We start from the raw sequence: 88368 nt of genomic DNA, 5'->3' as shown, positions 1-88368 counted from the left end.
GCATTTCTGCTGATAATACCAATCGTCTAAACCAATTAAATATGTTATAGGCAAGAGCATGTACCTGGACTCTGTTTGCATTTACAATTCTGTTGTGACTGCTCACCGCAGAAAAATCAAAACCAGATTTGCTTTCTTTGATGAAGTTTTCCATCAGACCTCTTTTGCAGTAAAATTTGATAAGGTATTCTGGTGAGGAATCCATGTTTGTGACGATAAAGGTATACATGTAAACCATTTGGTTTTCTGGCTTCTCAACCTTGCACACAACGCGTCTTTCATAAGGCCATGGACCAGCTTTGTACATGAATTCACCGTAAACCACAGTGTAGTCTACCTTGTTATTTTGAGTCCGACTGGTAAGTGCATCTGCAAGAAACGACGCTTTTTCACGGAGAACCTTGTTTCCCTTCAGCCGGATGACATAGCTTGTTCCGTTTTCCTCACACTGTTTATAGAGATCAGGAGTTGCAAAACCACTATCGCCGCGAAGCAGGAGATGGATGGTTGGATAATCATTCAGGTACTCGTCGAGAATCGGCTGCAGGAAATCGGTTACACCGGTACAGGAATAAGCCGCTCCATCACGGAGTTGGATTTTTATCAGATCACCAGTGATTCTGTCATAACAGACGAGCGGATGGTAGCCATTACTCTGATAATGGAAGTTAAATGCCCTGCCTTCCTGTTTGCCGTATGCTGCGAGGAGCGTAGAATCCAGATCCAGGATCACGGACTGAGGCATCTGGATGCTGTAGATCCTTTTTCTGAGTATCCGGCTGATCTCCTGGAATTGCTTTAAAGTATCTTCATCCATGCGGTTAAAGAATCTTGATACGGTTGGCTGAGATGCTAATGCGGATTTTTCAAGTACAGCTTTAAAAACAGGATCATTGGTCAGTTCATCCGAAGCATCATCTTCGAAGTAACCGGACATGATCATATATATCATCTGGAGAAGGTTATCCCTGTCCGTATGATATCGAAACACTGCAGAATCATTGGTCTTAAATGAACGGTTTCTGTATTATTTTGTTTAGTCGCATAAACTGATTATACCACGAACGCCGGGCTTTTCGAAGCTCGGCGTTTTGTGTTGGATATATAAAATGAGCTGCCGCACGTTAGTGCGACAGCCCCTTTTTTATTTCTGATAAGCAGCCCGCTCGCCGCCGATATATTTGAGCCGTGTTCTCGCACAGACAACATGGGCGGAGCCGATGGATTTGATGGTGGTGCGGACCGGAACGGCGACATGGCGCAGATGCATACCGATCAAGGTGTCACCGATATCGATCCCGGCGTGTGCTTTTATAAATTCCACTGCGCAGGGATGCTCAAAGCCATTCCACGCGGCGGTGGAGAAGGAACCGCCGGCCTTCAACTGCGGCTTTACATTCACCATCTCAAGGCCATATTTCGCAGCACATTCTTCCTCGACAATCAGGGCGCGGTTTAAGTGCTCACAGCACTGGGCGGCGAGGTAGAGACCGTGTTTCTTTGTCACATGGGAAAGGGCGGTAAAGACAGCCTGTCCGACTTCGCTGCTGGAGTAGCAGCCGATCGCGTGGGCAGCGATCTCGCTGGATGAGCAGCCCACCACCAGGATCTGCCCCGGTTTCATTGCGGCGGTATTGATCAGCTCCTCGGCGATCGCTTTTGTCTGTTCATAAATTAAGTCAAGGTCCACATCGACGGATGTGGCGATATCTGTTGCGCTCATAGTATTTCCCTCTTTTTGCAGAATGCCCGGAGACTGAAAATACTCCGGGCGGTATATGGTTTCATGGTTAAATGGATCCGGCGGTGCATGCCGCTGTCATGAGGAACATGTGAACTGGAATTTACTCGAAATGATATTTGTCGAGCAGAGCATGCTTCATATCCCAAAGCGGCTTGGAAAGATCCACATGGACCTCATGCGGGTTTACGAGACGCTTTGTCTCATCCCATAAGGTATTGAGCTCTTCCTTGCAGTATTTCTGGATATCCATGACCTTCGGGGAGTGGTAGACACACTCGCCGTCCTTGAATACCTGCACCGGAAGCTCACGCATCGTATAAGTTCCGGGAGCGAGGAGTGTCTTTTTCCATGTCGCTATCGGGTCAAAGAGCAACAGTGGCTCGTCCTCATTGAACGTCTCGCCGACGAGACAGATGATATCAGCGATGACCTTGTGGCTGTCCTTTCCGTAGATACGGTAGGTGGTCTTGTTGCCCGGGTTTGTGATCTTCTCCTCGTTCTCGGAGAGCTTGATCTTCGGGATGAAGGTTCCAGTCTTCTTGTCCATGATCGCCGCGAGCTTATAAACACCGCCGAAGGACGGGCAGTCCTTGGAGGTGATCAGGTTTGTGCCGACACCCCAGGAGTTGATGGTTGCGCCCTGGTTCTTTAAGCTTGTGATCAGGGTCTCATCGAGATCGTTGGATGCGGAGATCACAGCGTCCGTGAAGCCTTCCGCATCGAGCATTTTTTTCGCCTCTTTGGAGAGATAAGCGAGGTCTCCGCTGTCCATACGGATTCCGTAGAAGGTAAGCGGGATTCCCTCCGCGCGCATCTCCTTGAATACCTGGATTGCATGCGGGATCCCCGAATTTAAGGTGTCGTAAGTGTCGACTAACAGGATACATGCGGTCGGATAGAGTCTCGCGTAGGTACGGAAGGCGGTGAGCTCATCCGGGAAACTCATGATCCAGCTGTGGGCATGGGTTCCTTTTACCGGGACATCGAACATCTGACCGCAGAGCACGTTGGAAGTACCGATACAGCCGGCGATCATAGCGGCTCTCGCACCGTAGATTCCGGCATCCGGACCCTGGGCACGTCTTAAACCGAACTCCATGACTCCGTCTCCGCGGGCTGCATGGACGATCCGGGAAGTCTTTGTTGCGATCAGGCTCTGGTGGTTGATGATATTTAAGATCGCGGTCTCAACAAGCTGGGCCTGCATGATCGGGGCGATGACCTTTACGAGCGGTTCTCTCGGGAATACGACGGTTCCTTCCGGGATCGCGTAGATATCACCGGTGAATTTAAAGGTGGAGAGGTACTCCAGAAAATCTTCCCCGAAGAGTCCTGTGGTGCGGAGATAATCGATATCTTCCTTATCAAAGTGTAAATTTTCGATGTATTCGACAACCTGCTCTAAGCCGGCCGTGATGGCAAATCCGTTTCCATCCGGATTTGTGCGGTAGAATGCGTCGAAGATGACAGTCTCATTTGCATCCTTTGCATGAAAGTAACCCTGCATCATGGTCAGCTCGTAGAGATCTGTAAGCAGCGTCAGGTTTCGTTCGCTCATAATGTTTCTCCTTAAATTTCTCCGCGGTAAGTGTCAGCGGAATATTAAACGCAGCAGTCCGGAGCGTATAAAAATGCCGGACGATAACGACAGCTTAAGTGCGGTTCACCCCAAAAGAACCGGGCGGCTGTCAAACGTGTTGTGGTTGATTATATCAGTTCTTGTGCGAAAAGGCAAATTGCGTGTTAAAAAAGTAACGAACACTTCAAAAGAACGTAAAATGTGCCTAAAAAGTTAAGAAAGAAAACAGGAAGACGGCATCAATATGGAAAGATTTCGCAACTCCCGAGGGATTCCCTTGACTTTTAAATACCTTATTACTATAATTATTTTGATACCAAGGTCAAAAGGTCGGAAATCTGATGCAAGCTTGCTTGCAAGAGGATTTTTGACCTTGGGACCCGCCTAAAACATGAATAAGTAGCCATTTTTCGTAGAAAAATGAGCGGATTATGAATGTTTTGAGGATTGTGGAAGCACGTAGTGCGAAACAATCCGGTATCAAAGGGGGCAAAAGACCTTTTGACCCCAACATCATTATTTTGTCTGAGTGTAAAAAAATGTAACTATGAACAGATTCGATGGTTGCATTCAGACGATCCATAGAAAAAAGCCATGACGGAGACAGTAGGTTCACAAGCAGAAAGCCAAAGCGAGCCGGGGACGATGGAAGCCCGGTGCTTTTTCGTGAAAGGAAGATCACTCCCGAGCTGGAAGCTGAACCCTGAAAGCGGTACTGCTTTTGGAAAGTAAGTGTACCCGGTGATTCCGCCGTTAAAGGGAACTCATATGTCAGTATGCAGCAATAGGTGGTTAAAAGCGTTATTTTCGCCCTGTTCTCATTGAGAATGGGGCTTTTTTATTACTGATTCAGCATACGACACACAAAACACGAAGAGCATAACAACGAGAAAGTTATGCGCAAAACATTGATTGGAGGAAATGTGTCATGTACGAGAAAGTATCAACAGACCTGAACTTTGTGGACAGGGAAAAACAGGTTGAGAAATTCTGGAAAGATGAAAAGATCTTTGAAAAGAGTATCGACAGCCGCAGAAAAGGAACCCCTTACGTATTCTATGACGGACCGCCTACCGCAAACGGAAAACCGCATATCGGACACGTACTTACCCGTGTCATCAAGGATATGATCCCGAGATACCGCACCATGAAGGGCTATATGGTTCCGCGTAAGGCCGGATGGGATACCCACGGACTTCCGGTAGAGCTTGAGGTCGAGAAGCTTCTTGGTCTCGACGGAAAAGAGCAGATCGAGGAGTACGGTGTTGAGCCGTTCATCGAGAAATGTAAAGAGAGCGTCTGGAAATACAAAGGAATGTGGGAGGATTTCTCCAGCACCGTTGGTTTCTGGGCTGATATGGATAACCCGTATGTTACTTACCATGACGACTACATCGAGTCCGAGTGGTGGGCATTAAAGCAGATCTGGGACAAAGGACTCCTCTACAAGGGATTCAAGATCGTTCCGTACTGCCCGCGCTGCGGAACACCGCTTTCCAGCCACGAGGTTGCCCAGGGATATAAGGATGTAAAAGAGAAATCTGCGATCGCCCGCTTCAAAGTAAAAGGCGAGGACGCATACTTCCTTGCATGGACAACGACTCCGTGGACTCTTCCGAGCAACGTGGCACTCTGCGTAAACCCGAAAGAGACATACGCAAAAGTAAAGGCCGCAGACGGCTATACCTACTACATGGCGGAAGCTCTTCTTGACACTGTTCTCGGGAAGCTTGCTGACAAGGAGAACGGAACTCCTGCTTACGAGATCCTCGAGACTTACACAGGTAAGGACCTTGAGTACAAGGAGTACGAGCCGTTATTCGACTGCGCAGTTGAGATCTGTGAGAAACAGCACAAGAAAGCATACTTCGTGACATGCGCAGATTATGTTACCCTGACAGACGGTACCGGCGTGGTACACATTGCACCGGCTTTTGGTGAGGACGATGCCCAGGTAGGCCGTCGTTATGATCTCCCGTTTGTACAGCTTGTAGATGCAAAGGGCGACATGACAAAGGAAACTCCGTATGCAGGCGTATTCGTGAAGAAAGCGGATCCGATGGTCTTAAAAGACTTAAAGGAAAAAGGTCTGTTATTCGAGGCACCGGCATTCGAGCACAGCTACCCGTTCTGCTGGCGTTGTGACACACCGCTTATCTACTATGCGAGAGAGTCCTGGTTCATCAAGATGACAGCGGTGAAGGATGACCTGATCCGCAACAACAATAAGATCAACTGGATTCCGGAATCCATCGGTAAAGGACGCTTCGGCGACTGGCTGGAGAACGTTCAGGACTGGGGAATCTCCAGAAACCGTTACTGGGGCACACCTCTTCCGGTATGGCAGTGTGAGTGCGGAAAGATGCACTGCATCGGCAGCCGTGAAGAATTAAAGAAGATGAGCCCGAACTATCAGGATGTTGTTAAGAAATACAGCAAGGAGATGGACGGAGACAAGGGAGAAGTTGAGCTTCACCGTCCGTTTATCGATGATGTAGTGATCACCTGCCCGGACTGCGGAAAAGAAATGCACCGTGTACCGGAGGTTATTGACTGCTGGTTCGACTCCGGCGCAATGCCGTTCGCGCAGCACCACTATCCGTTCGAGAACCAGGAGCTTTTCCACAAACAGTTCCCGGCACAGTTCATCTCCGAGGCTGTTGACCAGACAAGAGGATGGTTCTACTCCCTCCTTGCCGAGTCCACGCTGCTCTTTAATGAACCGCCGTACCAGAACGTTATCGTTCTCGGCCACGTTCAGGATGAGAACGGACAGAAGATGAGTAAGTCCAAAGGAAACGCTGTCGATCCGTTCGACGCCCTGAAGACATATGGTGCCGACGCGATCCGCTGGTACTTCTACATCAACAGCGCACCGTGGCTGCCGAACCGCTTCCATGGAAAGGCTGTTATGGAAGGACAGAGAAAGTTCATGGGTACTCTCTGGAACACCTATGCATTCTTCGTCCTCTACGCGAATATTGATAACTTTGACGCGACCAAGTACACACTGGAGTACGATAAGCTTCCGGTTATGGATAAATGGCTGTTATCCAAGTTGAATTCTACTGTTAAGGCAGTGGATGATGACCTTGCGAACTACCGCATCCCGGAGGCAGCAAGAGCACTCCAGGAGTTTGTGGATGACATGAGCAACTGGTATGTAAGAAGAAGCCGTGAGCGTTTCTGGGCAAAGGGCATGGAGCAGGATAAGATCAACGCTTACATGACTCTTTACACAGCACTCGTGACGATCAGTAAGGCAGCAGCTCCGATGATCCCGTTCATGACGGAGGAAATCTACCAGAACCTTGTAAGATCCATTGACAAGACAGCTCCGGAGAGCATCCACCTCTGCGACTTCCCGGCCGTTGATGAGGCACATATCGATGCCGAGCTGGAAGCAAAGATGGATGAAGTCTTAAAGATCGTTGTGATGGGACGTGCGGCAAGAAATACCGCAAACATCAAGAACCGTCAGCCGATCGCAAAGATGTTCGTAAAGGCACCGGAGAAGCTTCCGGAGTTCTATCAGGAGATCATCGAGGACGAGTTAAATGTGAAGTCCGTAGAGTTCACAGACGATGTGAGAAGCTTTACCTCCTACACCTTCAAGCCGCAGCTTAAGACGGTAGGACCGAAGTACGGAAAACAGCTCGGAAATATCAAGAAAGCCCTGACGGAGCTTGACGGAAATGCTGCGATGGATACCTTAAACGAGAAGGGCGCTCTGACCTTCAACTTTGACGGAAATGAAGTTGTTCTCACAAAGGATGACCTCCTGATCGATATGGCACAGACAGAAGGCTATGTATCCGAGGCAGACAACACCGTGACCGTTGTTCTCGATACAACACTGACACCGGAGCTTCTCGAGGAAGGCTTCTACCGTGAGATCGTCAGCAAGATCCAGACCATGCGTAAAGAGGCCGGATTTGAGGTTATGGACCATATCTACGTTTACGCGGACAAGAATGAGAAGATCGCGGATCTGATCAAGAAGTACGCGGATGAGTTAAAGAGCGAGGTCATGGCAGACAACATCATGCTCGGCGAGATGGCAGGCTACACGAAGGAATGGAACATCAACGGCGAGGATGTTGTATTCGGCGTAGCGAAAGTGACAAAATAGACGGATGACAACAGGAAAAAGTTCCGCAGCGCGGGGATTTCATGAACAATATTTATGGACAGACCCGCAATGCGGAACCTTCCTGTAAATAAGGGGTTCACATTGACCGGATCACAGACGCGGCCTGAAGAGGCATGGCGCGGGATCCGGCCATTAAGAGAGTATAAAGGAGGACTTTAGGGGTGAGTCAGACAATTAACAAGGATGAACTGAAGAAGACCATTGTGTTTAACGTAAAGAGCATCTACCGCAAAACGATCGACGAGGCGACTCCGGCTATGGTTTACCAGGCTGTCGCACTTGCAGTTAAGGACATGATCATCGACCGCTGGATCGCGACTCATAAAGAGTACGACAAGCAGGATGCGAAGATCGTTTACTACATGTCCATGGAGTTTTTAACCGGTCGTTTCCTCGGCAACAATATCATCAGCCTCTGTGAGCAGAAGGAAATCGAGGAGGCACTTTCTGAACTGGGCTTTGACCTGAATTCCATTGAGGATCAGGAACGGGATCCGGCACTCGGAAACGGCGGTCTTGGACGTCTTGCGGCATGCTTTTTGGATTCCCTTGCATCTTTAGGCTATCCGGCATATGGCTGCGGCATCCGTTATCGTTATGGAATGTTCAAACAGCAGATCCGTGACGGATATCAGATCGAGGTCCCGGATGAGTGGTTGAAGGACGGCTATCCGTTTGAGATCCGCCGCGCAGAGTATGCGACGGAGGTCAAATTCGGCGGTTATGTGGAGACAGAATGGGACGGAAAGAGAAACCATTTCGTACAGAAGGGCTACCAGTCCGTTATGGCGGTTCCGTATGATATTCCGATCATGGGATACGGCAACAATGTTGTAAACTCTTTAAGAATCTGGGATGCACAGCCGGTGAATACCTTCAACTTAAGCGAGTTCGACAAGGGCGATTACCAGAAAGCTGTTGAGCAGGAGAATCTGGCGAAGACCATCGTTGAGGTCCTTTACCCGAATGATAACCATTATTCCGGAAAAGAGCTTCGCTTAAAACAGCAGTATTTCTTTATTTCTGCCAGTGTTCAGCGTGCCATCAAAAAGTACAAGGAAAAGCATGACGATATCCATAAATTCTATGAGAAGGCATCCTTCCAGTTAAACGATACACATCCGACCGTTGCGGTTGCTGAGTTAATGCGTATCTTACTTGACGAGGAGAACTTAGAGTGGGATGAGGCCTGGGAGATCACGACAAAGACCTGTGCCTACACAAACCACACCATCATGGCTGAAGCTCTTGAAAAATGGCCGATCGAGCTGTTCTCCCGTCTGCTTCCGCGTGTTTACCAGATCGTTGAGGAGATCAACCGCCGTTTTGTAGCCCAGATCCAGCAGAGATATCCGGGTGACAACGAGAAGATCCGCAGAATGGCGATCATTTACGACGGACAGGTCCGCATGGCTTACCTTGCAATCGTCGGCAGCTTCTCTGTAAACGGTGTTGCGAAGCTTCACACAGAGATCCTTGAGAAACAGGAGCTTCGTGACTTCTATGAGATGATGCCGGAGAAGTTTAATAATAAAACAAATGGTATTACCCAGAGACGTTTCCTGCTTCACGGCAACCCGCTGCTTGCAGATTGGGTGACCGATAAGATCGGAAATGAGTGGATCACAGATCTCTCCAATATTAAAAAGCTTTCTGTTTATGTGGATGATGAGAAGTGCCAGCAGGAATTCATGAATATTAAGTACCAGAACAAGATCCGTCTTGCAAAGTACATCAAGGAGCACAACGGCATCGATGTCGATCCGCGATCCATCTTCGATGTTCAGGTAAAACGTCTTCATGAATACAAGAGACAGCTCATGAACATCCTTCATGTGATGTATCTCTACAACCAGTTAAAAGATAACCCGAATATGGACATTGTTCCGAGAACCTTCATCTTCGGTGCGAAAGCAGCAGCCGGATATAAGCGTGCAAAACTGACCATCAAGCTCATCAACAATGTGGCTGATGTGATCAACAACGATAAGTCCATCGGCGGCAAATTAAAGGTCGTATTCATTGAAGATTACCGTGTATCCAACGCAGAGCTGATCTTCTCCGCTGCGGATGTCAGCGAGCAGATCTCCACAGCAAGTAAGGAAGCATCCGGGACCGGAAACATGAAGTTCATGTTGAACGGCGCTCTGACGATCGGAACCATGGACGGAGCAAATGTGGAAATGGCAGAGGAAGTCGGCAAGGAGAATATGTTCATCTTCGGTGCGTCCGCAGATGAGATCATCAACCTTGAAAACAACGGCGGCTACAACCCGATGGATATCTTCAACAATGATCAGGATATCCGCCGCGTGCTGATGCAGCTCATCAACGGCTACTATTCTCCGCAGGATCCGGAGCTGTTCCGCGATATCTACAACTCCCTGCTCAACACCCAGAGCAGCGACCGCGCAGATACCTACTTTATCTTAAAGGACTTCCGTTCCTATGCGGAAGCACATAAGAAGATCGACCAGGCATACCGCGATGAGAAGTGGTGGGCAAGAACCGCGATGCTCAACACCGCATCCGCAGGAAAGTTCTCTTCCGACCGTACGATCGAGGAGTATGTAAGAGATATCTGGCATTTGAAGAAGATCAAGGTAGAGCTGAAATAATGTAACTGTGAAGGTACTTGACAGTTACGGATAACATAAAAAACAGACCCGTCTCATACAATAGTGATATCAGAAAAATTCGGAAGGAGTTTTTCGGGCAATCCGCCCGGAAGACTTCCGGATCTGAAATCCGGTATCACAGGTGTATGAGGCGGGTATTTTTTATGAAGCGTTTTTTTATGGTCTTATGGATGACGGTCATGATCCCCTATGTGACAACGCTGGCGTGGACAGGCCGGATCCGGACGGATACGGGGGCGGAAGTACCGGCGGAAGAGTTTCTTACTGGAGTCGTGGCGGCGGAGATCCCGGCAGAGTACGGGATCGAGACATTAAAAGCACAGGCGGTGCTTGCGAGGACATATATCTACCGGCTTGTGGATCCGGGACTGGAACGTATCCGGGAAGAGGAACTGGACATAGATTGTCTCAGCATGAGGGAGATGGAGAAAAAATGGGGGAAAGAACATTTTAGAGAGTATTACGGGAAGATCCGTACCGCGGTGCAGGAGACAGAAGGACTCGTTGCGGAGTACGACGGGGAGCTGATCGAGCCGTTTTACTGTGAAGCGTCGGCAGGAAAAACGAGGGAACTTGCCGCATATCCATATATCCGTTCGGTGGAGAGTCCGGGAGATCTGGGGGCCGGAGAATTTTTATGCGTCCGGACCTTTACGGAAGCGGAGTTTGCGGATAAGATCGGAAGAATCGGCGGGCCGCGTCCGGGAGCGGACGGCATTGCGGAAAAAATTCAGATCATCGAGCGGGATGATGCCGGGTATGTGAAGCGGGTTCAGATCGGGGATATGGATTACAGCGGGGATGAGGTCCGGTATTCTTTGGGGCTTTTATCGTCCTGCTTTCATTTTTCGTCTGCGGACGGGAAGATCCGGGTGTCATCGAAGGGGATCGGCAGCGGATACGGATTCTCCCAGGCTGGGGCGGATGCGATGGAGAGAGAGCAGGGGAGTGAGTTCCGGGAACTGTTGAAATATTATTTTCAGGGGATTGAGATCGTGAAAATTGCGGAGTAAAAGAAGATAAAAGGTGGATACTTCCAGAAAAAAGTATGATTTCGTGTATAACTTCACCGCCGCGGGTAAGAATATTACCGAGGTGATAAACGTGAAAGAAAGAGGAAATCAGATTTTCAAGGACAAATTTGTCCTTGTCATGCTCGTACTTGGCCTGTTGACTATTGTTGCGGCAGCAGGCGCTGTAAGAATCCAGAAGGGGAGAGAAAATATCGGAGAGAGCCCCTATCTGGAGATCGAAGACCCGGACCATGTGATCGCGGGGGATTCCAACGCAGGAGCGGAGTCCGGCGGCGATACACTGGCGGGGGAACTGGCGGCATCCGGAGATGAAGCCGGGAATGGGGAACTTGCTGGGGACGGCACGGCTGTCGGTCTGGCAGACAATAAGAATGGTGCCGGAACTGGCGCTGATCCCGGCAATTTTGCCGGAGAAATTTCGATGGATACTGGTCTTGCTGATGCATCAGATAGCGCCCTGACAGGCGATCATTCCATGGCGGAAGCCGGTGCCGCTGTCAGCGAATCCTTGGTCCTCGATTTCGCAGACACAGATAAGCTCTCCTGGCCTGTGACCGGAAATATCGTTCTTGGCTACTGCATGGACACCACGACCTACTTCCCGACTCTGGACCAGTACAAAGTCAACCCCGCCAATGTGATCCAGAGCGAGGTCAGCACCCCGGTATCGGCTCCGGCGGACGCCAGAGTGGTCTCTGTTGGGACAAACGAGGAGATCGGTAATTATGTTGATCTCGATTTGGGAAACGGCTATACTGCCGTCTGCGGCCAGTTAAAAGAGATCCCTGTTGTAGAAAATGAATATGTCCGACAGGGGGATCTTCTGGGCTATGTCGCCGAGCCGACAAAATACTACGCGGTGGAAGGCACGAATGTGTTCTTCGAGTTTCTGAAGGACGGCGTGCCGGTGGATGCGCTGGATTTTCTGGAGTGAGAGATCACGATTACACGTAATTTGCAAAGTTAAGCCAAAAAGCCTTCAGGGAAGCTCTCTGGAGGCTTTTTATATAACAGGAAATTCCCTGTTGCATAAAAGGCACTAACGTGCCAAAGATGCATATTCTAATATCAGAACAAATAAAGGAGACATCCGCATATGAATTGCAGAAATTCCGATCTGCCGGATACCGCTATGGGTCCGTCCTGCGGCTGCGGCAGAAGTCTGTCTGATATTTCCGGCCCGGGACCTGTTGTGCGTCCGGTGGCCAACTTTTGTTTTGACGACAATGATCCAAGATTTCCGATAGGAATGGGATATGTTCCGATGCAGATGTGGGGGACCATATATCCGTTAGCCAGAGGTTTTGTCCGGGGAACGATCTTCCCGTCCCTGGATCTTCCATTTGCTGTGGGGAGGTGCAGAAGATGAGGGAAATGTATCGATGCAGCATGATGCCGGGAATGCCGGCAGAACCTGTGAGTGACTCCCGCCTGTCAGCGCAGGATGTGATGCCTGTGTGCGGTACGTGCCAGAGTGCCGGGCGCATGGCCGCAGGGGATAAAGAACTGCTGATGCGTCAGATCATGGAAGCCGGTTTTGCGATGGATGACGTTGTCCTGTTCTTAGACACTCATCCGGAAAATCAGGATGCACTTCGCTATTACAAAACGGTCCGTGACATGCGTGACCAGTCCATGGCTGCCTATGAGAGGCGGTTTGGGCCGCTGAGATACACCGATGTCACGTCCATGTCCTGGAACTGGGTAACTGAAAAATGGCCATGGGAAGGAGGATGCTAAGATGTGGGTCTACGAAAAAAGATTGCAGTTTCCGGTAAATATAAAGGAACCGAATGCGAAGATGGCGCAGTTTATTATGAGTCAGTATGGTGGACCCGACGGCGAGATGGGTGCATCCATGCGTTATCTGTCCCAGCGTTATTCCATGCCCTACGGTGAGCAGAAAGCGGTGTTGACAGACATTGGTACAGAGGAATTGGCACACCTTGAGATTGTCGCGGCGATCGTCCACCAGCTCACGAGAAATCTAACTGCCGAGGAACTGGAAGAACAGGGATTTGGTCCGTACTATATCGACCATGCTACAGGAATCTGGCCTCAGGCGGCTGGCGGTGTGCCCTTTAACGCCTGCGAGTTCCAGTCGAAGGGCGATCCGGTGACGGATCTCTTCGAGGACCTTGCTGCGGAACAGAAAGCCCGGAGCACCTACGACAACATTCTTCGTGTCGTGACAGATCCCGATGTCTGCGAACCGATCCGTTTCTTAAGGAAGCGTGAGATCGTCCACTTCCAGCGTTTCGGAGAAGCTCTTCGCGGTCTTCAGGAGAAGCTGGACTCCAGAAACTTCTACGCCTTCAACCCGAGCTTCGATCCGCAGCCGGCTGCGGTGGGAAATTCACGGTAGAAGAATAGAAAAAGAGATCCCGTTCCTTTTCCATAAAATTTATGGGAGGAAGGGATCTCTTTTCTCGTCAAACATCAGACCGGACTACATCTTGCACTGGAAGGAATCACAGTCGGTACATTCCTTTTTTGTAGGATTGAGTTCATGCGTTCCTACATGGATACGGTCTAAGGTGCAGTAATCCACATTTTCCGCATGATGCACGCAGTTATGGATCGAGCACTGGATGCTGTCGTTCTTTTCCTGATTCATCATTTCTCACCACCTTTTTCTGGGATGGTATCAGTATAACCGGACGGCAGAAAATGATGCTGGAAGAAAATGACAGGAACTTATGCGACGGTCTGAAAAAAGCCATTTCACCCGGAATCCAATAACTTAAGCATTTCCTGTTTTCTTATAGGAACCGGAAAAATATTTCATGATATCACGTCTCGTGATAATTCCGATAAAGGATTTATTGTCATCGAGTACCGGGACGAAGTTCTGCTGCATCGCCTTATCCAGCAGATCTTCCATCTTTGCTCCGGCGTTTACCGGGCTGTTGTCCTGACGGCGCTTTACCTCCATGACGGAGATCAGCTCCATATCCTTTAAACTCTGGTTCAGATGGCTCTTCATGTACCAGAGCAGATCACCTTCTGTCAGCGTTCCCGCATACCGTCCCTGCTTTGTGAGAATCGGCAGGGCGGAATAGCCGTGCGCCTCCATCAGGTCGATCGCTTCTCTGAGGTTCGCGTCGGAATAAATAAATGCCACATCATTCTTTGGTGTTAGAAAAAACAGAATATTCATGTGTCTCTCCTTTAATATCCAAGATCTTCATTGATAAATACCATTTCAACTTCCATTCCGGTACAGGGGCGTTCTAAGATCAGGATCGCATTACAGATCCTCTCCGGACTGTTGCAGTCATAGCACTTTTTGTCATCGGACACGACGCATGGAGTCTTCTTATTAAAACGCGCCGCATTCTTTGGACAGGCGATATTTCTCGCGCGGTCCATTGCGGAGGACAGATCCGGCGCGATCTTATTTTTTCCGATCACATAGTATACTCGTTTCGGTCCAAATAAGCTCTCGGAAAGACGGTTTCCGCTTCCGTCAATGTTGATGATCTGACCGGTCTCTGCAGCGGCATTTGCGCTCAGTATGTATACGGTAGATTCTTTTTTTGCCCGGATCCTTGCATCCGGTCCCTGTTCCCAGTGCCAGATCACTTCGTTGTTTTTTTTGAGGATCTCAAAGAGATCCATCTCTTTTGCGGTCATACAGCCACCGAAGCCAACGGTCTCACCTTTGATCTGCTCAGCAAGATAAGCTGCAGCTTCCTCCTTTGTCTCAAAATATGATGTATGGAAACGATGGTTTTCGAAGTTCTTTTTTAATACAGGGTAATCCATAAGTTCTCGATGTTCCTCCTTCTGGTACAGACGGCAGCAGCCGCCGGGTCAGTGACGCAAAAACCGGTCCCAAAGCAGCAGCGGATCAGCTTTTTCTTGCGTAAATAGAGTCATGATACTTTACCATGACTCATTCATAGATATTATAGCATAAATTGTAACAAAAAGAGGAAAGAAAACATGAATTATTTGTGAAAAAAATTGAAATAAGTCATAGCGTATGGAAATAGGTTTCGGTCTGGAGTTCTTTGGATGGGTGATTTTGATATCATATTGACATTTAAAAAAAAATAGAATATGATGTAGGCAGCTAAGAAATGTGGTGAACTTTTCTCATGCGACGCAAAAACCCCAGAGGCTGCCACCTCTGGGGTTTTCTTGTTCGTTACGGTGAACCACTCCGCATAGGCTGTTGCTGCCTATTTATCTCTGTCCAGCCATTTGCATATGTAGCAGCTAACTACACCTGCTATAACAGAGACAAGAAATGTGGTGAACAATTCTGTCATGGACGCACACCTCCTTTCTGCTGGAGGTTCGGCAGCGTTTACAGCATATCACATTTTATATTGATATTCTACAATTTTCTATTAATGAAAACTATGATAGATATAAAAAAAGAAGCTGTATGGAAGTTCCATACAGCTTCATGACCTGTCCGGGAATCGAACCCGGGTTTACGCCGTGAGAGGGCGTCGTCTTGACCGCTTGACCAACAGGCCAGAATCGAGGCGACAAGATTAGAACTTGCGACCTCTGCGTCCCGAACGCAGCGCTCTACCAAACTGAGCCACGCCTCGATGTTCTTGAGCGTTTGTTTTGCGCTGTTTACCAGCGACTTGTATATATTATCATGACTCAGAAAAAAATGCAAGCGTTTTTTTAAGAAAATTTCAATTTTTCCAAAAAAAGTTTTTTCGGCGAATTTTCCGGGTTCGGAGAAATCCCCGCAAAGCCTTATTTTATAAGGAAAAACAGCGCTTGAAAAACGCTCACCGCCTTCGTGATATTCCGCGATAAGTCAGGCAAACAGATAGGAAATCATAATTTCTCGATCCAATGGTTTTCCTCTACCAGCCTGCGCAGCTCCCTCAGGCAGATCCCGATCGGGGAGTGCGGTATCACATTCTGATCTTTCCGGTAGATCGCATAGCAGGTCCTCGACGGCGGCGGATCCAGCAGGGGGATCACATGAAGCGCTTCCGGATGTACGAACATGCTGAAGACCGAAGACGGAACGATCGCCCAGTAATCATGCCAGTCATTGTACTCGAGAGACCAGGCAAAGATATGTTATATTGTTCTCAGAGCACTCCTGATTGAATCATAGTTCAGTACAGTCTGCTATGCAGAATTGTTTTTCAAGCGATTGACGGAATGAATAAAAAGGCTACCGCATTTCTACTCCTGCGGCAGCCTTAAAAAGAGGGGATTTATATTATAAATGTTTTTAAATTAAGGGAGGGACCGACAGAACGTTCTGCCGGTCAAGTATGAAAAAGTATATTTTGTTCCAGGCTTGCTATCCTGTTACGCTTTATAGGATAGTGGAAAAATGTGTTGAAATATTGTGTTGTGTGTGAAAAAAGTGTGAAATTATGAAATATGAGGGACGTGGCGGATTAGTTTACCTGCCTTCACACCATTATAAATTCCGTGTTCCACAATTTTTTCTCCTCGAATCCAGACCAGTTCAATGCCAGTGCCTCTTTTGGAAAAATCAGTAAAATCTGCCTGATCAGATACGGTATGAGGATCGAACAGAACCAGATCTGCGTCCATGCCCGGTCGGATTAGTCCCTTTCCCTTCAGCTGATAGACGGAAGCTGGAAGAGAGGTCATTTTCCGGACAGCCTCCTCAAGGGAAAGAACATTTTTTTCGCGGACGTAATGTCCGAGTACCCGCGTAAACGTTCCGAATGCTCTGGGATGAGCGCCGGAACACCCTTTGTAGTAAAGCCCGTCGGAGCCGATCATGGAATGGGAAAATTGAAGTACCCGGTTTACATCCTCATCCTGCATACAGTGGTAAATACCGTTCGTAGTCAGCCGGTCATCATAGAGAACATCCATGACCAGTTCACAGGGATCCAGGTCAAGCCGTGAGGCGAGATCGCAAACCATCTGTCCCGTATAATCAGGATGAGTGACAGATGCACCGAACATGGTTGTTCCGAATCGTTCTTCCGGCATCATTCCTGCCAGGATCGCATCGCGCATCTTCCTGCGGCCGGATGGATCCGACAGCATCTGCAGAAGCTTTTCTTCTCCCAGGACATGCATGGACTGGGGAATCCGGGATTTCAGACCGGTGGAGGATGCTGTGTAAGGATAGACATCGCAGTAAACGGAATGTCCCTGCTGATTTACCTCCTGCATGAGAGAAATCGTAGCAGCGGTTTTTCCCCAGTTTGGACGGTTGATTGCTTTGTGATGGGAGATGACAAGCGTACAGCTGCTTTGTGCCGTGGCCTGTACCATCTCTGTGACGGATTCCACAAGCTGATTACCTTCACTCCGGATATGGGCGGAGGTGATGCCGCCGAAACGCGCTGCGACGGAAGAAAGGACTGCAAGTTCAGAAGAGCCGGCATAGCACCCGGCAGGATACTGAAGCCCATAGGAGATTCCAAGAGCACCCGCCTCCATGCATTCCTGTAGAATTGCTTTCATGTGTTCCAGTTCGGCCGGATCCGGTTCCCGGTCCGCCATTCCCATAACTGCGGCACGGAGCGTTCCATGTCCGACGCAGACGGCCATATTTGTTCCAAGCGGGCGGTCCATCATATCCAGATAGCCGGCGTAGGAAACTCTTTTTGTGGCGGAGGAGGAAAAGTCGTAAGGAACGACGGTGGCGGTTGTTTCCAGGCAGCTTTCCAGGTGTTCCATAGAAAACGGAGCGGCGGAAATTCCGCACATGCCCGCGATCAAAGTGGTGACTCCCTGTTCCGCCTCCTGGAAAAAAGTATCGTCGAGATCAGCCATCATGTCGCCGTGGCTGTGGGAATTTATGAATCCGGGCGCCAGGGTGAGTCCGTGGGCATCGATCACCATGCCCGCCTGCTGCGGATCCTGTTTCCCGATGGCTTTGATCGTTCCATCCTCAATAAGGACATCCGCAGGGAAAGCGGGAGTTCCGCTTCCGTCAATAACATATGCATTCTGAATTATAAATTTTTTCATATTCGTTCCTCGATTTTCAATGGATGATTTGACATGCCGCAGGATAGAAAAAACAGCCCGCCGGATTGGAAGGCGGGCTGTTTCAGGTAAGTTAAAGAGTCGGAGCGTAGCCCGGTCCCATCGGGATTCCGAGAGCTATCCAGATCATTAAGAACACGATCCAGACACCGCCGGCGATCAGAGTGTAGGGCAGCTGGTAGGCAATACAGGTTCCTGTCTTGGCGCGCGGCTCGTACTGCTGTGCATATCCGAGGAGAATCGCAAGGTACGCGAGAGTCGGGCAGATATTGTTGGTGATTCCGTCGCCCATTCGGTATGCAACCTGTACGGAAGCCGGATTGACACCGGCGATCATGAACATCGGAACGAAGATGGAAGCTAAGAGTGCCCATTTTCCGTTCGCGGAACCCATGAACAGGTTGATGAAAGCGGTAAGAACAACGAATAATCCCATGAGGATCGGTGCAGGAAGTCCGAGTCCGTTTAATCCACCGCCGCAGATAACCGCGATCACGGTTGCGATCTTGCTGGAACCGAATACGGAGATGAACTGGGAAGCAAAGAAGCAGATCAGGAAGAAGCTTGCGAGTGTACCGAGTTCTTTCTGCATCATCGGAATCGTGTCGCCGAATTTCTTGATCGTTCCCGCAATTTTTCCGTATACATAGCCGGATACAAAGAAAAGCGCAAAGATGATAGTCGGAATACACTTAAAGAGATAACCGGTCATGATCGTGCCGCCTTCCGGAGCCTGGAACGGAAGACCCGGCAGGCAGAGAATTGCGCACACGATGAGAACAGCAGCGATTCCGAGAAGTCCGCCCTTTAAAGCCTTGCGTTCCAGATCCGTCATCGGTGTGTACTCTTCGTTCGGCTTGATACCGGAAGTTCCGAGATTTTCTCTCTTAAGGCGCGGCTCTACAACTTTCAGGCTGACAAAAGCGCAGAGAAAAGTTGTGATAAAAGTGGAGACAAACATGAAGTACCATCCCATGACAGGGCTTGCTGTGTAGCTGGGATCCAGAGTCTGGGCTGCCGCCTCTGTCAGGGCAGCGAGGGAAGCATCTGCAGATCCAGGAAGAAGGTTTGCGCCAAAGCCGATGGAAACGGATCCATATGCCAGGAAAAGGCCATCTAACGGGTTACGGTTGGAAGATACATAGAGCATGGCTACAAGCGGTGGGAAAACGATAAATGCGGCATCACCGGCGAGATTGGCGAGAACGCCGATAAATGCAACAATGAGCGCCATTTTCCATTCATTTGCAGTTGCACCCGCACTTTTCAGTGCTGCATTCAGCATGCCGCTGTGGGTAGCGACAGCCATACCGAGAGTACAGATCGGAACAGTGAGCATAGGAGCAAATGTCATCCAGGTCTTACCCATGTCTTTCAGAAAATCAGCCCATGCTGCGGAAGTCATCATATTGATAACGGTGACGGTCTCTCCGTTTGTGGGGTTGATAACGGATACGCCCATCGTTCCCAGGATGCAGGACGCAGCCAGGGCGATGACCCAGAGACAGATGAAAAGATAGACAGGGTGGGGGATTTTGTTTCCGAGGCGCTCAACAGCACCGAGGAATCCGGAGGAGCGGGTTTCAGTAGTTGTAGATGTGTTGTTTGCCATAGTGATACTCTCCTTTTCTGGTATTTGTGAAAATATGTATGGTTACAGGTAAATGCTGCTTATCACCTCCAGCCAGATAAAAAATTGGGGTCAGATAAGGAAATATATTTGCAAAACTCTGTATCTTGGAATGAGGGATATCCCAGGATGAGAGAGTGATGCCGAAGTAAAAATTTTGGAACTCAGATCACGGGTCCGAGGCAGAAGATGTCCATAGAGCCGAAATAGCAGAGGGCCTCATTCTTTGTCATCTGCCCGGAAAGAACCTCCAGGAGAAGATCAAACGCCTCCTCACCGACTTCCTCAATACTCTTTTCGCCGAGAATGATCCGTCCGGCATTGAGATCCATGTCATGCTGCATCCGTTCATAGGTATTGGGATTTCCGCAGATCTTTATGACCGGCATGGACGGAAATCCCTGTGGAGCTCCGCGTCCAGTGGAGAACATCATAACTTGTGCACCGGTGCAGGCCATTCCTGTGAGAATCTCGGGTTCTCTTCCCGGGGCATCTTTGATCCAGAGGCCTTTTCGGCCGTCAATCCGGTCGCAGTATTCCAGAACGCCCTGAATCGGCCGATGACCGGATTTTACGATAGCGCCCAGGCTTTTTTCCTCAATGCTGGAAAGTCCGCCTTCAATATTTCCGGGGGTAGGCTGTCCGCCTCGCATGTCTTCTCCCACGGCCTTTGCCCTGTTTTCCATTCTGTTTACGATCTCGTAGATCTTCTGACCGACAGGTCCGTCAGGACCGCCGACGGCACGGTTTGCCAGAATGTGCTCGCCGCCGAGAAACTCGGTCGTCTCCCCGAAGATCACGGTTCCTCCGAGATCCACAAGCTTGTCCGCAACATATCCGATCACGGCGTTTGAAGCGAGACCGGAGGTCGTGTCGGAAGCGCCGCACTTGATGGACATGATAATTTCGGAAGCATCAACTGTTTCCCGCTGAAGACCGGAGATCTCCATGACGAGCTTCTGGGCGGCATCGATACCGGCCTGGATCGCCCGGGAGGTTCCTCCGAGCTCCTGGATCCGGATGATCTCCACTGGTTTTCCGGAAGCTGCAATCTCCCGGACAATGCGTTCGTGGTCAGTTCCCTCGCACCCGAGGCTGACGATCAGGGCAGCGCCGATATTGGCGCTCTGTCCGAGATTGGAGAGGACATCTGTGACGCGTTTCAGGTCGAGAGGAAGCTGGCAGCATCCTTGGTGGTGGAAATATCCGATAGTTCCCTGTACCTGGCGGACGATCGCCTGCGCGACGTCATTGGCACAGATCACGCTGGGAATTACGGCAACAAGATTTCTGGAACCGACCCCGCCGTTTTTGCGCCGGTAGCCTTTAAATGTATAACTCATACGGACCTCCTTACAGATCGCCTCTGCCGCGGCGTGCGTCGAGATTGTGTACGTGTACATAATTCCCTTTTTTGATCGGGTGGCTGGCAGTTCCGATACACTCTCCGTATTTCATGATGAGATCGCCCGGGGCCAGATCACAGAGAGCAATCTTGTGACCATAGGGGATATCGTCGAGAAGAGTGATGGTTTCGGAATGCCCTTTCTTATCATGGATCTCAACGGACATTCCCTTTTTCATGCCGTTTGCAAAAATTGTAGCGACATTGTCCAGATCATCGATCTTTAATGCGAGGTTTCCGCTCATGCCTGTCCCTCCTTTACTGCGAGAACAGCGACTCCGTCAGGAATCACAACGACGCTGGCATCTTTTCCGACAAGATCGTAAGCTTTCTGCAGCGCTTCATCGGGGCTGGAAGCCGGGATCATATTTGCTTTCCGCACCAGGTCGTGATCGAGGTAAGTGGTGACGAGAATGACGGTATGTTTTTTCAGTATACGGGAGTAGATCTGGGCACACCATTGTTCTGGAATGGTCTCTTTTGGAGGAATTTTTGATAAATATTCATCTATTTCCTCCACGGAACCGTTGACGATCAGCTTCTCAAAATGGGTTCCGCCCATACCGTCGATGCAGGAGGCACACATGATGATGACTCCGCCCTCCCTGCAGCACGCTTCAGCGGTTGCCACAGCCTTCGGACTCTGATAAAGATTCTGATCCAACGGGTAGCCGCCGTTTGAGGTGATGACGATATCGCCGGTGGTGCAGGGGCACTGGGCGAGACTGCGCACGAAGGAAACACCTTTTTCGTGGGCCTGTTCCAGATCTCCGGCAAATGCGGCAATCACCTGCTTCTCGGCGTTCAGCGCCACATTCAGGATGAACTGTACATTGACGGCTCTGGCAGCACATACCATATCTTCGTGGATCGGGTTGTGTTCCAGGACACCGGTTGTGGAAAACGGGCTGGAAATCGCCTTGTAGGAGTGATTCTCATTTACAGTCGCAGCGTTGCAGATGCCGGGAAGAATACTTTTTCGTCCGCCTGAAAATCCGGCAAAGAAGTGCGGCTCAATGAAACCTTCCGTAACGAGCAGATCACACCCGAGTGCCAGACGGTTTACCCAGAGCTCCGCGCCGGATGGAAGTTCACGGACAAACGCAAATTCCTCATTCTGGAATGCATGGTTTACAGATATTTTTTCGTGATCGACAATATCATCCCCGAACATGCGGCGCTGTTCCTCCTCGGTCGTCTCCCGATGGAGTCCGGTGGCGATCAGGATGATGATGTCTGCATCAGGATTTCCTTTGCGGATTTCCTTTAAAAGGATCGGCAGCGTCAGTCTGCTTGGGACAGCCCTGGTGTGATCGCTGGTGACAAGAACGACTTTATTTTTCCCTTTTGCAAGTTCGGAGAGCTTCGGGGTGCCGATGGGATGTTCCAGGGCATCCTCGATGAGTTCCTTCGGGGATTTCTCCGGAACGTAGTCCTCTGTCTTTGCCGTGATGACTGTTTTCAGATTTTTTTCTTCCACGTGCAGATCCATGGAAGAGGTGTAGTACGGGATGGAGATGGTTCTTATCATGCAGTACCTCCTTTTTATGACTGAGAGTGTTTTTCAAGATAATTCCAGGCGAGAGCCGCATGCATGGCGGATGCAAGTGGAAGAGCACGTTCATCAATATCAAAGCTGGAGGAGTGAAGGGGCTTATCAATGCCTGCCTCTTTATTTCCGGTTCCCATCCAGAAGAATGCCCCTTTTCTGGCTTCTGCGAAATATGCGAAGGATTCGCAGCCGAGACTGCCGTGGGGCAGATCGATCACATGACCGGAACCGAGGATCATATCGGCGGTCTCTCTTACATGTTCTGCCATATCCGGGTCACAGATCAGTGCCGGATGACTTCTCTGGCGTTCGAATTCATAAGTTCCGCCGAAGGTCATAGTGATTCCCTTTAAGATCTCATCAATTCTGCGGTTCAGCATTTCACGGGTCTCGGGGTTGAACGTGCGGCAGATACCGTTTATCTCCACTTCATCACAGATAATATTTCGGGCTGTTCCGCCTTTGATCTGACCGAAGGTGATGATCGCGTGGTTGAATGTATCTTTTTCTCTTGCCATCATGGTCTGGACAGCTACGAGAAAGTGCGCGGCGATCATCATGGCATCGATTCCGAGGTGCGGGTAAGCGCCGTGTGCGGTCCGGCCTTTGATCTTGATAATGAGGCGGTCAGAGGCAGCCATCATCTCTCCGCTGCACACACCGATGGATCCCACCGGGTAGGCGTTTTCCACATGAAGCCCGAAGATCGCGTCCACATGGGGATTCTCCAGAACGCCGTTCGGAACCATAAAACGGCCGCCGCCGATGTCCTCCTCTGCAGGTTCAAATATGAATTTTACATTTCCGTGCATCTGATCGCGGTGGCGGGCCAGCAAAATGACAGCGCCCATCAGGGATGCAGTGTGGGCATCATGGCCGCAGGCGTGCATGACACCGTCGTTCTGGGACCGATAGGAGAAGGTATTCATCTCCTGAAGCCTTAACGCATCCATATCGGCGCGCAGCGCAACGGTCGGACCATCATGACCGCCCTTCAAAAGACCGACAACACTCGGGAGATCCCCGGCGTAATCACGGTTTACTTCGATTCCAAGAGATTCCAGCAGGGCAGCGACTGTTTCAGCAGTGTGAAATTCTGTCCTGCTTGCTTCGGGGTGCATATGAAAATTCCGGCGAAATTCAACAAGTTCTTTAGAGATATCCTGTGCTTCCTGTTTAAAATCGATCATGGGCGGTTCCTCCTTTTATATGCAAAGTCTGTGAAGTGTAAAATTATAAGGATTCCATTGTATCTTTCAGTCTCTTTAAGCCGGCTTCAACAAGTCTTGTCGGGGCGGCGAGATTCCAGCGCTCGAAACCTTCACCCTCACTGCCAAAAATATAGCCGTCATCGAAAAAGAGATTTGCCTTTGATTTCAACAGCTCAGCGAGCTCTTTTCCTTCAATTCCGTATTTTCGGAAATCCATCCAGAGGAGATAAGTACCTTCCAGGTTGATGATCTGGATCTTTGGAAGCTCTTTCCGGCAGAAATCGGTGATCAGCTTATAGTTTGTCTCGATCACGGAAAGCATCTCCTGATACCATTCTTCTCCGAAGGTGTAGGCGAGTCTGGTGGCCTCGTAGCCGAGAATATTGCATTTCGGATTGATCTCGGTGGTTTTCTGGTGTTTCAGGAACGCTGCGCGGATCTCAGGATCCTTGATGATAATGGCAGATGTCTGGAATCCGGCAAGGTTGAATGTCTTGCTGGCTGCGGTACAGGTCATGGAATGGTCTGCGAACTCCTGCTTGATGGAGGCAAATGGAATATGGACATGACCAGGCATGATCAGATCGCCGTGGATCTCGTCGGAGCAGACGAATACATGGTGCTTCATGCAGATATCTCCCATCCGCTCCAGTTCTTCGCGGGTGAATACACGGCTGGTCGGGTTCTGCGGATTGCAAAGGATAAAGAGTTTTGTGTGGGGATCGGCGGCATTTCTCTCAAAATCTTCAAAGTCGATCTCGTAATGATCGGTTTTCAGGGTGAGGGAACTTCCCATGATGATGCGTCCGTTGGCGGTGACCGCATTGTACATCGGGTAGTAGGTCGGGGTAAGAAGGAGAATACCGTCCCCAGGTTCTGTCAGAAACTGAACCGCATTATGAAAGGCATTCACAACGCCCGGGGTGCTCATGATCCAGTCAGGCTGGATCTCCCATCCATGGTGATCCTTCTGCCATCTGCACACGGATTCGAAGTATGTTTTTGTCGGATTTGCGTAACCCGGAACATAAGTATCGATATAAGTCTTTAGACCATCACGGATCTCCGGCGCAATCTGAAATTCCATATCGGCGACAGAGAAAGGAATGACTTCCTCCGGTTTGTGGATCGTATAGTTTTTCATCTCATTCCATTTTCCTGAACCGACATCGTTTCTTGGGGTGCAGTCTGTAAAATTATATTTCATAAATAACCTCCTTGAAGCTTAAAGCTGCTTCTGAATCGCCTGAAAGTAATCCTCTTCGCTGAGATATGTTTTTCCGTCATCGAGGGAGTAGGTCCGCGCGGCTCTTTCCGTGATGTGGGAGAACATGGCAAGTCTTGTTTCACCCATCAGGTGACCGATCTCCAGTCCGCTGATCCGGTTTCCTTTTCCGTCCTCACCGAAGAGTGTCACCTCATCGCCGATCTTGCAATCCACATCGGTCACGTCGAGAAAGCTCATATCCATACAGGTCCCGACAAAACGGCAGCGGACTCCGTTTATGAGCGCGGGAGCGCCGCTTACGGCAAAACTGCGGGTATATCCGTCACCGTATCCGATACCGATGACAGCGACCTTTGCGGGGTGATCCGGCATAAAAGTACGCCCATAACCGACGCTTTCCCCGGGGACGATCTCCCGGATATTTACGATCATGGTCTTCCAGCTTCCGGACTCCTCGACGCCGATGGGATTCCAGTCATTCTGGATGGAGGAGTAGCCGAGATAGAGGCTTCCGGTCCGTACATGGGTGCAGACGGAATAGGCTTCTTTTAACCATGCGGTCGCCCCTGTGTTGCAGCAGTGTACATAACGCGGAGTGATCCCGGCTTCCCTGATCTGGGAAAGCCCCTCAAGGAAACGGGAAAACTGTTCTCTTGTAAAATCATTCCCTTTTCCTTCATTCGCCTGATCTGCCGTTGCGAAGTGTGTGAAAACACCGTCGATTTCAATATTACCGAGTCCTTTTATACAGGAGAGAAGGTCAGAAAGTTCTTTCCCAGGCCGTGCACCGATCCGGTTCATGCCGGTCTCGATCTTAATGTGGGCTTTCACGGAAGCCAGTCCCTGCTTTTTTGCCTCTTCGCTGAGGCGTTTTGCGTCTTCGACGCGGAAGAGCGGAATTTCGATCTTACGTTTGACGATCGTGGGGATCTGGAAAGCAGGAACGGGGCCAAGAATTAAGATCCCGCAGTCCGGACAGCCGGAATCCTGGATCTGGCATGCCTCAAAGAGACGGGCAACGGCCAGAAAACGGATCCCGCAGCGGTGGACAAGGAAATTCGCGACGGCGGCAGTTCCGTAGCCGTAAGCGTTGCTTTTTACGACAGGGATCAGCCCCAGCCCACCGGTGTAAGCTCTTATTTTATCAATGTTGCGCCCAATCCGGCTCAGATTGATCTCAAGACGGCTGTTATAGCAGTTTAAATCCATTCGATCCATAAATACGTGATACCTCCTTTGAAAAAACGGCGGGAAGCAAAGAAGCTCCTCGCCGTTGAGACCTGAAAGAAGTTATGATTTTTTGTTGATCGGTGCCTGATCTTTCGGGATCCGTTTTCCTGTTTCCGGATCAACATACCAGATACCGTATCCGGTAGCTGCTGCGATCAGGGACAGGATCGGAACGATGTAGCATAAGAGAACCCAAGGGATATACTGGGAGTAGAGGACTCCGAGAGTTCCTGTAAAGTATACCGCGTTTGTATGCCACGGCATCAATGTTCCGCCTAAGGTACCGCAGTCCTCCATGGTTCTGGAAAGGACATTCGGATCAACGCCTTCTTTTTTGTAGATCGGAGCAAAGAGTTTACCTGTTACAACGTGTGCCATGGACATTGTACATCCGATCGCACCGGAGATATAGGATACGAGCATTGTACTGAGTACGAGGTGGAATACTGTATGGATCCGTTTCACAAGTCCACCGATCAGATTCATGAGTACGCCCATACGGTCAAGCATGCCGCCAAGTCCCATGGCAAAGATCATGATCATCATGATATCGTACATGCTGGAAAGTCCGCCGCGGTTTAAAAGCTTATCGACAAGGAAGATGCCGGAGTCAATGGAGAATCCTTTGTGCATGACTTTGATGCAGTCGAGAATTCCTGCGCCCTGGGAGATCATAGCGGAACCGGCTCCGAGAAGCGCGCCGATGAGGATCGTCGGAAGTGCCGGGATCTTGAAGAGCAGCATCACGATAACAAGAACGATCGGGATCAGCGGAATAATGCCGATGTTGAAGTTATCAGCAAGACCGCCCATGTATTCGATAACTGTAGTCGGATCATAGTCTGCAACGGAATAGCGGGCACCTGCGATACCAAAGATCACGAGACAGATCAGCCAGCCCGGAAGAGTGGTATAGCACATGGAACGGATATGCCCGAAAAGTGTGCCGCCTGCCATCGCAGGTGCAAGGTTTGTAGTATCAGAGAACGGGGACATCTTATCACCGAAAAGAGCACCGGAGATAACTGCACCGGCAACCAGTCCCGGAGGAAATCCCATGGAAAGACCAATTCCCATGCAGGCAAGTCCTGCGGATGCTGCGGAACCATAGGAAGTTCCTGTGAATACCGACAGGATAGAGCAGAGGATTAATGTGCACGGAAGGAAAATGTTCGGGTTGATGAGTTTCAGTCCATAATAGATCATGGTAGGAATCGTTCCGCCGAGGATCCATGTTCCGATCAGACAGCCGACAGCTGCAACGATGCAGACAGATTGGAATCCATCACGAACACCCTGTAAAGCGTATCCTTCAACGACATCCCATGGAAGCTTGCGGATCTTACAGTACAGGAAAATAATGAGCCAGGTCAGAAGAAGCGGAACAGCCAGATTCAGGCCGCCTCTTACGCAGAAGACGATCTCTGCAATGATGACGAGCATCAAAATAATGGAATCAGTCAATGAAATACGAATGTTCTCAGTCTTTTTCTCCATGTATATCCCTCCATATGTAAATGTGTGAAACAGGGGAACCATCCATGGCTGTTTTACCATGGGTGGTCATGGTCTTGCAGGATCCGGCAAAGAAAAGATCCTGTGGGCAACATTATTTCTTAAGCTCAGAAACCATCTCCTTTATCCGGCGAAGGCCTTCTTTAATATTTTCATCGGATGTTGCGTAGGAGATACGAACATATTTACCGGTGGTTTCGCCAAGGCCGATAGCCGGAACAGTTGCAACATATTTCTCTTCCAGCAATTTCTGGGAGAATTCGGAACTCGTCATACCGAGACCGGATACGTCTACCATGATGTAGAATGCGCCGTACGGTTTGCTGTAGGAAAGTCCCGGAATCTCATCAAGACCATCCATGAACATCTGTCTGCGTTTTGCAAATGCATCGTGCATCTCAACAACTTCTTTTCTGGTACGCTTGGTGTCCATTGCCTCGGAGAGGGCTACCTGGATGAAAGTCGGAGAGCAGGTTGTGGAATACTGATGGGTACGAAGGATTTTGTCCGCAAATTTCTTTGCTGTAGAAAGATATCCGATACGCCAGCCAGTCATTGCAAAGGTTTTCGAGAATCCACTGATGATAATGCTGTGGTCCTTCATTCCCGGGAAGGAAGCAATGGAGTAGAAGGTTGCTCCGTCGTATACCAGACGGCTGTAGATCTCATCGGAGAGGATCAGGAAGTTGTGCTCAACAGCAAGTTCACAGAGCTCTTTCAGTGAATCATAATCGAAAACAGCACCGGTCGGGTTGCACGGGTTGTTGATGATCACCATTTTTGTCTTATCCGTGATCGCTTTCTTTACAGCCTCAATATCCAGCTGATATCCTTTTGCACCGTCCAACGGAATGTCAACAAAGTTGCCGCCGCACATATTGACGAGACATTTATAGGAGACGAAGGACGGAGTGAAAACAATAACATCATCGCCTTCATCGACGAAAGTCATGATCGCATTGTTGAGAGCCTCAGCGGCACTGCTTGTGACAAGAATCTCTGTCTCCGGATCATAATCGACGGTTGTCTCACGTTTGATATAGTCGTGAAGAACTTTTCTTAAAGCCGGATATCCGCGGTTGGAAGTATATTTACTCTGATTGTTTGTGATCGCGCGGATCGCTGCTTCCTTGATATCGGACGGAGTGTTGAAGTCCGGCTCACCTGCACTGAACGGAATTACCGGCTTTCCCTCGGAACGGAGAACGGAAGCACGGTCAAGGATCGTACGGATCAGGGAAGGGGTTACTTTTTCAAGACGTTTTGCACCAACAGCTAAATCGTAATTTTTATTCATACACAGATCCTCGCTTTCTATCGTAATGGGATGATTTATTTCTTGTAAACGCTCTTGTCGACAACATCCGGCCATTCAGTTCCGTTTAAGATCGCCAGACATCCTTTGACACTGTTAACATGCATTCTTGCCTTCGCCTCTTTTGTGAGAGCTGCAAGATGCGGCGTTACGATCGTGTTCTTACAATGGAAGACCGGATTATCGAGAACAGCAGGTTCCTCGCTGAATACGTCGATTCCGGCTGCTGCGATCACATCGTTGTTCAGCGCATCTGCCAGGTCCTTCTCATTTACGATCGGACCGCGGCTCGTGTTGATGAGGATCGCGCTCTTTTTCATAAGATGAAGTTCTCTCGAGGAGATCATATTGGTTGTCTCCGGTGTCAGCGGATTGTGGATCGTGATAAAATCGCAGTCTCTTAAGAGATCATCCATATTTTCATAGTATTCACATCCGGCAGCTTCCACCTTTGCGCGGTTCTTTGAATGACTGAACCCTGCGGTCTCCATGCCGATTCCCTTGCAGATCGCTGCAACCTTGGCACCGATCGCACCGACACCGATGATTCCAACTTTCTTACCGGAAAGCTCAATGGCTTTTCCGGCATCGCGGATCTTCCAGTTCCCTTTTCGCAATTCCTCATCAGATTCGGAAAGATTTTTCGCCGCTGCAAACATCAGTGCGACGGTGTGTTCGGCAACGGAGAGACTGTTTGCACCTGGAGTGAAGACCACCGGGAGCTTTTTGCCTGAGGCATGTGCAACGTCAACACGGTCATATCCGACACCGGTGATTCCGATCACCTTTAAATTCGGGCAGGCATCGATCACTTCTGCGGTACACTGTCCGACACGGATGACCAGGGCATCGGCTTCCTGGATCTTATCAATATAGGAAGGAAGATCCGGAGAATTGGCAATATAAACGTCGGCACCAGCTTCCTTTAGGACCTTCATTGCGGCTTCGTCAAGTGGTTGTGTCAATACAAATTTCATAAGCATTTCCTCGATTCTTATTTTTTCGTATCTGTATAATCATACCATCCTTTTCCGGTTTTTCTACCAAATTCTCCCTTTTTAAATTTCTCAACAGCGAGAGGATGAGGTGCATCGAACGGATCATGGGACTCCGCATAGCGGTCACATCGAACATAATAGTAAACATCGATTCCGGTCAGATCCATTAATTTAAACGGTCCCATCGGATAGTTCAAACCTTTCTCACAGGCAGTATCAATATCTTCAACCGTTGCGATTCCCTTTTCGAGAAGGGAGAGAGCCTCGTGAGTGACAGCTGCATTGATCCTGTTTGCGACGAATCCAGGAATCTCTTTCTGAATGACGATCGGGCTTTTTCCAGTGTTCACTGCGAATGCCTTCGCAATTTCGATCGTTTCATCGGAAGTGTGCGGTCCCTTTACAAGTTCCACAAGCTTCATGACGAGTGCCGGATTGAAATAATGGACATTCAGAAGTCTGGAAGGATTTTCAGTCACATCAGCAAGTTTGGAACTTACAATGTTTGAACTGTTTGTGGAGAGAATCGCATCTGGTTTGCAGATCCGGCTGATTCTCTGGAAAAGTTCACGTTTAACTTTCAGATCCTCAATGATCGCTTCGATGATAAAATCTGCTTTCGCTGCGGCACCGTCAACATCGCTTGTGATAGTAAGATGCTGTTTTACAAAATCGGCTTCCTCGGCGGTGAGACGCCCTTTTTCAACGCGACCCTTCAGATAGGTATCGGCCCAGGCAGAAGCTTTCTCAACAGCCTTTTCAAAACTGTCACAGAGGATCACGTTGTATCCAAGCTTCCTGCCGTTGATCGCTGTATTCATTGCGATCTGCTGTCCCATAGCTCCGGCCCCAATGACAGCGATCGTTTTTAAATCCTGTGAATTCATAATGTTACCTTTTCCTTTCTGATATTTTCAAAACAGGCATCCATTCTGTATTGAAAAAGATTCGGCATGATCAGCACAACTCGATGAGAGTTGCCATGGACTGTCCGCCTCCGATACAGAGAGTGGCAAGTCCTTTTCTTCCTCCGGTCCTCTTTAAGTTATGGATCAGAGTGACGATCAGGCGGGCACCGGTGCATCCCAGCGGATGTCCAAGTGCAATAGCACCGCCGTTGATATTTACTTTTAATGGATCGAGTTCCAGATCACGGATACATGCAACAGCCTGAGCTGCGAATGCCTCGTTTAATTCAACAAGGTCGAGATCTGCAATACTCCAGTTATTCCGTTCAAGGATCTTCTTTGTTGAAACGACAGGTCCGTATCCCATGATCTCAGGATCAAGAGCAGCTGCTGTGACATCGACGATCTTTGCGAGCGGCTTCACGCCGGTTTCTTTAACCTTTTTCTCACTCATAAGAACGAGACAGGCGGCACCGTCATTGAGACCGCATGCATTTCCGGCAGTTACGGTTCCGTCAGGTTTTACGATCGGTTTCAGCTTTGCAAGTACTTCCATGGTAGTTGTCGGCTTTACAAATTCATCGGTATCGAAGATAAAACTGGATTTCTTTTCCTTTACTTCGATCGGAAGGATCTCTTCTTTAAAATATCCGGCAGCGATCGCCTCGGCAGCCCGGTGCTGGCTTTCTACTGCGAAGGCATCCTGTTCTTCCTTTGAAATGTGAAAACGTTCAGCGACATTTTCAGCTGTCTTTGACATGCTGAGCCCGCTTCCATATACGGAATATGGCTGGGCCGTCGTTCCGGCTTCAATGTTGGAATCAACCAGTGTGTTCTTGTTGCCGCCCCAGCGGGTGCCGCGAAGATAGATCGGAGCACGGCTCATATTCTCAGTTCCGCCTGCAACGATGCAGTCGGCTTCGCCGAGCCAGATCTCCTGGCATCCGGAATTCACTGCCTGCATGGAAGAGGCACAGAGCCTGTTGACTGTGAAGCCTGGAATCGTCTCCGGGAAACCGGCTTCGAGAAGAGCAGATCGTGCAATATTTGATGCCTCTGTGCTCTGACGGACTTCGCCGAGGATGACTTCATCAATGATATCCGGCTGGATCCCGGCCCGCTTTACAGCTTCTTTCATAACTTCAGCTGCCAGCGTGTGTGCCGGAACGGTTTTCAGGGAACCGCCGTATTTTCCGATTGCGGTGCGGACAGCACCTACAATATAAACAGTTTCCATATAGAATCCTCCTTGCGTAATGAGCAAAATCGACCGGTTGGAAGAAATGCTCAAGTGTGTGTGTGCAATCTGCCCTAAATTAAACAGCAATAAGCGTGCCAAGATGTAAAACATTGAAAAAGGCTTGAAAAGACAAAAATAAAAGTGCAAATAAGTGCAAAAAGTGCAAACAGATAAAATAAAAACAAAAAGTGCACGCAAATTGCACCAACTCATGGAAAAAAGATCAGATTTTATCTGTGGCATAATTGTTGCTCAAGAAATATTACAAATGCTGATTGTTAAAATTGTGCATATGATGATCGAATACAGAGTCTAAGAAGGGAGAAGCGGTACGATGGAATTTAAAAATATCTTATATGAAGTAAAAGATGGGATCCTTTATCTGACATTAAACAGACCGGAAGTGAGAAATGCTCTTTCCCCGGAAATGTGGAAAGATATTCAGACTGCTGTTGAGGCTGCCGGGAATGATGACAGTGTTCAGGTCATCATTATCAGCGGAGCCGGGGACAAGGCTCTTGCAAGCGGTGCGGATATCCAGGAGATTCATGACAGACCGACTCTGAAGATGCTGATGGGAACTTCGACAATTGCATTAAAAGCATTGGAAGACCTCTATAAACCGGTAATATGTGCGATCAACGGATATGCGCTTGGCGGTGGATGTGAGCTGGCGATGGCGTGCGATATCCGGATCGCGACTGGAAGATCAAAATTCGGACAGCCGGAGACGAGTCTGAGTATTATTCCGGGAGCCGGAGGCACACAGAGACTTGCGAGACTCGTGGGAGTCGGAAGAGCAAAAGAACTGATCTACACGGGCAGGATCATCACTGCCGAGGAGGCGAAGCTGATCGGACTTGTGAACCAGGTGACAGGGGACACGAGAGAAGAACTGATGGAAGCCGCGAAAGCCATGGCGGAACAGATCATGAAGAAAGGACCTGTGGCGACGAGACTTGCAAAGATGGCGATCAACGTGGGAATGGATACCGATATTAATACGGGTCTTCTTTTCGAGCGCATCGCCCAGACAGTTGCCTTTGGAACCGAGGACAGAAAAGAAGGGACCCAGGCATTCCTGGAAAAGAGAAAGGCAGAATTTAAAGGCTGTTAAGCCCCTGAAATAAAAATAGAGACTGGAGGAATAGCAGATATGAAACCGTTAGAGGGAATTAAAGTAGTAGAGTTATCGACAATGTTGGCCGGCCCGATGACAGCGAGACTCCTGGCAGAGTGGGGGGCCGATGTAATTAAAGTAGAATCCATGAATGGAGATCCGTGGAGAAAGCAGTATGGAACCTCGCTTTCCCCGTATACAGAACATGCGAATCCCAACTTTGATATGCAGAACATCAATAAGCGCTTTGTCGCGTTCAATATGCGTACGCCGGAAGGAAAAGAGGCAATGATGAAGCTTCTTGCGACAGCCGATGTATTCCTGACCAACTACAGGGTCCAGGCGCTGGAACAGATGGGTCTGACCTATGATCAGCTGAAGGATCAGTTTCCGAAACTGGTACACGCGTCTGTTCTCGGATATGGCAGTGAAGGTGCTGAGAAGAACCGCCCAGGATACGATTATACCGCGTTCTGTGCGAGAACAGGATTTTTAAGAGACTTTGCACCGGCAGGAGGACCGCCGATCATGACGGTTGCCGGGGTGGGAGATCACAGTGTTGCGATCTCTCTTGCCGGAGGAATCGCGGCAGCATTATTTAAGAGAACAAAGACCGGAGTCGGCGACAAGGTCGATGTGTCGCTTCTTCAGATGGGAACCTATATTTTCACCTGCGGTATTTTAAATGGTTTCAACGGAAGAGAGTACCCGAGAGACAGGTACAACTGCGCACATGCATGCAGCAATACATATCAGGGTAAAGACGGCGAGTGGATCTATCTGGCGATCGTGGATTACAGACGGTTCCCGGAGTTCTGCGGCTGCATCGGTCATCCGGAACTCGCAGAAGATCCGAGATTTTCAACTCAGAACGCCTATTATGCAAATAAAGCAGACCTCACCAAGATCCTCGATGAAGTGTTCAAGGAACAGACCGTGGAATACTGGCACAAGATCTTAAACGACCATGATCTGCCGCATGAGATCTGCTATCACTTTAAGGATGTTCCGTATGATGAGCAGGTACAGGCAAACCATTACACTTATTTCCATGAATATCAGGATGGAACAAAGACGGTATTTACGAACGGTCCGGTACATTTTGCATCCATCGATCCGGCTAAGATCCCATGCAGGGAGTCAAGGAATGTGGGAAGCGACACGAAGGAGATCCTGGAAGAGCTTGGATATTCTGATGATAAGATCCAGAAAATGTATGAAGGAAAAGATATCAGATAACACGCAGATTCGAAAAGGAGAAAAACTATGAGTGAGACGACTGTAAACGAGGCAGCAGCTGCGGCTCCTGCCCCGAAACCAAAGAGACCAAAGGCAAAAAGCATGATCATGATGGGAGAACAGACGGCAGCCATGTTTGAAAACGCCAGACTCGCCAAGGAAAAAGGCGAGCCGGTGGGCTGGTCCGCGTCAATCTTCCCCCAGGAGATCGCAGAGACACTGGGATTAAATGTTCTCTATCCGGAAAACCATGCGGCGGGAATTGCGGCCAGACATCAGGCTGACCCGTTCCTGCAGGAGTGCGAGGGTGAGCTCGGGTATTCCAATGATCTGTGCGCATACGCAAAAGTTAATCTCGCCTATGCGGCTGTTTTGAACGGCGAGAGTGAAATCGAGCTTCCGGACGGCGGAAAAATGGTAAAACCGGATTTTCTGCTTCTGACAAACAATATCTGTAACCAGTTGACAAAATGGTACGAGAATCTGTCCAAGCAGATGAACATCCCGATCTTTTTTATCGATACCTGTTATAATCCATACGATTATGTGACAGAGACGAGAGTGCGCTATGTGCGCGCCCAGATCGATCAGCTGATCGAGGACCTTTGCAAATTTACCGGGAAGAAATGGGATGAGGAGCGGTTCCAGAAGATCATGAAGATCAGTCAGAAGAACAGTTATCTGTGGGAACGTGCCAACAACCTGCTGGATCGGAAGCCCTCCCCCTTAAGCGGATTCGAACTGTTCAACTATATGGCCTGTATGGTCTGCAACCGCGGAAAAGAATCGACGACAGCGATCCTGCAGCAGCTGAATGATGAGATCGAGGAACACATTAAAAATGGAACTTCCACATTCCCGGTGGAAGAAAAATTCCGCGTATCCTGGGACGGAATTGCCTGTTGGCCGTACCTGAGTCATAACCTCAGGACACTGAAAAAACATGGAATCAACATGGTTGCCTCCAGTTACGGTAAGGCGTGGGCCATCGAGTATGAGGATCTGGACGGAATGGCGAGAGCTTACTGCTTTGCCTCCACAAACGGTGACAACGCGACTACGATGCTCGACAGACGTTTAGAAGCGCTGAAACGCTTCGGCTGCGAGGGAACGATCTATCATGTAAACAGGAGCTGTAAGGTTATGGACTGCCAGATGATGGAGGTTCAGAGACAGCTTTCAAAATTAGCGGGAGTTCCGTTTACTTCCTTTGACGGAGACCAGGCGGACTACAGAAACTTCAGTGAAGCTCAGTTTGAGACACGAATCCAGGGACTGGTTGAAGTTATGAGCCAGAAGAAAGGGGTGGAAGCAGATGGCTGATCTGAAAAAAAATATTGAACTTTTACAGGAAGCATGCCGGAATCCTCGGGCTCAGATGGACCGGTATCTGAAGGAAGGAAAAAAGATTGTTGGATGTTTTGAGCCATACACACCGGAGGAGCTGGTACATGCGTCTGGAATGATCCCCATGGGACTTTTTGGAGGACGTGCAGATATCCAGCTTGCAAAGAGCTATCTGCCTCCGTTTGCATGTCCGGTCATGCAGGCAAACATGGAGTATGGATTAAACGGTACATATGACGGAATGTCTGTGGTGATCATCCCGGCGCTCTGCGATACGCTCCGCTGCATGACGCAGAACTGGAGGTTCGGAGTAAAGAAAATTCCGATGGCGCCGATCGTGTATCCGCAGAACAGAAAGTCACCGGCAGCCCTGGAATATCTGATCAGTGAGTATGAGCAGGTCCTTGTGATTCTGGCGACCGTTACGGGAGAGATGATGAAGGAGCGCTGTCTTCAGGAAACCATACAGGTCTACAATGCACACAACGCGGCAATGCGGGAATTTGCCGATCTTGCGGCAGATCATCTGGATATTATTACGCCGAAGGTGCGCCATGCGGTCATGAAGAGTGCCTGGTTCTATGAAAAGGGCGAGCACACCCAGATCATAAAAGAGATCAATGAAGAATTGAAGAAGCTTCCGGTCCATGAGTTTACTGGAAGAAAAGTAGTCCTCACGGGAATTTCCTGTGAGCCTGACGAAATCCTCGATATCCTGGAAAAGAACAACATTGCAATTGTGGCAGATGATCTGGTACAGGAAAGCCAGCAGTATCGTACCGACACCCCGTCCAATGGAGGAGGCGGATTAAAGCGCCTTGCAAAGCAGTGGATGGGACGGTATGGATGCAGCCTGATCCATGAGGAAGGAAAGCCGAGAGGACAGATGCTGATCGATATGTGCCGGGAAAAGAAAGCAGATGGTGTGATCAGCTGCATGATGAAATTCTGTGATCCGGAAGAGTATGATCAGCCGTACTTTGAGCGTGACCTGAGAAAGGCCGGATATCCGTGTCTGGCGATCGAGATCGATCCGCTGAACACAAACTATGAGCAGCTCCTGACAAGAGTACAGGCGTTTGCGGAACTGTTCTGAACCTGAACGTGTATCGTCCAATGAAACAGAAGGAAGGCATTACTGGAAACGGGATGCCTTCCTTTTTTGCAATTTTAGGCAGTATAAAAGAAAGATGAGAAAAAATGCAACTCGTGCATAGCTTGTGCCTAAAGTTGCAATATGGTATACTCTTTGGTGGAGGAGATACTTATGAGAGAAAATATGACGCCGCACAGCTTTCCATACTTAGAAATCTTGAATAATCTTGATATTGGCATCGCATTATTTGATGCTGAAGGCAATTATTTGTTTGTAAATACGGAACTTGTAAATTGGCGGAATATTCCTATGCTGGAATTCTTGAAAATGAATGTGCATGACTTCCTGAATATTCTCGATGTCTGTGTGTTTGACCTTGTAAAGAAGAAGAACCACAGGGTCAGCCGGTTGCAGTACTATAAAAATAAGGACCATGTGGATAGTAAAAGAAGGCTCCGGGTTGTGACGGGAACACCGATTTTTGATGAAAATGGAAAAATAAAATATGTGATCATGGCACTCCAGGATGTGGAGAGTTTTGAAAACTTATACCAGGCACTCCTGCGCCAGAATCAGATCGTCAGCTTCGGAAGCGGAAAAGAGCTGGTGGAAGGCGCTGATATTGTAGCTAAGAGCAGTTCATTCCGCGCGCTCCTTGAAGTGGCAGATAATGTGGCATCCCTGGATTCCACCGTGCTCCTCTACGGAGAGTCAGGAAGCGGAAAAGAGATTCTCGCAAATTACATCCATCAGAGAAGTGATCGGAGAGAAAAGCCGATGATCACAGTAAACTGTGCGGCATTTTCGGAAAATCTGATCGAATCGGAATTGTTTGGATATGAAAAAGGATCTTTTACCGGCGCAAACAAGGAAGGCAAAATGGGGCTGGTGGAAGCGGCCGATGGAGGTACGTTATTTCTGGATGAGATCAACTCCCTGCCGCTCAGTATTCAGGGAAAAATTCTCAGAACTCTGGAAGAAAAATCGATTCAGAGGGTCGGTTCCACAAAAACAAAAAAAGTTGATTTCCGCTTGATTGCAGCGACAAACAGGAACCTAACAGAAATGGTTCACGATGGGACATTCCGGGAAGACTTATATTACCGTCTTCAGGTGATTCCGCTGACGATCCCGCCAGTGAGGGAGAGGCAAGAGGACATCGTTCCGCTTTGTCTGCATTTCCTTCATCATTTCTGCATCAAGTATAATTTGCAGAAAAACCTTTCAGAGCAAGTGCTGGAAACGCTGAAGAATTATGACTGGCCTGGAAATGTCAGGGAAATCCGCAATTTCGCGGAAAGGATCGTCGTCATGACACCAAAGGCGGTCAAGGAAATCAATTGTATTCCGCCGGAAATATTGGAGAGCCATGCTGGGACACTGGAGAGAGAGGCACTTCCGGATACGCCTACTCAGATCTCGGTATGCCGCAGCTATACAAAGCAGTTGATGACAAAGGATGAAGTTATGCATGCTCTGGAGGTCTGCAGAGGACACAGGGAACAGACTGCCCAGTATCTGGGAATCTCGAAAAGAAAGCTTCAGTATATGATAAAGGAATACCATCTTTCTGAGCGATGTCAATATTGTGAAAAAGAGCGATAATGAATGATAAATTTATAACGATTTCTTCTTTGAAATGGTTGCAGGAATGATGTGATTGGTATAAAATATAGATGTTTCTGCGATGATAGTATAAATATAAAAGTCATGGGCGGGAAAATTCCGCTTCAGGCGCAGAAATATGATTGCATTTATTAAAAGAACGCAGGCAATGATTCAGAAGTGAAATAATCCTGCAGTCACGCAATAAAGGAGAAAAAATCATGAGCAAAAAGCCAGTAGTGTTAATGATCCTCGATGGTTACGGACTGAATAAAACACATGAAGGAAATGCGGTATATGAGGCGAAGAAACCGGTGATGGACCGCTTAATGAAGGAGTGCCCGTTTGTGGAGGGTCAGGCCAGCGGACTTGCTGTCGGACTTCCGGACGGACAGATGGGAAACTCTGAGGTCGGACACCTGAACATGGGCGCAGGCCGCATTGTTTACCAGGAACTGACAAGAATCACAAAGTCTATCCAGGACGGCGATTTCTTCAAGAACGAAGAGTTCCTTGCAACTGTTGAGAACTGCAAGAAGAATAACTCCGCGCTTCACCTGTTCGGACTCTTATCCGACGGCGGCGTACACAGCCATATCACCCATGTTTACGGACTCTTAGAGCTCGCAAAGAGAAACGGACTCGACAAGGTATTCGTTCACTGCTTCTTAGACGGCCGTGACACTCCGCCGGCATCCGGAAAGGATTTCGTCGCAGCGTTAGAGGAGAAGATGAAAGAGCTCGGTGTCGGCAAGGTGGCATCTGTTATGGGACGTTACTATGCGATGGACCGTGATAACCGCTGGGACCGTGTGGAGCTTGCGTATAAGGCACTGACAGCAGGCGAGGGCAATAAGGGAACATCCGCGACGGAACTGATTCAGGCGTCCTACGATGACGGAAAGACAGATGAGTTCGTTGTTCCGGCTGTCGTGACAGGAGAAGATGGAAATGCGATCGGAACCATTAAGGACAATGATTCCGTGATCTTCTTCAACTTCCGTCCGGACCGCGCAAGAGAGATGACCCGCGCATTCTGTGATGACGAGTTTACAGGATTTGCGAGAGCGAAGAGGATCAAGACCACCTATGTATGCTTTGTTGATTACGATGAGACGATCCCGAACAAACTTGTCGCATTCAAGAAAGAGACGATCAAGAATACTCTCGGTGAGTTCCTTGCTGCCCACGGGAAGACGCAGGCGAGAATTGCTGAGACAGAGAAATATGCCCACGTTACCTTCTTCTTCAACGGCGGCGTTGAGGAGCCGAATCCGGGTGAGGACCGTATCCTTGTGAAGTCCCCGAAGGTCGCAACCTATGACCTTCAGCCGGAGATGAGCGCACCGGCCGTTTGTGAGAAGCTGACAGGCGCGATCCGCTCCGGAAAATATGATGTTATCATCGTAAACTTCGCAAATCCGGATATGGTAGGCCACACAGGCGTTGAGAACGCAGCGATCAAGGCCATCGAGGCTGTCGACGAGTGCGTTGGAAAAGCAGTTGAGGCAATCAAAGAGGTTGATGGCGTGATGTTCATCTGTGCTGACCACGGAAACGCAGAGCAGCTGATCGACTACAAGACCGGAGAGCCGTGGACAGCCCACACAACGAATCCGGTTCCGTTTATCCTCGTAAACGCGGGCGACGGATACGGCCTCAGAGAAGGCGGCTGTCTCGCAGATATCGCTCCGACCCTGATCGAACTTATGGGAATGGAACAGCCGAAGGAGATGACTGGTAAGTCTCTGTTAGTAAGAAAGTAAGAAAACTTTACCGCGATAAGATCATGTAAAAAATAAAAACAGTTCCGGTGATATGGACAGAAGAGTCTGTATGCCGGGACTATTTTTATGTAACAGGAAATTCCTCGGAATTTCCTGTTACATAAAAGGCACTGACGTGCCAAAGATGCGCATTCGCGCGAAGATGCAGACTGTCGTAAGCGACCGCGTGAGGCGCGAGAATATGCCAAGACACATTTTTTATATAAGAACAATTTCACAGCGTATACTTGACATAAAGAATCCTCTGACATTAAGATAAAAGAAATATTTTCGGCAGGGCAAAAGGAGAAGGTTATGGAACAGGAAACAAGAATCGCAGTAGTGGGAATTATTGTAGAAAATAAAGAGGCTGTGGGGGAGGTCAACCAGATCCTTCACGATTACAGCCCCTATATTATCGGAAGAATGGGACTTCCATATGAAAAGAAACATGTGAACATCATCAGCGTTATCGTAGACGCTCCGGCCGACCGGATCAGCGCGCTTTCCGGGAAGCTTGGAAAGATCAGGGGGATCAGCGCGAAGGTGATGTATTCGAAGAATGGGCAGTAGGGGGAGAATCGCATGCTCCAAAGCTTCCCTGCATGGCATTATTCCCGTATGATATCAAGCAGGGTATCATCTCTGGTTTCGAACCATTTCATAAAGGCATACCATTTTTTGCCATAAGACGTATGCTTCCGAACAAAAAATGCATAGACGATCATGATCACCGCTATCTCGATTAATAGTGGTATGTAGAAATAAGCCTGCATTACTCATCGGTTATCATCCCCTTCCGCATACAGGTAAACAGGTATTCCATAAATGCTTCCTTTGTCTCTTTTTTCTTTCGACGGCTGCAGAAAAGGCAGGAACCATTTTTCAGACGGACAGAGCCATCCTCCTCCACAGAGATCACCTGCGAAAAATTGAGGAGGAGACTGCGGCCGCTCATATAAAAACGTCCGCCCTTTGGCAGCAGCTCCATTAGATCCGAAAAGGAGAGACGTGTGGCAACATCCCCCTTTAACGTGTGGATGATCAGGCGGTGATTCTGCGTTTCCGCGTATAAAAAATCATCCAGAAGAATCCTCTGGCAGGATGACTGCCCCTGTCCAAGGACAGCCTGAATCTCAATGTAAGCCGGTTCGGAAAGAAAGGTGCGGATCTCATTGAGGCACCAGTCCAGAGCGTCTGCATCCACCGGCTTTAAGAGATAGTCAAGCGGATGTACCCGGTATCCTTCAAGGGAATAGTCCCGCTCATTGCTCACAAAGATAAGAGGGATCCGTGCGGCAACAGCTCGAAGCTTTTCGGCTGTTTCAAGCCCGTTCAGGCCGTTTTTTGCAAGCATAATATCCATAAATACGGCGTTGAAAAGACCGGGGCGGAAAGCCTCTAAAAAGGACTCGCCGCTCTCATAGCAGGTAAAATCAGCCATTTCTCCATGTTTCTCGAAATTCTTCTGTATTAAATCGATCAGATGCTTCTGATCGAAAACGAAATCTTCCACAATAGCAATATGCATCATCACTGCAGCACTCCCTTCACCACGATGCTTCTGAACCAATTAGGTCGAGGTTTGACCATTTGCGTCGAGGTGGTTTTCAGAAAAACACGTAATTGATATACTATTAGTATAGAAGATTATGCGAAAAATGTAAATATTGCGGGAATCTGATGTTTATCACAGTCGAGAAGACTCCCGCCTCTTTCGGGTGGTGAGTAATAGCAAATTTGTCTCAGTGGGAGGAAAATGGTATGAGAAAAAAATCAAAACGAATTTTAGCAGCTGCATTGTCAGCTATATTAATATGGAATACATGTGAATGGCAGCCGCAGGCATTGGCGGCCGGTTCGCTGCAGCGGATCGGGGCTGAAACGGAGGCAGATGATACTGCGGAAACAGCAGAAAAAGAATCTACGTCAAAAGAATCTGTATTAAAAGCTTCTCCGTCGAATGCTTCTCCATCGAATGCGGAAATAAAAGATAACCGTGGCGAGTCAGGTACAAGCAAAGCAGAAGCAGGAGCAGATGCAGATACAGGCAAAGCAGAAGCAGGGGCAGATGCAGATACAGGCAAAGCAGAAGCGGGAGCAGAGTCAGGTGCAAACAAAGCAGAAGCAGGGGCAAACGGAGCAATAGCAGGAACCGAGGCCGGAACAAACGGAGCACCAAACGGCACAGCAACAGGGGCAAAGATAGAAGCGTTCCTGGGGCTGGATGAGGCTATTGCGGTGCAGAAGCTGTCTCTGGGTGCCAAAGAAAGCGATATCGTTCTTCCGGATACTCTGGAGGTTCGGATGAAGCAGGAAACTTTAGAGGATGCTCCAAAAGCAGAAGGGAAACTGCAGATAGATGCGGAAGCTGATGATGAAAAAGAACGTTCAGAAGCGGAAGCAGATGAGAATATCAGCAGGATCTCCGGCGTGACCTGGAAGCTGGATATTGGTGAGAGCGACTACCCGGAATTTCACGGCGGGATCTCCCCACAGGAATATTTTGAAGAATTTGACGAGGATGGAGAACCTATTGAAACATCCTATAAGACCTGGGCAGGCTATCATGAGGCAAACCAGGACTACAACGGCAGTGCCTATGTCTATACACCGGTTCTGCCGGAGGAATATTCAGTGGGAGAGGAGACAGAGCTTCCGGAAATCTGCGTTCTCGTAGGAGAGATGCAGCTGGTGACTCTGGCAGGCGTGGAATATAACCTGAATAATAAGCATCTGCTCATTAATAGCACTAACAAAGATCAGTTTAATGGAAAAACCATTACCGGCTCCTATTGCCCGAGCACCCGGCCGGAGTCGACTTATACAGACATCAAGGGCGGTATCATAATTGATAATGTTACGGTCGATCTGACGATTAAAAATGTAACGATCAAATCTGATGGGGCCAGAGGATGGAATCTGGCCGGTATTTACCTGAAAGGCAATGCCCGGCTGAATTTGACATTAGAAGGAACCAATACACTTGTGGGACTGGATGATGGAGCCGGAATTGAGGTGGGAAAAGATGCAACGCTGGTTATTACGGAGCAGAGTACCGGAAGTCTGAAGGCAGTGGGAGGCGCCTATGGGGCCGCCGGTATCGGAGGAAAACCCGGAACAACAGGTTACGAAGGTGCAGATAAGAACTATGGGACAGGAACGATTATAATCAAGGGTGGAAGCATTGTAGCTGAAGGTGGAGCTTATCAGGTTTCCCAATCGACGCGTTATCATGGAGGAGCCGGAATCGGAACCGGTCTGTATGGAATCGGCGGAACCATTGAAATACTGGGCGGAAGGATAACCGCAGCAGGAGGAAGGGAGACAGGAGCCGGAATCGGAGGCGGAGCTGGTGGAGGTGTAGACACCATCGTGATCGGCGGGACGGAAGGCGAAGCTCCCAATATAGCCGTATCTTCTTATAATAATGGCGAATTAGGATATCCGGGAGCTGCCATCGGCACCGGATGGAATGGAGTGGATGGTTTACAATTATCCTGTGGCGATATCCGGATATTAAGTGGATCTGTGGAGGTAACGGGCGGAAATATTGGTTATGGAGTGTTAAAGCCTTTGTCTGGAAATGGCATGAAAGGCGGCAGTGTCACTATTTCCGAGGAGGTGCAGTTAGAGCTGCCGCTTGAAAGCAAAATTGAGCCCCGGGGAGACTGTACCTACGGGAAGAAAACATTCCGAATCTCCGCATATGATAACCAGCTACCAGATGGAACCTATCCGGCGGACATATCCCTGTATCGGGAAAATGATACAGAAAAAGCAACTCCGGTTTATGAAACAAGCACTCAGATGACCGTCTCCGGATTCAGGGGAACGATACCGGATATAACCCAGTGGATAGGCCATTCTGGAAATATGCAGATGGTTGTAGTGCTGAAGCCTTCCGGGGGCGGGGAAGGTAAGACGATGGAGGGAAGGGTTGCTTTAAACAAAGGAAAGGATGAAACCATCTCCGTCACACTTGGAAAAACTGCCTACCAGAAGACAATGGATCTGACTATCCATGATGGCCGTTTGAAGAATGATAAGAATTATACATTGACGGCTCGGTTGGGGGAAGAAGCAAGCGAAGGCGGCACTGCACCGGATGTAGTAACCTATTTATCTCAAAAAGCTTCCGGTTATCAGCTAAAGACTGATAAAGTCAGCTGGTATACGCCTCTGTCCGGAGTGGTTCCGGTATCGGTTCAGGTAAAGGAAGAAGGAGGGGAAGGAGAAAATATGAATAGCTTTACAGTAACAGGATCCCTCACGATGAAGTCAGAGGAGGAAACGAAGCTTTCCCTTACCATCGGAGAACCCCTGTATCCTGTCCGGTTCCACTTCTATTCATCAAAGGTGCAGGCGGCAGAGAACGTATCCCTGACAGCCGGACGGCTGGCTGGAGCTGTCTCAGAAGCTCCGGTGGAATTAAAGCAGGACGAAGGCCAGTTTGCCTTTGACGGGAAGCTGACAATCGATGCAGAAGCAGGCAATCATGCATCTGCTCTGGCATATCTTCCGGCCGGAAATTACCGGTTTGTGATAAATACAGGCATCAAAGAATTAGGCAGCTCCGGTGGAAGCTTTACCCTGAACAGCGAAATGGTAAAGGCAGCGGCTGCCGGAACGGATATCATCGTATTAAATGCGGCAGAGGCACTGGAGGGAGAGCTGGATCTTTCCCTTGGAGATATATCTTTTTACGTGGATAATGGTCAGTTGGCGATTTCCTATTCTAAAAAAGCAGCCGATTCTGATCAGGTGGTTAGTGAGAAGTTAATAGACCAGTCCTATGATAAATGCTATCGGATCACTTCATCTGGGAATAATGTGGAGAATTATCATCTCTCTGTGAATACTCCAGCCTCCATGGAACTAAAGCTCGTATTAAAGAACCTTACGATTACACCGGCAAAGGCTATCGCACCGATTCAGATAAACGGAGCGTCCCAGGTGATCACCTATCTGGAAGGGAAAAACAAGATTTCGATTAATACATCAGAGAATTCTTCTTCATCTGCCGGCATCAGCGTGGCAAAAGGTGCGAAGCTTACGATTGACAGTGAACCGGAACAGCAGGGCTCCATAGAGGTGCTCAATAACACAAAGGTAAGCAAGACGGGTGCAGCAATTGGAGGAAATGTAGGACAGGATACAGGAATCATTCACATCAAGGGGGGAACTGTAATTGCAAAAATGACGGATTACAATCCTAGGGGAGCTGCCATCGGTGCTTCGGCAGGAAAAAGTGTAGAAGAAATACGGATTAGCGGAGGAGTTGTAACTGCAAAAGGTAGTTGGGGTGCCGGAATCGGAACAGGAAGTGCTGATAGCCAGGAAAGAACCGGTAAAATCGTGATAGAAGGCGGAACGGTGAATGCAAGCTCGGAGAACGGTGCCGGAATTGGAAGTGGTATTGGATATGCCCGTAGTAAACCGGCGATAACTGCCGAGATTGAGATTCATGGCGGAATGATTACAGCCTATTCTAAACAGGGAGCCTGCATCGGAAGTGGTAATGCCAGTTCATCGAAGGTGCTGATTGACGGCGGCACAATCTGCTTGGATATTAAGGAGTCATGGGAGAGATCAATCGCCCATATTGGGATGGGAAAAAATGATAATACACAGGCACCAACTGATGTGAAGATTAAGGGTGGAACGATCTGTTTGATAGGGGCGAATGGATATATAAAGCGACCGATCATTTATGGCTGGGAAAAGGTAGGCGAAACGTGGCAGAAGAATACACCAAAAGACGGGAAGGATGACCCGGTTTATTACACCACAGCGGATCTGACCGGTATCTATGAGAATAATACACTGGTTGAAAAAGCAGGTATTGAAGGTGAAGGAAGCACCTACGGCTTTAAGGATGTCCGGACAGATTCCAGCGGAAAGCTCTATATGTACCTTCCGGCTTCGGAGGCAGTGAAAGCCTCCTTTGGCGGTGTGGAATTTACCGGAAAGGTTGAGGCAGGCAAGGATGAGAATGTATTAGAGCGTGAACAGACCTCTATTGATTATCAAAGGGAAGTCCTGAAAAATACGGCTCTGTATGAGCTGGAATATGCGGAATCTCAGGATGCCACAACCTGGACAAGAATCCGGGCAGGCGGCGAGGCTCCTCTGACAGAAATTCTGGATAAACAGCCGGAGAGTGCGACAGAGATTACTCTGTATGTGCGCAAGGCAGCCGCAGGTTCCACCACAGAAGGTGAAGCAGTCGAGATAAAGATTCCGGTAAGACCGGCAAAACCGGCCCAGATACAGGGAACAGATGTAACGAAAGACAGCTACTCTATCAGGGTAAAGGGACAGCCCGTTTCCGGTTGTGAGTACGGAATTTCAAAATCTGCGGATAGTGAGCTTCAGTGGCAGTCAGGGAATCAGTTTAGTAATCGGTTTAATGGTCTGACTCCGGCTCAAACCTATTATGTAACCCTTCGTGTGAAAGCAACAGACAGCGACTTTGCATCGAAGCCGGCTGATCGCTTATCGGTGACAACGCCGGATATCTTACAGATCGGCGGCTCCGGCACTGTATCCTTTGAAGCGAAGGGAACCTATGGACAGACACTTGATCAGATTCCGGTACAGCTGGCAGAGGGATTTCGGGTCGTTAATTATAGTGGATCACCGGTTTCAGGAACATGGAAGTTCAGTACGGATCAGAGCGGAACATCCGCTTCCTCAATTTATCCGGAGGTAACGGGAACCACTGCATATCAGGTAGAATTTAGCCCGGAGGGAGCATCGGAAGGGCAGTATGGAGAAACTTTGACCCAAAGTGTGATTCCGGAGATATCTCCGATAGAGTTGCAGGCAGTTGTTAAGACACCCATTGAAAAGTCCTATGACGGAAGTACCGATATCGCATTAGAGGCGACGGTAAAAATAGGAGCTTCGGGTCAGAGCTATACTATCAGTGGCCTGAAAGGAAGCTTTGAAGATGCCAATGCCGGAACCGGTAAGGCGGTAACCATTGATTCCTCAAAGGCAAGGGTTGAGACGGGTGAGAGCACAGTGAATCTGCAGAATTACCTTATCACATATCCAGCTCAGACCGGAACCATCCATCGGATACAGGGTTCGATTTCAATCGATCCGCAAGCATGGACTGGAGAAAAAACCTATGGAGATGACAGCTTTTCCTTGACAGGTGTGAAGGTAGTGGGAGATGGAGCTCTGACCTATACAAGCTCCGATGCAAATGTTCTCACCGTGGACGAACAGGGTCAGGTGACCATCAAAGGCACTGGTTCCGCAGAGGTAAGCATCACCATGGCAGAGGGAACAAATTACCTTGGCACAAGCACACCGGCAAAGAGAACGATCACCATTGAAAAAGGAACACTCACCCTTGCCTTAACGGCTGTGAACCGGAGTACCGGAGCGCAGCAGCCGGAAGGGATTCTCGGAACCTACGAGGATGATTTTGATATCATTGCAAGTATTCAGGGAGCGTATGGTGACAAGCTGCAGGGTAAGATCCGCTTCTATGATAATGGAAATCAGGTTCCGGATACGATCCCTGTAGGGGAAACTGGAACTGCGGTTCTCAACCTGACAAAGCCGGGAGTCGCATCCGTAGGAACGCACCGGATGACAGCCGAGTTTGATTTTGACACTTATGATGAGTGGGCGGCCAAATACAACACGCCTGCTCCGGCTGCGCATACCTTCGCAATCGGAAAGGTGGCTGCACCGCAGATCACCTGGCCGACGGCAGCATCGGTGAAGGCGGGAAGTCCTCTGAGTGATTCTGCCTTATCAGGAGGAAGCACTGAATACGGAAGCTTTTCCTGGAAGGATCCGGCCTTAACGGCACAGGCGGGCACCCATAGCTACGAGGTGGTATTTACACCGAATGAATGGGCCTCCGCTCGTTATGAGATCGCAGCAATGACCGGTATGGCAGAAGTGACAGCAACGGAAGATAAGCCGGACGAAACGGAAAAACCGGGCGAAACGGAAAAGCCGGGTGAAACGGAAAAACCGGGCGAAACAGGCAAACCGGGTGAAACGGGAAAACCAGGCGAAGCAGGCAAGCCGAACGAATCGAACAGAACGGATGATTCAGATGCTTCGGATGAGCCGGAAATACCAAGTCGCAACAACCCGTCCTCCGGTAAGGATAAAACCTCCGGCAGCGGTGCAGTCAGCCACGATTCAGTCAAAGGAACGATCGACAGTATGGCAGGAATTATCACAGGAGAAACAAACAGCTTTGTCAATGACGGAAAGAGCCATTGGATGATGGATGAGCATGGCTGGTGGTTACGCTTTGCAGATAATACCTATCCGAAGGGTATCGTACGTGATTCCGGTGATATTTCGCATAGCTGGGAGCAGATCAACGGAAATTGGTGGGCCTTTGATGAAGCTGGCTATGCCAAGACAGGCTGGTTAAGAGATGAAGATTACAGCGGGTGGTTCTATATGGACCTGGAACGCGGCATGCAGACCGGCTGGGTGCTTCTCGATGGAGCATGGTACTATTTTAACCCGATTTCCGATGGAAAGAGAGGGATCATGTACGCCGGACAAAGGACACCGGACGGATACTATGTAGATAAAAACGGTGTCTGGGACGGAAGAAGCAAGCAGTAAAGCGAGCTTCAAGCCGAACCTCCGTGGGACTTGGCGCGTGATTCTGGTCAGCGAAGCTGACATGCTTCTATCAGAATCACTGCGCATCTTCGCGGAGAGATGCTCTTGCACTAAGTATAGAATAATCCGGAATGGATCCGCAGGCTTTGGGAATCCTTCCGGATTTCTATTTTACTTACTTATTTCTATTTACTTATTTTTCGCAGGAAGAAATCCGCTAAAATTAAGCTTGTCAAGCGTTTCGGTGAACGCTATAATAAAAAAGCATTAATCGGCATCGGAAACAGGACAACACCGTTCTCGCTGTCATTGCTGCGAGTCAGGCGAAAGCCTGTGAGTTGAAAAATATTGTTATATATTTATAAAAAGGCAATTGAATTGAAATGATTCGATTGCTTTTTTAAATTTGTCATCCCCATTCAATAACAAATTTATATTATTATAAATTTATATAATACATTGACTTTTTAAGACAAAGGGACTATGATGAAATTACAGTAAATAAGAGGCAGATAAACGGAGAGAGGCAAAATGAAAAGTGCGAAGATCAAGCTTTCTGAACAGCAGAATCAGCAGCAGAATCAGTTGCGGGAGCAGTTGCAGGATCAAAATCCGGCTTATCAAAAGCTGGCACATGTGGATCATAAATCCCAAAGATGCCAATTCATGCAGGAGCATTCGGGGAATGTGGCTTGCTTTTCCTCCCGGATATGTGAGCTTCCGGAACTGAAAAGTATTGTAGAGCTGGCAGGATTCCTTCACGATGCGGGAAAGCTCGGTACGGAAAATCAGGCGGATTTTAGAAATATCCTTGCGCGAGGGGACGAGGCTCATCAGTATGGATTGGATCATTCCACCGCCGGAGGAAGGATTGCGTTAGAGCTATTAAGGGGAAACCCGGCTTCGGAATTTATCAGCACGTTGATCTACTTTCATCATGGGCTGGAGGATTGTATTAATTTAGAAAATGGCCAGATGCTGCAGGAACGGCGCTTGAAAAAAGAGATTGAGTATTCCCGTATCAAAGAAAGTTTTTTTAAGCTTTATGATAGAGAACTGTTAGAGAAGATTGGAGAGCAGGCAGATCAGTCATACCGGATCATGCTTCAAAAGATAGGGGATTTTGTTAAGAATTGTGATTCCACAGGAAAAAAATACGGGAGCAGATATTTTTATCTGGGAATGTATCTGAGGGTCGCATTATCGCTGCTGATCGATGGGGATTGGACAGATACGGGCTGTTTTTTTCAGGATATCCCTATTGAGAAAAGATTTTCGCAGGAAGAAACGCAGAGAATATGGAAGGAATGTATCTGCAATTTTGAACAGTATATGGAAAATGAAGTTCGGAAAAATCCGGATCAGGGAAATCAGCTCAATGATGTTCGGCAGGAGATATCGGATTCCTGCAGAGCGGCTGCAGAATCAGAGGAAAAACGATATCGTTTGACCGTACCGACTGCTGCCGGAAAAACCTTGAGCAGTCTTCGTTTTGCTCTATATCATGCCGAAAAACAGAAGAAGCAGAGGATTATTTATATAGCACCCTATAATTCCATACTGGAACAGAATGCGGAAGAAATAAGAAGTGCGGTAGGAATGCCCTCGGTTGTTTTGGAGCATCATTGCAACGTGATCTGCGAGGATGGTGAGGAAGAACGATATCGCGATCTCACGGAAACCTGGGACACACCGATCATCGTAACAACAGCAGTACAGATCCTGAATACATTGTTTTCCGATCGCAAGTCCTGCATTCGCAGAATGCATAATTTATGCAATAGTATTATCATATTTGATGAGGTGCAGGCATTTCCGGTAAAATGTACGGAGCTTTTTAATCTGGCGGTAAATTTCCTTACGCAGTTTGGCGGTTCAACGGTTGTATTATGTTCTGCGACACAGCCGACGCTGGCTCCTCTTAAGGAAAATAATATATGTGAATGCAGGGAAATGTCAAGGGAAACTGAAAAATATGCAGAGGTTTTTAAACGGGCAGAGATCATCGATGAAACAGAACGTTATCCGGGCGGGATGAAAACCGAAGATCTGAAGGAGTTTATACTTGAGAAAACCGAAGAATACCGGAGTACTTTAGCGATCGTAAATACTACCGCATGTGCATTTCAGGTATTCCGAAGGCTGGAGGAGAGCTGTTCGGATGAATATGAGATCTTTCATCTCAGCAATAATATGTGTCCGCAGCACAAGCTGGATACGCTGAAGGAAATAAAGCGTGCATTGAAAAAAAGAGAAAAAAAGATCATTTGTGTCAGTACACAGGTGGTGGAAGCGGGCGTTAATTTTTCCTTTGGCTGTGTGATCCGGTCAAAGGCGGGATTAGATAACGTAATTCAGGCTGCCGGAAGATGCAATCGTCATAAGGAGCTTGGAAAAATGGGAGCGGTCTATATTGTTCAGATGTCTGATGATGCGGAGCATCTGGAGCACTTGCGGGAAATCAGAGATGCACAGGCAGCTTTGCAGAAGGTCTTACATAGTTTTGATCTTGATGAGGGCGCCCTCGATTCGGAGGCGGCCATAAAATTCTATTATTCTGCTTATTACTCACAATTACGAGAGCTGGAAACGAAATATCCGGTCGAGGTGAGCGGAGTGACAATGACCTTGACCGATCTTCTTGGGAAAAATCAGACAGGACAAAACCAATATTATCGAAAATATGAAAGAAAGATCCATACAAAGCTTCCACAGGCATTTTTAACGGCCGGACGTGAGTTTGAGGTCATCACTGATACCCACAAAATCAGTGTCGTAGTTCCCTATGGAAATGAACCGAAGCGGCTGCTTGAGGAGCTGTCTCAAACACAGACGGAAGCAGAAAAGAAAAAGATATTGAGAAAATTACAGAGATATACCGTTGGCATCTCAGAAAACAGGAAAAATAAACTGGGGAATGCCATATACGAAAAGGAGGAAGGGATTCTGGTATTATGTGATGGATATTATGATAAGAAAGCGGGTGTTGTGGATGAGCCTGAAATGGGATTTTGTGAAATTTAAAGGAGGTGAGAGCGGTGAAAAAATACAGAAATACGATCGAATTTGAAGTATATGGTCCGTATGCGCTTTTTTCAGATCCTGTACTTCGTGTCGGCGGCGAGAAAACCAGTTATCATATCCCAACGTATGAGGCGCTGCGGGGAATCGTGGAAAGCATTTTCTGGAAGCCAACCATCTTATGGATCATCGATGCTGTCAGAGTGATGAATCCGATCCAGACAGAAACAAAAGGGATCCGCCCGATCGCATATAATGGCGGCAATGAGCTTGCATATTATACCTACTTAAAAGATGTACGATATCAGGTGCGGGCACATTTCGAGATGAATTATAATCATCCGGAGCTGGCGGAGGACAGAAATGAGAACAAGTACCACAATATGGCGAAGCGAATGGTAAATCGAGGCGGGCGCAGGGATATTTTCCTTGGAACAAGAGAGTGTCAGGCTTTCGAGGAGCCGTGCGTATTCGGCGAGGGAGAGAGCTATTATGATACCATGACCGGAGAAGTGGATTATGGTTTCATGTATCATGGGATCACCTACGCAGAGGAAGCGGTCTTAGACGAAGATAAAGGAAAGATGACGGTACGCTTCTGGAAACCGGTAATGAAGAAAGGCGGGATCATTGAATTTTTAAGACCCGAGGAGTGTACCCAGAAAAGACACATCAGGGAAATGCAGCGCAAGGTCTTCGGAAAAGGCAATTTTACCGGACTAGAAGAATTTGCCGGTGAGGAGGTGGAGGAGTGAGCTGGGTAAATGAACTGATCGATCTGTATGAAATAAACAGTGATAAAGTAGGGATCATTGAATATCGGGGAGATATGCCTTATGTTCTTCTGCCACCGTTCCATACGACAGTAACCGCACAGATCGAGGTAACCATCGACAGGAATGGAAACTTTATGGAGGCAAAGCTTGTAAGTCCGGAGGACAAGCTGACTGTGATACCGGTCACAGAAAAATCCGGAAGCCGTACAGCGGGAAAGGAGCCCCATCCTTTGTGCGATAATCTGAGGTATCTTGCGGGAGATTACACGAAGTATTATAAGGATGACGGGGTCTGTTACCAATTATATATTTCCCAGCTGAAGGAATGGGCGGAATCAGAATTCAGCCATGAGAAGGTTTTGGCCGTTTATCAGTACCTGAAAAAGAACAGCCTGATCCGGGATCTTTCGGATCAGAAGATCATCAAGCTGAATGAACAGGGAAAGATCGATGATAAGGAAAAGCTTCAGGGGATCGAGCAGGCAAAGGCATTTGTACGTTTTATTATCCGGCCGGAAAGCTCAGGCGTGTTTGAAACGTGCCCGGATGAGTGCTGGAAAGACAGAAGCCTGCATGAGCGTTATATAAGCTATGTTCGTTCAAGGGAAAAAGAACAGGGACTTTGTTATCTTACCGGAAATACAGAGGCTATTTCATATCTCCATTCCAGAAAGATCCGCAATGAAGGAGATGGCGCAAAGCTGATCTCTGCAAATGACAGCCAGAATTTTACTTATCGGGGACGCTTTGTCAGTAAAGAGGAAGCCTTTGCAGTAGGAAATGAAACATCCCAGAAGATACATAATGCCCTGAAGTGGATCATCCGTAAGCAGGGAACCTTTTTCGATACGCTGGTCATCGTAACATGGGAATCCAATCGATCAAGCATGCCGAGATGGAATGCGGATACGGAGGATATCGCATCTGAGTATGACGAAGAACAGGATGACTGGGATGACGAGGAAAATGATGAGAGTGCAGTATCCGATGGGAATGCGATTACTGCCGAAAACTTTTATAAGGCGATCAGGGGATATGGGCAGAAGATCGAGAATACGTCATCAATGATCCTGCTCAGCTTTGATGCAGCGACCCCGGGAAGATTGTCGATGGTGGAGGAGGCAACTCTGGATTCTGCAAAATATCTGGAAAATATTAAAAAGTGGCATGAAAGCTGTGGCTGGATCCACACGAAATGGAAAGACAAAAAAAGAGTACAGTTTTACGGTATGGTCGGAGTTAAGGATATCGCAGATATTTTATTTGGTATCGAAAGTAAAGGAACACTTACGATCGTGGACGCAAACGGAAAAAGAATGTATGCAGAGGTTGCGAAAAGACTGCTTCCCTGTATCTGGAGTGGACACAGGATCCCTTACGATTATGTGAACCGCGCGGTGCAGAAGGCCTCAACGCCGTTGGCCTATAAGGATCGAAATAACTGGGAACGGGTTTTGACTTTGGCCTGTTCGCTGGTAAAAAAATGGAAAAAAGAAAATGAACAGGAGGAATGGACTGTGGCATTAGATAAGGAAGAAACGAACAGAAGTTATTTATACGGACGCTTGCTGGCAGTTGCGGACAGGATCGAATACCGCACGTATGATGAGAAGGATAAGGCGAGAGTGACGAATGCAAAGAGATATATGAGCACTTTTTCGCAGAGACCCTTTGAAACATGGAAAATGATCGAGGAAAATATCCAGCCCTATATGTATAAACTGGAATTTCCGGAGCGACGTTTTTATGAAAACCTGCTGCATGAGATCAATGGCTTATTCGATGTGGACAGCTTTGGTGATAACAGCAAGCTGGATGGATTATATTTGTTAGGCTTTCATCATCAGGCCTATGAGCTGACATCAAAAAAGACAAAGTTTAATGAAAAAGAGGAGGAATAATGATGAGCGAGTTAAAGGGGAAAATCGATTTTACGTTATTTGTGAGTGTTGACAATGCCAATCCCAATGGTGATCCGTTAAACGGAAACCGTCCGAGGATCAGCATGGATGGCTATGGTGAAATATCAGATGTCTGCATCAAAAGGAAAATAAGAAATCGATTCCAGGATCTCGGGCAGAAAATATTTGTGCAGTCCGATGACCGGGCGGACGATTCCTACAGCAGCTTGAAGGACCGTGCCGATGGATGTGCGGAGCTGAAGGCCCAGATCGCTGACCCAAAGAAAGCCAATCGTGATGTCTGTGCAGCAATCGCCTGCAAGGAATGGCTGGATGTAAGAACTTTTGGACAGGTGTTTGCATTTAAAGGGATTCCTGTGTCCTTTGGAGTAAGGGGCCCTGTTTCCATCCATCAGGCAATCAGCCTTTCCCCCATCGACATTATCAGCATGCAGATCACAAAGAGCGTGAACAGTGAATCCGGAAAAGAGAGTAAGGCTTCCGATACTATGGGTACAAAACACAGAGTGGGTTTTGCAGTATATAAAGTGATGGGAAGCGTCAATGTTCAGCTTGCGGAAAAGACGGGATTCAGTCAGGAGGACGCAGAAGTTCTGAAGGAGGCATTAAAAACCTTGTTTGAAAACGATGCTTCTTCTGCCAGACCGGAAGGAAGTGTGGATGTCTGCAGGATGTACTGGTGGCAGCATGATGCTAAGACACCGGAGATCTCCAGTGGCAGGATCCAGAGAGGCTTTGACATTAAGGCCAAAAAGGAACGTCCGAAAGAGTTTTCAGATTATGAGATCACATGGCATGTAGACGGATGTAAAGAACCGGAGGTGTTTTAGCGTTGTTTCAGGAGGAGGATTTCCTCCAGCTATCCGGAATCCAGCACTTTGAGTTCTGCAGAAGACAGTGGGCACTGGCATATATAGAGATGCAGTGGCAGGAAAATGTCAGAACAGTAGAAGGGAAAATCCTTCACGAAAAAGCACACGATGCAGAGATGAAAGAAAAACGAGGTGATCTTTTGGTCGTGCGCGCATTGCCGATTCACTCCCGGGAAATGGGAGTGAGCGGCGAGTGTGATGTGGTGGAATTTCATAAGGTCAATGATGGGATCCGTCTGGCAGGCAAGGAGGGATCTTATCAGGCGATTCCGGTAGAATACAAAAGAGGAAAGCCCAAAACAGATGATTCTGATATTCTTCAGCTGGCGGCGCAGGCGATGTGTCTGGAGGAAATGCTATGTTGCACGATATCCTATGGATATATTTTTTACGGTGAGATAAGGCATCGCATGAAGGTGGAATTTACAGATGAAATCAGAGATAAGGTTCGGAGGGTATTTGAGGAGATGCATAAATACTATGAGCAGCGGTACACGCCAAAGGTAAAAACAGGCACCCGATGTAACGCCTGTTCTCTGAAGGATATATGCCTTCCGATTCTGAACAAGAAGAAATCTGTTTCCGGATATATTGATAGGATCATTGCAGATGAGGAACAAGAATGAAAAGATTGTTAAATACATTGTATGTAACCACCGGCAACAGATATCTGTCACTGGATGGTGAAAATGTGGTCGTTCTGGAAGACCAAAAGGAAATCGGAAGAATTCCTTTGCATAATCTGCAGGCAATCGTTACATTTGGATATACCGGAGCCAGTCCGGCACTTATGGGAGCATGTGCACAGAGAAATATAAGCCTTTCTTTTATGTCCGGGAACGGAAGATTTCTTGCCAGAGTTACAGGTGAAGTCAAGGGAAATGTAACACTGAGAAAGCAGCAATACCGAATCAGTGATAATAAAGATGAGAGCGTACATATTGCAAGAAATTTTATCCTCGGAAAAGTACATAATTCAAGATGGATCCTGGAACGGGCTGTGCGGGATCACTCCATACGTCTGGATACGGAAAACATAAAAAATAAGTCAATGTTTCTGGCACAGAGTATGGGAAGAATAAGAGTTTGTGAACATGCGGATGAGCTATTAGGTCTGGAGGGAGAAGCGGCTTCTGTATATTTTTCTGTCTTCGATGATCTGATCCTGCAGCAAAAGGATGTGTTTTATTTCCACGGAAGAAATAAGAGACCTCCTTTGGATTATGTTAATGCAATGCTGTCTTTTGGATATTCGCTGCTTGCCGGCATGTGCGGAGCAGCACTGGAAGCGGTTGGTCTGGATCCGTATGTGGGATTTTTTCATACAGACAGACCCGGCCGTATGTCTCTGGCACTGGATCTTATGGAAGAATTTCGCAGTGTCATGGTTGACCGATTTGTTTTAACATTGATCAACAAAAAGATCATGAAGGAAAAATATTTTATCAAAAAAGAAAACGAAGCAGTCATTATGACAGAGGAAGGAAGAAAAGTATTTTTATCTGCCTGGCAGGCTAAAAAACAGGAAACTATAAAACATCCGTTTCTGGACGAAAAAATCGAATGGGGAATGGCTCCCTATGTTCAGAGCATGTTGCTGGCGAGATATTTAAGAGGCGATCTGGATGAATATCCGCCGTTTTTCTGGAAGTAGGTGAATAAATGCTGGTCTTGATTACTTATGATGTGAATACACAGACGGCAGCAGGAAGAAAACGTTTGCGTCAGGTGGCGAAGGAATGCACCAACTATGGGCAGAGAGTGCAGAACTCTGTATTTGAATGTCAGATGGATGCAGCAAAATGCAGACAGGTGAAAAACATACTTGAAAATCTCATCGACAAAGACGTAGATAGTCTGAGATTCTATTATCTGGGTGAGAAATACAAAAATAAGGTAGAACATATTGGCGCTAAGCCGGGATTTGATGTTACGGAAACGCTGCTATTATAGTGCGAGAAGCATGTATACAGAAAAACCTCGGGACATTCGCACCGAAAAAACAGGGAAATCTTAGCCTAAAGGCCATGGAAATCCTGAAAGTGCGAGGGGAAATTAGTAGAAATATGTGAAATAAATACAAAAAACAATTTTGGTCAGGCAATATTTTTGGCTAAAATTGCTGTCAGTCCCCTTGCGGGGCTGTGAGTTGAAATATGAAAAATGGGCCGAGGATCACGCAGAAAGCGCCTGTCAGTCCCCTTGCGGGGCTGTGAGTTGAAATGTTAACTCGGATAGTCAACTTTATAAAGAAGCCGGTCAGTCCCCTTGCGGGGCTGTGAGTTGAAATATTTCCTGCCTTGCTCCAATCGCAAACGTACTCATGTCAGTCCCCTTGCGGGGCTGTGAGTTGAAATAGAATTGATCGCGAATGATCGAAAACATCACAGCAGTCAGTCCCCTTGCGGGGCTGTGAGTTGAAATTTCTTCCCACATCTGCTTGAATCGTTCAGAAGCTGCCGTCAGTCCCCTTGCGGGGCTGTGAGTTGAAATTCATAGGCGATAATCGGAACGAAAATCTTAATGCGTCAGTCCCCTTGCGGGGCTGTGAGTTGAAATATTTGTAGTATGTGCGAATATAAATTTTTTATTCGTCAGTCCCCTTGCGGGGCTGTGAGTTGAAATTCAGAATCAAGGCTCTGGTAGCTTTTGGAGACGTTGGTCAGTCCCCTTGCGGGGCTGTGAGTTGAAATAGAACGAAGCATCTTACAATCGGTGTAAAATGCGTCAGTCCCCTTGCGGGGCTGTGAGTTGAAATATGTTCTGCAAGCCGGAAGAATCTGCGGGGAAAATTGTCAGTCCCCTTGCGGGGCTGTGAGTTGAAATATGCTGACATTAAGGGAGGCACGGGATGAGAACGTCAGTCCCCTTGCGGGGCTGTGAGTTGAAATGTGAAGCAATCGATTTTGCACGATATAATCACAGTCAGTCCCCTTGCGGGGCTGTGAGTTGAAATGCGTATACCTGTGCGCTGTAAATCGCCTTCCGGTAGTCAGTCCCCTTGCGGGGCTGTGAGTTGAAATATATTTCCGTCCACATTCAGCGCACGGATCTGTGTCAGTCCCCTTGCGGGGCTGTGAGTTGAAATATCCGCGTTTTCCACTCTGTCTAAAGTGAGGTGATGTCAGCCCCCTTGCGGGGCTGTGAGTTGAAATGCTCGGTACGTTGCCTTTAAGCTCGGGCTGCCAGTCAGCCCCCTTGCGGGGCTGTGAGTTGAAATGGCTGCTGCTCGGTGCCGTTGTAAGTGAGCGGGTGTCAGCCCCCTTGCGGGGCTGTGAGTTGAAATGTATTAAACGGAAAAGACATGCTGGCGCAGATCAGTCAGTCCCCTTGCGGGGCTGTGAGTTGAAATATCTCATACAATACCGGAAAGGCAATTGGACGTGTCAGTCCCCTTGCGGGGCTGTGAGTTGAAATGCAAACATGACTATGATCTTGGCAGTGATCGGGATGTCAGTCCCCTTGCGGGGCTGTGAGTTGAAATGGAAAGAACCAGATGGGAAAATGGCTGACTCTGGTCAGCCCCCTTGCGGTAAAATATTTTTTACTTGACAGTTCCCGTGTTTTTCATGTATGATAAAAATAGTGTGAAGAGACATTTATCGTTTTCATGCAAATGTATGTAATGACCACTCCCGCAGAACAGACTACGGAAGTTAAGCCCATCGGACAGGCGGGTCAAGCGCCGCGTGGGGTTAAGCCCACATTATTGATTGAGTTAAAAGCTCAAATTTATAAGTTGATTACTTTATAATCAGTGTTTGAAAAACACATCATCTTGTGAATCGGTCAATAAGTGCAGGGACAATATATTTGCGATTGCAGACTTGGAGGAAAAAACGATAAAGGTCAGAGGCAGACGGGAGCGGAGTGACGCGCCCCAGACCCCAATGGAATAGAATCGTTTTGAGCAGATGATGGTTTTGGCGTCATCTGCTTTTTTTATTATTCAGATGATGCGCAATCAATAAAATGCGTGAGGAACAAAACCATGGACAGAGAGAGACAAAAGAAAGCCCCGATCTATGAAGCGCTCGAGGAATTTAAAAAGAAGAGAGTTGTCCCGTTTGACGTGCCGGGACATAAGAGAGGACGCGGAAATCCGGAACTGGTACAGCTTTTAGGCGAAAAATGTGTATCTTTGGACGTAAACTCCATGAAGCCGCTTGACAACCTCTGTCATCCGGTCTCCGTGATCCGTGAGGCGGAAGAGCTTGCGGCGGAGGCATTCGGAGCGGCCAGCGCCTATCTGATGGTAGGCGGAACGACATCTGCGGTCCAGAGCATGATCCTCTCGGTGGTAAAAGCCGGAGATAAGATCATCCTGCCGCGAAACGTACATAAGAGCGTCATCAACGCTCTGGTGCTCTGCGGCGGAATCCCGATCTATGTAAATCCGGAGATGAACCAGAGACTCGGTATTTCACTGGGAATGCAGGTCGAAAAAGTAAAACAGGCCATCGAGGACAATCCGGACGCGGTTGCGGTGTTCGTCAACAACCCGACCTATTACGGCATCTGCTCTGATATAAAAACGATCGTACAGCTCGCCCATGCGAGAGGCATGAAGGTCCTCGCGGACGAGGCTCATGGAACCCATCTGTATTTCGGAAAGAATCTTCCGATCTCCGCAATGGCAGCGGGAGCCGATATGGCGGCGGTATCCATGCACAAGTCCGGCGGAAGCCTGACCCAGAGTTCGCTTCTTCTTTTAAATAAGGGAGTGAACACCGACTATGTGCGCCAGATCATCAATCTGACCCAGACTACAAGCGCATCCTACCTGCTTCTTTCCAGTCTTGATATCTCAAGACGAAATCTGGCTCTCCGCGGCGAGGAATCCTTCGCGAAGGTCGTTGAGATGGCAGAGTACGCGAGACGGGAGATCAACTCCATCGGTGGCTACTATGCTTACGGAAAAGAACTTGTAAACGGTGACAGCATTTTCGATTATGATGTGACGAAGCTCTCCGTGTATACAAGAGACATCGGGCTTGCGGGAATCGAGGTCTATGATCTTCTGCGCGACGAGTATGATATCCAGATCGAATTCGGTGACATCAGCAACATTCTTGCTTACATCTCCATCGGAGACCGGATTCAGGATATCGAGCGTCTTGTTGGGGCTCTTGATGATGTGGAACGTCTCTACAAAAAGGACAGCGCGGGACTTCTCTCCGGTGAGTATATCTCCCCGAAGGTCGTGATGTCCCCGCAGAAGGCGTTCTACTCCGAGAAGGTCTCCGTTCCGGTGGAAGCGTCTTCAGGAAGAGTCTGTGCGGAGTTTGTGATGTGTTATCCGCCGGGAATCCCGATTCTGGCACCGGGTGAGATGATCACGGACGACGTGGTCCAGTATATCCTGTATGCGAAGAAAAAGGGATGTTCCATGCAGGGAACAGAGGATCCGGCTGTGGATCATCTGATGGTGCTGGCAAACATATAGCATGAATTTTTTAAGGCGCCGGACCTGGCTGCAGGCAAACAGGATGTCTGCCTGCATACAGGCTTTGGCCAATACGATACAAGGAGTCACGAGATATGGAATTCTGGTTTTCAGAACTGCACACCGGAAACGTAAAGCTGTCCATCAAGATTGAAAAGCAGCTGTTTTCCGGGGAGAGTGAATATCAGCGGATCGATGTGTTCGATTCCGAGGAATTTGGAAAATTTATCTCTCTGGACGGGGAGATCGTATTCTCCGAGAAGGACGAGTTTATTTATGACGAGATGGTGACCCATGTGCCGATGGCGGTCCATCCGTGTGTGAAGGACGTACTGATCATCGGCGGCGGCGACGGCGGTGTCGCGAAAGAGCTTTTGCAGTATGACTGCGTGGAACATATCGATGTCGTGGAGACGGATGAGATGTTTGTGGAGGTTTCAAGAAAGTTTTTCCCGGAGGTAGCCTGCGCCTTAGATGATCCGCGTGTCGAGGTCCACTATGATGACGGTCTGAGATTTTTAAGAAACAAGAAGGCAAAGTATGACCTTATCATCAACGATTCCACAGACCCCTTCGGTCATACTGAGGGACTGTTCACGAAGGAATTTTACGGTAGCTGTTACAGCGCCTTAAAGGAAGATGGGATCATGGTCTACCAGCACGGAAGCCCATTCTACGATGAGGACGAGCTGGCCTGCCGCAGCATGCACCGCAAGGCGTTCCGCTCCTTCCCGATCAGCCGTGTGTATCAGGCGCATATTCCAACCTGTCCGTCCGGATACTGGCTCTTCGGCTTCGCTTCAAAGAAATATCATCCCATCAAGGATTTCAAGCCCCGGGAATGGGATGCATTAAATATCGAAACCTGGTATTACACGACACATCTTCACATGGGAGCGTTCATGCTGCCGAAGTATGTTGAGGATCTTTTAAAAGAGGAGGAAAAATAAACATGAGCAGATTAATGATCATCGGCTGCGGAGGTGTTGCGTCCGTAGCGATCCACAAGTGCTGTCAGAACAGTGATGTATTCACAGAAATCATGATCGCAAGCCGTACCGTATCCAAGTGCGATGCCTTAAAGGAGAAACTTCAGGGAACGACAAAGACGAAGATCACGACCGCGAAAGTGGATGCTGACAACGTGGACGAGCTGGTGGCTTTAATGGAAAGCTACAAGCCGGATGCAGTGTTAAACGTTGCACTCCCGTATCAGGACCTGACGATCATGGACGCATGCTTAAAGGCTGGCGTGAACTATATCGATACCGCAAACTACGAGCCGGAGGACACCGACGATCCGACCTGGCGCGCGATCTATGAGAAACGCTGCAAGGAAGAGGGCTTCACCGCATACTTCGATTATTCCTGGCAGTGGGCATATCAGGAAAAATTCAAAGAGGCTGGACTTATGGCACTCTTAGGAACAGGTTTTGACCCGGGCGTCACAAGCGTCTTCTCCGCGTATGCGTTAAAGCACTATTTTGATGAGATCCACACCATCGACATCTTAGACTGCAACGGCGGCGACCATGGCTACCCGTTCGCTACAAACTTCAACCCGGAGATCAACCTCCGCGAGGTATCTGCAAACGGCTCCTACTGGGAGAATGGCCACTGGGTAGAGACAAAGCCGATGGAGATCAAGCGCGAGTACAACTTCCCGCAGGTCGGCGAGAAGGACATGTACCTTTTACATCATGAGGAGATCGAATCCCTTGCAAAGAATATTCCGGGCGTAAAGCGCATCCGCTTCTTCATGACCTTCGGACAGAGCTACCTGACCCACATGAAATGCTTAGAGAACGTTGGAATGCTTTCTACTTCCCCGATAAACTTTAACGGACAGGAGATCGTTCCGATCCAGTTCTTAAAGGCTCTTCTTCCGGATCCGGCATCCTTAGGTCCGAGAACCGTCGGAAAGACAAACATCGGCTGTATCTTTACCGGTGTGAAGGACGGAAAAGAGAAGACGATCTATATTTATAACGTATGTGACCATCAGGAGTGTTACAAGGAAGTCGGCTCCCAGGCCATCTCCTACACGACAGGCGTGCCGGCAATGATCGGTTCCATGATGGTAGTCGACGGAACCTGGAAGGGCGAAGGTGTATTCAACGTTGAGGAGTTCGATCCGGATCCGTATATGGAAGCGCTGAACAAGTGGGGACTTCCGTGGGTTGTGGATGAAAATACGGAGATTGTGAAATAAAAATTTGAAAATGAATGACTGTTTGGCATATTCGCGATGAATGCAGGAAAAGCGCGGAATGTGGAACAGGTTCAAGTACAGAAAACACCTCTGGCAGGAACGAGTTGTCAGGGGTGTTGCTGTATTGTGATACGGCAGTAGAAAAATGAACTTCGTTTTCTGGTAGGGCTGAGATGTGTATCAGGAACGAGTCAGTAATTGGAGAACAAGATGAAGATTAATGAATTACCAACTCCATGTTATGTAATTGATGAAAAAAAGCTTCGGAAGAATCTGGAAATTTTAAAGAAGGTCAAGGACGACACCGGCTGTAAGATCCTTCTTGCCCAGAAGGCATTCTCGAACTTCTTTGAGTACCCACTGATCGGGCAGTATCTGGACGGTACCACAGCCAGCGGTCTTTTCGAGGCAAAGCTTGGATATGAAAAAATGGGAAAGGAGAATCATGTGTTCGCTCCGGCCTTCAAGGAATCTGAGATCGGCGAGATCACCGATATCTGCGAACATCTGGTATTCAATTCTTTTTCCCAGCTTGAAAAATACGCGGACTTCTGTAAGGAAAAGGGCGTCAGCATCGGTATCCGCGTAAACCCGGAGTGTTCCACTCAGGGTGACCACGCGATCTATGATCCCTGCGCGCCGGGATCCAGACTCGGCGTGACTCTGGCGAATTTCCGGGAAGATCTCGTGGAAAAGCTTGACGGGATCCATTTCCATACTCTCTGCGAGCAGAACTCGGATGATCTGGAGACAACTCTGAAAGCTGTGGAAGATAAATTCGGAAAGTATCTGAAGCTTCCGAATATCAAATGGCTCAACATGGGCGGCGGACATCATATCACGAGAAACGATTACGACATCGACCGTTTAGAGCGCTGCATCCGCCATATGCAGGAGACATATGATGTCATTGTCTATGTGGAACCTGGGGAAGCCGTGGCGTTAAACGCGGGATATCTCGTGACGGAAGTCATGGACATTGTGGATAACGGGATCAGGACGCTGATCTTGGACGCTTCCGCTGCCTGCCACATGCCGGATGTGCTGGAGATGCCATACCGTCCGCCGTTAAAAGACTCCGGCGAAGCGGACGAAAAGCAATATACCTACCGCCTCTCCTCCATGACCTGTCTTGCGGGCGACGTGATCGGCGATTATTCCTTCGACCACGAGATCCGGATCGGCGACAGACTTTATTTCGAGGACATGGCGATCTACTCCATGGTAAAAAACAACACCTTCAACGGCATGTGCCTGCCGTCCATCGCGCGAATGGATGAGAATGGGGAGTGCAGTGTGGTGAAAACCTTTGGGTATGAGGAATTTGTGAGAAGACTGGGATAAAAAAGAAACATGATTATAGAAAACGGGGCTGCCGCATGCCAAAATTGGTGCGGCAGCCCCTTCTCACTATTTTCGTTTCACAACGGCTGTTTTTCCACGAAAAGCAATCCCGATTTTTATGATCGGCCGGACACCCGCAGCCAGCAATTCCGTGTCGTATTTTTTCGCATCTATCTGTTGGAGTGCGCGGTCTGCCAGCACATCCAGATCCACATGATCATCATTTGTGTGTTTGAATTCAAACAGGAATCCCGGAATTCCTTTTACTAATGGATTCAGTTGAATATCAAATCGGCCAAGCCCCGATTCTCGATTGGAACGAATCTGGTACCTGTTTCCAAGGATCGCACATAATCCAAGCATCATGCCATGATAAAAACTTTCATTTGCCCCATCCATAGAAGAAATACTCTGCAGCATAAAACTCTCCAGCAAAGACTGAAGCTTTTTTGCATTCCCGGAGAATATCGCCTGATTGATAGAAATCGCGACGCTGTTCTGATTCGTCCGATTCAAAATTTCTTTTTCATAAACACAGGCAATCTCTTTATTTGGAATTGCAACATCACACATGAAATTTCCATCATTCTGTGGATAAATTTCTGCAACTTTTAAGTAACCCGCAACAAGAAGAAAACTATAAATCGTGTATGGATTATTCTGGATCTCCGGATAGATCACGCTGGTATCTATATACGTAGTGACTTTTTCACCGCAGAGCAGTTTATGAAGTCCTTCCGTTATCTCGGGTGTAGCTGTCGCGATAATCTCACCAATGATTTCGTTGCTGCCGGTAGACTGCCAGAACGCCTTTGGGAAGCACTGATCGGTAATGTAATTGATCACAGACCATGGATTAAAGATTTCTGTATGACCAAATCGGTATCCGTCATACCAGCTGCAGATCTCCTGATATTTGTCCTCTTTCCCATAGTAGTGCAGAATATCTTTTACTTCTTCAGTTGTAAAGCCGAAATATTCACTGTAACTGTCGTCCAAAATCGAATTGGTTTTCAAATTATTCATGCCGCTGAAGATGCTTTCTTTTGCAACACGGAGAATGCCTGTGAGAAAGCCAAAAGCCAGATGTGGATTATCCTTCAGGCCGCCGGAAAAGAAATTACGCATGAAATTCACGATTTCAGGATAAAAATTGCAATGATGTCCCTGCTGGATCGGTGTATCGTATTCATCAATAATGATAATACATTCTTGTCCATAATGCTTGTGCAGCAACAGAGATAAGATTTGTAATCCCATCTGGCAGTCTACTTCATTCGCATTGTCACTGGCAAGGCGATGGTACTGTTCTTTTTCATAGATTCCAAGTGCAGTACTTTCCTCAAGTTCACTGTGCCGTATAAATTCCAGTGAAATCAGCTTACGGATCTTCTGAAATGTCTCCTGCCATGTCAGACATTTTACATCCTTAAATGTCAGGAATATGACCGGATACTTTCCCTGATGCCGGGTATAACCAGAACCACACTGCCATATCTGCTTATCCTTGAAATAAATGGAGGTGTCCTCCTGTGTTTTTTCAAAAAAGACCCGAACCATATCCATATTCAATGTTTTACCGAAACGTCTCGGACGGGTAAACAACGATACCATAGGTTTCGTATCCAGAAAATCACGGATCAGCAAGGTTTTATCTACATAATAATAGCTTGTGGTCGTCGTCTTGAAATCAGAAATCCCAATGGGCATCGGCTTTTTCTTTTCGCCTGAATCTGGCCAAACTGCATTTTCTGGAATCAGCCAGGAATGTCCCTTTTTCACAGCTCCGGAAATTTCGCCCTGCTTGCACATCTGCTGGACTCTGCGCACTGTGATTCCCATTACTTTTGCCGCTTCCATGCTGGATAAATAGTTCATTGAACACCTCCAAACGTAATTTTATCATAAGTATATCCCATTAAACGAAATATTACAACTCTGCATTTCGCTTATATTTCGTTTCAAACGAAATGTATAGACAGCAACAGTCGGGAGGACAATTCTGAATAAAAAAGCCGAATGAACGTTAATTTCATTCGGCAGTGAAGCTTTACGCATCTTTTGTTTCTGTATTCTGTCTGTACAGGATCATCAGTCCGCGGAGCAGAAGATCCGGATCATATGTAATCTTATGCGTACAAAGCGGGGTGATAAATCTTGCCATGCCGCCGGTTGCGATCAGTGTGGCTTCTTCGCCGAGCTCTGCGGTCATGCGGTCGATAAGACCGTCGAGCATTGCGGCATTGCCGAGCATGATACCGTTTCTCATACATTCGATGGTGTTCTTTCCGATCGCACGTTTCGGAACATCGAAGCTGATCCTCGGAAGCTGGGCCGTATTGGAAACGAGGGAGTTTAAGGCAACCTTTACACCGGGGAGAATCACACCGCCGATGTAATTTCCATCGTGGTCCACCACATCGAGCGTTGTCGCGGTTCCCATATCCGCGATGATGATCGGTCCTTTATATTTGGCATTTGCAGCGACAGCGGCCACGATTCGGTCACCGCCGACGGTCTTAGGGTTATCCATCTTGATGTTTAAGCCTGTCTTCATGCCGGAACCGACAAGAAGCGGTTTCTTTCCGGTGATCTTCTTTACGGCGGAAGAGATCGGCGCGTTTAACGGCGGGACAACGGACGCCATAATGGAACCTTCGATATCATTTTTCTTTACTTTATGGATCTCCAGAATATTCTTTAAAAGGATCGCGTATTCGAGACTCGTTTTTCGGTCATCGGTGGTGATGCGCTCCTCAAAATATGTTTTATTGTCGTCAAGACCTCCGACAACGATATTGCTGTTTCCCATGTCGATTGCTAAAATCATTGAGAAAACTCCTTCCACAAATCTAAGTAACGTGTTATACTGTTTTTACGTGTGCAGTTGATCAAAGGTTCCGTATTTGCGGGACTTGCCAGCCGTCACTGTGAATATGAGAAACATGTGAGACAGGTTCCTCATAATTTTAAAGTTCGAATTATCTTACCATAAATTGACTAAAATTACAACGGAGGATTCCAAATGTTAGCAGGAAAAACCGTACTTTTATGCGTGAGCGGCAGTATCGCTGCATATAAAATCGCATATCTCGCCAGCGCACTGAAAAAACTGAAGGCAGATGTCCATGTGCTTATGACCCGGAATGCGACAAATTTCATCAACCCGATTACATTCGAGACACTGACCGGAAATAAATGCCTGGTGGATACGTTTGACCGGAACTTTGAGTTTTCCGTTGAACATGTTTCCCTTGCGAAGGCGGCGGACGTTGTCCTCGTTGCCCCGGCTTCCGCAAATGTGATCGCGAAGCTGGCCCATGGTCTTGCGGACGATATGTTGACGACCACGGTTCTCGCATGTACCTGCAGGAAGATCATCAGCCCGGCGATGAATACGAGAATGTTCGAGAATCCGATCACACAGGATAACTTAAAGATCTGCGAACACTACGGAATGGAAGTGATCAGTCCGGCAAGCGGATACCTCGCCTGCGGCGATACCGGAGCGGGAAAGATGCCGGAGCCGGAGGTGCTGCTCCAGTACATCTTAAAGGAAGTCCAGTACGAGAAAGACTTAAAAGGAAAGAAGATCCTCGTGACCGCAGGCCCGACGAGGGAGGCCATCGACCCGGTCCGCTATATTACAAACCACAGTACCGGAAAGATGGGGTATGCTATCGCGAAGACGGCTGCTCTCCGCGGCGCTGAGGTGACTCTTGTTTCCGGACCGGCAGAGGTGGAGCCGCCGATGTTCGTAAACTTTGTTCCGGTGGTTACTGCCAAAGATATGTTTGAGGCCGTGACAGGCCGCAGTGATGAGATGGACGCGGTGATCAAGGCCGCGGCTGTCGCTGACTACCGCCCGAAGTTCGTGAATACCGAGAAGACAAAGAAGAAAGACGGAGATATGGCGATCGAACTGGAGCGCACCGACGATATCTTAAAATGGCTCGGAGAACATAAAAAAGACAGCCAGTTCCTTTGCGGATTTTCCATGGAGACGGAACATATGCTGGAGAATTCCAGGGCAAAATTGAAGAAGAAGAACCTCGATATGATCGTTGCCAACAATCTGAAGGTTGCCGGTGCCGGTTTCGGAACGGACACGAATGTAGTGACGATGATCCGCGGGAATAAGGAGACGGAGCTTCCGATCATGTCGAAGGAAGAGGTTGCAGGGGCGATCTTAGACGAGATCTTTGAAATTAAAAGATAGAAAATTCCAATTTTTACCAGAAAATAGAAGATTCGACCACTCAGGTGCCTTTACAGGTGAAAAACGCAAGGCAGGCACAGAGTGGTGAAGATTGCTATAAATATGTTACAGTTCAGCCATTACATCTTCTTGTTTTCATATTCATGAAAACAAGAAGCTTGGTGGTTCCACCATATGCTGATTTGGATGAAAAAGTGCTTATGCAAGCAAGCTTGCAACACACTTTCTCATTCAAACCAGCGCATGGCTGAACTGTAACATAAATATAACGAATTTTAGGGCTTTCTTCTTGACGAAACTCTTAAATACTGGTAAAAATTAATTGGAATAAGAGCAGCAGAAAAAAACGGCAGTCAATGAAGGACCGCGGTTCTTTTGTGCTGTCAGCAGGAAAATATTGATAAACAGTAGCTGCCTCAACACAGGGCAGTTACGTTAGACGAAACACAAGATAGATTTGGAGGAAAATTTTTTGGCTTCATTAAATGATGAAATAAAGAGACGACGGACATTCGCGATCATTTCCCACCCGGATGCCGGTAAAACGACACTGACTGAGAAATTCCTGTTATACGGAGGTGCGATCAACCTTGCCGGAACCGTAAAGGGACGCAAAGCGACAAAGCACGCAGTCTCCGATTGGATGGAGATCGAGAAGGAGAGAGGTATCTCCGTAACATCTTCCGTACTCCAGTTCAATTACGAGGGATACTGCATCAATATTCTTGATACCCCAGGACATCAGGACTTCTCCGAGGATACCTACCGTACCCTGATGGCAGCGGACTCCGCGGTCATGGTCATCGACGGATCAAAGGGTGTCGAGGCGCAGACCATCAAACTGTTCAAAGTCTGTGTGATGCGCCATATCCCGATTTTTACCTTTGTAAACAAGATGGACCGCGAGGCGAGAGACCCGTTCGAGCTCATGAGCGAGATCGAGGAGGTTCTCGGAATCCATACCTGCCCGATCAACTGGCCGATCGGCTGTGGAAAGAGCTTCAAGGGCGTTTATGACCGTCAGACAAAGAAGATCACGACCTTCACGGCTGCCATGGGCGGACAGAAGGAGGTTGCCACAGAGACCTTCGACGTGGAGGGAACAGACGTGGATTCCGTTATCGGTTCTGATTTCCACGCTCAGTTGAGGGACGATATCGAGCTTCTCGACGGGGCAAGCGATGAGTTTGATCAGGAGCTTGTAAGTGTCGGAAAGCTTTCACCGGTGTTCTTCGGATCTGCTCTCACAAACTTCGGTGTTGAGACATTTCTGGAGCATTTCTTAAATATGACGACTTCTCCGCTTCCGCGAAGAACGACAGACGGCGTGATCGATCCGTTCAGACCTGATTTCTCCGCCTTCGTATTTAAGATCCAGGCGAATATGAATAAGGCGCACCGTGACCGTATCGCTTTCATGCGCATCTGTTCCGGTAAATTTGAGGCCGGAATGGAAGTAAACCATGTCCAGGGCGGCAAGAAGATCCGTCTGACCCAGCCGCAGCAGCTGATGGCTGAGAGCCGTAAGATCATTGACGAGGCTTATGCCGGAGATATCATCGGCGTTTTCGATCCGGGTATTTTCTCCATCGGTGACACGCTCTGTACGTCCAACGAGAAGTTCCAGTTTGAGGGTATCCCGACCTTCGCTCCGGAGCATTTCGCGAGAGTCCGCCAGATCGATACCATGAAGAGAAAACAGTTCTTAAAGGGTGTCAACCAGATCGCTCAGGAAGGCGCGATCCAGATCTTCCAGGAGTTCAATACCGGTATGGAGGAGATCATCGTCGGCGTTGTCGGTGTCCTGCAGTTTGAGGTCCTGACCTACCGCTTAAAGAATGAGTATAATGTAGACGTAAGACTGGAACAGCTTCCGTTTGAGTACATCCGCTGGGTTGAGAATCCGGAGGAAGTGGATGTGGCGAAGATCCAGGGCACATCCGATATGAAACGCATCTGTGACCTCAAGGGCAATCCGTTATTGTTATTCATCAACAGCTGGAGTGTCGGCATGGTCGAGGAGAGAAATCCGAACTTAAAACTCAGTGAGTTCGGAAAGAACTAATCAAGTTTACAAAATATATCATCACAGGAACATGCGGAACCAGTTGTTTCGACTGGGAATACCGCATAGACAGGAGGAATATAAGATGAGTAAGATCGATGTTGTAAGAGCAGCTATGGTCGAGGCGATGAAAGCAAAAGATAAAGAGAGAAAGGATTCCCTTTCCATGCTTCTCTCTGCGTTAAAGAACGCGCAGATCGACAAGCGTGAAGCTCCGCTCACAGAGGATGAGGAGAATGCGATCGTAAAGAAAGAGATCAAGCAGGTCAAGGAGACGATCGATACCGCTCCGGCAGACCGCGCTGATATCATCGAAGAGGCAAAGAAGAGACTGGCCGTATATCAGGAGTTCGCTCCGGCAGATATGACCGAGGACCAGATCAGGGAGACGATCGCAAAGGTTCTCGCAGAGCTTGGAATCGAAGCCCCGACAGCAAAGGACAAAGGAAAGATCATGAAATCCCTAATGCCGCTCGTAAAGGGGAAGGCAGACGGCAAGATCGTAAATGAGATCTTAGCTGGATTCATGAAATAAGGTAAATGAATGAAACGCCTGCGAAGCAGACAATAAAGCGCGTAAGTGCGGGTTTGTGATCAGGCATGTAGCCAATAACTGGCGCACAGAATAAGTATGGTATAAGCGGGGCTGGCTTTACGATCTCGGAAACACCCGGGATGAGACGGTCCCGCCTGTCTGTAAAATGGGTTATAACAAAAGAAATATGGAGGCGGAAATTTATGTATAAAGAGAAGATCAGCCGGTATATTGACGCGCACAGGAAAGAAATGCTGGAGGACATCGGAGCTCTTTGCCGGATCAACAGTGTGAAGGGGTCTTACCGTATCGGAAAACCGTATGGGGAAGGGTGCTCCGAGGCACTGCGTGCAGCTCTGCATATTGCGGAATGCTACGGTTTTTCCATCAACAACTATGACAACTATGTTGGAACCGTTGACATGAATGACAAAGAGGCACAGCTCGATATTCTGGCACATCTGGACGTTGTTCCGGCCGGAGACGGCTGGACCGTTACAGAACCTTTTGAGCCGGTAGTAAAAGACGGAAAGATCTATGGCCGCGGAACCGCGGACGATAAGGGACCGGCAATTGCTGCCCTCTACGCGATGCGTGCCGTAAATGAACTTGGAATCCCGATGAAAAAGAACGTCCGCCTGATCCTTGGCACTGACGAGGAGTGCGGAAGCTCCGATATCACCCACTACTACAGTGTGGAAAAGGAAGCTCCGATGACCTTCTCACCGGATGCGTCCTTCCCGGTGATCAATATCGAGAAAGGCCGGATCGGAGGTAATTTTACGGCAGAGTTCGAGCCGTCTGACCGTCTTCCGAAGATGGTATCCTTCCACAGCGGAACGAAGACGAATGTGGTTCCGGGCGCGGCAGAGGCATTATTTGAGGGTCTTGACGGAGATGAGACAGAGGCTCTTGCAAAGAGCATGGAGGAGGAGCTTGGAATCCGGTTTACGGTATCCTCTGAGGATGGCTGCCTGAAGATCGCTGCAGCTGGCGAAAACGGCCATGCAATGGCACCGTGGAAAGGAAAGAATGCCCTGACAGGACTCTTATCCCTGATCGAGCGTCTTCCGTTGGCGGAATGCGGACAGGTAAAGGCAGTCCGCGCGTTAAACCGCCTGATGCCGCACGGTGACTGGTACGGAGAAGCTCTCGGGATCAAGATGAGCGATGAGGAGTCCGGCGAGCTGACACTGGCATTCAGCATGCTGGATATTTCCGGGAAAAGCCTGGAGGGCGAATTCGACAGCCGCTGTCCGATCTGCGCCACAAAGGAAAACACCATTGATGTGATCCGTAAAAAAATGGAAGCAGATGGAATCTCCTTCAATACGGAAGAAATGAAGCCGCCGCACCATGTACCGGCAGATTCTGATTTTGTGAAGACTCTGCTCTCCGCATATGAGAAATATTCCGGAAGAAAGGGCGAGTGTATCGCCATCGGCGGCGGAACCTATGTCCACAATTTAAAGAACGGTGTTGCTTTCGGCGCTGCCCTTCCGGAGACCGAGAACCACATGCACGGCCCGGACGAGTTCGCGGTGGTTGACGAGCTCACAATGAGTGCGAAGATCTTTGCACAGGTGATTGTGGATCTTTGCTGTTAAAAGAGGTCATGATTGGGAGAAAATGAATAGATAAGCGCAGCAGAGCGCACACGGTCCGGCTTCAGAAATGGAGCCGGGCCATTTTTTGTTATGGCTTATAGCAAATTACGCAGAATGAGCGGAAGCCGGAATAGCCGCAGTAAGCAGAGCTTTTTCTTGTAAAAACACGAGATTCATGGTAGCATAGAAGCAATGAAAAATCTGTGCATGGCTGCACGAAAGGAGCAGCAGAGATGAAAGAAATGAACATTCCTGTTGGAGTTTCGGATTTTGAAGAAATTCGTAAAAATGAGTATTACTATATTGATAAATCGGAATTAATAGGAGAGCTGCTCAGCAGAACGGGAATAAAAGTAACGCTTATTACCCGTCCCCGGCGCTTCGGCAAGACATTGGGCATGAGCATGCTGGAAAGATTCTTCGACATCCGCAAGGAGAGCAGAAAACTGTTTGAGGGACTGAAAATTACAGAAAACCAGGCATTGTGCGATGCGTGGATGAACCAGTATCCGACAATTTTTGTTTCGTTTCGACAGGTAGATGGACTGGATTTCACTGGGGCATACGATATGCTCACAATGGTGATTGCAGATTTGTACAACAGACATCTCTATTTGCTTGATGGTAAAAATGCCACGGACTTCCAAAAAGCGGCGTTTGCACATCTCGCACATGGCAGCGGTTCGATAAAAGAAGTTAAGAGCAGCCTTATGCTTTTGACAACGATGATGCAAAGCTATTATGAAAAGCCTGTAATTCTTCTTATAGATGAGTATGATGTTCCCGTAGCAAAAGCGAACAACAACGGTTACTATGATGAAATGCTCGATGTTATGAAAGGCTTGATGCAGGCACTGAAGGACAATCAGGCACTTCGGTTCGCGGTTGTTACGGGGTGTCTGAAGATTGCAAAAGAGAGCATCTTTACTGGAACAAATAAGTTTGTGTCGGATACGATCACAAATTCCCGTTTGAACGAGTATTTTGGTTTTGTACAGAGCGAGGTTGACCAGCTGCTGAATGACACCGGTCTGACGGAACAGGCTGACAATATCAGGAAATGGTATGATGGCTACCATTTCGGTGATTTTGATGTTTACTGCCCGTGGGATGTTATGAATTATATGTTGGAACTGCAGCGAAATCCGAAAGCCAGACCGGTCAGCTATTGGAAAAACACCAGCGACAATGCCATCATACGTTCCTTTATTGAGTATGCAGGCGGTACGATTACAAATAAGCTTGAAACTTTGATGGCGGGCGGCTGTATTGTTCAGCGTGTAGATGAAAACCTGACCTATGATTATCTGCATTCTTCGGAAGAGAATCTTTGGAGTACACTATATCTGACGGGCTACTTAACCAAAGCGCGCAAGGGAGATTACAAGGACGAACTGCCGGATGGCATGGCTGCTCTTATGATTCCGAATGCAGAAATCAAAGAGATTTTTGAAACGACAGTTATTAAATGGTTCGATGACAGCACGAAGAAGTGGAATCGAAATGCTTTGTTTGACGCTGTATGGAACGGTGACAGTGAGAGGATTACCAAAGAAATGAATGCCCTGCTCCGGCGGACGATCAGCTACCATGACTATCGGGAAGACTTCTACCACGCTTTTCTTGCAGGTATCTTCACCGGCGCCGGATATATGGTGGATTCCAACAAGGAACACGGAGAAGGCCGGAGCGATGTGGTTATTTACGATTCTATGAATGCCCGTGTTGCAATTTTTGAGGCAAAGTATACGAAGGTTCTGGAAAATCTGGGGAGTGCGTGCGATACAGCTTTGCGGCAAATTGATGATCGAATGTACGCAAAGGAGTATGAGGAAGACTATGACCAGATTCTTTGCTACGGTATTTCGTTTTTTAAAAAGCGCTGCATGGTAAAGAAAAAGTGACTCATTGCAAATAAAAACCAAAGCCGCAGAAAAATTCAGGAACATGCTGCCGAAAACGGTGCATGGAGGAAGAACTGGAGAAGAATAGATGAATTGCAGGATCATTGACATTCACACCCATATCTATCCGGTTGCCCTAGCGAGACGGGCCATGGAGGTCACCGGGCATGAAAATGATGATTTTAAGAAGCTTCCGATCAGGGAAAATCTGCTGGCGCGGATGCGGGAGGCGGGAGTGGATCTCTCCGTGAACCTGCCGGTGGTATCGAAACCACAGAATCAGGGGGAGGTGAACCGGTTCGCGAAGGAAGCGGCAAGAAAGAATATTATCCCATTCGGGGGACTCCATCCGGACTGTGAGAATGTGATCGAGGAGCTGGAAAAGCTGAAGGACATGGAGATGGCTGGGATCAAGTTCCATCCGCCGTTTCAGAAGGTCCATCTGGAAGATCCAAAGTATGAGGAGATGTGGAGAAAGATCAATGAGTTGGGATTTCCGGTGCTGATCCACATGGGGACAGCGAGGATCGTGCGCCCCTATGACCTTTACCCGTCGGGAATCCGGAAGATCTTAAAATATGCCCCGGATATCCCGATCATCATGGCCCATATGGGAAGCTTCTGCATGATGAAAAATCCCAATGAGAATCTTGAAAATCTGCCGGAAAATGTATTTATCGATACGGCCATGAGCGCGGAGCTGGAGGAAGCCGGAGAGTTCGAGAAGATCGTCCGGCAGTTCGGCACAAAGCGGGTGCTCTACGGCTGCGATTTTCCTTATGGCAGCCAGAAAGCCGCAATCGCGAGGATCAAGGACAGCAGCTTCACGGACAGTGAGAAAGAGGATATGCTGTGGAGAAATGCGGCGAAGATCCTGAAAACGGTGGGCAAACTGCCGGAGAATCTTGAACTGTAAAATTTCAAAGAATTCATGTAACTGTGAGGAGACTGAACAATTACGAAATCATAATGAAAAATAATGCCGGATACTCATCTCAGGGACAAGAATGGGAACATAAACTATATGTAGAGAGTATGACTCATGAACGGCAGTCTGCGCGATAAGGATGCTGTTGATGGGATACATAAAATGTTTCGATTCGGGAGATGATGCCATGCGGATGAGCGAATTGAAGAGACGGGAAGTGATCAACGTCTGCGACTGCAAACGTTTAGGCTTTGTGGGTGATCTGGATGTCGATCCGTGTACAGGCAGGATTCTGGCGATCATCGTGCCGGGACCGGGCTGTGTCTGCGGTTTCCTGGGACGGGAAAAAGAATTTGTGATCCCTTTTGGGGACATCTGCCAGATTGGAGATGATATCATTCTGGTCCGGGTTGAGGAGAAGAAGGATAAGCCGCCGAAACCTCCGAAGCCAGGCCCGCCACCGCCGCCAAAGCCGCCGTTTTGTCCCTGCCCGCCTCCATGTGAGCCGGGAGGAAGATGTGACTGTCCGCCGCCGTGTAATATGGATTGTGGCTGCCCTCCGCCTTGTGACCAGGAAAAAGGCGGTTATATAAAAAAGTGGCGGTAAGAAACCTGGAAGTGAGAGCGGCTTCCGGGGCGAATAGCAGGAAGATGGACATGAGATAGATCAGTATAATTAGTAGTTAATGAAGATAAGTCAGGAAAGGAACTGAAGAATGAACAAACTTCACACGATACCGGCAGCGGATGGATTCCGCATGCCGGGCGAATTTGAACCTCACAGAGGCTGCATCATGATCTGGCCGAAGCGTCCGGGAAGCTGGAACTACGGCGCGAAAAAAGCGAGAGAGGCATTTAAGCGCGTGGCATGGGCCATCGCCGAGAGCGAGGAGGTCTTTATGCTGGCGGAGCCGGATGTGGAGGAGAATGCCCGCGAGATGTTATCCGGGAATCCGGGACACGGGATCCACGTGATCCGGATGGAGTCCGACGATGCCTGGGCGCGGGATGTGGCACCGACCTTTGTGGTGAACGGGGAAGGCACTGTCCGTGGCATTGACTGGGAGTTCAACGCCTGGGGTGGAACCGTGGACGGACTTTACGCCCACTGGGAGAAGGACGATCTTGTGGCGGAAAAAGTCTGTGGGGAGCTTGGCTATGACTGCTACGAGGCCCACCCCTTCGTTCTGGAAGGCGGTTCGATCCATTCTGACGGAGAGGGGACGGTTCTTGTGACGGCAGCGTGCCTCCTGAGCGGAGGAAGAAATCCGAAGCTCACAAAGGACGAGATCGAAAAGAAGCTCTGTGCTTACCTCGGGGCTAAAAAGGTGATCTGGCTGGAACATGGAATCTACAATGACGAGACGAATGAACATGTGGACAACATCTGCGCGTTCGTGCGCCCGGGCGAGGTGGTCTTAGGCTGGACCGATGATGAGAAGGATCCCCAGTATGCCATGTCGAAGAGCTGTCTGGATATTTTAGAACATGAGACGGATGCTATGGGAAGAAAAATCAAAGTCCACAAGCTTCCAATCCCAAAGACACCGATCTGTGTGACGGAGGAAGAACTCGGCGGTTATGAGTTTGAGGACGGCGAGGACACGAGAGAAGTCGGGGAACGGCTGGCGGCAAGTTATGTAAACTTCTATATCTCAAACGGCGGAGTGATCGTGCCGCAGTTTGGGGATGAGCATGATAAGACGGCGGTGGAGATCCTCGGAAAAGTGTTCCCGAAAAGAAAGATCTGCCCGATCCCGGCCCGGGATATTCTGCTCGGCGGCGGAAATATCCACTGTATCACACAGCAGATCCCGCAGGGAAGATAGGAAAGATACGATAGGAGGAAATACAAAATGCGAAAGGTAAAAGTTGCAGCGGTACAGATGCGCTGCACAGAAAATGTAAATGAAAATATCGCGAACGCAGAGAAACTCGTGAGAGAAGCGGCGATGGACGGCGCACAGATCATCCTGCTCCCGGAGCTCTTTGAGCGCCAGTATTTCTGCCAGGAGCGCCAGTACGAATACTATGAGTTTGCAAAGCCGGTGGAGGAGAACGACGCGGTAAAACACTTCGCGAAGGTGGCGGAGGAGCTCAAAGTCGTTCTTCCAATCAGCTTCTACGAGAAGGACGGAAAGCGCCTGTTCAACACTGTTGCGATCCTTGACGCAGATGGAACAAATCTTGGAATCTACCGGAAGACCCATATCCCGGATGACCACTATTATCAGGAGAAATTCTACTTCACACCGGGAGATACGGGGTTTAAGGCATTTAAGACCCGCTATGGCACCATCGGCGTGGGTATCTGCTGGGACCAGTGGTTCCCGGAGACCGCGAGATTTATGGCGGTAAAGGGCGCAGAGCTCTTATTCTACCCGACAGCCATCGGCAGCGAGCCGATCCTCTCTGTGGACAGCATGCCCCACTGGAGACGCTGCATGCAGGGCCATTCTGCGTCGAACCTGATGCCGGTGATCGCGGCAAACCGTGTGGGACTGGAAGAGGTAACGCCATGTGAGGCAAACGGAAACCAGAAATCAGCCCTGAAATTCTATGGCTCTTCCTTCATCACGGACGGTGCCGGCGAAGTGCTCCGGTCCATGGACCGCGACAGCGAGGGCGTGATCACAGCGGAGTTCGATCTGGATGAGCTGGAGCGCGAGAGATTCTCATGGGGACTCTTCCGCGATAGAAGACCGGAGATGTACCACGAGTAAGAAAAATTCTGAGAAGAAAAAGGGTTACTGTACAAGGGTAGGAATTTTCTGAACTGAAAATTCCGTACAATACAGTGGTGGTAGTGGATTTTGCCGATTCGGAATGCGAAGCATCGGCAAAATCAGTTACTGTTTGCGCAAAGCGTGAACAGTAACGAAAAAGGCACATGCCATGGAATAAACATTGGTTCCGGGTGATGTGCCTTTTATCATGAAGAGAAGCAGTGAGAGTGAACCCTGCTAAAGTATAACTGTGATTCATATAAATAATAGAAAACATATATGCCAGTAATTTCTCCAATTTGTTGAAAATTAAGAAAAATTAGAGTATGATTACAAAGAGATAATCGGACAGAAAAGGAATTAGTCCGGTACAAATATGAAAAGTAAAATACCCGAAAAATATGGAAATGACGGCAGCATTTCGTGAATTTTCAGGCGGGATATGGAGGAAAAAGGCATGGAATATAGAATTGCAACGATCTCCGGTGACGGGATCGGTCCGGAAATCGTGAGAGAAGCAAAGAAAGTTTTAGATAAAACAGGTCAGAAATACGGTCATAAATTCAACTATGAAGAGGTCCTCATGGGTGGAATCTCCATCGACACCTACGGTGTGCCGCTGACAGACGAGGCGCTGGAGACCGCAAAGAAGAGTGACGCTGTTCTTCTCGGTGCAGTCGGTGGAAATGTCGGCAACTCCCGCTGGTACGATGTTGCCCCGAACTTAAGACCGGAGGCAGGACTTCTTGCGATCCGTAAAGGATTAAATCTCTTCGCAAATATCCGCCCGGCATACCTCTACAATGATCTTGCAGGCGCATGCCCGTTAAAACAGGAGATCATCGGTGACGGCTTCGACATGGTCATCGTCCGCGAGCTGACCGGAGGCCTTTACTTCGGTGAGCGCCACACAGAGACCGTAAACGGTGTTGAGCAGGCGACAGATACTCTCGTTTACAGCGAGAAGGAGATCCGCCGCGTAGCGATCAAGGCATTCGAGATCGCCATGAAGAGAAAGAAGAAAGTAACAAGTGTCGATAAGGCAAACGTTCTCGATTCCTCCAGACTCTGGAGAAAAGTTGTTGCGGAAGTCGCAAAGGACTACCCGGAAGTCACTCTTGAAAATATGCTGGTCGACAACTGCGCAATGCAGCTCGTTATGAACCCGCGCCAGTTCGATGTGATCTTAACAGAGAACATGTTTGGCGATATCTTATCCGACGAGGCGAGCATGATCACCGGTTCCATCGGTATGCTGTCCTCCGCAAGCTTAAATGAGAGCAAATTTGGTCTCTACGAGCCGAGCCATGGTTCCGCACCGGATATCGCAGGAAAAGACATCGCAAATCCGATCGCGACGATCCTCTCCGCAGCTATGATGCTCCGCTTCTCCTTCGACCTTGACAAGGAAGCAGATGCTATCGAGGATGCGGTCAGAAAGGTCCTCGCAGAGGGCTACCGTACCGTCGATATCATGGACGAGGGCAAAAAGCAGGTTGGAACCACTGAGATGGGAAATCTGATCTGTGATAGAATCTGATAAAATAAAGCAGAACGAGACTGGCAGAATACATGAGTTCATGTGTTCTGCCTTTTTTATGTAACAGGAAATTCCCTGTTACATAAAAAGGCACTAACGTGTCCAAGATGCACACTCGCGAGAAGATATAGATTGTCGCAAGCGACCGTGCGAGGCGCGAGAATGTGCCAAGGCACATTCTTTTTATAGAAATCCGGAAGAAATTGCCGACAGCAGTCATATATTTTAAAAAAAATTACCAAAAATGAAAAAAAGTTTGCATAATTCGGGGCAAATCAAAAATTTATCATTGATTTGCCCGGGCACTTGTGTTAGGATATATGTCAAATCATCCTAAGGCGTCGCGTTACACTGGTAGAGAAGAGACAGAGTAAAGTACGGCGCCGGATCGAGAGACAAAGGCTGAATGTGTGGTCATTCCTGAAAGGACCGATCATAGAGCAATCAGAGAGAGGGGAATAAAACTATGAGCAGAGTCTACAACTTTTCCGCAGGTCCGGCCGTGCTGCCGGAAGAAGTCTTAAAAGAAGCAGCAGCCGAGATGCTTGATTACAATGGAACCGGAATGTCCGTCATGGAGATGAGCCACCGCTCAAAAGCGTTCGAGGAGATCATCCAGACAGCAGAGCAGGACATCCGAGACCTCTTAAAGATTCCGGATAACTACAAAGTCCTGTTTTTACAGGGCGGCGCTCACCAGCAGTTCGCTGCAGTACCGTTGAACCTGTTCAAGAACCGTGTCGGCGATTATATTATCACCGGACAGTGGGCAAAGAAGGCATGGAAGGAAGCAAAGCTTTACGGAACCGCAAATGCCATCGCGTCCAGCGAAGACGAGACCTTCAGCTATATTCCGGACTGTTCCGATCTTCCGGTCGATGAGAATGCTGACTATGTTTATATCTGCGAGAATAATACGATCTACGGAACAAAATTCCATACACTCCCGAACACAAAGGGAAAAACACTCGTCTCCGATGTGTCCTCCTGTTTCCTCTCTGAACCGATGGATGTATCAAAATACGGTGTGATCTATGGCGGTGTCCAGAAAAACATCGGACCGGCAGGTGTTGTTATCGTGATCATCCGTGAGGACCTGATCCGCGAGGATGTTCTTCCGGAGACACCGACGATCATGCGCTACGATGTCCAGGCGAAGGCCGGATCCCTCTACAACACTCCGCCGTGTTACGGAATCTATATCTGTGGCAAGGTCTTCAAATGGCTGAAGAAGCAGGGCGGACTGGAAGCTATGAAGGAGAGAAACGAGAGAAAGGCAAAGCTCCTCTATGATTACCTGGACGAGAGCAAGCTTTTCCACGGAACTGTCCGCAAAGAGGACCGTTCCATCATGAATGTGCCATTCGTTACAGGTGATAAAGATCTGGATGCCCTGTTCGTAAAAGAGGCGGAGGCAGCCGGATTCGTGAACTTAAAAGGACACCGTACCGTCGGCGGCATGAGAGCCAGCATCTACAACGCAATGCCGGAGGAGGGTGTTGTGAAGCTTGTAGAATTTATGAAGAAATTTGAGGCGGAACACGCGGACGCGTAAGACTGCCGGATGAAAATATCAGAGGAAAAATCATGAGAAATATTTGTTGTTTAAATCAGATCTCCCACTATGGCACAGACCGCCTCACGGGAGACTATAAACTTGTAGATGATATTAAGGATGCGGAAGGAATCCTGGTCCGCAGCGCGTCTCTCCACGAGACAGAATTCCCGGCTGGACTCGAGGCCGTCGCCAGAGCCGGAGCCGGAGTCAACAATATCCCGCTCGACGAGTGTGCGAAGAAAGGCATCGTCGTATTCAATACACCGGGCGCAAATAAGAACGGTGTAAAGGAGCTTGTTCTCGCAGGCCTGTTCCTGACATCCAGAGACGTTGTCGGTGGTATCGGGTGGTGCAGGGAACATGCCGGGGAAGAGGACATTGCGAAGAAGATGGAGAAGAGCAAAAAGGCCTTTGCAGGAAACGAGATCAAGGGCAAGAAGCTCGGCGTCATCGGTCTCGGTGCGATCGGCTGTGAGGTCGCAAACGCTGCCGCGGCTCTCGGAATGGAAGTTTACGGGTATGACCCGTTTATCTCCGTCAACGCCGCATGGATGCTGTCTCGCTCCGTAAAACATATCATGGACGTGAACACGATCTACAAAGACTGTGATTACATCACTGTCCATGTGCCGCTTCTTGATTCCACGAAGGAAATGATCAACAAGGATGCTTTTGACCAGATGAAGGACGGCGTCGTGATCTTAAACTACGCGAGAGACCTGCTTGTAAATGATGATGATATGGCAGAGGCGTTAAAGTGCGGAAAGGTGAAGAAATACATCACCGACTTCCCGAACGCGAAGACTTCTGCAATGGAAGGCGTGATCGCTACACCGCATCTTGGCGCATCCACGGAGGAATCCGAGGACAACTGCGCGGTGATGGCTGCGGATGAGTTAAAGGATTACTTAGAAAATGGTAATATCAAGAACTCTGTAAACTATCCGGCGTGCGACATGGGAATCTGTCAGGTGGCAGGAAGAATCGGCCTGCTCCACGCGAATATTCCGAACATGATCGGACAGATCACGTCGATCCTGGCTGCTGAGGGAATCAATATCGCCAATATGACGAACAAGAGCCGCGACAAGTATGCGTACACGCTTCTTGATCTGGAGAATCCGGTGAAAGAGGAGGCGGTTGCCCACCTTGAAAAGATCAGCGGAATGTATAAGGTCCGTGTGATCAAGGGCTAAAAAATATAGTCGAAAAGAGAATAATACGGCTGCATAAGAAGATGGCAGCTGTGAAATGTAATTGTAATTCATCCATGTACGAAAAATCGTCATGGATGAATTGCGTTTATAGAGAATTGAGTGTAATATAGAGGCAGGATAAAATAATATGGGGAGGTAACAGGCATGGCAGTAGTGAGACCGTTTTCATGCGTGCGCCCGGCAGCAGAACATGCGGCAGAGATCGCGGCACTTCCGTATGATGTATACAACAGGGAGGAGGCAAAGCGAGAGGTGAAGTCCCATCCGCTTTCCTTCCTCGCCATCGACCGCCCGGAGACGGGATTCCCGGACACGGCGGACATGTACGCGCCGGAGGTCTATGCCCACGCAAAGGATCTTTTCGAACAATGGGTGAAGAACGGAAACTATGTGGAAGATCCGAATGAGACCTACTATCTCTATGAACTCACGATGAACGATCATCCCCAGACAGGAATCGTGGCATGCTCAAGCGTAGATGACTATGTAAACGGCGTGATCAAGAAGCACGAGAACACGAGAGAGGAGAAGGAACTGGACCGGATCCGCCATATCGATGTGATGGACGCCCAGTCCGGACCGATTTTTCTCGCATATCGCCCGGTAAAACGCTTAAAAGAACTGGTTGCACTTGCAAAAGAGGAGAATCCGCTTTATAATTTTATCTCAGAGGATGGAATCAGACACCGGGTATGGAAAATCGGATCCGGTGATATGATAAAAGAGATCCGGGAGGAATTTGAAAAGCTCCCGGCGACATATATCGCAGACGGTCATCACCGCGCGGCTTCTGCCGTGAAGGTTGCCTTAAAGCGCAGGGCGGAACACCCGGACGCGCCGAAGGACGCCCCGTTCAACTACTTCCTCTCCGTACTGTTCTCAGAGGATGAACTGACGATCCTGCCGTATAACCGTGTAGTGTGGGATCTGAACGGACACTCGGAGGAGGAGCTCTTAAAGGAAGCTTCGAAGCTTTTTGAGGTCTCCGGACCTTTAAAGGAAGCTGTGGAGCCGAAGGAACGCGGTGAGGTCGGCATGTACCTCGGAGGAACATGGTATGATCTGAAATTAAAGGCGGGAGTCCGACCGGATGATCCGGTGAAGGGACTTGACGTGTCCGTGCTCCAGGAGAAATTCCTGGCTCCGGTGCTTGGAATCGGAGACCCGAGAACGGATAAGCGCATCGACTTTGTGGGCGGGATTCGCGGCGTGAAAGAACTGGAGCGCCGCTGTGAGGCGGACATGAAGATCGCCTTTTCCATGTATCCGACATCGATGGAAGAACTGCTGTCTGTTGCGGACGCGGGGCTTCTGATGCCGCCGAAATCGACCTGGTTTGAACCGAAACTGCGAAGCGGAATTTTCATCCACCGGCTGTAGCCTGAAACTTGGGGTCAGCCGACAGGATTTCTGGAGATCGAAATGGGACTGCAGTCGTGGAGCCGCCGGTATCACAGAAACCTGACATCACAGGAGAGAAAGGAATATTGTTGTGGGAAAGATTATTTTAACAGGAGACCGTCCGACAGGTCGTCTTCATGTAGGACATTATGTAGGATCTCTTAGAAGAAGAGTAGAGCTTCAGAATTCCGGAGAGTATAGCGATATCTATATCATGATTGCTGACTCCCAGGCGCTCACAGACAATGCGGATAACCCGGAGAAGGTCCGCCAGAATATTCTGGAGGTTGCGCTCGATTACCTGTCTGCAGGTCTTGATCCGGAAAAATCCACGATCTTTATCCAGTCCATGGTGCCGGAGCTCTACGAGATGACCGCTTACTATATGGACATCGTTACGGTTTCCAGATTACAGAGAAACCCAACCGTAAAGAGCGAGATCCAGATGAGAAATTTTGAGGCCAGCATCCCGGTAGGCTTCTTCACCTACCCGATCAGCCAGGCAGCAGATATCACAGCCTTCAAGGCAAACGTGGTTCCGGCTGGTGAGGACCAGATGCCGATGGTTGAGCAGACAAGAGAGATCGTTCACAAATTCAATACGGTATACAATACAGATACTCTTGTTATGCCGGATATTCTTCTTCCGAGCAATAACGCATGCCGCCGTCTTCCGGGCACCGACGGAAAGGCAAAGATGAGCAAATCCTTAGGAAACTGCATCTACCTTTCCGATACAGAGGAGGACGTAAAGAAGAAAGTCATGTCCATGTACACAGATCCGAACCACTTAAAGGTAAGCGATCCGGGACAGGTTGAGGGAAATACCGTCTTCACATATCTGGACGCATTCTGCAAGGACGAATACTTCGCAGAGTTCTGGCCGGATTACAAGAACCTCGACGAGGTGAAAGAGCACTACAAACGCGGTGGACTTGGCGATGTAAAGGTCAAGAAGTTCTTGAACCGTGTGCTTGAGGAGGAGCTCCGTCCGATCCGCGAGAGAAGAAAGAGATGGGAGCAGGACATCCCGGCTGTATACGAGATCTTAAAGAGCGGAAGCGAGAAGGCAGAGCGCGTGGCTGCACAGACATTAAAGGAGATGCGTGCGGCTATGAAGATCAACTACTTTGACGATGCGGCGCTGATTGCGGAGCAGAGTAAGAAGTATAACGGTTAATATAAAAGCTGAATCTGCAGATGAATGGATTCGGGAAAAGTGAATAAAACAGACTGGATGCTGCATATATTATACCCATGGTAAAGCGGGGGTGTCTGTATGCGGGAGCTGGTACTGGAATTGATGGGGGAATACGGCAATCTTGCTGTGTTCCTCCTTATTTTAGTTGAAAATCTCTTTCCTCCGATCCCGTCGGAGGTGATCCTGACCTTTGGGGGCGTCATGACGGTCTGCACGGACATGACGCCCGTCGGTGTGATCCTGTTTTCCACTGCCGGATCGCTGGCGGGGGCTGTCATTCTATACAGCGTGGGACGGTTTCTGCCGGATGAGGTGTTCCGGAAACTGCTCTGCGGACAGATCGGACATCTGCTTCACTTCCGCCTGGAAGATGTGGATCTCGCGAAAGGATGGTTCAGGGAACGCGGGAGATCGGCGGTGTTCCTGTGCAGGCTGATCCCCATCGTCCGCAGCCTGATCTCCATCCCTGCAGGGATTGCCAGGATGCAGTTTGTGCCGTTTCTTGTCTTTACGGCGGCGGGAAGTCTTCTGTGGAACACGGTCCTCGTCTATGCCGGGAGGATTGCTGGGGACTCCTGGGAGAAGGTGTCGGCGGCCTTTGGGGTGTATTCGGATCTGTTTCTCATGATAGCTGGGATCTCCATCGCCTTTGCTGTCCTGTTTCGCGGGTGCGGAGAAAGAAGAAAGCTGTAGAAGCCATATAGAAAGGTCATTGCGGATGGGAGAAGGATGGAAAAAGAGAGTGAATTTCTTTTGCGAAATAATATAATTATTTGAATAATTATATACAATAGAACAATAAACTAATAACAATAAAACAAAAAATATTTTTTCTAAAAACATATTGACAAATGAGAAGATATCGAATATAATGAAGACAACAAAAAGAAAGAGAGAACAAAGCAAAGAAGATGAAAAGGTTCGTACTTAAAAAAATCTAAGTAAAGGAGGTACAGTCCACCGAACACATAAGTCTCGTTCCATTTTTCAAATTTGAAAAATCCGGAACAAAGGAAAAACACAAAACCGGGTAATTAATCGAAAAAAAGATTATTTGAAATCCTTCAAGATATGACGAGAAAGTATCAAAAAGAGAAATACAATAATCGATATGAGAACGAAAAGAAAGATAAGATTTCGGAAAAAGCCGGCGGAGTGAAAAAGGAAAACTTCATATAGAAAAAAATCTAATGAAAACGAGGTAAGATCCATTGGATAACGCAGAACATTAAGGTGGGTATCGAAACAAGAAAATTGATTCGGTACCCACTTTTTATGCGCAGAAAAGAATTGCTGCCACTTGCTTTTGGGGGGAGAGTAGCAAACTGTCTGTACGAACCAGGTGCAGGTCTGTAACCGGGCAGGCTTATTAATCTGTATTAAAGCCCTTCACAGTCAAACGGTGGCGTATATTCTTCTTTCGCGCTGCTTCTTTCCTGCATAAACCCTTCCGTGAGACCGAGGTCAATCGCGGTGTCAACGACTTTGTTGTACTCATAGGAGGTGATCCGCCGGTTGATCTCCGGATATTCGGTGCTCCTGTAGAACGGCGTATACTGGCTCATGATGCTGATAAGATACTGGTGATCCGGGAGATTTTCCCTGATCCAGTGCAGGAGGCGGATCGAGTCCTCTTTTGCGCCCGGAAGAACCATGTGACGGATGATGACGCCGCGGTCCAGCATTGATGGATTCCTTTTATTCCAGGAAAGTCCGCCGGTGAGGCGGATCATTTCTTTTATGGCGGCGGAAGCTTTCTCGAAATAGTCCGGGGCGGCGGAGTATTTCTTGGCGAGACCGCTGTCCATGTATTTGAGGTCTGGAAGCCAGATATCGACGTAGTCTGCGAGATCACGGATCGTTTCAAGCTTTTCGTAGCCGCCGCAGTTAAAGACGACAGGGATCTGAAGCTTCGGCTTCGCGAGATCCAGGGCGCGGACGATAGATGGAGCGAACTGGGTCCCGGTCACGAGGTTGATGTTTGCGGCGCCTTTTTCCTGGAGTTCCAGGAAGATATCGGCGAGGCGGGAGACGGAGATGGTTTTTCCGTAGTTTTCGTGACTCAGCTGGAAGTTCTGGCAGAAGACGCAGCGTAACGTACAGCCGGAGAAGAAGACGGTTCCGCTTCCGGTGGTGCCGCTGATGCAGGGTTCTTCCCACATATGCAGGGCGGCCCTGGCGGCGCGGAGCTCGTGCCCGGCGCCGCAGAAGCCGGTGGATGTTGTTCGGTCGGCATGACATTCCCTTGGACAGAGGGTGCATGATCGGTAGATGGATTCGGTTAACATAACTTTACATACTTCTTTCGTGGTGATTTATGAGCCAGATGCCTGCAGATGATCGGTATTCAGGCACTGGCGGTCGGGCAAAATGCTTTCAAGGGATCATGTGGATCAAAGCGCTGGTTCAGGATCTTGCTTTGTCGGAATTGTATTCAGCCCGATCCGGGGTATCCGGCAGGTAGTGGTAGAGGTCCTGATAGTGCTCGAATTCCGCATCGGTCTCCGGAAGGGCGGGGATCAGGCCGGTACAGTCGGTGGCGGAGCAGGCCTGGATGTCGATGTCCCAGTCGGCGCTGGTAAGCAGTTTCTTTGATGAGTTTTTCATGGAATCACCTCCTGAATTATAGTTTTCATCGAAAAAAGAAAATAAAACAGGAAAGTAATTCAAAAAAAAATTATATAGTGCAGGATTTCTAAATTAACCTGTTGTGCTAGATAAAATAATATAAAGAA

Annotated in this window: 65 protein-coding genes, 2 tRNA genes, 1 pseudogene and 1 CRISPR repeat array; of the genes and pseudogenes, 41 read left to right on the top strand and 27 right to left on the bottom strand. The window is 48.5% G+C overall.

All coding sequences use genetic code 11. The annotated features are described in order from the left end of the window. The 3 genes and pseudogenes from DWY93_RS13200 to DWY93_RS13190 form a co-directional block, all read right to left on the bottom strand. A pseudogene (locus tag DWY93_RS13200) lies at window positions 1-1021 on the bottom strand (IS1380 family transposase); the annotation flags it as partial. 123 nt (window positions 1022-1144) lie between these two features. Then, a complete protein-coding gene (locus DWY93_RS13195; RefSeq protein ID WP_015553719.1) occupies window positions 1145-1723 on the bottom strand; it encodes a TIGR01440 family protein in 579 nt (192 codons plus the stop codon). A gap of 121 nt (window positions 1724-1844) precedes the next feature. After that, the gene (locus DWY93_RS13190; RefSeq protein ID WP_117472486.1) at window positions 1845-3302 is read right to left on the bottom strand and encodes a nicotinate phosphoribosyltransferase; all 1458 of its coding nucleotides are present in this window, start codon (window positions 3300-3302) and stop codon (window positions 1845-1847) included. 949 nt (window positions 3303-4251) lie between these two features. On the opposite strand from DWY93_RS13190, the gene ileS reads away from it, so the two are divergent. The 7 genes from ileS (at window position 4252) to DWY93_RS13155 (ending at window position 13514) form a co-directional block, all read left to right on the top strand. Beyond that, window positions 4252-7455, top strand: coding sequence for an isoleucine--tRNA ligase (gene ileS / locus DWY93_RS13185; protein ID WP_117472484.1), 3204 nt, complete (start codon window positions 4252-4254; stop codon window positions 7453-7455). Window positions 7456-7637: 182 nt separating this feature from the next. After that, window positions 7638-10094 carry a glycogen/starch/alpha-glucan phosphorylase gene (locus DWY93_RS13180; RefSeq protein WP_117472482.1) on the top strand — a complete coding sequence of 819 codons (2457 nt, stop codon included), beginning with the start codon at window positions 7638-7640 and terminating at the stop codon, window positions 10092-10094. A 164-nt stretch (window positions 10095-10258) separates the two neighbouring features. Next, window positions 10259-11128 carry a SpoIID/LytB domain-containing protein gene (locus DWY93_RS13175; RefSeq protein WP_181968548.1) on the top strand — a complete coding sequence of 290 codons (870 nt, stop codon included), beginning with the start codon at window positions 10259-10261 and terminating at the stop codon, window positions 11126-11128. A 91-nt stretch (window positions 11129-11219) separates the two neighbouring features. Further along, the gene (locus tag DWY93_RS13170; RefSeq protein WP_242990629.1) at window positions 11220-12083 is read left to right on the top strand and encodes a M23 family metallopeptidase; all 864 of its coding nucleotides are present in this window, start codon (window positions 11220-11222) and stop codon (window positions 12081-12083) included. A gap of 162 nt (window positions 12084-12245) precedes the next feature. Further along, the gene (locus tag DWY93_RS13165) at window positions 12246-12518 is read left to right on the top strand and encodes a spore coat associated protein CotJA (protein ID WP_015553714.1); all 273 of its coding nucleotides are present in this window, start codon (window positions 12246-12248) and stop codon (window positions 12516-12518) included. Then, window positions 12515-12889, top strand: coding sequence for a spore coat protein CotJB (locus tag DWY93_RS13160; protein ID WP_242990628.1), 375 nt, complete (start codon window positions 12515-12517; stop codon window positions 12887-12889). The genes DWY93_RS13165 and DWY93_RS13160 overlap by 4 nt, the downstream gene beginning before the upstream one ends. Before the next feature lies 1 nt (window position 12890). Further along, window positions 12891-13514, top strand: a complete 624-nt coding sequence (locus DWY93_RS13155; protein WP_117470351.1) for a manganese catalase family protein — start codon at window positions 12891-12893, stop codon at window positions 13512-13514. Between the two features lie 84 nt (window positions 13515-13598). Here DWY93_RS13155 and DWY93_RS13150 read toward each other — a convergent pair whose 3' ends face one another. The 19 genes from DWY93_RS13150 to DWY93_RS13065 all read right to left on the bottom strand — a co-directional run bounded on the left by DWY93_RS13150 (window position 13599) and on the right by DWY93_RS13065 (window position 32347). Beyond that, entirely contained in the window at window positions 13599-13769 is a 171-nt protein-coding gene (locus DWY93_RS13150) for a DUF1540 domain-containing protein (protein WP_021903995.1), read from the bottom strand. 123 nt (window positions 13770-13892) lie between these two features. After that, on the bottom strand, window positions 13893-14309 hold the full coding sequence (locus DWY93_RS13145) for a CBS domain-containing protein (protein ID WP_015553710.1): 417 nt from the start codon (window positions 14307-14309) through the stop codon (window positions 13893-13895). An 11-nt stretch (window positions 14310-14320) separates the two neighbouring features. Further along, window positions 14321-14917, bottom strand: coding sequence for a lactate utilization protein (locus tag DWY93_RS13140; protein WP_117470352.1), 597 nt, complete (start codon window positions 14915-14917; stop codon window positions 14321-14323). Window positions 14918-15567: 650 nt separating this feature from the next. After that, a tRNA-Glu gene (locus tag DWY93_RS13135) sits at window positions 15568-15639 on the bottom strand. A 4-nt stretch (window positions 15640-15643) separates the two neighbouring features. After that, a tRNA-Pro gene (locus DWY93_RS13130) sits at window positions 15644-15717 on the bottom strand. 241 nt (window positions 15718-15958) lie between these two features. After that, window positions 15959-16108: a hypothetical protein gene (locus DWY93_RS17215; RefSeq protein ID WP_181968547.1), complete on the bottom strand. Its 150-nt coding sequence runs from the start codon at window positions 16106-16108 to the stop codon at window positions 15959-15961. Between the two features lie 405 nt (window positions 16109-16513). Continuing rightward, on the bottom strand, window positions 16514-18100 hold the full coding sequence (locus DWY93_RS13125; protein WP_117470353.1) for a D-aminoacylase: 1587 nt from the start codon (window positions 18098-18100) through the stop codon (window positions 16514-16516). 91 nt (window positions 18101-18191) lie between these two features. Further along, entirely contained in the window at window positions 18192-19730 is a 1539-nt protein-coding gene (locus tag DWY93_RS13120; protein ID WP_117470354.1) for an AbgT family transporter, read from the bottom strand. Window positions 19731-19912: 182 nt separating this feature from the next. Next, the gene (locus DWY93_RS13115; protein ID WP_117470355.1) at window positions 19913-21091 is read right to left on the bottom strand and encodes a UxaA family hydrolase; all 1179 of its coding nucleotides are present in this window, start codon (window positions 21089-21091) and stop codon (window positions 19913-19915) included. Window positions 21092-21101: 10 nt separating this feature from the next. Next, window positions 21102-21398, bottom strand: coding sequence for a UxaA family hydrolase (locus DWY93_RS13110; RefSeq protein WP_117470356.1), 297 nt, complete (start codon window positions 21396-21398; stop codon window positions 21102-21104). Beyond that, entirely contained in the window at window positions 21395-22684 is a 1290-nt protein-coding gene (gene larA, locus DWY93_RS13105; RefSeq protein ID WP_117470357.1) for a nickel-dependent lactate racemase, read from the bottom strand. Before larA ends, DWY93_RS13110 begins: the two co-directional genes overlap by 4 nt. Before the next feature lie 14 nt (window positions 22685-22698). Next, complete coding sequence (locus DWY93_RS13100) at window positions 22699-23895, bottom strand: M20 family metallopeptidase (RefSeq protein ID WP_117470358.1); 1197 nt, start codon at window positions 23893-23895, stop codon at window positions 22699-22701. 43 nt (window positions 23896-23938) lie between these two features. Continuing rightward, window positions 23939-25123, bottom strand: a complete 1185-nt coding sequence (locus DWY93_RS13095; RefSeq protein ID WP_117470359.1) for a MalY/PatB family protein — start codon at window positions 25121-25123, stop codon at window positions 23939-23941. A gap of 18 nt (window positions 25124-25141) precedes the next feature. Continuing rightward, window positions 25142-26362, bottom strand: coding sequence for an alanine racemase (gene alr / locus DWY93_RS13090; RefSeq protein ID WP_117470360.1), 1221 nt, complete (start codon window positions 26360-26362; stop codon window positions 25142-25144). Between the two features lie 72 nt (window positions 26363-26434). Next, on the bottom strand, window positions 26435-27871 hold the full coding sequence (nhaC, locus tag DWY93_RS13085; protein WP_015553699.1) for a Na+/H+ antiporter NhaC: 1437 nt from the start codon (window positions 27869-27871) through the stop codon (window positions 26435-26437). A 112-nt stretch (window positions 27872-27983) separates the two neighbouring features. After that, complete coding sequence (locus DWY93_RS13080; RefSeq protein ID WP_117470362.1) at window positions 27984-29186, bottom strand: pyridoxal phosphate-dependent aminotransferase; 1203 nt, start codon at window positions 29184-29186, stop codon at window positions 27984-27986. A gap of 35 nt (window positions 29187-29221) precedes the next feature. Next, window positions 29222-30181, bottom strand: a complete 960-nt coding sequence (locus DWY93_RS13075; protein WP_117470363.1) for a hydroxyacid dehydrogenase — start codon at window positions 30179-30181, stop codon at window positions 29222-29224. Window positions 30182-30198: 17 nt separating this feature from the next. Beyond that, complete coding sequence (locus DWY93_RS13070; protein WP_015553696.1) at window positions 30199-31089, bottom strand: 3-hydroxyacyl-CoA dehydrogenase family protein; 891 nt, start codon at window positions 31087-31089, stop codon at window positions 30199-30201. 70 nt (window positions 31090-31159) lie between these two features. Beyond that, window positions 31160-32347: a thiolase family protein gene (locus DWY93_RS13065; RefSeq protein ID WP_015553695.1), complete on the bottom strand. Its 1188-nt coding sequence runs from the start codon at window positions 32345-32347 to the stop codon at window positions 31160-31162. A gap of 337 nt (window positions 32348-32684) precedes the next feature. On the opposite strand from DWY93_RS13065, the gene DWY93_RS13060 reads away from it, so the two are divergent. From DWY93_RS13060 to DWY93_RS13030, 7 genes are all read left to right on the top strand, one after another. Next, on the top strand, window positions 32685-33467 hold the full coding sequence (locus tag DWY93_RS13060; RefSeq protein WP_015553694.1) for an enoyl-CoA hydratase-related protein: 783 nt from the start codon (window positions 32685-32687) through the stop codon (window positions 33465-33467). Between the two features lie 39 nt (window positions 33468-33506). Beyond that, complete coding sequence (locus tag DWY93_RS13055) at window positions 33507-34709, top strand: CoA transferase (RefSeq protein WP_015553693.1); 1203 nt, start codon at window positions 33507-33509, stop codon at window positions 34707-34709. Between the two features lie 27 nt (window positions 34710-34736). Further along, entirely contained in the window at window positions 34737-36032 is a 1296-nt protein-coding gene (locus DWY93_RS13050) for a 2-hydroxyacyl-CoA dehydratase family protein (RefSeq protein WP_015553692.1), read from the top strand. Continuing rightward, window positions 36025-37152 carry a 2-hydroxyacyl-CoA dehydratase family protein gene (locus tag DWY93_RS13045; RefSeq protein ID WP_117470364.1) on the top strand — a complete coding sequence of 376 codons (1128 nt, stop codon included), beginning with the start codon at window positions 36025-36027 and terminating at the stop codon, window positions 37150-37152. Before DWY93_RS13050 ends, DWY93_RS13045 begins: the two co-directional genes overlap by 8 nt. Before the next feature lie 171 nt (window positions 37153-37323). Further along, window positions 37324-38757: a sigma 54-interacting transcriptional regulator gene (locus DWY93_RS13040; RefSeq protein WP_117472476.1), complete on the top strand. Its 1434-nt coding sequence runs from the start codon at window positions 37324-37326 to the stop codon at window positions 38755-38757. Between the two features lie 221 nt (window positions 38758-38978). Continuing rightward, window positions 38979-40523: a 2,3-bisphosphoglycerate-independent phosphoglycerate mutase gene (gene gpmI, locus DWY93_RS13035; protein ID WP_117470366.1), complete on the top strand. Its 1545-nt coding sequence runs from the start codon at window positions 38979-38981 to the stop codon at window positions 40521-40523. 315 nt (window positions 40524-40838) lie between these two features. Then, window positions 40839-41096 carry a TM1266 family iron-only hydrogenase system putative regulator gene (locus DWY93_RS13030; RefSeq protein ID WP_117470367.1) on the top strand — a complete coding sequence of 86 codons (258 nt, stop codon included), beginning with the start codon at window positions 40839-40841 and terminating at the stop codon, window positions 41094-41096. Window positions 41097-41298: 202 nt separating this feature from the next. On the opposite strand, the gene DWY93_RS13025 is transcribed toward DWY93_RS13030, so the two are convergent. Further along, window positions 41299-42057 (bottom strand): LytTR family DNA-binding domain-containing protein, encoded by a 759-nt coding sequence (locus DWY93_RS13025; RefSeq protein WP_117470368.1) that lies wholly within the window; start codon window positions 42055-42057, stop codon window positions 41299-41301. 230 nt (window positions 42058-42287) lie between these two features. On the opposite strand from DWY93_RS13025, the gene DWY93_RS13020 reads away from it, so the two are divergent. From DWY93_RS13020 to nspC, 12 genes are all read left to right on the top strand, one after another. Continuing rightward, window positions 42288-49139: a YDG domain-containing protein gene (locus DWY93_RS13020; RefSeq protein ID WP_117470369.1), complete on the top strand. Its 6852-nt coding sequence runs from the start codon at window positions 42288-42290 to the stop codon at window positions 49137-49139. Window positions 49140-49670: 531 nt separating this feature from the next. Continuing rightward, on the top strand, window positions 49671-52163 hold the full coding sequence (gene cas3, locus DWY93_RS13015; protein WP_117470370.1) for a CRISPR-associated helicase Cas3': 2493 nt from the start codon (window positions 49671-49673) through the stop codon (window positions 52161-52163). Window positions 52164-52177: 14 nt separating this feature from the next. Next, window positions 52178-52915 carry a type I-C CRISPR-associated protein Cas5c gene (gene cas5c, locus DWY93_RS13010; protein WP_117470371.1) on the top strand — a complete coding sequence of 246 codons (738 nt, stop codon included), beginning with the start codon at window positions 52178-52180 and terminating at the stop codon, window positions 52913-52915. Beyond that, complete coding sequence (gene cas8c / locus DWY93_RS13005; RefSeq protein WP_117470372.1) at window positions 52912-54837, top strand: type I-C CRISPR-associated protein Cas8c/Csd1; 1926 nt, start codon at window positions 52912-52914, stop codon at window positions 54835-54837. The genes cas5c and cas8c overlap by 4 nt, the downstream gene beginning before the upstream one ends. A 2-nt stretch (window positions 54838-54839) precedes the next feature. Further along, window positions 54840-55688: a type I-C CRISPR-associated protein Cas7/Csd2 gene (gene cas7c, locus DWY93_RS13000; protein WP_117470373.1), complete on the top strand. Its 849-nt coding sequence runs from the start codon at window positions 54840-54842 to the stop codon at window positions 55686-55688. A 2-nt stretch (window positions 55689-55690) separates the two neighbouring features. Next, window positions 55691-56356, top strand: coding sequence for a CRISPR-associated protein Cas4 (gene cas4, locus DWY93_RS12995; RefSeq protein ID WP_117470374.1), 666 nt, complete (start codon window positions 55691-55693; stop codon window positions 56354-56356). Further along, complete coding sequence (cas1c, locus tag DWY93_RS12990; RefSeq protein ID WP_117470375.1) at window positions 56353-57384, top strand: type I-C CRISPR-associated endonuclease Cas1c; 1032 nt, start codon at window positions 56353-56355, stop codon at window positions 57382-57384. The genes cas4 and cas1c overlap by 4 nt, the downstream gene beginning before the upstream one ends. A gap of 8 nt (window positions 57385-57392) precedes the next feature. Then, on the top strand, window positions 57393-57683 hold the full coding sequence (cas2, locus tag DWY93_RS12985; protein ID WP_117470376.1) for a CRISPR-associated endonuclease Cas2: 291 nt from the start codon (window positions 57393-57395) through the stop codon (window positions 57681-57683). Window positions 57684-57854: 171 nt separating this feature from the next. Next, window positions 57855-59214: a CRISPR direct-repeat array (repeat unit 32 nt; unit sequence GTCAGTCCCCTTGCGGGGCTGTGAGTTGAAAT). A gap of 507 nt (window positions 59215-59721) precedes the next feature. Next, window positions 59722-61176, top strand: coding sequence for an aminotransferase class V-fold PLP-dependent enzyme (locus DWY93_RS12980; protein WP_117470377.1), 1455 nt, complete (start codon window positions 59722-59724; stop codon window positions 61174-61176). 95 nt (window positions 61177-61271) lie between these two features. Beyond that, the gene (gene speE, locus DWY93_RS12975) at window positions 61272-62126 is read left to right on the top strand and encodes a polyamine aminopropyltransferase (protein ID WP_015553676.1); all 855 of its coding nucleotides are present in this window, start codon (window positions 61272-61274) and stop codon (window positions 62124-62126) included. A 2-nt stretch (window positions 62127-62128) separates the two neighbouring features. Continuing rightward, window positions 62129-63388, top strand: a complete 1260-nt coding sequence (locus tag DWY93_RS12970; RefSeq protein ID WP_117470378.1) for a saccharopine dehydrogenase family protein — start codon at window positions 62129-62131, stop codon at window positions 63386-63388. A 210-nt stretch (window positions 63389-63598) separates the two neighbouring features. Beyond that, entirely contained in the window at window positions 63599-64732 is a 1134-nt protein-coding gene (nspC, locus tag DWY93_RS12965) for a carboxynorspermidine decarboxylase (protein ID WP_117470379.1), read from the top strand. A 66-nt stretch (window positions 64733-64798) separates the two neighbouring features. Here the strand turns inward: nspC and DWY93_RS12960 are convergent, their stop codons facing one another. Both DWY93_RS12960 and DWY93_RS12955 read right to left on the bottom strand, forming a co-directional pair. Continuing rightward, a complete protein-coding gene (locus DWY93_RS12960) occupies window positions 64799-66610 on the bottom strand; it encodes an AAA family ATPase (RefSeq protein WP_117470380.1) in 1812 nt (603 codons plus the stop codon). Window positions 66611-66782: 172 nt separating this feature from the next. Further along, window positions 66783-67562: a type III pantothenate kinase gene (locus tag DWY93_RS12955; protein WP_117470381.1), complete on the bottom strand. Its 780-nt coding sequence runs from the start codon at window positions 67560-67562 to the stop codon at window positions 66783-66785. Window positions 67563-67757: 195 nt separating this feature from the next. On the opposite strand from DWY93_RS12955, the gene coaBC reads away from it, so the two are divergent. The 15 genes from coaBC (at window position 67758) to DWY93_RS12875 (ending at window position 86326) form a co-directional block, all read left to right on the top strand. Then, complete coding sequence (coaBC, locus tag DWY93_RS12950; protein WP_117470382.1) at window positions 67758-68951, top strand: bifunctional phosphopantothenoylcysteine decarboxylase/phosphopantothenate--cysteine ligase CoaBC; 1194 nt, start codon at window positions 67758-67760, stop codon at window positions 68949-68951. Window positions 68952-69423: 472 nt separating this feature from the next. Continuing rightward, window positions 69424-71016 (top strand): peptide chain release factor 3, encoded by a 1593-nt coding sequence (locus DWY93_RS12945; RefSeq protein WP_117470383.1) that lies wholly within the window; start codon window positions 69424-69426, stop codon window positions 71014-71016. 85 nt (window positions 71017-71101) lie between these two features. Further along, complete coding sequence (locus DWY93_RS12940) at window positions 71102-71551, top strand: GatB/YqeY domain-containing protein (protein WP_117470384.1); 450 nt, start codon at window positions 71102-71104, stop codon at window positions 71549-71551. Window positions 71552-71754: 203 nt separating this feature from the next. Beyond that, window positions 71755-73158, top strand: a complete 1404-nt coding sequence (gene pepV, locus DWY93_RS12935) for a dipeptidase PepV (protein WP_117470385.1) — start codon at window positions 71755-71757, stop codon at window positions 73156-73158. Between the two features lie 233 nt (window positions 73159-73391). Then, on the top strand, window positions 73392-75062 hold the full coding sequence (locus tag DWY93_RS12930) for an AAA family ATPase (RefSeq protein ID WP_117470386.1): 1671 nt from the start codon (window positions 73392-73394) through the stop codon (window positions 75060-75062). 88 nt (window positions 75063-75150) lie between these two features. Then, window positions 75151-75978, top strand: a complete 828-nt coding sequence (locus tag DWY93_RS12925) for an amidohydrolase family protein (RefSeq protein WP_117470387.1) — start codon at window positions 75151-75153, stop codon at window positions 75976-75978. Between the two features lie 205 nt (window positions 75979-76183). Continuing rightward, window positions 76184-76597 carry a YlmC/YmxH family sporulation protein gene (locus DWY93_RS17885; RefSeq protein WP_347466178.1) on the top strand — a complete coding sequence of 138 codons (414 nt, stop codon included), beginning with the start codon at window positions 76184-76186 and terminating at the stop codon, window positions 76595-76597. Between the two features lie 109 nt (window positions 76598-76706). After that, window positions 76707-77819 (top strand): agmatine deiminase, encoded by a 1113-nt coding sequence (gene aguA, locus DWY93_RS12910; RefSeq protein WP_117470388.1) that lies wholly within the window; start codon window positions 76707-76709, stop codon window positions 77817-77819. 27 nt (window positions 77820-77846) lie between these two features. Further along, window positions 77847-78713, top strand: coding sequence for an N-carbamoylputrescine amidase (aguB, locus tag DWY93_RS12905; RefSeq protein WP_117470389.1), 867 nt, complete (start codon window positions 77847-77849; stop codon window positions 78711-78713). Between the two features lie 460 nt (window positions 78714-79173). Further along, window positions 79174-80256 (top strand): 3-isopropylmalate dehydrogenase, encoded by a 1083-nt coding sequence (gene leuB / locus DWY93_RS12900; protein ID WP_117470390.1) that lies wholly within the window; start codon window positions 79174-79176, stop codon window positions 80254-80256. Between the two features lie 466 nt (window positions 80257-80722). After that, window positions 80723-81811 carry a 3-phosphoserine/phosphohydroxythreonine transaminase gene (gene serC, locus DWY93_RS12895; RefSeq protein WP_117470391.1) on the top strand — a complete coding sequence of 363 codons (1089 nt, stop codon included), beginning with the start codon at window positions 80723-80725 and terminating at the stop codon, window positions 81809-81811. Between the two features lie 32 nt (window positions 81812-81843). Further along, a complete protein-coding gene (locus DWY93_RS12890) occupies window positions 81844-83010 on the top strand; it encodes a phosphoglycerate dehydrogenase (RefSeq protein ID WP_117470392.1) in 1167 nt (388 codons plus the stop codon). A gap of 165 nt (window positions 83011-83175) precedes the next feature. Then, the gene (locus DWY93_RS12885) at window positions 83176-84411 is read left to right on the top strand and encodes a DUF1015 family protein (RefSeq protein WP_117470393.1); all 1236 of its coding nucleotides are present in this window, start codon (window positions 83176-83178) and stop codon (window positions 84409-84411) included. Between the two features lie 112 nt (window positions 84412-84523). After that, window positions 84524-85612, top strand: a complete 1089-nt coding sequence (gene trpS / locus DWY93_RS12880) for a tryptophan--tRNA ligase (protein WP_117470394.1) — start codon at window positions 84524-84526, stop codon at window positions 85610-85612. Window positions 85613-85711: 99 nt separating this feature from the next. After that, entirely contained in the window at window positions 85712-86326 is a 615-nt protein-coding gene (locus tag DWY93_RS12875) for a DedA family protein (RefSeq protein ID WP_015553654.1), read from the top strand. A gap of 686 nt (window positions 86327-87012) precedes the next feature. On the opposite strand, the gene DWY93_RS12870 is transcribed toward DWY93_RS12875, so the two are convergent. Together DWY93_RS12870 and DWY93_RS12865 are read right to left on the bottom strand one after the other, a co-directional pair. Then, window positions 87013-87921: a radical SAM protein gene (locus tag DWY93_RS12870; protein ID WP_117470395.1), complete on the bottom strand. Its 909-nt coding sequence runs from the start codon at window positions 87919-87921 to the stop codon at window positions 87013-87015. Between the two features lie 118 nt (window positions 87922-88039). After that, window positions 88040-88240: a hypothetical protein gene (locus DWY93_RS12865; protein ID WP_015553651.1), complete on the bottom strand. Its 201-nt coding sequence runs from the start codon at window positions 88238-88240 to the stop codon at window positions 88040-88042. Window positions 88241-88368: the final 128 nt, after the last annotated feature.

This window comes from Clostridium sp. AF28-12 (assembly GCF_003435225.1).
GTDB classification, from domain to species: Bacteria; Bacillota; Clostridia; order Lachnospirales; family Lachnospiraceae; genus Pilosibacter; species Pilosibacter fragilis.
The sequence above is the reverse complement of the archived record's forward strand: the minus strand, read 5'-3'. Positions and strand labels throughout refer to the sequence as shown.

Excerpts from the sequence above, each read along its gene's own strand:
- DWY93_RS13195 (WP_015553719.1), bottom strand. The coding sequence starts at position 1,723 with ATGAGCGCAACAGATATCGCCACATCCGTCGATGTGGACCTTGACTTA.
- DWY93_RS13190 (WP_117472486.1), bottom strand. The coding sequence starts at position 3,302 with ATGAGCGAACGAAACCTGACGCTGCTTACAGATCTCTACGAGCTGACC.
- ileS (WP_117472484.1), top strand. The coding sequence starts at position 4,252 with ATGTACGAGAAAGTATCAACAGACCTGAACTTTGTGGACAGGGAAAAA.
- DWY93_RS13175 (WP_181968548.1), top strand. The coding sequence starts at position 10,259 with ATGAAGCGTTTTTTTATGGTCTTATGGATGACGGTCATGATCCCCTAT.
- DWY93_RS13165 (WP_015553714.1), top strand. The coding sequence starts at position 12,246 with ATGAATTGCAGAAATTCCGATCTGCCGGATACCGCTATGGGTCCGTCC.
- DWY93_RS13160 (WP_242990628.1), top strand. The coding sequence starts at position 12,515 with ATGAGGGAAATGTATCGATGCAGCATGATGCCGGGAATGCCGGCAGAA.
- DWY93_RS13155 (WP_117470351.1), top strand. The coding sequence starts at position 12,891 with ATGTGGGTCTACGAAAAAAGATTGCAGTTTCCGGTAAATATAAAGGAA.
- DWY93_RS13150 (WP_021903995.1), bottom strand. The coding sequence starts at position 13,769 with ATGATGAATCAGGAAAAGAACGACAGCATCCAGTGCTCGATCCATAAC.
- DWY93_RS13145 (WP_015553710.1), bottom strand. The coding sequence starts at position 14,309 with ATGAATATTCTGTTTTTTCTAACACCAAAGAATGATGTGGCATTTATT.
- DWY93_RS13140 (WP_117470352.1), bottom strand. The coding sequence starts at position 14,917 with ATGGATTACCCTGTATTAAAAAAGAACTTCGAAAACCATCGTTTCCAT.
- DWY93_RS13125 (WP_117470353.1), bottom strand. The coding sequence starts at position 18,100 with ATGAAAAAATTTATAATTCAGAATGCATATGTTATTGACGGAAGCGGA.
- DWY93_RS13120 (WP_117470354.1), bottom strand. The coding sequence starts at position 19,730 with ATGGCAAACAACACATCTACAACTACTGAAACCCGCTCCTCCGGATTC.
- DWY93_RS13115 (WP_117470355.1), bottom strand. The coding sequence starts at position 21,091 with ATGAGTTATACATTTAAAGGCTACCGGCGCAAAAACGGCGGGGTCGGT.
- DWY93_RS13110 (WP_117470356.1), bottom strand. The coding sequence starts at position 21,398 with ATGAGCGGAAACCTCGCATTAAAGATCGATGATCTGGACAATGTCGCT.
- larA (WP_117470357.1), bottom strand. The coding sequence starts at position 22,684 with ATGATAAGAACCATCTCCATCCCGTACTACACCTCTTCCATGGATCTG.
- DWY93_RS13100 (WP_117470358.1), bottom strand. The coding sequence starts at position 23,895 with ATGATCGATTTTAAACAGGAAGCACAGGATATCTCTAAAGAACTTGTT.
- DWY93_RS13095 (WP_117470359.1), bottom strand. The coding sequence starts at position 25,123 with ATGAAATATAATTTTACAGACTGCACCCCAAGAAACGATGTCGGTTCA.
- alr (WP_117470360.1), bottom strand. The coding sequence starts at position 26,362 with ATGGATCGAATGGATTTAAACTGCTATAACAGCCGTCTTGAGATCAAT.
- nhaC (WP_015553699.1), bottom strand. The coding sequence starts at position 27,871 with ATGGAGAAAAAGACTGAGAACATTCGTATTTCATTGACTGATTCCATT.
- DWY93_RS13080 (WP_117470362.1), bottom strand. The coding sequence starts at position 29,186 with ATGAATAAAAATTACGATTTAGCTGTTGGTGCAAAACGTCTTGAAAAA.
- DWY93_RS13075 (WP_117470363.1), bottom strand. The coding sequence starts at position 30,181 with ATGAAATTTGTATTGACACAACCACTTGACGAAGCCGCAATGAAGGTC.
- DWY93_RS13070 (WP_015553696.1), bottom strand. The coding sequence starts at position 31,089 with ATGAATTCACAGGATTTAAAAACGATCGCTGTCATTGGGGCCGGAGCT.
- DWY93_RS13065 (WP_015553695.1), bottom strand. The coding sequence starts at position 32,347 with ATGGAAACTGTTTATATTGTAGGTGCTGTCCGCACCGCAATCGGAAAA.
- DWY93_RS13060 (WP_015553694.1), top strand. The coding sequence starts at position 32,685 with ATGGAATTTAAAAATATCTTATATGAAGTAAAAGATGGGATCCTTTAT.
- DWY93_RS13055 (WP_015553693.1), top strand. The coding sequence starts at position 33,507 with ATGAAACCGTTAGAGGGAATTAAAGTAGTAGAGTTATCGACAATGTTG.
- DWY93_RS13050 (WP_015553692.1), top strand. The coding sequence starts at position 34,737 with ATGAGTGAGACGACTGTAAACGAGGCAGCAGCTGCGGCTCCTGCCCCG.
- DWY93_RS13045 (WP_117470364.1), top strand. The coding sequence starts at position 36,025 with ATGGCTGATCTGAAAAAAAATATTGAACTTTTACAGGAAGCATGCCGG.
- DWY93_RS13040 (WP_117472476.1), top strand. The coding sequence starts at position 37,324 with ATGAGAGAAAATATGACGCCGCACAGCTTTCCATACTTAGAAATCTTG.
- gpmI (WP_117470366.1), top strand. The coding sequence starts at position 38,979 with ATGAGCAAAAAGCCAGTAGTGTTAATGATCCTCGATGGTTACGGACTG.
- DWY93_RS13030 (WP_117470367.1), top strand. The coding sequence starts at position 40,839 with ATGGAACAGGAAACAAGAATCGCAGTAGTGGGAATTATTGTAGAAAAT.
- DWY93_RS13025 (WP_117470368.1), bottom strand. The coding sequence starts at position 42,057 with ATGATGCATATTGCTATTGTGGAAGATTTCGTTTTCGATCAGAAGCAT.
- DWY93_RS13020 (WP_117470369.1), top strand. The coding sequence starts at position 42,288 with ATGAGAAAAAAATCAAAACGAATTTTAGCAGCTGCATTGTCAGCTATA.
- cas3 (WP_117470370.1), top strand. The coding sequence starts at position 49,671 with ATGAAAAGTGCGAAGATCAAGCTTTCTGAACAGCAGAATCAGCAGCAG.
- cas7c (WP_117470373.1), top strand. The coding sequence starts at position 54,840 with ATGAGCGAGTTAAAGGGGAAAATCGATTTTACGTTATTTGTGAGTGTT.
- cas1c (WP_117470375.1), top strand. The coding sequence starts at position 56,353 with ATGAAAAGATTGTTAAATACATTGTATGTAACCACCGGCAACAGATAT.
- cas2 (WP_117470376.1), top strand. The coding sequence starts at position 57,393 with ATGCTGGTCTTGATTACTTATGATGTGAATACACAGACGGCAGCAGGA.
- DWY93_RS12980 (WP_117470377.1), top strand. The coding sequence starts at position 59,722 with ATGGACAGAGAGAGACAAAAGAAAGCCCCGATCTATGAAGCGCTCGAG.
- speE (WP_015553676.1), top strand. The coding sequence starts at position 61,272 with ATGGAATTCTGGTTTTCAGAACTGCACACCGGAAACGTAAAGCTGTCC.
- DWY93_RS12970 (WP_117470378.1), top strand. The coding sequence starts at position 62,129 with ATGAGCAGATTAATGATCATCGGCTGCGGAGGTGTTGCGTCCGTAGCG.
- nspC (WP_117470379.1), top strand. The coding sequence starts at position 63,599 with ATGAAGATTAATGAATTACCAACTCCATGTTATGTAATTGATGAAAAA.
- DWY93_RS12960 (WP_117470380.1), bottom strand. The coding sequence starts at position 66,610 with ATGAACTATTTATCCAGCATGGAAGCGGCAAAAGTAATGGGAATCACA.
- DWY93_RS12955 (WP_117470381.1), bottom strand. The coding sequence starts at position 67,562 with ATGATTTTAGCAATCGACATGGGAAACAGCAATATCGTTGTCGGAGGT.
- coaBC (WP_117470382.1), top strand. The coding sequence starts at position 67,758 with ATGTTAGCAGGAAAAACCGTACTTTTATGCGTGAGCGGCAGTATCGCT.
- DWY93_RS12940 (WP_117470384.1), top strand. The coding sequence starts at position 71,102 with ATGAGTAAGATCGATGTTGTAAGAGCAGCTATGGTCGAGGCGATGAAA.
- pepV (WP_117470385.1), top strand. The coding sequence starts at position 71,755 with ATGTATAAAGAGAAGATCAGCCGGTATATTGACGCGCACAGGAAAGAA.
- DWY93_RS12930 (WP_117470386.1), top strand. The coding sequence starts at position 73,392 with ATGAAAGAAATGAACATTCCTGTTGGAGTTTCGGATTTTGAAGAAATT.
- DWY93_RS12925 (WP_117470387.1), top strand. The coding sequence starts at position 75,151 with ATGAATTGCAGGATCATTGACATTCACACCCATATCTATCCGGTTGCC.
- DWY93_RS17885 (WP_347466178.1), top strand. The coding sequence starts at position 76,184 with ATGAGCGAATTGAAGAGACGGGAAGTGATCAACGTCTGCGACTGCAAA.
- aguA (WP_117470388.1), top strand. The coding sequence starts at position 76,707 with ATGAACAAACTTCACACGATACCGGCAGCGGATGGATTCCGCATGCCG.
- aguB (WP_117470389.1), top strand. The coding sequence starts at position 77,847 with ATGCGAAAGGTAAAAGTTGCAGCGGTACAGATGCGCTGCACAGAAAAT.
- leuB (WP_117470390.1), top strand. The coding sequence starts at position 79,174 with ATGGAATATAGAATTGCAACGATCTCCGGTGACGGGATCGGTCCGGAA.
- serC (WP_117470391.1), top strand. The coding sequence starts at position 80,723 with ATGAGCAGAGTCTACAACTTTTCCGCAGGTCCGGCCGTGCTGCCGGAA.
- DWY93_RS12890 (WP_117470392.1), top strand. The coding sequence starts at position 81,844 with ATGAGAAATATTTGTTGTTTAAATCAGATCTCCCACTATGGCACAGAC.
- DWY93_RS12885 (WP_117470393.1), top strand. The coding sequence starts at position 83,176 with ATGGCAGTAGTGAGACCGTTTTCATGCGTGCGCCCGGCAGCAGAACAT.
- DWY93_RS12875 (WP_015553654.1), top strand. The coding sequence starts at position 85,712 with ATGCGGGAGCTGGTACTGGAATTGATGGGGGAATACGGCAATCTTGCT.
- DWY93_RS12870 (WP_117470395.1), bottom strand. The coding sequence starts at position 87,921 with ATGTTAACCGAATCCATCTACCGATCATGCACCCTCTGTCCAAGGGAA.
- DWY93_RS12865 (WP_015553651.1), bottom strand. The coding sequence starts at position 88,240 with ATGAAAAACTCATCAAAGAAACTGCTTACCAGCGCCGACTGGGACATC.